The sequence below is a fragment of the Stenotrophomonas sp. RIT-551 genome (assembly GCF_026241915.1).
GTDB lineage: Bacteria > Pseudomonadota > Gammaproteobacteria > Xanthomonadales > Xanthomonadaceae > Stenotrophomonas > Stenotrophomonas bentonitica_A.
This window is the reverse complement of record NZ_JAPJIU010000006.1, coordinates 111,853-227,195: the sequence shown is the minus strand read 5'-3', so window position 1 is coordinate 227,195 and position 115,343 is coordinate 111,853. Positions and strand designations below refer to the sequence as shown.

Genomic DNA, 115,343 nt, shown 5'->3' with positions numbered 1-115,343 from the left:
GCCGGAGCGAACGGCTGCAGCGAATGGCGCACGGTCATCCTGCGCGCCGCCGCCGGGGGATCCAGGTGGTACTCGGCCGCGGCATCGATCAGCTCGCTGACCAGCACCGAGGGTTCGCGCACGCTGCCATCGCGCGGATCGGCGCCCAAGTAACTCAGGTAGAACACGTCCTGCGCCGAGGCGAACAGCTGCAGGAACAGGAAGCGGTCATCCTCGCGCAGCGAGCGGTCGCCATGCCGGCGCTTGTCGGTGCCCAGCTCGGCAGTGAGCTGGTTGAGGCCGGCGGCCGGGTCGCGGCGCGGGAAGTCGCCATCGTTCAGGCCGAGCACGCAGATCACCCGGAACGGCAGCAGGCGCATCGGCACCATCCGGCCGAAGCTGACGCCACCGGTCAACAGCGGTGCACGCGTATCGGCCTGGGCGAGCACGCCGGCGAAATGGGCGCGCAGCACCTCCGGCGGCACCTCGCCCTCGAAGCCGGCGGTCTCCGCATCGCGGGCGAACTCGTTGATCAGTTTGCGCAGGCGCTCCAGCGCGCGCTGGCTGCTGGCCGCCTGCGGCGGTTCGGGCAGCAGCGCATCGAGCAGGGCCAGCAGGCGCTGCCGCCACTGCCCGGGCGACATGGCCTCACCGAGCGCCCGCTGGTAGCGCGCCAGCACGCGCAGCAGGCCGAGCAGGCGGTCCAGCGCGTCCAGCGCACTGCCTTCCAGCTCCGGCCATGGCGCGACCCCGGCGATATCGCCGTCGCTGCCGCTGGCGTGGCCGAGCAGCAGGCGATCCAACGCGAACTGCCAGGTAAACGCATCGTCCACCGGGGCCTGATGCTGGCCGCGATGGGCCGCATCCAGCCCCCAGCGCGCGCCGGCGGCCTGCAGCCAGTCGTGCAGGCGGTCGAACGCCGCGGCATCGAGGCCGGCGGCGTCCGCCAACGGTGCGCTGGCGAGCAGATCGAGCACTTCGTTCAATCCGAAGCGCGAGACCGGCAGCCCGAGCAGGTGCACGAACACATCGGCCAACGGCTCGCCGGCCAGCGGGCTGGTATCGGCCAGCGCATAGGGAATGTGGTCATCGCCGCCGCTGCGGCCGCCGAACACCGCTTCCAGGTACGGCACGTAGGGGTCGATGTCCGGTGCCAGCACCGCGATGTCGCGCGCCTGCAGCGGCGGATCGAAGCGCGGATCCTGCAGCAGGCCGCGCAGCTGGTCATGCAGCACCTGCAGTTCGCGCAGGCGGGTGTGGCAGGCATGCACCTGCAGGCTGGGGTCGTCGTAGCGCAGGCCGTCGCGCAGCTCGCCGGCCGGCTGCCCGCGGCGGTGGAACAGATCGCGCTGCAGGCGGTGCAGCAGGCTGTCGGATAAGCCGCCCTCGGCCATGTCCGGGCGCGCATCCTCTTCCGGATCGTCGTACGCGGCGATCTCACCGGAGGGGTGCACGACCTCGTAGCTGCCCAGCACCGCCATGAAATCGCGACCCGCCGCGCCCCAGGCCTGCAGCAGGCGGTTCTCGCCCGCCGCCTCGCCGAACGGATCGGGCGCGCCGCTGCGCAGCTTCTCGCCCAGCGTTTGCAGATCGCCCCAATAGGCCTGGGTCGGTGTGGGCAGATAGAAGTGCATCGTGCCGACCCGCGCCTGGGTGGCCAGCACCCGCAGCACGTCCGGGGAGATGTTGAGCGTGGCGAAGGCGAACACGCGCGTCGGCAGGCCCTGCGGCAACGGCTGTCCGGCGCCCTCGAAGCGGGCCAGGTAGGCATCGATGCGGCGCGCGCGGTACTGCTCGCCGCCGGCGATGCGCCGCCACAGGATCGCCTGCGGGTCGTTCGGCGCTGCGCCCGCGTCCCAGCGCAGCAGCCAATCGCGACGCCACGCCTGGTACTTCTCGAACACCGAGGCCAGCTCGGCCGCCAGCGCCCATGGCTTGAGCGGATCGGCCGCGGACAGATACGCCTGCAGCGCCGCCATCGGCGGCTGCGCCATCAACACCGGGTCTCGCAGGGCGGCATACAACCGCCAGCGCAGCCCCTCGGCATTGAGATCGTCATGTTCCCCGGGCACGTTGGCATTGAGGGCGCGGGCGACCAGCTCACCCGGCGTGAGGAACGCGAGGTTGGCGGCAATGCCATACTCGGCCGCCAGGGTCGATTGCAGCCAGCGGCGCATCGCCACCTGCGGGATCAGCACCACCTCCGGCACCAGGATGGATTGGCCCGGCACCGGCGTGCGCAGCGTGGTGGCCAGCAGGGCGGCCAGCACATCGAGCGAGTTGGAGTGGTACAGGCGAAAGTCTGAAGCAGCGTCGGTCATCGCAGGAGTGTGCCGTAGCCGACGCACGAACGCAGCGCTGCGGGCGGTGCGGACGGGAAAAGGCGCGGGCCACCACCGGCCCGACACGCTGTGTTGCAGGTGACGGCATGCCCGCCGCGGCACTGCCCTCACCCGCCCGTGCGACAATACTGCACGGTCCAGTTCGGTTATGTTCAGCCGTTCACCACGATCTTACAACGTTGGAATTTTGTTAATGGCGTCCATGACGGTTTCCGAAGAGAGTCTGGTGCAGTTGTCCAACGTCCGCATCGACCGCGGCGGACGTACGATCCTGCGCGACGTTTCGCTGACCGTTCCGCGCGGCAGCATCACCGCCGTGCTTGGCCCGTCGGGCAGTGGCAAGTCCACGCTGCTGGCCGCGCTGACCGGTGAGCTGCGCCCGGTGGCCGGCGAGGTCACCCTGTTCGGCCAGCCCATTCCGACCGGCGCACGCGCGCTGTTGGAGATGCGCAAGAGCGTGGGCGTGCTGCTGCAGGGCAATGGCCTGCTGACCGACCTGACCGTCGCCGAGAACGTGGCCCTGCCACTGCGCACCCATACCCGCCTGCCGAAGCCCGTATTGCGCCGCCTGGTGCAGATGAAGCTGCACGCAGTGGGCCTGCTGGCCGCTGCCGATGCCTGGCCGCGCGAGCTGTCCGGCGGCATGGCACGGCGTGTGGCCCTGGCCCGTGCGCTTGCGCTCGACCCGCCGCTGATGATCTACGACGAGCCGCTGACCGGGCTGGACCCGATCGCCTCGGGCGTGATCATGAGCCTGATCCAGCGCCTCAACCACAGCCTGGGGCTGACCAGCATCATCGTCAGCCACCACGTGCACGAGACCCTGCCGATCTGCGACCAGGTGATCGCCATCGCCAACGGCGGCATCGTATTCCAGGGCAGCCCGGCCGCACTTGAATCCAGCCAGGACCCGCTGCTGCGGCAGTTCCTGCATGGTGAGCCGGACGGCCCGATCCCCTTCGATGCCGCACCACGTGCGAGGGTTGCCTGATGCCGTTCGTTGACGCTACCCGCTCGCTCGGTCGCGCCGGCCTGTTCTCGCTGACGGTACTGCGCGGCTCGCTGCCGACCGCCGATTTCCTTGCCGAGCTGACCCGCGAAATCTACAAGATCGGCGCACGTTCGCTGCCGATCATTGCCGTAGGCGGCGCGTTCGTGGGCCTGGTGCTGACCCTGCAGGGCTACCGCACGCTCACCACCTTCGGCGCCGCCGATGCGTTGTCCACGCTGCTTGGCCTCTCGCTGTACCGCGAACTGGCCCCGGTGCTGACCGCACTGCTGTTCATCGGCCGCGCCGGCAGCTCGATCGCCGCCGAACTGGGCCTGATGCGCGCCACCGACCAGATCAAGGCGCTGGAGCTGATGGCCATCGACCCGGTGGCCAAGGTCGTCGCCCCGCGCTTCTGGGCGGCGGTGCTGACCGTGCCGCTGCTGACCGGCATCTTCTGCTCGCTGGCGATCAGCGCCAGCTACTTCGAGGCCGTGCATGTGCTCGGCCTGGACAACGGCGTGTTCTGGTCGGCGCTGAGCAACAGCGTGGACTTCTGGGATGACTTCGGCGTGGCGATGCTGAAGTCGGCGATCTTCGGCGGCACCGCGGCCCTGGTCGCGTCCTATGTCGGCTTCCATGCCGAACCCACGATCGAAGGCACGTCGGTCGCCACCACGCGCGCGGTGGTCAACGCCTCGCTGCTGGTGCTGGTCTTCAACTTCGTGCTGTCCGCCATGATGTTCCAGTAGGTACCGACCGTTGGTCGGTACGGCCGTTGTCCCTGGCCAGCACCCCCGCTTGAGTACGCAAAGACTTCCCGCCCGGACACCTGTCCAGGCACCTGACAAAGAACAGTGAGATATCCCATGGCCATCCGCGGTCCCAGACTCGAATTTTCCGTCGGCGCGTTCCTGCTGCTGGCGCTGGCCTCGCTGCTGGTGCTGGCCGTGGCCTCCACCAATCAACGGTGGGGCACCGGCGGCAGCGGCTACGAACTCAAGGCGCGCTTCACCCAGATCGGCCAGCTGCGCAAGCAGGCGCCGGTCAAGATCGGCGGCGTGACCATCGGCCAAGTCTCGGGCATCGAACTGGATCCCCAGAAGTTCGACTCGATCGTGACCCTCAAGCTGGACGGCAAGTTCAAGGATCTGCCGGCCGACACCTCGGCCGGCATATTCACCAGCGGTTTGCTCGGCGAAAGCTATATCGGTCTGCAGCCGGGCGGTGACCCGGATGTGCTCAAGTCCGGCGACGAGATCGTCTTCACCCAGCCGGCGGTGGACCTGCTCCAGCTGGTCGGCAAGTACATGTTCAGCGGTCCGGCCAATACCGGTGGCGCTGACTCCCACGATGGCAACGGCGCGCCTGCGCCTGCAACGGAACCGCAACCATGAAAAAGACCCTGATCCCGGCGCTGCTGGCCTCGGCCCTGCTCGCCGCCACGCCCTCGCTCTCCTTCGCCCAGGCCGCTCCCGCTGCCGCTGCCGCCCAGCAGGGCCAGGCCAGCAAGGCGGTGATGGACGCCAGCACCCGCATCCTGACCTCGCTGCAGCAGCGCCGCACCGAGTTCCGGGCCAACCCGGCGGTGCTGCGTGACTTCATCAACAGCGAGCTCAACAAGACCTTCGACCGCGACTACGCCGCCCGCCTGGTGCTGGGCGTGCACGGCCGCGGCGCCTCCGATGCCGACGTCAAGCTGTTCGCCGATGCGATGGCCGACAACCTGATGCAGCGCTACGGTTCGGCCCTGCTCGAGATCCAGGGCAAGCCGACCTTCCGCCTGAAGAGCGAGTCGCCGCTGCCGGGCAACCGCGGCGTGCGCGTGTCCACCGAGCTGATCCGCGCCGGCAACGAGCCGACCCCGGTCGACTACCTGATGCGCAACGTCAACGGCCAGTGGAAGATCTTCGATGTGATGATCGAAGGCATCTCCTACGTGCAGACCTTCAAGACCCAGTTCGACGCCCCGCTGCGCCAGAAGTCGATCCAGCAGGTCGCCACCGAACTGCGCAACGGCAGCATGCAGGCCGGGCAGGCCCCGCGTGGCAAGTAACAGCGCCAGCGTGCAGCGCAACGGTGCCTCGCTGGTGTTCAGCGGGGTGCTCGACCGCGCGGCGGTGACGGCCCTGTGGCCCTCGCTGGCCGCGCTGGACGGCGTGCAGCAGTTGGACCTGGCGGCGGTGAGCAAGCTGGACAGTGCCGGCCTGGCCCTGCTGGCCGAGCTGGCCGCACGCCTGCGTGCAAACGGGACCGCGCCGACGATCATCGGCAGCCCGGACGGTTTCACCGACCTCAGTGCCGCCTACCGGCTGGCACCCACCCTGGATTTCCATGCCCTTTCTGCGGCGAGCTGACATGAACGTCATACGCACCCTCCCCCTCCTCGTGCTGGCGCTGGCCCTGAGCGCCTGTGCCGGCAAACCCGCACGCGACAGCGCACCGGTCAGCGTCGAGGTCGCCCCTGCGGCGGCACCGGTGGCCGATGTGGCCGACACGCCCGTGGTACCGGCCGACGCCGACACCGTCGCCGACAGCACGGCCCCGGCCGCGCAGGCCGGTACCGACCCGGCGGCGGAACCGGCCACGGCCGGCACCGCGCCGACCAACGCCGAGGACGACTTCGCTGCGTTGTACGGCGGGCCCGCCCCGAGCGCGGATGGCACCGAGCCCAGCGGCACCCCGTACGATCCGTGGGAACCGTTCAACCGCAAGGTGCACAGCTTCAACAACGTGGTCGACCGCGCGGTCGCACGCCCGCTGGCGGTGGCCTACACCAACGTGGTGCCACGCTTCGCACGTACCGGCGTGAGCAACTTCTTCAGCAACCTGCGCGCACCGGTGACGATCACCAACCAGCTGCTGCAGGGCCGTCCGGACGATGCCTGGGACAGCCTGGGCCGCTTCCTGATGAACTCCACGCTGGGTATCGGCGGTCTGTTCGATCCGGCCAGCAAGGCCATGGTGCCGCGTCGCAAGGAAGACTTCGGTCAGACCCTGGGCACGTGGGGCTGGCGCCGTTCGCGCTACGTGGAGCTGCCGTTCTTCGGCCCGCGTACCGTGCGCGATGTGTTCGGCCTGGCCGGCGACATGCCGCTCTCGCCGATCCGCACGATCGAAGAGGACAAGATCCGCATCGGCCTGCAGGGCCTGCAGCTGGTGGACATGCGTTCGCAGCTGCTGGCGGTCGATGACATGCGCGACAACGCCGTGGACGAGTATTCGCTCGTGCGCGATGCATGGCTGCAGCGCCGCAACTACCAGATCGAGAACGACCTGCGTGGCAAGCATGCGCGCGGCAAGGACGATCCGGACGCCCCGATTCCGGTCGATGCGATGCCGATGCCGAACTGGGGTAACTGATCCCCCACGAGAAAGCCCCGCCGAAGCGGGGCTTTTTTTGTTCCCGCGTCAGCCGATCAGGCCGCCAGCGCGGCGTCGATCGCGGCCACCAGGCGGGCATCGTCGGCCGGCACGTCCGGGGCGAAGCGCGCGATGACCTGGCCGTCGCGGCCGATCAGGAACTTCTCGAAGTTCCACAGCACGCCCGGGGCGGCATTGACCACCAGCTCGGGGTACTTGGCCACGGCGCCCTGCAGCTTTTCGCGCATCGGGCCTTCGCCGGTGGTGGTCGGCTGCGCGGCGGTCAGCTGCTGGTACAGCGGATGGGTGTCCTCACCGGCCACGCTGATCTTGGCGAACATCGGGAAGCTGACGTTGTACTCGAGCTGGCAGAACTGCTGGATGTCCGCTTCGCTGCCCGGTTCCTGGGCCAGGAAGTTGTTGGCGGGGAAGCCCAGCACTTCCAGGCCGGCGGCCTGCTTGTCGGCGTACAGCGCCTGCAGACCTTCGTATTGCGGGGTCAGGCCGCACTTGGAGGCGACATTGACCACCAGCAGCACCTTGCCGCGGTAATCGGCCAGCGAGGTCGGCTGACCTTCGATGGTGGTGACGGGGATGTCGTAGACGGTCTGGCTCACGGCAGGTTCCTTGCGTTGGATCAGGGGAGGCACAGCATAGCCGTGCCGCGGGAAGCTCAGTCGACGCAGATCGTGCCCAGTGCCACGCCGCCATCGATGCGCTGGCGGCAGCCGAAGTTCTGGCTGACATCACGCTGGCAGACGCCGCGCGCGGCCGTTCCCGGCGCGACATCGCTCGTGGCCAGGCATTGGCCGCTGCAGTCGGCCTTGGCGCTGCAGACCTTGCCGGCATCGGCGTAGGGCACCACGCACTGCACGCGCTGCAGGCGACCCAGCGGCTGCAGACTGCCACCGGCGGCGGTGCATGCGGCAGCGCTCGGTGTGGCGGAGGTGGTCGCCGCGGTGTCGGCAGGGGTATCGACAGGTGGCGTACTGCTGCACCCGGCCAGGGCGAGCAGGAGGGACAGCATCAGGGTCAGGCGCATTGGCGTTCCTTGGAAGGCGGAAGAGAGACAGGGCAAAGCGTGTGCCGCGCAGCATGCGTGATCGCCTGCATGCATGGCGTCGGCGCTCACTCCTGCGCGGCGCTGGTCTCGTCGCCGGCCACGTCCTCGTCCTCGCCGCTCATGTCGCCGAGCAGGTCCTGGGTCTGTTCGCTGCCCAGCGTTTCCACGCTGCGCAGGCGGCGCTCGATGGTGCGCGTCTTGCGGCTGGCTTCACCGAGGCTGCGGCCCACCGTGCTGATCTGCTTCTCGGCTTTTTCCAGGATGCCGGCGAACTTGCCGAACTCACTTTTGACCGCACCGAGCAGGCCCCACACTTCGCTGGAGCGCTGTTCGATGGCCAGCGTGCGGAAGCCCATCTGCAGGCTGTTGAGCAGCGCGGTGACGGTGGTCGGGCCGGCCACCACCACGCGGTGGTCGCGCTGCAGCAGGTCGATCAGGCCGGGGCGGCGGATCACTTCGGCGTACAGGCTTTCGGTGGGCAGGAACATCACCGCGAAATCAGTGGTGTGCGGCGGGGCGATGTACTTGTCGCAGATCGATTTGGCCTGGATGCGGATCGCGCGCTCCAGCTGCGCGCCCTGCACGCGCACCCCCTCGACATCGCCCTGTTCCTGCGCATCGAGCAGGCGCTCGTAATCCTCGCGCGGGAACTTGGAATCGATCGGCAGCCACACCGGGGTGTCTTCGTGGCCACGGCCCGGCAGGCGCACCGCGATATCCACGATCTCGTTGCTGTCCGGGCGCACTTTGACACCGCGCCCGTACTGCTCCTGGGTCAGCGTCTGCTCGAGGATGTTGTCCAGCTGCACTTCGCCCCAGCTGCCACGGTTCTTGACGTTGGTCAGCACCCGCTTGAGGTCGCCCACGCCGGTGGCCAGCTGCTGCATTTCGCCGAGGCCACGCTGGACCTGCTCCAGTCGTTCGGAGACCAGCTGGAACGAAGCACCCAGGCGGGTTTCCAGCGTGGTCTGCAGCTTCTCGTCGACGGTCACGCGCATCTGGTCGAGCTTTTCGGCGTTATCGCTCTGCAGGCTCTTGAGCTGCTGCTCGAGCGTGGCGCGCATCTCGCCGATGCGCTGCTCGTTGCGCTGGGTCATCTCCTGCAGGCGCAGGCCCAGCGATTCGGCCAGGCGCTGCTGCGACTGCCCGGTTTCCTCACGGCCCAGGCGTGCGTCGTCGGCCAGGGCCTGGCGCAGCGCGGCCATGTGGCTGTCGGTGCGGGTGGTCAGTTCCACCAGCTGCTGGCCGAACGCTTCGATGCGCGCCTGCTGCTGGTGCCCGAACGCTTCCAGCTGCGCGCGCACGTCCTGCATGCGCAGCGCCAGCAGCTCGCCGGTGCGCTGCTGGCTGAGCGTGCTTTCCTCGCGGGCCTTGCGCGCGTCTTCACCCAGCGCGTCGCGCAACAGGTCCAGGCGCTGATCGGTACGGGTGGACAGATCGGTCAGCGCGCGCGCGAAGCTTTCCAGCCGCGCGTCCTGCTGGCGGCCCAGGCCTTCGAGCTGCTCGCGCAGTTCGCTGCGGCCGACCCGGGCCTCCTCGCGCAGGCTCTGTTCGAGATCGCCATGGCCGGAACGCCGCAGCAGCGCGAGCAGCTGCAGCACGAGGACGGCACACACCAGGGCGCCGAGAATGAGGAATTCGGTTTGCATGCGGCAAGTGTAGGCCGCGGCGGTCTCATTGGCTGCGTCAGAAACCTTCAAGCACGAGCTTGCCGCGGGCGCGGTGGCTTTCGATCAGGGCATGCGCCTGGCGCAGGTTGGCGGCGTTGATGCGGCCGTAGTGCTCGCCCAGCGTGGTGCGCAGTACGCCGGCATCGATCAGCGCCGCAACGCGTTCGAGCAGCTCGTGCTGGCGCTGCACGTCGGGGGTGTTGAAGCTGGAGCGGGTGAACATCGATTCCCAGTGCAGCGACAGGCTCTTGCGCTTGAGCGCCATCACGTCGAGCTGGCCGGGATCGTCGATCAGTGCCAGCTGACCCTGCGGGGCGAGCACGGCGACGATCTGGTCGTAGTGCTGGTCGGTATGGGTCAGGCTGGCGACGTGGCTGACCTCGGCGATCCCCAGGCGCTGCAGGCCTTCGCCCAGCGGCTGGGTATGATCGATCACATGGTGCGCGCCCAGCGCGTAGACCCAGTCCTGGGTGTCCGGGCGCGAGGCGGTGCCGATCACGGTCAGGCGGGTCAGCTGGCGGGCCAGCTGGACCAGGATCGAGCCGACGCCACCGGCCGCGCCGATCACCAGCAGGGTCTGGCCTTCACCGCCGTTCTCGGGGATGCGCAAGCGGTCGAACAGCAGCTCCCAGGCAGTGATCGCGGTGAGCGGCAGCGCCGCGGCGGCAGCGTCATCCAGGCTCGCCGGCTTGTGCCCGACGATGCGCTCGTCCACCAGCTGGTACTCGGCGTTGCTGCCGGCACGACCGATCGCACCGGCATAGAAGACCGCATCGCCGGGCTGGAACAGGGTCACCTCGTCACCGACCGCGTCCACGATGCCGACCGCGTCGAAACCGAGGACGCGCGGCTCGGTTACCGCCACGCCGTTGCGGACCTTGGTATCGACCGGGTTCACCGAGATCGCCCGGACCTCGACCCGCAGGTCGCGTGGGCCAGGCGTGGGGATCGGCAGGGTGATGTCCACCAGCGCGGCGGGGTCGCTGATCGGCAGGCCATGCTGGGTATAGGCGACGGCTTTCATCGGGGGGAGATCCGTTGAGGGAAGACGGACAGACTGCGCTTCACGGCCAATCGGAGAAAGGCGCAAAATCGGGCAGCACTTTCACTCCAGGAATGAAAATGGTCCGGTTTGACGATCTCGCCCTGTTCGTCCGCACGGCGGCGCTGGGCAGCTTCTCCAACGCCGCGCGCGAGGCCGACCTGCTGCCCGGCCAGGTCGCGGCGGCGGTGGCGCGGCTGGAGCGCGAGCTGGACCTGCGCCTGTTCGTACGCTCGACCCGCAGCCTGCGCCTGACCGCCGAGGGCGCGCTGTATCTGCCCTACGCGCAGGAGGTGCTGGCTGCGCTGCGCGAGGGCGAGGCCCGGGTGCGTGGCGAGGATGCCGAGCTGCGCGGCACGCTGCAGGTGGCGGCGCCATCGGACCTGGGCCGCAACCTGCTGCTGCCGTGGCTGACCGAGTTCCGCGCCGCGCACCCGAAGCTGCAGCTGCGCCTGCAGTTGTCCGACCAGGTGGCCGATGTGTTCCGCGATCCGGTCGACATCGCCTTCCGGCTGGGCCGGTTCGACAACGCCAGCTATGTCGCCCTGCCCCTGCTGCCCGGCAACCGGCGGGTGCTGGCCGCCTCACCGGACTACCTGGCCCGGCACGGCACGCCGGACAGCCTGGACGCGTTGAAGGAGCACCACTGCCTGCTCTACCAGCTGGCCGGGCGTGCGTATGACCGCTGGAGCTTCGAGGCCGATGGCCGGCGCACGGTGATCCCGGTGCGCGGCAACATGGTCTGCGACGATGCCGACGTGGTCCGCCGCTGGGCGGTGGCCGGGCAAGGCATCGTGTTCAAGTCATGGCTGGATGTCTGCGCCGATGTCGAGGCGGGGCGCCTGCAGGTGCTGCTGGGCGGAGCCGGCGACAGCCTGCCGTTGAACCTGGTGTGCCCGCACCGCAAGCAGTTCTCCCCGGCGATCCGCCAGCTGCATGCGATGTTCGAACAACGGCTGCAGCCCCTGCTGGCCGGCTTGCCAGCCGGCGCGCGCTGACGCTATCGCCCGGGGCGCGGCTGCCGGACAATGCCTCTCCCCCGTTGTCGAGTCGCCGCCATGCCGTGGATGGGCATCCAGGATCTGTGGACCTTTGTTGCTGCCGTGCTGGTGTTCCTGGCCCTGCCGGGCCCGGGCACGTTCACCCTGCTCACCGCCACCGGCCGCGGCGGCGTGCGTGGCGGTTACACGGCGTTGTTCGGCCTGCTGCTGGGCGATCAGATCCTGATGTGGCTGGCGGTGGCCGGTGTGGCTGCATTGCTCAAGGCCAACCCGATGGTGTTCCACGCGGTGCAGTACCTGGGCGCGGCCTACCTGGTATGGATCGGCATCGGCCTGCTGCGCCCGCCGCGCGCCCTGGGGGAGGAAGGCGGGATCCGCCTCACGCCGGGCCACTACTTCCGCCAGGCGGTGCTGATCAACCTGCTGAACCCGAAGGCGATCATCTTCTACATGGCTTTCCTGCCGTTGTTCATCGATCCGGCACGCCACCAGGGCGTGGTGACGTTCGCGACCATGGCACTGATCATCTTCGTCATGGGGCTGGCGTACTGCTCGGTGCTGATCGGGGTGGGCAACCTGCTGCGCCGTCGGATTCTCCAGCACCCGCGTGTGGGGCTTTGGCTGAGGCGGGTGGCAGGGGTGTTCCTGATCGGGTTCGGTGTACGCCTGGGCGTCAGCGGCTGAGGTCTTGGCCGCCGTCCGTCGGCGTGCCGCGACAGCGCGCGTCGCGTTCGGCCGCAGATAGACGCCGTCATCGCGACGGTTGCGTTTCATTCAAACATTGAGATTCCCCCGTGTCCCGGGGCAGTGTTCAATCGGCGCCATCGCCGTGTCGCGAGGATCCGATGGCCGCCCCGATCTACTTCGTGCAGCACCTCAATGGCCATGACGAGCGCCTGCTCGGCATGCACACCCGCCGCATCGATCTGGCCCACCCGGCCGTCAGCCGCATCCTTGCCGGCCTGCACCCGGTGGACCGGGTGGAACTGCGCGCCTGCCTGTTCGACTGCCAGGCCAGCCTGATGCTCGCGCTTCGCGATCGCATCGCGCGGGCCGAAGCCGCGGCCCAGGGCTGGCGGGTGTTCGATGCGCGCGGCGTGCTGTGCTGCAAGCGCTTCCCCGAGGATACGCAGGTGATCTATCCACAGGGTCATCCGCCGCTGGATGGCTGGGCCGGCGCGCTGCTTTCCCCGGTGCGCTGACCCGCCGGCGTCAGCGCCGCATCGCCTCGCGCAGGTAATCGATGAACACCCGCAGCTTGGGCGCCATCTGCTCGCGCGCCGGGTAGTACAGATGGAAGCCGGCGAACGGCTGCTGCCAGTCCTGCAGCACGCATTGGAGGCGGCCGGCCGCCACGTCGCCGGCGTACAGCGCCTCGAACCCCTGCGCCAGCCCCACCCCTTTGCGCACCGCCGCCCGGATCAGGCCGGCATCGTTGAACACCAGACGGCCCGCCACCTCGACCTCGAAATCGCGACCCTCGCCGGTGAACTCCCATGCCATCCGCCGGCCCGTGCTGAGCCGGTGAACGATGCACTCGTGGGCGACCAGATCCGCCGGGGTCGCGGGCACGCCGTGCGTGGCCAGGTACGCCGGAGTGGCCACCACCACCTGACGCTCCAGTGGCCCGATCGGCACCGCGATCATGCCGCGCGCCAGGCTTTCGCCCAAGCGGATGCCGGCGTCGAAACCGCCGGCGACCAGATCGGTCAGCGCGGTTTCCACGAACAGCTCCACCTCGATCTGCGGGTAACGCGCCAGGAAACCGGGCAGGTGGGGCAGCACCAGCAGTTCGGCGGCGATCCGCGGCACGTTGATGCGCAGCTTCCCGGCGGGCACATCGCGCTGCTGGTCCAGATCCTCGAAGGCCGCATCGATGCGGGCCAGGCCCTCGCGCACCTGCGCCAGGAAACGGGCGCCCTGCTCGGTCAGGCCGACCCGGCGCGTGGTCCGCTGCAGCAGCCGCACGCCGAGGTGCGCCTCCAGCGCGCGGACCGTCTGGGAGAGCGCCGAGGGCGACACCCCCAGCTCATCGGCGGCCCGGGTGAAGCTGGCATGGTGCGCGACGCGGGCGAAGGCGACGACGGCGGGCAGGGGGCGCTGAGCACTCATTGTGAAGGCTGGCTTCAAGGATGATGCAGGAGCGGCCAGTTTATCCACATAGTCCGCAGGAGGATGCTGGTCCTGTTCCTTTCCTTCCCCGGAGTACTTCATGCAGACCCGCACCCTTGGCCGTGATGGCCCCACCGTTTCCGCGCTCGGCTTGGGCTGCATGGGCATGAGCGCTTTCTATGGCGGCCGCGGCAGCGATGCCGACGCCACCGCGGTCATCCACCGCGCGCTGGAGCGCGGCGTCACCCTGCTCGACACCGCCGACATGTACGGCCCACACACCAACGAGGTGCTGGTGGGCAAGGCGATCGCCGACCGCCGCGACCAGGTGTTCCTGGCGACCAAGTTCGGCATCAAGCTGGAGCCGAGCGACACCGCCGCACGCAGCGTCGATGGACGCCCCGAGTACGTGATCGCCGCCTGCGAGGCCAGCCTGCAGCGGCTGGGCGTGGACCACATCGACCTGTACTACCAGCACCGCGTGGACGGCGAGGTACCGATCGAAGACACCGTGGGCGCAATGGCGCGCCTGGTCGAGCAGGGCAAGGTGCGCTTCCTCGGCCTGTCCGAAGCCTCGGCCGGAACGATCCGCCGCGCCCATGCGGTGCATCCGATCACCGCGGTCCAGACCGAGTACTCGCTGTGGTCGCGCGATCCGGAAGACAACGGCGTGCTGGCGACGGTGCGCGAGCTCGGCATCGGCTTCGTGCCCTACTCGCCGCTGGGCCGTGGCTTCCTGACCGGCGCGATCCGCAGCCCGGCCGATTTCGACGCCGATGACTACCGCCGCCAATCGCCGCGCTTCCAGGGCGAGAACTTCGACCGCAACCTCGCGCTGGTCGATGCGGTTACGGCGATGGCCAACGCCAAGGGCGTGAGCCCCGGGCAGCTGGCCCTGGCCTGGGTACTGGCGCAGGGCGAGGACCTGGTGCCGATCCCGGGTACCAAGCGCCTGGCGTATCTGGACGAGAACCTGGGCGCGCTGCAGGTGCAGCTCAGCGCCGACGAGCTGGCCCGCATCGACGCCCTCTTCCCGGCCAATGCCGCCGCCGGCCCGCGCTATGCCCCCGCGGCGATGGCGACATTGAACCGCTGAGATCCACCGGCCGGATCGGGAGGCTCGGTCCGGCCGATGCGGCCGATGCGGCCAGCAGCGTGCGCGGCAGCCAGACCGCGTTCGGCAACGATACCGGTGCCGTGGCCGGTACCGGATGCCACTGGGATGAGTGCCCGGACTTTGTGCTGGTTTCGTCACCTTCGCCCCAGTCATGGCGACCGTGCGGCCGCTTACGACGCTTGGCAGTAGTAATGCTGCGCCGCGTTCGGTAAAACTCGCAGACTTGTCGTTCACAGTCATCCACCGCGAGGCCCCATGTCATTGCTCCGGCGCAAGTCCCTAGACACTGTCACCGTCCATGAAGCCGGCAGGCAACTGATCCCGACCCTGAGTTGGCCGCACCTGATCGCGCTGGGCATCGGCGCGATCGTCGGCACCGGCATCTACACCCTGATCGGTGTCGGCGCGAACCTGGCCGGGCCGGCGGTGTTGATCTCGTTTGCCATCGCCGGCGCGGTCTGCGCCTGCGCGGCGCTGTCCTATGCCGAACTGGCCACGATGATGCCGGCCGCCGGCAGCGCCTACACCTACAGCTATACCGCGCTCGGCGAGATGGTGGCCTGGGTGGTGGGCTGGAGCCTGATCCTGGAGTACTCGCTGGTGGTCAGCACGGTGGCGGTGGGGTGGTCCGGCTACGCGGTCGGCTTCCTGCACGGCTGGGGCATCGACCTGCCCTTGATGCTCACCGCCGGCCCGCACGTGGAAGGCGGCTTCATCAACCTGCCGGCCGTGCTGATCACCTTCCTGGTGGCCGGCATGCTGATGGCCGGGACCAAGGAGAGTGCGACGCTCAACGCGGTGCTGGTGGTGGTCAAGATCATCGCGCTGACCGTGTTCGTGGCGATCGCCCTGCCGCACTTCGATACCGGCCACATGGAGCCGTTCATGCCGTTCGGCTTCGTCAAGTCGCTGGGCGCCGATGGCGTCGAGCGCGGAGTGATGGCGGCCGCGGCGATCATCTTCTTCGCGTTCTACGGCTTCGATGCGATCTCCACCGCGGCCGAAGAAACCAAGAAACCCGAGCGCGACCTGGCGATCGGCATCATCGGCTCGATGGTCGGCTGCACCATCATCTACGTGCTGGTGGCGCTGGCCGCCGTGGGTGCGATGAGCTACACGATCTTCGGCCAGAGCGCCGAGCCGCTGGCACTGATCCTGCGCGAGCTGGGCAGCCCGGGCGCGGCCAAGTGGATCGGCGCGGCGGCGGTGATCGCCCTGCCGACCGTGCTGCTGGCCTTCCTGTATGGCCAGAGCCGCATCTTCTTCGTCATGTCGCGCGATGGCCTGCTGCCGCGTGGCCTGTCCAAGGTCAGCGCGCGCACCGGCACCCCGATCGCGACCACGCTGTTCACCGCGGTGCTGGTGGCCGCGCTGGCCGGCGTGGCACGCCTGGATGAAATCGCCGCACTGGCCAACGCCGGCACGCTGGCCGCGTTCACCGCGGTGGGCCTGTGCCTGGTGGTGCTGCGCAAGCGCGAGCCCAACCGCGTGCGCAAGTTCCGCACGCCGCTGGCCTACGTGGTCGGCCCGCTGGCGGTGATCGGCTGCGTGTACCTGTTCTTCAGCCTGCCGAGCACCACGCAGTTGTACTTCCTGGCGTGGAACGTCGTGGGCCTGATCGCCTACTTCGCCTATGGCCGCCGCAATGCGGTGCTGGGCAAGGGCTGAGCTATCGCGCCGGCCACCGGGCCGGCGATGAGATGACCGGGTGTGAAAAAGGCAGGCCCAAGGCCTGCCTTTTTCGTTGTTGGCAGCGGTGACGCCGCCCTGCCGGGCAGGGCGCGACGCGCCACTGGCCTCAGGGCTTCGCGGCCGCGGCCTTGGCGGCATGATCCTGCGCCTGCTGCATGACGCGCAGCAGGTTGCCGCCCCAGATGCCGGCGATCTGCTGCTCGGTGTAACCCTTGCGCAGCAGCCAGGCGGTGATCTTGGGCAACTGGCTTACGTCCTGGAGATCGGCCAGGCCACCGCCGCCATCCCAGTCCAGGCCGATGCCTGCGTGTTCGGGGCCGACCACCTTGAGGATGTGCTCGAAGTGGGCGAAGAAATCGTCCAACGTGGCCTTGCGCAGCGGGATGCGCTGGTCGATCTCCTCCAGCCCCTTCTTCAGCGCAACGCCCTGCTGGATGCTCATCCCGTCGTAATCGGTGCCGAGCTGCGCCATCAGCGCCGTCTCGGCCGCTTTGCGCGCCTCGCTTTTGCCGGTATCGATCAGGTAACCGCCATAGGCGTTGACCTGGATCACGCCGCCGGCCTTGGCCAGCCGCTTCAGGCGCGCATCGTCGAGGTTGCGGGGATGGTTGTAGATCGCCTTGGCCGAGCTGTGCGAGAGCACGAACGGCACCGGCATGCGCTCGATCAGATCATCGAACACCGCATCGGAGGCATGCGATTGATCGATCACGATCCCCAGCCGCACTGCTTCATCCACCAGCGCCTTGCCGGCCGGGCTCAGGCCCTTCCATTCGGCGCCCTTGGGATCGGTGGCCGAATCGGCGAACTCGTTGTTGGCGAAGTGCACGGTGCTGAGCAGGCGCAGGCCGGCCAGGTGGTAGTAGCTGAGCAGCGTGGGATCGTCGACCAGCGGGCTGGCGTTCTCCATGCTGATGTAGACCACGCGCTTGCCGGCGGCCTTGATGCGCGCGGCATCGGCGGCGGTCAGCGCGAGCTGGAAGGTATCCGGATGCGCGGCGAGCATCTCGCGGATTTCCGTCAGCCGCAGCAGGCCGGCATCGCGGTCGTGCTGGTGCGCCAGCGCACTGCGGTCGCCCTGGTCGGTGTAGATGGCCCAGAAACCGCCATCCAGCGCGCCTTCCACCATGCGCGGGTAGTCCACCTGCGACAGCGCGTTGTGGTCGTGCCGCTGGGTGATGTCGAAGCCGTCGCGGTGGAAGTTGGCCGGTGTATCGAGGTGGCTGTCCAGGGTCAGCAGCCGCTGCTGCAGCGTGGACGCCCTGGCCAGTTCCTTCGGGGTGAATTCGATCGCGTGGGCGGCCAGTGGCGTGCACAACGCCAGCGAAACCAGCAAAGACAGACTGCGCAACGTCATGACGCCTCACCTTGGATGGGAAGCGTCAGACCATAGCGCCGAGAGGACAACAAACGGTAGTGCCGGCCGCTGGCCGGCTCTCCGTGACGATCGGAGACCAGGAGGAGCCGGCCAGCGGCCGGCACTACTCGATGCCGAACGTGGCCGGGATCCTGGTGCTTCTCAATCCACCACGCGGCAGAACACGGCCTTGAGGTAGCGCGATTCCTGCACGTGGGCCATGAACGGATGGTCCGGACCGGCGCCAGCCACTTTCAGGATCTGGATGGTGCGGCCGGCGTAGAACGCGGCGCGGCGCAGCATGTCCAGGAACTGATCCTCGGCCACCAGGCCGGTGCAGGAGAACGTGGCGAGCAGGCCGCCGGGCTTGACTACGCCCAGCGCCAGCTTGTTCATGTCCAGGTACTTCTTCAGCGCGGTGATGACCTGGTCGCGGTCGCGGGTCATCTTGGCCGGGTCGAGGATCACCACGTCGTACTGCTCACCGCGGTTGGAGGCATCGCGCAGCCACGGGAAGATGTCGGACTGGATGAACTTCGGGCGCACGTTGTTGAGCTTGGCGTTGCCCTTGGCGATGGCGATCACGTCTTCATCGATATCGATGCCGACCACTTCGGCCGCACCGCGCGCAGCGGCATACACCGCAAAGCCACCGGTGTTGCAGCACAGGTCGAGCACGGTCTTGCCTTCCACCTGCTGGCTCAGCCACTGGCGGTTCTCGCGCTGGTCAGCGAAGAAACCGGTCTTGTGCGCACCGGCCGGGTCGGCGCGGAACTTCACGCCGTACTCGGTGATCACCGACGCTTCGGTGGTGGTGTTGCCGTGGAAGTCGAAGCTTTCCTGCTTCTGCACGTGCTCGTCGGCGAAGCTGTGGAAACGGCAGCCCGGGAACTGTTCGCGCAGGGCCTCGTAGACCCATTCGCGGTGGCGGAACATGCCGGCGGCGAAGAATTCGACCACGACCAGGTCGCCATAGCGGTCCACGACCAGGCCGGACAGACCGTCGCCTTCGCTGTGGACGACGCGCCAGGCATCGGAGACCTGGTCCAGCTTGAGCACCTCACGACGCAGCGACACCGCCTGGGCGATCTTGCGCGAAAACCAGCCGGCGTCGACAGGGGTGGCCTGATCGGTCTCCAGGATGCGCACGGCGATGCGCGAGTGACCGTTGTAGAAGCCACGCCCGATCCACTCCCCGTCTACGCCGACGACGTCGACGATGGCACCGGGTTTGGGACGGACGGCCGGCTTTTCGACCAGTTTCTGGAAGATCCACGGGTGGCTGGAGCGCCAGGCGTTCTTGAGGCGGACAACGGGGGCAGGGGTATTCATGGGCGTATTGTAAACGGGAAGCCTGCAGCCCTCGGCGCTGGGAGCGACGCCGCTGGCGCTCTGGTAGTGGCGGCCGCCGGCCGTCAGCGCGGCAAACCCGGCCACGACGTGGTTCACGGCCTGTCGGGGTGTTTCGTTCAGCCGTGCCGGGGCAAGGAAAGGATTTGACGGCGGCCCCGCCACCCCGCAGAATCGGCCCCAGAAGGGGAGTAGCTCCCAGACGTTGTCGCCGTCAATTCGAGCCCGCAGGCTCCGGTGCAACGGCAGTCCCACCCATCGGGACTGCGAGCGAGACCTTCGCCGTATGGCGAAGCTCTGTCCCCGGATCCCCCCGATCCTCCGTTGCAGATCCTCGCCGTCCGGCTTGAGGCATTCCATTTTTCCAACGGACAAACCCAATGCAGACGATCGGTAATGTGTGGTTGTGGGGCGGCTTCGGCGCGGTGGTGATCATCGCGCTGCTGGTCGACCTCGTATTGATGCGACATGGCGGACCGCACAAGGTCACCTTCAAGGAGGCCCTGTGGTGGTCGATCGGCTGGGTCGTGCTGGCCCTGGCCTTCAACGGTGGCCTCTGGTACTACCTCAACGAGACCGCCGGCCAGGTGGTGGCCAACAAGGTCGGCCTGGAGTTCCTGACCGGTTACCTGGTCGAGAAAGCCCTGGCCGTGGACAACATCTTCGTGTTCCTGATGATCATGGGCTACTTCGCGGTGCCCGAGGAACAGCGCCAGAAGGTGTTGATCATCGGCATCCTGGGCGCGATCGTGCTGCGTACGATCATGATCTTCGCCGGCAGCGTGCTGCTGACCAAATTCCACTGGCTGCTCTATGTGTTCGGCGCGTTCCTGCTCTTCACCGGCTGGAAGATGTGGTTCTCGGCCGGCAGCGAGCCGGATCTGGAGACCAACCCCGCCCTGCGCTGGATGCGCAAGCACCTGCGCCTGCTGCCCGACTACGCCGGCAATGCGATGAGCGTGATGCGCGATGGCAAGCGCTGGTTCACCCCGCTGTTCGTGGTGCTGATCCTGATCGCGGTGACCGACGTGATCTTCGCGGTGGACTCCATCCCGGCGATCTTCGCCATCACCACCGACCCGTTCATCGTGCTGACCTCCAACGTCTTCGCGGTGCTGGGCCTGCGGGCGATGTTCTTCCTGCTGGCCGGCATGGCCGATCGCTTCCACCTGCTGCCGTACGGCCTGGCCCTGGTGCTGGCCTTCATCGGCATCAAGATGATGCTGATCGACATCTTCAAGATCCCCACCCCGATCTCGCTGGGTGTGGTGGCGGTGATCATCGCCGCGACCGTGGTGCTGAGCCTGAAGAATCCGCCGAAGGAAGGCGGCCACGCCTGACCGACCGTGCCGCCTGCGGGATTGTCCCGCAGGCGGTACCTCTCTCTCCCACGGCGTTGCCCTTGTGTTCATCCGGGGCGGCGCCATCCCTAAGGGTATGAACGCCAACCTGCCCCAGCCCACCGGCGCGCCGCCGGTCCCCTCCCGCAACGACCGTGGTGGTGTACTGCGGGCGTTCAACCTGAGCCTGGCCTTCGTGCTGCTGCTGGTGGCGGTATATACCGCCCAAGGCCACTTCGACTGGCGTCCGTGGGCGGTTGCCCCGCTGGACAAGGCCGGCCTGCTCGGCATTCTCGGTGCACCGCTGCTGCATGGTTCGATCCAGCACCTGGGTGCCAATGCGGCGGCCCTGCTGATCCTCGGCACCCTGGCCGGCAGCGTCTACCCCAACGCAACGCTGCGCGCGCTGCCCCTGCTGTGGCTCGGTTCGGGACTCGGTGCCTGGCTGCTCGGCGATCTGGGCAGCCGCCATCTCGGTGCCAGTGGCATCACCCACGGCCTGATGTTCCTGGTGTTCGTGCTTGGCCTGCTGCGCCGCGACCGGCCCGCCATCGCCGCCGGGCTGATCGCGTTCCTGTTCTACGGCAGCATGCTGCTCACCATCCTGCCGCACGAGCCGGGCGTGTCCTGGCAGTCGCACATGGGCGGCGCCTTCGCCGGCATCATCAGCGCACTGCTGTTCCGCCTCTCCGACCCGATGGCGCCGCGCAAGCGCTACAGCTGGGAGGACGAGGAAGAGGACGAGCTCGAGGCAGCGCGCGATGCCGACCTGGAGCCGCCCTCCCCGACCCGCGTGCCGGTGCTGTGGCAACCGCGCGAGGGCCGCGACTTCGTGGTGCTGCCGTTCCGGCGGCGCGATGAAGGGTCATCGCTGGACTGACCGGCAGCGCCATCTGATTGCATGCCACGGTAGAGCCACGCCATGCGCGGCTGCCGTGCGCCGGATATTCCGATATCGCGCCCACCGAGCAAGGTCGATGCGCGTAGCACCGATCATGATCGTACCGACCAACGGTCGGTACCTACCGGGTCGCCGGTGTCCCGTCCCCATCCACCGCACGCCGGCCCAGCGCCGGGTCATCGGTGAAGAACGCATCGATGCCGGTGGCCAGATAGGCCCGCATTTCGGCGACCGAGCCGTCGGCATTGCGGGCATTCGGCTCGCCCTTGCGGAACTCCGCCGCCTGGAATTGGTTCTCCGGCCGGAACGTATACGGCACCACCATCAAGCCGGCCGCATGCGCATCGCGCACCAGCGAGGTGGGGGCGCCGAGCTTCCCCTGCGCGTCCAGTGGGATGACCATGCGCAGGCTCGGGCCGATGCCATCGGCATAGGTGGCCACCTCGCGCAGCCCGGCCGGGGTGATCAGGTCGGCATAGCGCTGGCGGCCCTTGGCGGCCAGCACGTCACCCGGCTGCTGCGTGGGATCGCCGAGCAGCTGCAGCAGGCGGATGTTGCTGTCGCGGCCGAGCTTGTCACGCAGGTAACGCAGGTTGCCGATCTCGAAGGACTGGATCGTCACCGGCGCCACGCGCGTGTAGGCGTTGCCCTGGAGCGCGGCGACCACCTTGTCTTCCATCGGCAGGCCGACGCTGGTGAAGTAGGTGCCGTGCTTGATCTCCGGTACCAGCCCGATGCCGCGGTTGGCGCGGCCGGCCTGCTGCACCAGGAAGGCGATGATCTCGTCCAGCGTGGCAATGCGGAACTGGCCGTCGAAGGCGGTGCTGCGCAGCTGCGGCAGGCGCTCGCGGGCGTACAGCGTTTTCAGCTCGGCCAGGGTGAAGTCTTCGGTGAACCAGCCTTCGATGCGCTCGCCGTCGATGGTCTTGACGGTCCTGCGGCTGGCGAATTCGGGGTGCGCGGCCACATCGGTGGTGCCACCGATCTCGTTCTCGTGGCGCGATACCAGCACGCCGTCCTTGGTCATCACCAGGTCCGGCTCGATGTAGTCGGCGCCGTCGGCGATGGCCTGCGCATAGGCGGCAAGCGTGTGCTCGGGCAGCAGCGCACTGGCGCCGCGGTGGCCGTAGACGGCGGCCTTGGCCGGCGTAGGGGAAGACGATTCAGCGCTCATGGCCACCGATGGTGCCACGGCCAGCGACACCAGCAACACACACCCCCACAACGGCTTGGACACTGCGAATCCCTGTCGATAAAGAACCGGGTCAGTCTGCTGCAGGGGTGTGACAGCGCGAAGAAAGGCGCCGCCTACTTCCCGATGCAGAAGCTGGAGAAAATGCGCCCGAGCAGATCATCGGCGCTCATCCGCCCGGTGATCTCGCCCAGCGCCTCATGGGCCAGGCGCAGTTCCTCGGCGGCCAGCTCCAGGTGCTCGTGGACCAGCTCCGATTCGGCGCGCTCGGCATGGCCGATGGCCTGGCTGATCGCCTCCACATGGCGGGCACGCGCGGAGAACTCGCCGTCCACGCTGTCGCCGGCACTGCCGCTGGCCAGCGCGCGCAGGCGGGCGTGCAGCTGATCCAGGCCGAGGCCGGTGGCGGCCGAGACATGCACCACGTCCGCAGCGGCGTCAGACGCAATCGCGTCCAGCAGATCGCTCTTGTTGTGGATCCACAGCTGCTGCGGCACCTCGGCGATGCTGTCGCCCACCGCGTCGCGGCCCGCCTGCGGGTCGCGCGCATCGACCACCACAATGGCCAGGTCGGTACGCTGCATTTCCGCGCGCGCCCGGCGCATGCCTTCGCGCTCGATGGCATCCCCGCCTTCGCGCAGGCCGGCGGTGTCGACCAGGGTCAGTTCCAGCCCATCGATACGGATGGTTTCGCGCAGGGTGTCGCGGGTGGTGCCGGCGATGTCGGTGACGATCGCCCGCTCGCTGCCGGCCAACGCGTTGAGCAGCGAGCTCTTGCCGGCGTTCGGCGGGCCCACCAGCACCGCGTGCAGACCATCGCGCAGCCTGCGCCCGCGTTCGGCATCGTCGCGCAGCCGGATCAGTGCCTGCAACGCGGTGACCAGACCGCTGCGCACCTGGGCGCCGCCGAGGGTATCCAGGGGTTCGTCGGCGAAATCGATCGCCGCTTCCACGTGGATCCGCAGCAGAACAAGCTGTTCTGCGACCTCGTCCACGCGGCGCGAGAACACGCCATCCAGTGAGCGGCGGGCCGCGCGCGCTGCGCGGGTATCGCTGGCGGCGATCAGGTCGGCGATCGCCTCGGCCTGGGCCAGGTCGAGCTTGCCGTTGAGGAAGGCGCGCTCGCTGAATTCACCGGGCCGCGCCTGCCGCGCGCCCAAGGCGATGCAGCGCGCGACCAGCTGCTGCAGCACCACCGGGCTGCCATGCCCCTGCAGCTCCACCACTTCTTCGCCGGTGAAGCTGTTCGGGGCCGGGAACCACAGTGCGATGCCGTCGTCGATCACCTCGCCGGCCGCATCGCGCAAGCGCGCGTAGTGCGCATGCCGTGGCTGCATCGCGCGCACGCCGATGGCTTCGGCGATGGGCCGCGCCTGCGGGCCGGACAGCCGCAGCATGCCGACGCCGCCCGCGCCGGGCGCGGTGGCGATGGCCACGATGGTGTCGGGGGCATGGGTCATGTCGGGCTCACTGCGGCGTGCGGGAATCAGGGGGCATTCTACGGACCGCACGGAGGCGCGGGCCGCAGATGCAGGAAACCCGCCTTGCGGCGGGTCTCCTGTGCGGCTTACTTCTTGGCGGTGACGACCGGCAGCGGGTCGCTGCCGTGGCGCTTGGTCATCCACCACTGCTGGAGCAGGCCCAGGCCGCCGTTGACGACCCAGTACAGCACCAGACCGGACGGCATGAAGGCCATCATGACGCCGAACACCAGCGGCATCAGCTGCATCATCTTGGCCTGCATCGGGTCCATGCCCGGGGCCGGGGTCAGCTTCTGCGTGGCCCACATCACCGCCACGTTGATCACCGGCAGGATGAAGTACGGGTCACGTGCGGTCAGATCCTGGATCCAGCCCAGCCACGGGGCCTGTCGCAGTTCCACCGATTCCACCAGCACCCAGTACAGCGCGAAGAAGATCGGCATCTGGATGAGGATCGGCAGACAGCCGCCCATTGGGTTGATCTTCTCTTTCTTGTACAGCTCCATCATCGCGGTCTGGAATTTCTGGCGGTCATCGCCATAGCGTTCCTTGAGCTGCGCGATGCGCGGCTGGAAGCGACGCATCTTGGCACCGGACTTGTACTGCACGGCCGAGAGCGGATACAGCACCAGCTTCAGCAGCACCACCAGGCCGACGATGGCCCAGCCCCAGTTGTCGACCACCTTGTGGACCTGGTTCAACACCCAGAACAGGCCCTGGCCGATGATCGCCATCAGCGAGAAGCGGCTGTAGTCGACCACGCGGTCCAGGCCCTTCACGTCTTCCTTGGCGATCAGGTTGACCAGCTTCGGGCCGACCCACAGGCGGGCTTCGGTGCTGACCTGCTGGCCCGGGGCCACGGTGAAGGCCGGGCCGCGCGCTTCGATCTGGTCACGGCCGTTGTTCTGCGCCAGCGAGTACTGCGCGGCCTGGTCGGCCTGCGGAATCCACGCGGTGAAGAAGTGGTGCTGCAGCATCGCCAGCCAGCCGCCGGTGATGGTGCGGTTGAGGTGGCCGTCGTCCAGGTAATCCTTGAACGCGCGACGCTCGTAACCGTCCTGCGGGCTGAACCAGGTCGCGCCGTTGAAGCTGAACGAGTCCGGGTTGGTCATGCTGCGCGAGAGGATGGTCGGGGTGCGGTCCAGGGTGCGGAACACGTAGCCGCTCCACGGGGCGCTGCCGCCGTTGACGACTTCATCCTTGACCGTGATCGCGTACTCGTTGCGACCCAGCGAGTAGGTGCGGCGGATGGTCACGCCGTTCGGGCCGGTCCATTCGAACGGCACGGTGACCTCGTCCTGGCCCTTGGCCAGCACGAAGTCGTGGTTGTCGCCGACCAGCTTGAAGCCGTTGGCGGCCGGCACCGGCATGGTCTTGTCTTCACTGATCCAGCCACTGACCGCGCGGTACGGGTGGGTGGCTTCTTCGGTCAGCAGGCGGACCGGCGGGCTGCCTTCTTCCTTGGTCTGCGGGAACTGCAGCAGTTCGGCGTCCAGCACCGTGCCACCGTCCAGCACCAGACGCAGCACGTCGGTGGTGATGGTCACGCGGGCCGGGCCGGCCTCGGTCTGTGCGGCCGGCTGTGCCGCCGGCAGGGAACCGTCAGCCTGGGGCACGGGTGCACCGGGAATGCTGCCGGCTGCCGCACCCGGCACGCTGGCCTGGGTGGTCTGGGCAGCCACGGCCGGGGTCGGCGGCGCGGCTTTGTCGCGGCCCCACTCCATCCACAGCAACACGGCCACCATCAGCCAGGCAAAAATCAGGAAAACGCGGGTCTGGTTCATCAGCGTGCAGGCTCGACGGGGCCGGCACGCAATGCCGGCTCGGACTGGGAAAGGGGTACAACGCCCAAGGGCGGCGGCATTGTGCCGTCCGCGCCCGGCATGGGCAATGCGCCAAGGCGGCGCAGCAGGCGTTCAAAGGCCTGGCGGATATCTGAATTGCTGGCGGTACGGGCGGCGCTGCGGGCAACGACGACGTAATCGCCGGCACTCATCCACGGCCGTAGGTGGCGTGTGGCATCGCGCAGCACACGCTTTACTCGGTTGCGACCCACGGCTCGGGGATCGACTTTGCGCGACACCGCAAGACCCAACCTGGCTGGCGTATCGCTCTTCAGCCAGTGCAGGGTCATCAGCGGATCGGACACACGGCGGGCGCCGTTGAAGACCGTTGTATATTCGGCACGCGTACGAACCCGCGCAGAGCGAGGAAATCGCTTGCGCGGGTCGGAACTGCTCACAGTCAGGATTGCGTCTGCCGCGGGAAGCGGCATTGCAATCAAGCGCTCAGGACTTTACGGCCCTTGGCGCGGCGACGCGACAGGATCTTGCGGCCGTCAGCGGTCTTCATACGGGCACGGAAGCCATGGTCGCGCTTACGCTTGAGGTTGCTGGGTTGGAAAGTGCGCTTGGTGGCCATGCGGGCCTCTATATGAAGGGGACGGAAAGAACCGGAAATTCTATAGACCTCATCGAGGTCCCGTCAAGTGTCTGTCACTACGGGAATTCACCGGGCTGTGCAATAGCTGTGGATCGTTTTGTGAATAACTTTGGGACAACCATTCCCGGCCCCCCTCGTCGGTGGTAGTCTGCGCCATCCATTCTTCCCCCCTTCCGGCCTGCGGTGCGGCGCTTTTGTTCGCCTATCCGCTGGCCCCAGACGATTATTGCCGATGGATGCCTGGTCTCGTTCCCTCGAACGCCTCGAAGCAGAGTTTCCGCCCGAGGATGTTCACACCTGGTTGAAGCCGCTGCAGGCAGATCTGCGCGCGGACAGCCTGGTGCTTTATGCGCCGAACGCCTTCATCGTCGACCAGGTGCGCGAGCTGTATCTGCCGCGCATCAAGGAACTGCTGGCGCACTTCGCCGGTTTCGGCGACGTTTTTCTTGAAATCGGCTCGCGTCCGCGCCCGGTGGAGGCGCAGATCGCGCCGATTCCGGGCCTGTCCGCACCGGCAGCGCCGGCCGAGCCCCTGGTGCCGTTCGCCGGCAACATGGATTCGCACTACACCTTCGCCAACTTCGTGGAGGGCCGCAGCAACCAGCTGGGCCTGGCCGCGGCGTTCCAGGCGGCGCAGAAGCCGGGCGACCGGGCCCACAACCCGTTGCTGCTGTACGGCGGGACCGGCCTGGGCAAGACCCACCTGATGTTCGCGGCCGGCAATGCGATGCGTCAGGCCAACCCGGCGGCCAAGGTGCTGTACCTGCGTTCGGAACAGTTCTTCAGCGCGATGATCCGTGCGCTGCAGGAAAAAACCATGGACCAGTTCAAGCGCCAGTTCCAGCAGGTGGACGCGCTGCTGATCGATGACATCCAGTTCTTCGCCGGCAAGGACCGTACCCAGGAAGAGTTCTTCCATACGTTCAACGCCCTGTTCGACGGCAAGCAGCAGATCATCCTGACCTGCGACCGGTACCCGCGCGAAGTCGAAGGCCTGGAAGCACGGCTGAAGTCGCGACTGGCCTGGGGCCTGTCGGTGGCGATCGAGCCGCCGGACTTCGAGACGCGTGCAGCGATCGTGCTGGCCAAGGCCCGCGAGCGTGGCACCGATATCCCCGACGATGTGGCGTTTCTGATTGCCAAGAAGATGCGCTCCAATGTCCGCGACCTCGAAGGTGCGTTGAATACCCTGGCCGCACGCGCCAATTTCACCGGCCGTGCGATCACCACTGATTTCGCCCAGGAAACCCTGCGCGACCTGCTTCGCGCCCAGCAGCAGGCGATCAGCATTCCCAACATCCAGAAAACCGTGGCCGACTACTACGGGCTGCAGATCAAGGATCTGCTGTCCAAGCGTCGGACCCGCTCGCTGGCCCGTCCCCGTCAGGTCGCCATGGCCCTGACCAAGGAACTGACCGAGCACAGCCTGCCGGAAATCGGCGACGCCTTTGCCGGCCGGGACCACACCACGGTGCTGCATGCCTGCCGGCAGATCCGGACGTTGATGGAAGCCGACGGCAAGTTGCGGGAAGACTGGGACAAGCTGATCCGGAAGTTGAGCGAATGATGCATGTACGCCGCTAAGGCGTCATCGCATAAAACGGTGCAGAATCCGGTAGTAAGCGAGGTATAGGTTGTGGATAAAAAAGCCGCTCGATTCGGCGGTAAAGTTATCCACACCTTTCCCCACCCCTTGGGGGCTAGTAATGCAGAGGGTTTCGAGGTCAAAAACCCTTTTGTTTACAAAGGCTTAGTCGTGTTTTCCCGCGATTCTGGCCCTACCAGCACCACCAAGCTTTTGATTTATTCCACATTTTTTTAAAGCATAGGGGCACGGAACCACATGCGTTTCACACTGCAGCGCGAAGCCTTTCTCAAGCCGTTGGCACAAGTCGTCAACGTGGTCGAACGCCGCCAGACCCTGCCGGTTCTGGCTAATTTCCTGGTTCAGGTCCAGAACGGACAGCTGTCGCTGACCGGTACGGACCTGGAAGTGGAAATGGTGTCGCGGATCGCGGTGGAAGATGCCCAGGACGGCGAGACCACCATCCCCGCCCGCAAGCTGTTCGAGATCATCCGTGCCCTGCCCGACGGCAGCCGGATCACCGTCTCGCAGACCGGTGACAAGATCACCGTGCAGGCCGGGCGCAGCCGCTTCACCTTGGCAACGTTGCCGGCCAACGACTTCCCGTCTGTCGACGAAGTCGAAGCTACCGAGCGCGTGGCCATCGGCGAAGCGACCCTGAAGGAACTGATCGAACGCACCGCGTTCGCGATGGCCCAGCAGGACGTGCGCTACTACCTCAACGGCCTGTTGTTCGACCTGCGTGGCGATGCCCTGCGTACCGTGGCGACCGATGGTCACCGCCTGGCGCTGTGCGAAACCGAGCTGGAAAAGGCCAGCGGTGCCAAGCGCCAGATCATCGTGCCGCGCAAGGGCGTGACCGAGCTGCAGCGCCTGCTGGAAAGCGGTGATCGCGAGATCGAGCTGGAAGTCGGCCGCAGCCACGTGCGCGTCAAGCGCGACGATGTGACCTTCACCTCCAAGCTGATCGACGGCCGCTTCCCCGATTACGAGGCCGTCATCCCGATCGGTGCCGATCGCGAAGTGAAGGTCGATCGCGAAGCCCTGCGTGCCTCGCTGCAGCGTGCTGCGATTCTGTCCAACGAGAAGTACCGCGGTATCCGCGTGGAAGTCTCGCCGGGCAACCTGAAAATCAGCGCGCACAACCCGGAGCAGGAAGAAGCCCAGGAAGAGATCGAGGCCGATACCACGGTCAGCGACCTGGCCATCGGCTTCAACGTGAATTACCTGCTGGATGCCCTGTCGGCACTGCGCGACGAGCACGTCGTGATCCAGCTGCGTGATTCGAACTCCTCTGCGCTGGTCCGCGAGGCCAGCAGCGAGAAGTCGCGTCATGTGGTGATGCCGCTGCGTCTCTGACCTGGCGCGCTGGTTCCACGTGGAACCGAGTTGTCTGAGAAGCCCGGCACTGCCGGGTTTCTTTTTGGGCGAAAGAAGCGATGTTCCACGTGGAGCATCGTCGTAGCGTTGAACCTTTGGAGATGCTTGGTTCGTCTGCCCGCCTGCCTGCTTGTCTGACCGGGTATCCGCACACGCAGGCCTGCTGCATGGATAGGGGGTGAAGGCCGATCTCCACGGTTACCGGCCACGTGAACCAAGGTCGCCACCGGCACACGCGATTCGCATCCCCGCTGCGCTCACAAACCAGTGGCGATCTTGCGATGGCGTGATCGTTATCGAACGCAGGTGCAAAAGTGGCTCGGTAGCGCCTGCCCGCCGCCAATCTCGTGAATCCCGTTAAGCCGCCACTGCGAACCAGGACAGATTTCTCTCCAGATCTGGAGCGCCGCGTCGAGCCGGCTTTCTGCCGCTGAATCACAGCTCTATGCTTTTAAAAACTGTATATAAATCTAAAGCTAGGTGGTGGTGGTAGAGCCAGATTTGGTTGAAAAGTAGGTTAAGTGTTTGGTTATAAAGGGAATTGGGGGCTCGAAACCCCCGGTAAAACAGGGCCTGAGCCTGGGGGTGATCCTGTGGATATCTTTAAGGCCTGTTCCAGGGCCTCTTTTTATCCACAGATTGCCCTGAGGTTGTGCATAACTCATACATGGGGGATGTGGACAGTCTCGTTTGGGTCTGCGCGAGCGTCGTTCATTTCTGACAGGGTGCGCTTCGGCCACGCGCGCAGAATTCAAACAATCCAGCGCGGACGTACCGATCGGGCTGCTGGGCGCCCTGGAAAACGCCGCGGATTTCTTGAAATCTGCAGCACCATGGGCCTGGACGAGCCTCAGAATTAAAGAAATTGAGCGTGTTCTTGAGCGTCCGGGTGGAGGTCGACGGGCATGTTCCACGTGGTACGGCACGCCTGAGTGACTCCCCTACGCGCCTCGTCCGCCTTGCACTGCACTGCTCCACATCGGGCAGTGGGGTTCGCCATCGTCCGCCCGGGCCCGGCATTTCCTCCCGCCGCTGGGTGAAACGCCGGGGACTGTACGGCGGCGCACTTCCAGGGCTGCTTGCACCACGTGGAACCAGGGCAATGCAGTAAGCTGATCGATTCCCCGCTACCCCTCTGCCGCCCGGCGCGTCGTCGATCTTCCGCATGCATATCCGCCGTCTCTCCCTGCACCAGGTTCGCCGCTTCGATACCGTCGAACTCGCGCCGAAACCGGGTATCAATCTGATCACCGGCGACAATGGCGCCGGAAAGACCAGTGTCCTGGAGGCGCTGCATGTCATGGCGTACGGGCGCAGTTTCCGTGGCCGGGTGCGGGATGGGCTGGTGCGCCAGGGCCGGGAGGCGCTGGATGTCTTTGTCGAATGGGATGAGCAGCGCGAAGGCGCCGAAACCCCGACGCGGCGCAAGGCCGGGCTCCGCCACAGTGGGCAGGAATGGAAAGGCCGACTGGACGGCGAGGATGTCGCCCAGCTCGGCACCCTCTGCGCAGCGCTGGCGGTGGTGACCTTCGAGCCAGGTAGCCACGCGCTGGTCAGTGGCGGCGGTGAGCCCCGTCGGCGGTTCCTCGATTGGGGTTTGTTCCACGTGGAACCAGACTTCATGGGGCTGTGGCGGCGGTACTCGCGCGCCCTCAAGCAGCGCAACGCTCTGCTCAAGCAGGGCGGCCATCCGCACGCCCTGGATGCCTGGGATCGAGAGCTCGCCGAGGCCGGCGAACCGCTGACCATCCGCCGGCAGCACTACCTGGAGCGGTTGCAGGAGCGAACCGTGGAGCTGGCCGCCGTCCTGGCCCCCAATCTGGGCATCCAGTCGCTGAGCTTGAGCCCAGGGTGGCGCAAGCAGGAGGTTTCTCTCTCCGATGCCCTGCTTCTGGCCCGGGAACGTGACCGGATGGCCGGCTATACCTCGGTCGGTCCACACCGGGCCGACTGGAGCGTCGGATTCGAGACCATTCCCGGCCGGGATGCACTCTCACGGGGGCAGGCGAAACTGACGGCCCTCACCTGCCTGCTGGCACAGGCCGAAGACTACGCCGAGCAGCGCGGCGAATGGCCGGTCATCGCATTGGACGACCTGTCTTCGGAGTTGGATCGACACCACCAGGCACGGGTGCTGGAGCGCTTGAAGGCCGGCCCGGCGCAGATCTTCATCACCGCCACTGAAGTTCCGGCGGCACTGATCGACGCGACAGATATCACGCGGTTCCACGTGGAACATGGACAGGTCCAGCCTGTGCCATAGTGGTCCCCCAGGGGCCACGGTGCCCGGCTGGTATAATTGCTGTTGCAACCCCTTATTACTCGGCGCCCCGCCTCATCGCGGCGGACCGACCTGCGGAGCCTACGGCAAGCGCAATGACTGAAGAACAGAACATCCCCGCAAACAGCGGCAACTACGACGCCAACAGCATCACCGCCCTGGAAGGCCTCGAGGCTGTCCGCAAGCGTCCTGGTATGTACATCGGCGACGTCCATGACGGCACCGGTCTGCACCACATGGTGTTCGAGGTCGTCGACAACTCCATCGACGAAGCCTTGGCCGGCCACGCCGACCATGTGTCGGTGATGATCCACGCAGACGGTTCAGTCTCGGTGTCGGACAACGGGCGCGGCATCCCGACCGGCAAGCACGAGCAGATGAGCAAGAAGCTCGATCGCGAAGTCTCCGCCGCCGAAGTCGTGATGACGGTCCTGCACGCCGGTGGCAAGTTCGATGACAACAGCTACAAGGTGTCTGGCGGCCTCCACGGCGTCGGCGTCAGCGTGGTCAATGCGCTCTCGCAGAAGTTGCTGCTGGATATCTACCAGGGCGGCTTCCACTACCAGCAGGAATTCGCTGACGGTGCTGCGGTCAACTCGCTCAAGCAGGTTGAAGCCAGCACCAAGCGCGGTACCACCCTGCGCTTCTGGCCGTCGGTGAAGGCGTTCCACGATAACGTCGAGTTCCACTACGACATCCTGGCCCGCCGCCTGCGTGAGCTGTCCTTCCTCAATTCCGGCGTCAAGATCGTGCTGGTGGACGAGCGCGGCGACGGCCGGCGCGACGACTTCCATTACGAAGGCGGCATCCGCAGCTTCGTGGAGCATCTGGCGCAGTTGAAGACGCCGCTGCACCCGAACGTGATCTCCGTCACCGGTGAGTCCAACGGGATCGTCGTGGACGTGGCGCTGCAGTGGACCGATTCCTACCAGGAAACGATGTACTGCTTCACCAACAACATCCCGCAGAAGGATGGCGGTACCCACCTCGCCGGTTTCCGCGGTGCGCTGACCCGTGTGCTCAACAATTACATCGAGCAGAACGGCATCGCCAAGCAGGCCAAGATCAACCTGACCGGTGATGACATGCGCGAAGGCATGATCGCGGTGCTGTCGGTGAAGGTGCCCGACCCGAGCTTCTCCAGCCAGACCAAGGAAAAGCTGGTCAGCTCGGATGTGCGCCCGGCGGTGGAAAGTGCCTTCGGTGCGCGCCTGGAAGAATTCCTGCAGGAAAACCCCAACGAAGCCAAGGCGATCGCCGGCAAGATCGTGGACGCGGCGCGTGCACGTGAAGCGGCCCGCAAGGCGCGCGATCTGACCCGCCGCAAGGGCGCGCTGGATATCGCCGGCCTGCCGGGCAAGCTGGCCGATTGCCAGGAAAAAGATCCGGCGCTGTCCGAACTGTTCATCGTCGAGGGTGACTCGGCAGGTGGCTCGGCCAAGCAGGGCCGCAACCGCAAGAACCAGGCCGTGCTGCCGCTGCGCGGCAAGATCCTCAACGTGGAACGTGCCCGCTTCGACCGCATGCTCGCCTCGGACCAGGTCGGTACGCTGATCACCGCGCTGGGCACCGGCATCGGCCGGGACGAGTACAACCCGGACAAGCTGCGCTACCACCGCATCATCATCATGACCGACGCCGACGTCGACGGCGCGCACATCCGTACGCTGCTGTTGACCTTCTTCTACCGTCAGATGCCGGAGCTGATCGAGCGTGGCCACATCTACATCGGCCTGCCGCCGCTGTACAAGATCAAGCAGGGCAAGCAGGAGCTGTACCTGAAGGATGACCCGGCGCTGGATGCGTACCTGGCCAGCAGCGCGGTGGAAAATGCCTCGTTGATCCCGGCCGAGAGCGAACCCGGCATCGAAGGCGTGGCGCTGGAGAAGCTGCTGCTTTCCTACGCCTCGGCACAGGAAACCATCGCGCGCAACAGCCATCGTTATGACCGCCAGGTGCTGGAAGCGCTGATCGATTTCACGCCGATGGATCTGGAACACCTGCGCAAGGCCGGCGCAGACGAGGGCCTGGCCGCGCTGGCCACCCGCCTCAACCAGGGCAGCCTCGGTTCGCCGCGCTATACGCTGGAACTGCAGGAACCCACCGACGAACGTCCGGCAGCCGTGCTGGTCACGCGTCGCCACATGGGCGAACAGCTGATCCAGGTGCTGCCGCTGGCCGCATTCGAGACCGGCGAACTGCGTGCGCTGCACCAGTCCTCCCTGCTCCTCCACGGCCTGGTCCGTGCCGGTGCGAAGATCAGCCGCGGTGCCAAATCGGCCGAGGTCGGCAGCTTCGCCGAGGCGCGCAACTGGCTGCTGGATGAAGCCAAGAAGGGTCGCCAGATCCAGCGATTCAAGGGTCTGGGTGAAATGAATCCGGAGCAGCTCTGGGACACCACGGTCAATCCCGACACCCGTCGCCTGCTCCAGGTGCGGATCGAGGATGCCGTGGCCGCCGACCAGATTTTCAGCACGCTGATGGGCGACGTGGTCGAACCGCGCCGCGACTTCATCGAAGACAATGCGCTGAAGGTCGCCAACCTGGATATCTGACACAATCGGGGCAAGGCCGGCCGGGGGCGACCCTGGCCAGCCATCGCCTCCCGATGCCAGGAATCCGATGTCCGTTACCCCCCCGGCGTCCATGACGCCTCCGCTGCCCCCCGCTGTTCCATCATCACCGCGCAGGCCGGGTTCTCCGCTTGCAGGGTTCTTCATCGATCTGGGCATCGGCGTGGCGGTGCTGCTCTCGCTCAGTCTGATCAGCGGTTTAGCCTGGGGGCTCTACCGCGGTGCGATCGTCGGTTACCAGGCGGCGCGCGACGGTGCGGATGCGTCCGCGGTCGCCGGTCTTGCCCAGCAGCTCGGGCAACCCGGTGCCCTCGCCCAGATCCTGATGGCGCTGGTCGCCACCGGTGGCGCGGCACTGGTGCTGTATTTCTTCCGTCGTCGGGCCACGCCCGCCGAACGGGCGCTGTCGTTCCAGGCCGCCCGTCGCCCTTCCACCTGGGGGTGGACACTGCTGGTCGCCACCGGGGTGATCGTCGGCAGCAATCTGATCGCGTGGCTGGCCAAGCAGGGCGGTATCGAGCCGGTGCCGACCAACCTGGCGCTGATGGAACAGGCGATGACGCGCTTCCCCTGGTTCCTGGCGCTGTTTGCCGTGGTGCTTGCTCCGGCCTATGAGGAACTGCTGTTCCGTCGGGTGCTGTTCGGTCGCCTGTGGCAGGCCGGCCGGCCGCTGCTGGGCATGTTGCTGAGCAGCCTGGCCTTCGCCCTGGTGCATGAAATTCCCGGTACCAGCGCCAACGGCCCATGGGAAATCGCCCAGCTGTGGCTGGTCTATGGCGGCATGGGCGCCGCCTTCGCCTGGCTCTACCAGCGCACCGGCACCTTGTGGGCGCCGATCGCCGCGCATGCGGTGAACAACGGCATTGCCCTGGCCGCCCTCATGTTCCTGGGCATCCAATAACGACCACGCGGCTTGACGAAAATTTACGTGGCCACGTTCCACACTGCGCATATGAACACGGGGGATCGCACATGAAACCAGTGCTGTTGGGAATTGCCATCGCCATGCTGGTGAGCGCGTGCGCCACCACCACCTCACCCACCGGCCGCCGCCAGATGGTGGGCGGGGTATCGCAGGCCGAGCTGGACCAGCTGGGCGCGCAGGCGTTTACCGAGACCAAGTCCAAAGGTACGTTGAGCACCGACCCGAAGCAGAACGCCTACGTCCAGTGCGTGGTGAATGCGCTGGTCGCTCAGCTTCCCGCACAGTACCGTGGCGTACGGTGGGAGACGGCCCTGATGGTCGACAAGGAACCCAACGCGTTCGCTTTGCCCGGCGGCAAGGTCGGGGTCAATACCGGCATCTTCACCGTCGCCAAGAACCAGGATCAGCTGGCCGCCGTCATCGGCCACGAGATCGGGCACGTGATCTCCCGCCACCACGAAGAACGCATCACCCGCCAGATGGGTGCGCAGACCGGGCTGTCGGTCCTCGGCGCGCTGGCAGGCGCGGCCTACGGCGAGGGAGCGGCCAGTACCGTCAGCCAGCTCGGCGGCGCCGGTGCCCAGGCGGCCTTCCTCCTGCCAGGCTCGCGGACCCAGGAAAGCGAGGCCGATATCGTCGGCCAGCGCCTGATGGCCGAGGCCGGTTTCAACCCGGCCCAGGCGGTCGATCTGTGGCAGAACATGATGGCTGCCAGCGGCGGCCGGTCACCGCAGTGGCTGTCCACCCACCCCGATCCGGCCAACCGCATCCGGGAATTGCAGCGAGACGCGCCCTCCCTGAGTGGTGTATACCAACAAGCCCAGGCGGACGGGCGTCGTCCGAAGTGTGGCTGACGCGCCCGTATGCGACCAAAAGATGCTGTATTGCAGCATCGGAAACGATTTCTCACGCCATCAGTTTCTGATACGTTTGGCGGCTCAGATTTTTCTGACAGTCCGTTTTGATGCCGCTGCGGCGGTTCGATCGAGGTGAAAGATGATTTTCAGCAACCACAAGCAAGCCGTCCTTTCCGTCCTCATCGCGACCGCTGTAAGTGGCGCCATGATCACCGATGCCTTCGCCCAGGCCCGCTCGTCGGAGCGTGGCGCGCGTGGCGGGAAGAAGCAGGCCAAGGCCGAAGTGCTCTACCCGAACGCGACCCGCCAGGAGCCGGAGCAGAAGTCCTCGGCCAAGGTCGGCCCGAAGCTGCAGAAAATGATTGACAGCTACAACGACCAGAAGTTCCCGGAGACGCGCGCGCAGGCCGACGAAATCCTGGCCAATCCCGCCGCCAACACCTACGACAAGTCGCTCGCCGCGCAGCTCGCCTCGCAGGCGGCCTACCAGCTGGACGACGTCGCCTCGGCCAAGAAGTACCTCGAGCAGGTGCTGCAGCTCGGCGGCCTGGACAACAACGGCCATTACCAGTCGATGCTGATGCTGGGTCAGCTGCAGCTGCAGGACGACCAGATCAACGAAGGCCTGGCGACCCTGGACAAGTACTTCGCCGAGACCAAGTCGAACAAGCCCGAAGAGCTGATCGCCAAGGGCCAGGCGCTGTACCAGGCCGAGCGCTATGCCGAGGCCATCCCGGTGCTGCAGCAGGCCATCGCCGGCTCGCCCGAGCCGAAGGACAACTGGAACCAGTTGCTGATGGCCGCCATGGCCGAAGCCGGCCAGACCGGCGAAGCGGTCAAGCAGGCTGAAACGCTGGCTGCCAAGAACCCGAACGACAAGAAGGCCCAGCTGAACCTGGCCAGCATGTACATGCAGGCCGACCAGATGGACAAGGCCGGCGCGGTCATGGCCAAGCTGTACGCAGCCGGCCAGCTGACCGACGAGCGCGAGTACAAGCAGCTGTACTCGATCTACGCCAACAGCGAGAACAAAGAAAAGGACGTCATTGCCGTTATCAATGATGGCCTGCAGAAAAACATCCTGAAGCCGGATTATCAGGTATACCTGGCACTGGCCCAGGCGTACTACTACTCCGAGCCGCAGCAGGCGGACAAGGCGATCGAGGCGTGGCAGAAGGCTGCCCCGCTTTCCAAGGATGGCGAGACCTACCTGAATCTGGCACGCGTGCTGCATTCGGAAGGTCGCATTCCGGAGGCCAAGCAGGCCGCCCAGCAAGCGCTGGCGAAGGGTGTGAAGAACCAGGCGGATGCGAAGAAAATCATCAACCTGAAGTAAGTAGGAATAACGCCTGAATGCCTGCACAAGTGATGCGCAGGCGCTCAGGATTGGTATAAGCTTGGAGGTTCCTGCGGTGTCATGCACCGCTGATCATGGGCTACCTGTCCCCGGGTATCCCGGCCCCACTAATGAGCTCTTGGCGCATGACGGAACAACTAGTCGTTCACAGGTACGAACAACGCGATGACACCGGCCTCTCCTGGCCGCGTATCGTGGGTATCGCTTTTGTAATCGCACTGCATCTCGCCGCCTTCATGATGCTTCTGATCCCGGCTGTGGCTCCCAAGGCCGTCGCGGAGAAAGAACGCAACATCATGGTGACCCTGGTCGACGCTCCGCCGCCGCCGGTCAAGAACCTGTCGCCGCCGAAGCCGTCCCCGGTTCCGCCGCCGCCGCAGGCTCCTGTGGTCGATATCCCGGACCCGCGTCCGACCGACATCGTCACGCCGCCTTCGCCGCCGTCGCCGCCGCAGCCGCCGAGCACCATTGAGGCAAGCGTCGACATCTCGTCGAAGAACATGAACCCCCCGCGTTACCCGCCGGCCGCGTTCCGTGCTGGTATCCAGGGTGAAGTCATCCTGATCATTGACGTCGATGCCAATGGCAACGTCACCAATGTGTCGGTCGAGAAGTCCAGCCGTAACCGTGACCTTGACCGCGCCGCCATGGAAGCAGCTCGCAAGTGGAGCTTCCGTTCCGCGGAATCGGGCGGGAAGAAGGTCGCAGGTCGCGTTCGCGTCCCGGTCAACTTTGCGCTGAACTGATAGTGGCCGGTGGCCCGCCGGCCACCGCCTCTAGCGGTTATTTCTAGCAATACCCTTTATCACCACACACAACAAAGGTAAGCGTCATGCTGCAGGAACTTTTCATCGCCGCTGCTGCCGGGGGCAACTCCAACGCCCTGTCGCAGATGGGCTTCGAGCACCTGATCCACGAGATGACCACCCAGCCGGGTGACTTCGCCGTCTCCTGGGTCGTGCTGCTGACCCTGATCATCATGTCGGCCATGTCCTGGTACTGGACCGTCATCAACATCTTCCGCGCCACCCGTCTGAAGGCTGCTGCCGACAAGGTCGTGAGCCTGTTCTGGGATACCCCGAACGCCCAGGACGCCATCCGCGCGATGGAAGAACAGCCGGCTTCGGAGCCCTTCTCCAAGATCGCTCTGGACGCTGCACAGGCTGCTGCGCACCACCAGCGTTCGGAAGGCGGCACCTCCGGTGGCCTGGGTGAGAACCTGAGCCGTTCGGAGTTCGTCGATCGCGCCCTGCGTCAGGCCGTGACCCGCGAAAGCAACAACCTGCAGTCGGGCATGACCCTGCTGGCCACCGTCGGCGCAACCGCTCCGTTCGTGGGTCTGCTGGGTACCGTGTGGGGCATCTACGGCGCGCTGATCAAGATCGGTGCCACCGGTTCCGCCTCGATCGACGCCGTTGCCGGCCCGGTGGGTGAAGCACTGATCATGACCGCCATCGGTCTGTTCGTGGCTATCCCGGCCGTGTTCGCCTTCAACTTCTTCAGCAAGATCAACAGCGCCACGATCAGCAAGTTCGATACGTTCGCTCACGACCTGCACGACTTCTTCGCCACCGGTTCGCGCGTTCGCTGATAGCGACGCGCGTCACCCAGCGAGAACGTAGTCAACACGATCTAGACGGAGCCCGTTATGGCTTTCAGTAGTGGTAACAGCGGCGGCCCCATGGCCGACATCAACGTTACGCCCCTCGTGGACGTGATGCTGGTGCTGCTGATCATCTTCATCATCACGGCGCCCCTGATGTCCCACAAGGTCAAGGTGGATCTGCCTGAGGCCAACCTGGTGCAGAATCCGGAAGACGCTGAGAAGCGTTCGAGCCCGATCACCTTGGCAGTCAAGGAAGACGGCTCGATCTACTGGAACGACGAGGAAATCGACAAGCAGACGCTCGAGTCGCGCTTGGCGACCGCCGCCCAGCAGACCCCGCAGCCGCCCCTCAACCTGCGTGGTGATCGCACCACCAAGATGCGCGTCATCAACGAGATGACGAAGATCGCGCAGGAACAGGGCATGCTCGACGTTGGCTTCGTCGCCACCAAAGAGAAGGGGCAGTAAGCCATGGCGTTCAGTACTGGTGGTAACAAAGGCCCCATGGCCGACATCAACGTCACGCCCCTCGTGGACGTGATGCTGGTGCTGCTGATCATCTTCATCGTCACCGCGCCGATCATGACGTACCCGATCGCCGTTGACCTGCCGCAGCGCGTGCTCAACCCACCGCCGGTGACTGTCGAACCGCCGCCGCCGATCGAGCTGAAGGTGGACGCCAGCAACCAGGTGTCGTGGAACAACAGCCCCGTGGCTGTGAGCGAACTGCAGCAGCGTATGGAGCAGGAAGTGCAGCGTGATCCGACCAACCAGCCGGAACTGCGCATCGATGCCAGCCCGGACTCCGAGTACGACGTGATGGCCAAGGTGTTGGCTGCCGCGAAGAATGCTCAGATGAAGAAGATCGGCTTCGTACAGCAGTAATACGCAAGACGCAGTCATGACGCGACTGGAAAACGCCCCTGGAAACAGGGGCGTTTTTTTTGTGCCACCGGGCGTGGATACGCGCCAGCGCCACGCCGCCCGCTATCATCCGGCCATGCTCGCAACCTTCGATCTCTTCGGGGACTGGCTCGACGCCATCCCGCACCTGCGCCCGCTGATGGTGGCGGCCTACATTCTCTATCTGCTGTGGTTGATCGGCTGGATCATGCTGCAGAAGCGCGAGCCGGTCGCCACGCTGAGCTGGATCCTCTCGCTGGCCGCCCTGCCCTATGTGGGGCTGTTCATCTACTACCTGCTCGGCCCGCAGAAGGTGAAACGACAGCGCCTGCGCCGTGGCCGTTCGCGCTCGGGCATGGAGCACTACAGCAGCGTCTGCCCGCCGGATGCGGACTGCACCGAGCTGGCCAAGATCGCCCAGGCCACCACCGGGCTCTCACCGAGCTCGGCCACCGAGGTGGAGTGGCTGGTCGATGGCGCGGCCACCTACAGCGCACTGCTTGCCGCGGTGGCCACGGCCAAGGACCACCTGCACCTGGAGTACTACATCTTCAATCCGGACCACGCCGGCACCGCGCTGCGCGATGCGCTGACCGAGCGTGCGGCGGCCGGCGTGCGCGTGCGCCTGCTGCTCGATGCGGTCGGCTCGTCGTCCATCCGCAAGCGCTTCCTGCAGCCGCTGCTGGATGCAGGTGCCGAAGTCGTCTGGTTCCATCCGCGACAGCTGCTCAAGCCGTTCAAGCGGCCCTGGTTGAACCTGCGCACGCACCGCAAGCTCGTCATCATCGACGGCCTGCAGGCCTTTACCGGCGGCATCAACATCACCGATGAAGAAGACGAGAGCGTCCGCCCGGATGCGTATCGCGACCTGCACATGCGGCTGCGTGGCCACGTGGTGCGCAGCCTGCAGCTGGTCTTCATCGAGGATTGGATCTACGCCACCGGCCAGGAGCCGGCGCGCTTCAACATCGCGCAGTTGTGGCCCGAGACCATGCCCAGCCGCAGCGAGGGCAGCATCAATGCGCAGGTGCTGGTGTCCGGTCCGGACTCGTCATGGGAGACCATCCACCGGCTGCACGTGGCGGCGATCCACGAAGCGAAGGAGCGCGTCTGGCTGGTGACGCCCTACTTCGTGCCCGGCGAGGCCGCGCGCATGGCGCTGACCTCGGCCGCACTCGGCGGCCTGGACGTGCGCCTGCTGGTGCCCAAGATGAGCGACTCCTGGTTCGTCACCCAGGCCGCGCGTTCCTACTTCGACGAGCTGCTGCAGGCAGGCGTCAAGATCTACGAGTACGGCCCGCGCATGCTGCACACGAAGGCCTTCATCGCCGATGACGATGTCTGCATCGTCGGCAGTGCCAACTTCGACCACCGCAGCTTCCGGCTCAACTTCGAGCTCTCGATGATGATCAGCGATACCGACCGCGTGGCCGCGCTGGCCGAGATCCTGCTGGCCGAGTACAGCAGCGCCTCGCCGGTCTACAACGATCGCCAGCGTTCGCTCTGGCGGCACCGTGTTCCGGAGGCCTTCGCACGCTTGGCATCGCCGTTGCTGTAGCCACCGCTCCCCGTGGAACCGCACCCGGCGCCAGCGCTACACTGGCCCGGTCAATCGGGGAGAACGACATGTACTGGCTGTTCCTGCTGTTCGCGCTGGCCTGTTTCGGCATGGCGCTCAAGACCCCCCACATGGGGCTGATGGCGCTGTCGCTGCTGGGCACCCTGGTGTTCCTGCTGGCGTGGGTCCGCGGCCTTTACGTGGCCCGCTTCGGTGACGTGCAGCCCACCCGCGCGGCCATCACCGATCCCAACGAACTCCGTCGGCTGCGGGAGCTCGCCCTACAGGCGCGCACCCCGACCGCTCAGGGTGAGTCCGACCCCTCGTAGTGCCATGACCCAACTCAGCGTCAACGTGAACAAGATCGCCGTCCTGCGCAACTCGCGCGGCGGCACCGACCCGGACGTGCTGCAGGCCGCCCGTGCCTGCCTGGAGGCCGGCGCGCACGGCATCACCGTGCACCCGCGCCCGGACCGCCGCCACATCCACGCCGAGGACGTGCTGGCCCTGTCCGCGCTGACGGCCGAGCGCGGGGTGGAGTTCAACATCGAGGGCAACCCGTTCGCGCCACCGCGCGAGGGCTACCCCGGGCTGCTGCCGCTGTGCGCGCAGACCCGCCCCGCCCAGGCCACCCTGGTGCCCGATGGCGACGGCCAGCTCACGTCCGACCACGGTGTCGACTTCGCCCGGGATGCGCAGCGCCTGCGCCCGCTGATCGCCGAATTGAAGACCTACGGCTGCCGGGTCAGCCTGTTCGTGGATGCGGGCGACCCCGACATCGCCCAGGCCGCGGCCATCGGTGCTGACCGCGTGGAGCTCTACACCGGCCCTTACGCCGAGGCCCATGCCGCCGGCGACGCCACGGCCATGCTGGCCGTGTTCGCCGATGCAGCCCGCCGCGCGCAGGCGGCCGGCCTGGGGGTCAACGCCGGGCATGACCTGTCGCAGGACAACCTGGCCGATTTCCTCCGGACCGTGCCGGACGTGCTGGAAGTCTCGATCGGCCATGCGCTGATCAGCGAGGCGCTGTATGACGGGCTGGATGCCACGGTGAAGGGCTATCTGCGGCTGCTTTGATGGGGCGCGTAGCCCTGCCGCGTAAGGGGCGCCCGGCATCGGGTAGAGCCGACCGTTGGTCGGCTCAGCCGCCGGTGACGTGGCGCGCGAGGCACGCGCTCTGGCCCTGTGGATAATGTAGGGGATCAAATCGGCACCCACCGCCGGTGAGCCTTACCGGGCGCAGGTTTCACTTCCATTTGCCCCTGTGGTTAGTAATACTACTAACCATGGATATCCCCTATCCCCGCCGTTCCGACGCTACGACGTCTCATTCCCTGAGACATCCGGGCGATAGGCTTTGAAGATGGGTATTGCGATCAAAGGCCGGGGCTCCAGCGCGCACCTGGCGGGCCGCTTCGAGGTCACCGTCAGCGAAGCGATGGACGACGGCTGGGCGCCGGACGAGAGTGAAGAGTTCGCTGCGCCGCGCCTGCGCACCGAAGTCCGTGCCGAGACCGCGCGCAGCATCATCAGCCGCAACAAATCGCCGGACGTCGGCTTCAGCCAGTCGGTCAATCCGTACCGCGGTTGCGAGCATGGCTGTTCGTACTGTTTTGCCCGGCCCTCGCACGCCTATCTCAATCTCTCGCCCGGCCTGGACTTCGAGACCAAGCTGTTCGCCAAGACCAATGCGCCGCAGCTGCTGCGCAAGGAGTTCTCGCGCCCCGGCTACGTGCCGCAGCCGATCGCGCTGGGCATCAACACCGACGCCTACCAGCCGATCGAGCGCAAGCTCAAACTCACCCGCCAGCTGATCGAGGTGATGCTGGAAACGCAGCACCCGTTCTCGCTGATCACCAAGAATGCGCTGGTCGAGCGCGACATCGACCTGCTCGCACCGCTGGCGGAAAAGCAGCTGGTCAGCGTGCACTTCTCGGTGACCTCGCTGGACCCGCACCTGTCGGCCAAGCTGGAACCACGCGCCTCGGCCCCGCATGCACGGCTGCGCGCGATGCGTCGCCTGAGCGATGCCGGCATCCCGGTCGGGGTAATGGTCGCGCCGGTGATTCCGTGGATCAACGATGCCGAACTGGAAGCCGTGCTTGAGGCCGCCCACGATGCCGGTGCCTCCACCGCCGGCTACGTGCTGCTGCGGCTGCCGCTGGAAGTGGCGCCGCTGTTCCGCGATTGGCTCGACACCCACCACCCGGACCGCGCCACGCATGTGATGAGCACCATCAACCAGCTGCGCGGTGGCAAGGACTACAACAGCGAGTTCGGCACGCGCATGCGCGGTGAAGGGGTCTACGCCGACCTGCTGTCCAACCGTTTCAAGCTGGCCCGCAAGCGCCTGGGCTTCGATGCGCAGCACAGCCATTGGCCGAAGCTGGACTGCACCCGCTTCCTGCGGCCGTTGCCGCCGCGGGTGGACTCGCCGCAGGGTTCGTTGTTCTAACGAGCCTTGAAGGGACGGTCGTCAACAAACGTCTTAGTCCGTACCTAGTCGCCGTACATCAATGTAATCGGCCCGTTACTGCCGAGCATGCGTCCGCGCAAGGATGACCGTCCGTGGGACTAGACCCAATCAGCCTCCCCTATTTAAGTCCTATAGCGGGATCTCCGCTCCTTACATCCAGCTGCCAATAGGGGGGGGCGGAGGAGGAACTGCAGCCCCTGCCCAAACATCGAAAGAGCAGGAAACCGACGATAGGCAGGACGACTGTCCAGAAGTTAGTGGGAATCCCGTGGTTCTTTACACTGGGAACAAGGTGGAGCCTGAGCTGGACTTTGCGAGCCAGGGAGAAATGGGCCTGTACCTGCAGCGCACCTACAACCACCATTGGAGTGCGGTTGGCATCTTTGGCCAACACTGGCTGAGCAACTTCGACTACTCACTGGCATTCTCTGATGAAAGGAATCTGGCTTGGTCGCAACGGCCAGATGGTCGGCGAATCAAGTTCCTCCGTGATCTAAGCAGTGGTCACTGGTTCGAGGACAAAGCGCAACCGGTGGCGTACATCAAGCAAAACGGCGATGGCTCATTCACGCTGCACAACGAACAGCGCGGGACAGAGAGCTATAACGCCGAAGGATTCATTACGCAGCAGCGCGATGAACAAGGCGTGGCATGGACGTACTCTTACAATAATCGTTATCTTCAGCGGGTGACTCATTCTTCGGGTCGACAAATCAACTTTTCCTGGAGTAATGGCCAGCTCGTGAGGGTAACGGACCCAGCCGGGAACGCTTACCAATACACGTATACCGCCAATGCCTTCGGTAGTAACCGCCCCCGACTCGCCTCTGCTGTAATGCCTGGCGCGCCCGCTACAACCATCAGCTACCACTATGAAGATGCGAGATTCCCCGGCGCCCTTACAGGCAAATCGTTCAATGGCAATCGATACTCAACCTTTGCCTACGATGCGAGCAGGCGCGCGGTTCTTTCCGAGCATGCGGGTGGAGTCGAACGCTTTACTTACAGCTACGCTGTACTTCAGACGGAAGCCGTCGCCCCTCCCCCCGCACCTGCTCAGCCAGGACGGTCTGCCGGAGGGACGGGGAGTACGCCGGGTTCACCATGGTGCGAACCGCGCGTAGGAGGAGAAATCTGCTATGCCCCACAGTCCCTGCCGTCCTTCCCGTCCCAGCCATCTCTGCCGACGTCCGGCGGCCCAATTATCAACCTTCCCGGCGTACCTGGGTCACCTGGCCTGCCTACAGACCCGCTTTCCCAACTTCCGACCACCAGGGACCGTGCAGTAAAGATCAGCGTCACTGAGACCAACCCGCTCGGCCGTAAGACTACCTACAAGTACGAGGATGGTAGGCAAGTATCGGTAAAAGGAGATGCGTCACCGAAATGTGCAGCCAGCTATAAGGAGCGTAGTTATGACGCCAATGGCTACCCCGACCTGGTCCACGACTTCGCGGACAACTTGACCAACTTTGATTACAGTCCCCAAGGCTTCCTGCTCAAACAGGTTGAGGCGGTCGGAACCAGTGCCGAACGTACAACAACGTGGGAGTGGGACACTGGGAAGAACCGCTTGCTGAAGCAGAGAATAGTGGGCGACGTCGAGAACAGTTTCACTTATGACGCCAAGGGAAACCTGGCCTCATCCACTGCGCGGAACGCCAGCGCAATTGGTGCGGTGGGCCAGTCCAGCGTCACGACATACACCTACACTTACCACCCCAATGGGCTAAAGGCATCAATAAAGTCCGACGGACCTCTCGCGCAAGATGACGTCGTCGAAACATATAGTGGGTCAGGCGACCTTCTCGCGGTCAAAAACGCACTCGGTCACACCGTGAGCTACAGCAACTACAACGGTCTTGGACAGCCTGGCCGAATCGTTGGCGTCAATGGCGATGTAACCGAAATCTCTTACGATGCGCGAGGAAGAGTTGCCTCGTCTCGTAGAAGCATTGGAAATGACTGGGCCACGACGACTATCAGCTACGATCCAACTGGCAATCTGGCGAGCATCCTTCGCCCCGATGGCATCAAAGTAAGCTACAGCTACGACGCTGCACAGAGACTGGTGCTGGAGTCTAGGCCCCTCGGTGACGGGCAGTTTGCAAGGGTGAAGCATAGTTACGACAACGCCTCCAACCGTACTCGAACCGAAATATCGCAAAGCGACTATCCAGCCGATAGCCAAGTAGTTGGATACATCGATGGTGTCACACACGACGGCCAGTGGAACTGGTTCGTACACGGTTGGGCCTGCACTACTGGATCCGCCGCATCCATCCAGGTCGACGCCTATGCCAGCGGGGGTGTGCACATCGGAAGCACCAAGGCGAATAGGGCTACCGGTACTGAGGTTGCGAACGTTTGCCAGGCGAGTGGAGCAGCGTACGGATTTCGCGTGCCAATCACCTTGGCTCAGCGCCAACAGTTGGGTGGCCGAACTGTTTCGGTCCAAGGCGTATCGCCTCAAGGAGCCACTTACAATCGGGCTTTGCCGAGCGCGGCAGATCATCTGATCCCGACAGCGACGATCATTGGCGGCGTCAGTGGGGTGGTCCAAGACGAAACATGGAACTCATACATCGAAGGGTGGGCGTGCTCCGTTGGTGTTGCTGCACCTATCGCTGTCCACGTCTATGCTGGCGGCGCTGCGGGTTCGGGCACGCACGTTGCAAGCGGGACCGCCAACCTGCCAGGTGACGCCACCGTCGCACATAGCTGTCAGGTGGCGACAACTGCGCATCGGTTCAGGGTGCTCTTAGACTTTGGCACCCGGCAGGCCCACGCCAACAAAACGCTGCACGTTCACGGCATCTCGCCTGTTGGACAATCCAACCTGGTCGTTACCGGATCCGGCAGCCATATCGTTCCACCGGCCACACTTAGCGCGCAGATCATCAGCTTTAACACTTCTCCGACTAATATCGTAAATGGAGAAACCACCGAGCTGACTGCTCGGGTGCGCAACACAGGAAATATCGTCTGGCATAGCAATACCTATCTTGCTTGGGGATTCATCCACCTAAACAACAGCATGCTCCTGTCAGCACCAGTTCCTCCTGGCGGAGAGGTGGTCTTCAGTCAAACCATCGCGCCAGAAAATCCTGGGACGGGAAACATGTACTTCGAATACTCTGCGCAGATGGCGAGCAGTGGTACAGCGTGGGGCCCCCGAGCCACCACGGGAGTGACCGTGTCCAATGTTGGCTGGGTCTGTAAGCCGAATGGAGAGTGTCAGGCGCCAATGTCAGTCGAGCCAGGCGGCCAGATGCTGAAGTCCACGGAAGGAGAGCGCTGATGTCCATCGCAACGGCAACACTGATCGCGTTGAGCACAGTTTCCTACAGCGTTGACTATCAGTATGACGAGCTGGGAAGACTGGTGGCGGAGAACGGTAACAGTGGTCAGAACGTCCGCTACGCATATGACGCTGAGGACCGTCTGATCCAAATCACGGATTCGCAGAATCGCACGACGAAATTCGAGTATGACGCGCGAGGACGATTGTTGAAGAAGATAGATCCAGCGGGTGGCGCGACACTGCTGGCCCACGACGTGGGTGATCGTGTTACCAAGGTGATCGACCCCCGTGGATTGGTAACGAGCTTCGAATACGATGGATTTGGACAACTGTGGAAGCAGAGCAGTCCGGATACTGGGGTCACGAGCCACCAATACAACGCAGGCGGCCTGCGAACGGGTACCGTGCGTAACGATGGCAGTATGGTGTCCTTTACTCATGACGGTTTGGGACGACTTACTGAGGTCAATTCCGACGGTCAACAACACAGTTACAGCTATGATTGGTGCAGTAGGGGGCTGGGCCGGCTATGTGGATTGGCCGCTCCAACCACATCCACACATTTCGCCTACAGCCCTGCTGGTGAAGTTTTGATCAGGCGGGACTTCATAATTGCCGGTGGAGCGACGACGGACCACAGCACCACCTACGGCTTCGACGGGATTGGCAGGCCTAACAAGATTACCTATCCCAATGGAAACGCTGTTGAGTACGGGTACGGGGCCGGCGGTCAACTTGGTTCAATGTCCGTGACCATCAACGGTGTGACCAAGCCGGTGATCACAGCCGCGAGTTACAAAGCAACGGGTGCTCGAAACAACCTCTCTTACGGCAATGGTCTTGTGCGTGGATATGGCCACGATCTGGACGGCCGCCTCACCTCCATGTCCGTACGGCGAGGGGACAACACCGCACTGAGCGCCTGGGACTACCAGCACAGCGCGGACAATGAGATCACCCGGATAGGTGACGGGGTCTCCCCGGACATGACGCAGGTCATTGGCTACGACGCGCTGAGTCGCCTGACCACCCTGACGCGATTCGGCGTGATCAACCAGCTTTCGTACGATGCGGGCGGCAATCACGATCGCTACCAAGCTGGAACCTCGCTGACCCAGTACAGCATCGATCCTCAGAGCAATCGCGTCCTGAACTACACGAGTGATGGTGTGAGCCGCCAGTACCAGTACGATGCTGTAGGTAACAGGATCAGCGAGAAGAGCGGTTCGCGTGTGCAGACCTACACCTATAGCCCCTTCAATCGGATGAGTCAGGCTAACGTCAATGGGGCTGTTACAAACTACATGCTCAATGCGCAAGGCCAGCGTGTAGCGAAGCTCAACGCAAGCACGAGCCGCTACTACTACGCGGGGCAGAATCAGCTCACCTCTGAGCTGACGGACGGTACTTGGACGAACTACCTTTGGTTCGGCGGCGAGCTGGTAGGCTTGGACCGTGGTGGCCAGGTTAACTTCGTACACACTGATCATCTGGGGCGGCCTGAATTTGCTACGAACGCTAGCCAGCAGACAGTGTGGAAGGCGTATAACTACGCCTATGGCCGGAGTGTTCAGCAGGACAGCATTGGCGGACTGAATATTGGTTTCCCAGGGCAGTACCACGATGCCGAGACGGGGCTTTGGTATAACGGCTTCCGGGACTACGACGCAAGTATTGCCAGGTATGTGCAGAGTGATCCGATTGGTTTGGAGGCTGGAACTAATACCTACTCATACGCTGGCTCCAACCCTGTAAGCTTAATCGATCCGTTTGGCTTGAAGGACTGTGATTGCACTTCAGCATCATTCGGAGAGATCAGGGCCCAGCTTCCAGATAAAGGGCCCCTTAGCCAAGTTTCCGATGGCGTTTCTAGCTACATTCAAGGCGTGGCTTGGGGCGGTACTGCGTTGGCTGCACAATCAGGAATATTGGGCGATAGAGCACTACAGGAAGCCAGTAGCACACATTCCCAATTAGGGATAGCCCTGATACAGGCACTGTCGCACCCAAATCAGACCGGAACAGCTGTAGCGGCGGTATCGTCTAAGTACCCCCTACAAGTGATGAGCAGAGCTGGAGCCGGCATCGCCGTCGGGACTGGATTTGGCGGGCGCGTGGGTGGTTATGCTTCAGCTGCCGCCTTCTATGGCTCAATGTTTAAGGCCACTTACAATAACTCTGAAGCAATAGCGGCAGCAGGAATAGTTGGGGAAGAGATATGTCGATGAATTTATCTTTTAAATTCAAGTGTCCAGCATGCGGCACAAGAGCACAGCGATTGCCAGCATTTAAATCGCTTGAGAGAGTGCTCATCGTCAAATGTAAAGAATGTCGATCAATCATTGAATCGGATATAGGCTGGCTCAGGTATATATTACTGGTGTCCTATACATATATATTCGCCGGGCTATTGGGGTCTGCATTCATAATTGGATTGGTTACTGGCAATGTTCTTCAGGTTCTGATCTCAGGCTTATTATTTGCACTCCTGGCACTTCTGCCTGCAATTATTCTTCATTCTCGATTTTTGGTTGTCCAGAAGACGGAGGAAAGCGTTAGATCGCTTGATCAGAAGTACGGAAAATATCGAAGGTGATTTCTTCGTCCCTCTTGGCGAGTCACGCAAAGGTCTAGACCCGGCACTCCATGCTCCGCTGAGTTATTACCGCGACAACGGCGTCATCCGCGACGCGGGCGCTGATCGTCTCTATCTCGATCTGGACGTGCTGGTCGGGTTGAAGGCGAAGACGAAGCGCACCGGGCGCAATGTGCCGATCACCGTGATGGTGTTGGCCGTGCTGGTTGCAGCCGTAGTGGTGGTGCTGGCGACTTGGTAACGCATGGGTCGCCCGTGTCCCCCGGTGCCTGTGACTCAAGGAGACCGCGTTGGGATGAAATGGATTCATCGGCTTGGGATCGCCTTCCTGTGGATGCTCCCAGTGAACTTCGTGGTACTTACGGGGCTGAAAGTTGCCTACCGTGTTTCTCTAGGCGAACAGGAGCTGGTTGGGTTGTCGTTGGCTATCCTTGGAACCGTGGGAGCGACGGTTTCCACTCGCCGAGGCCGCGTGAGTCGTTCCGATACGGCCGGTGATCGATGACGCGGGTTAGAGCGAACCTTTGCTCAACCGGCAAGCATTTGAACGGATAGAGTGCAAGGGCGTTGATCGAGACGTTGAACTCAAGCCAAGGAGGACGCACATGCTGGACCATCACCGGAGGACGGTAAATCTCGTGGTATTCGTCCTGATCACGATTGCGACGGGAGTGAATGCTCTCTGCAGGATTGCAGACGGGAAATTTACCGGCGTGCACCAGTACGCGCTGGCTTTCTTCGGCTTGTTCACTCTGTTCCTGAGTGTCGTGACCCTCATGACGATGCTGCGTACAAGCGCGCACCGCCGAAAGTGATCCAGGCTTTTGAGTGCATCGCATCGCCTTCGTAGATGAGAACCGGCGCTGCCTGCTCACGTGCTGATTGAAAGCGCGCGCTGATCAATTCCCACCAAACAATTTCTGCGCACTCTGGAAAAGAACCCAGCTCGTTGCAATGAACTTGTCCCCACCCTGCGGCCGGTTGCCCCGGTGGGTGTGGGTAAACGCCGTCGGTGCGATCAACAGGCTGCCCGTGCGCGGCGCGACCTTGCGGCCCTGGAACAGGAACTCGGTTTCGCCGGCATCGAAATCGTCATTGAGGTAGAGCGTCCACAGCAGGTGGCGGTGCAGCGTTTCGCCGGCCGGATCGCGTGGGTACAGCTCGCAGTGCCAGTACGGATAGCCGCCCTCGCCCGCTGCATACCATTGCAGATTGATGGCACCGGGCCGCAGGCAGGTGCGGGCCAGGTCGGACAGCGTGGCGTCGTCCATGTCGGGGAAATCCTCGGCCGCCAACCGGCGCGGCTGGCCCTGGCTGTCCTGGATCTGCAACATCAACGGCGAGATCAGGGCCTGTGGATAACGGCGTAGATAAGTCAGCAAACCCTTGAAAACCGCCTGCTGCAGCGCCGCTTCGGCCTGCCGCCACTCGGGGCGCCCGCTGATGCGAAGATCCTTGCTGTGCTTGAGTTCCGGGAACACACCGCTGCCCACTTCGCCCGGCTGCAACTGCGCACTGGATCGCATCTGGGCCTGCAGGGCCGCGCAGACCTCGTTGGGGACGGCGTTGTGGATTACTTCGATGAAATCGAGCGGCGCGTCGGCAGTCATGGGGTCATCCGTGGGCACGAATGGCCGATGGTGACCGCTGCCGTGGCCGATGTCACGCCGTTGCCACGTAGCAACAGGGCTGACCAGGCGGCCAGCCCTGCGTAGGAAATCACCCTGCCGCGCTGTCGTGTTCGCGGTGGTAACGGGTGGCTTCTTCCACTTCATTGCGCGAGCCGAGGAACACCGGCACGCGCTGGTGCAGCTGATCGGGCTGGATGTCGAGAATGCGCTCGCGCCCGGTGGTGGCAGCGCCGCCGGCCTGTTCGACCAGCAGGCCCATCGGGTTGGCTTCGTACATCAGGCGCAGCTTGCCGGCCTTGGAGGGATCCTTCGTGTCCCACGGGTAGATGAAGATGCCGCCGCGGGTCAGGATGCGATGCACGTCGGCCACCATGCTGGCGATCCAGCGCATGTTGAAGTTCTTGCCGCGCGCGCCTTCCTTGCCGGCCAGCAGGTCCTGCACGTAGCCCTGCATCGGGGTTTCCCAATGCCGCTGGTTGGACATGTTGATCGCGAATTCCTGGGTGTCCGCCGGGATCTGCATGTCCGGCGTGGTCAGCACGAACTCGCCCTTCTCGCGGTCCAGGGTGAAGGCGTGCGTGCCGTGGCCGACGGTGAGCACCATCTGCGTGCTCGGCCCGTAGATGCAGTAGCCGGCCGCGACCTGCGCGGTGCCCGGCTGCAGGAAGCTGGCATCGTTGGGCTGTTCGGTGCCCGGCGGGCAGCGCAGCACCGAGAAGATGGTGCCGACCGAGACGTTGACGTCGATGTTGGAGCTGCCATCGAGGGGATCGAACAGCAGCAGGAAGTCACCGCGCGGGTAGGTGTCCGGCACCGGCTGGCAATGATCCATTTCTTCCGAGGCGCAGGCCGCGAGGTGGCCGCCCCAGGCATTGGCTTCCAGCAGGATCTCGTTGCTGATCACGTCCAGCTTCTTCTGCGCTTCGCCCTGCACGTTGCCAGTGCCGGCTTCGCCAAGCACACCGCCCAGCGCGCCCTTGCTGACCGCGATGGAGATGCTGGTGCAGGCGCGGGCAACGACAGCGATCAGCTGGCGCAGATCGGCGTTGATGCGGCCGGCATGTTGCTCTTCGATCAGATAGCGGGTCAGCGACGTCTGGGACATGGAATCAGGCGGCCTTCAAAGGGGAAGCGCCTATTGTCGCCCTTCCCCGGAGCCATTACGAGGCGCGGGCCGCCGTAACCGTTCCCACCGCGCGCAACGCGCGGCCGGCGCGGCAAAGAAAAACGGCCGCACAGGGCGGCCGTTCTTCCTCACGGGGGCGATGCCGCTCAGCCCTTGCTGACGGTGGCCACGGCCTTGGCCACGTACTCCAGGTTGCCCTGGTTCAGTGCGGCCACGCAGATGCGGCCGGTGCCCACGGCGTAGATCGCGAACTCGTCGCGCAGGCGGTCCACCTGGGCGCGGCTCAGGCCCGAGTACGAGAACATGCCGGCCTGGTCGTTGATGAAGGCGTACTCCGGTGCGCCGGCGGCGACCAGGTTCTCCACCAGGCCATGGCGCAGGGCATGGATGCGCTCACGCATTTCGGTCAGTTCCGCTTCCCACAGCTGGCGCAGCTCGACGCTGTTGAGCACGCCGGCCACCAGCGCGGCGCCATGGTTGGACGGGCTGGAGTAGATCGTGCGGATGATGCGCTTGACCTGCGACTGCACGGCCTTGGCCGCGTTCGCATCCGGGGCGACCACCGACAGCGCGCCAATGCGCTCGCCATACAGCGAGAACGACTTGGAGTACGAGTTGGCGACCACGAAGCTGTCGATGTCGGCCTCGGCGATGATGCGCACGGCGGCGCCATCTTCGCTGATGCCCTTGTCGAAGCCCTGGTAGGCCATGTCGATGAACGGGAACAGCTGGCGGTCCTTCAGCAGCTCGGCCACCTGCTTCCACTGCGCGACGGTGAGGTCGGCACCGGTCGGGTTGTGGCAGCACGCGTGCAGCAGCACCACGGTGCCCGGCTGCAGCTTGCCGAGGTCGGCCAGCATGCCGTCGAAGTCCACGCCATGGGTGGCGGCATCGAAGTAGGTGTAATCGACCACGTCGAAACCGGCCGCGCCGAACACCGCGCGATGGTTTTCCCAGCTCGGGTTGCTGATGGCGATGGTGGCGTGCGGCAGCAGCTTGTGCAGCAGGTCCGCGCCGACGCGCAGCGCACCGCTGCCGCCGATGGTCTGCGAGGTGGCCACGCGGCCAGCGGCCAGCAGCGGCGAATCCTTGCCGAAGACCAGCTCGCGGGTGGCCTGGTTGTAGGCCGGCAGGCCGTCGATCGGCAGGTAGCCGCGCGGTTTGGCGTCATTGGCCAGCTGCTGTTCGATCCTGTTCACGGCGCGGAGCAGCGGGATGCGGCCGCTCTCGTCGTAATAGATGCCCACGCCCAGGTTGACCTTGGTCGGACGGCTGTCGGCGTTGTAAGCCTCGGTCAGGCCCAGGATCGGGTCGCCTGGGACCAGTTCCACATTTGCAAAGAAGGACACGGCGGTACTCATTCGGATGACGGAAGGGGGAGGGTGGCGCGACGCAGGATTGGCGGCAGAATCAGCCAAAACCGACCCATCGTAACAAAGCCCTGCCAAGGGCGCCGAGGCCGTCGTCACGTCATCTTCCGTACCATGGCGTGCGGCACGCCCATTTACCGAGGATCCCGCCCCGCATGCTCCGTCTTACCCCGCTGGCCCGCCATTGTGCGCTGGCCTCGGCCGTGTTGCTGCCGTCGCTGGCGCAGGCCCAGAACACCCCCGCTCCCACCGCCCCGATCGAGCGGCTGCCCACGGTCCAGGTCCAGGCTGCGCGCGTGGCGCAGGTGGCCGATATCGACCTGCCCGCCTCGCTGACCACGGTCTGGGTGGATGAAGACCGTACCGGCCCGCTGGCCCAGCTCTCCGAGGCGCTCAACGGCATCCCCGGGGTGGTCGCGCGCGATCGTCAGAACTATGCGCAGGACACCCAGCTCTCGATCCGCGGCTTCGGCGCGCGTTCGACCTTCGGCGTGCGTGGCGTGCGCGTGCTCGTGGACGGTGTGCCGGCCACCATGCCCGACGGCCAGGGCCAGCTCTCCCACGCCAGCCTGCTCTCGGCGCAGCGCGTGGAGGTGCTGCGCGGGCCGTTCTCGGCGCTGTACGGCAACTCCTCCGGTGGCGTGGTCCAGGTGTGGAGCGCGGACGGTGCCGAAGGCGACCCGTGGCGCCTGCGGCTGGATACCGGCAGCGACAACACTGTCAGCGCCGGCGCCCAGCTGCGTGGCGTGCAGGGACCGATCCGCTACAACGTGGCCGCCAACCACTTCCGCACCGATGGCTGGCGCGACCACAGCCAGGCCCGGCGCGAATCGGTCAACGCCCGCTTGGGCACGGATGTCGGCGGCGGCCAGCTGGATCTGGTGCTGAACTACTTCGATGCGCCCGACGCGCAGGATCCACTCGGCCTGACCCGCGCCCAGGTGCGCGAGAACCCGCGCCAGGCCACCGCGGTGGCCACCCAGTACAACACCCGCAAATCCGTGCGCCAGGCCCAGGCCGGGCTGGTCTTCACCCGCACCGAAGGGGCGCAGACCTGGCGTGCGATGGGCTACGCCGGCCAGCGCAGCGTGGAGCAGTACCTGGCGATCCCACCGGGGCCGCAGGCCAACGCGCTGCATGCCGGCGGGGTGATCGATCTGGACGGCGATTACGGTGGACTCGACGCGCGCTGGGCCTGGCACGGCGACTGGGCTGGTCGACCGCTGGACGTGGTGATCGGCGCCAATGCCGACCGTCAGCAGCAGGATCGCCGCGGTTACGAGAATTTCGTCGGTGATCAGGTGGGCATCAAGGGCCGCCTGCGCCGCGACCAGAGCGACCGGGTCGAGAACGTGGACCAGTTCGCGCAGGCGTGGTGGCAGTGGGCACCGCGCTGGTCGCTGTTGCTTGGTATGCGGCACAGCACCGTGCGCTTCCGCTCCAACGACCACTACATCACCGCCGGCAATCCCGACGACAGCGGGTCGCGTCGCTACGAAGCGACCACCCCGGTGGCCGGCGTGGTGTTCCGCGCCAGCGATGCGTGGCGGCTGTATGCCTCGGCCGGGCGTGGCTTCGAGACCCCGACCTTCAACGAGCTGGGCTACCGCGCCGATGGCCAGGCCGGGCTGGCGCTGGATCTCTCGGCGGCCCGCAGCCGCAACCTGGAAGTGGGCAGCAAGTGGCACGGCCAGAGTGGCGTGCAGGTCGAGGCTGCGCTGTTCCGCGCCGATACCGATGACGAGCTGGCGGTGGCGAGCAACAGCGGCGGCCGCAGTACCTACCGCAACATCGGCCGCACCCGCCGCCAGGGCGCGGAAGCCAGCTATGTACAGCCGCTGGGTGCGCAGGCGGATCTCACGCTGGCCTACACCTGGATCGAGGCCACCGTGCGCGACCCGTATGCGCTGTGCGCGGCCAGCGGCTGCAATACGGTGGCGGCCGGGTCACGCCTGCCCGGCGTGCCCAGTCAGCAGTGGAACGCGCGGGTGCAGTACCGCCCGGGAACGTGGCAGTGGGCGGCCGAGATAGTGGCTTCCAGCGACACCGTGGTGAACGACCTGGCCACTGAGCGCGCGCCGGGCTACGCGCTGCTCAACCTGGAAATGTCACGGCGCTGGACCACCGCGCAGGGCACGCTGCGTGCCTTCGCGCGGATCGACAACGCGCTGGACCAGCGCTACATCGGCTCGGTGATCGTCAACGATGGCAACCAGCGCTTCTTCGAGCCCGGCCCGGATCGTCGCTACAACGTGGGCCTGCAGTGGCAGTGGGCGCCCTGATCGCAGCGGCTTACCTGGGCGGCTTGGCCGGCACGAACGGTGAGGTCGGGTCGCTGGCCGGGAAGGTCTCTTCCAGCGCTTCGTCCTGGTTGTCGCTGGCGTGTTCCTTGCGCTGGCGGCGCTGGTATTCATCTTCGCGGCGATGATGGCCGGCGGGGCCTTTCTCGCCGGCCGCCGAATCCTTGCGGTCGCGCGGGACGGGATCGGGCGTGACGGCCACCGGCAGGTGATCGGGCTCGTCGTCGGGCACGGACATGCCGGCGCCGCGGTCTTCGGCGTCCTGGTTGTCATGTTTGGCGCGCTGCTCGCCGGGGACCGGGGCGGTGGCGTCGCGCAGAGGATCGCGGGGCATGGGACTTCTCCAGTTGCTGTGCAGCCCACTACAGCGCGCGGCGGGTGAAGTCGCTGCGAATCCCGGTGCGTCAACGAATCTGTCACGGCTGGATAACGGCGGCGGGTCTATTCCTGCCTCCCCCACCGCTGTCGGAGTCGTGTCATGCCCCGCCTGGACCGCCGCGCCGCACCTGCGTTGTTCAACGCCTACCTGCAGCCGGAACGGAGCGGGCGCCGCGCGCGCCGCGACCGCGCCGAAGACGCGCAGGCGGTCGCCCAGGACTACCTGCAGTACATGCGCAGTGACTACGAGCAGCGCCGCAGCCAGGGGCGCCGCAGCTGGCGCGACCTGTACCCGGCCTATGCCTTCGCCCTGACCACGCATTACGCCGACTGGCCGCGCGGCGCCGATGACACCGACGGCGAGCTGGCCGAGCACTGGGAACAGATGCGCGGCCAATCGCGGCTGGGCTGGCACCAGGCACGGGCGGTGGTCGAGGATGCCTGGCTGGCGCTGGACCACATGCCGGCGGCGGCGGTGCACGGCCTGCTGCAGTAACCGCGGGCGTGCAGCCACGGCCTGCACAGGCCGGACACAGGCGTTTCACGTGCGCCGCGGTACAGCTGCCCTCCCTGTAGTGTTGGAGTGGCGCCACCATGGCCCGACCGATCTGGACCGGCACGCTGTCATTCGGGCTGCTCAATGTCCCGGTGTCGCTGATGTCCGGCGAACGCAATGTCGACCTGCACTTCCGCATGCTGGATTCGCGCGACCGCAAGCCGATCCGCTTCGAACGGGTCAACGCCGATACCGGTGAGGAAGTGCCGTGGAAAGAGATCGTCAAAGCCTACGAGTACGACAAGGGCAGCTATGTCGTGCTGGAGGAAGACGACATCCGCTCGGCCGCGCCGCAAAGCCATGAGGCGGTCGAGGTGGAGACCTTCGTCGACGCCGCCACCATCGACCCGCGGTACTACGAGAAGCCCTACCTGCTGGTGCCCGCCAAAAAAGCCGAGAAAGGCTACGTGCTGCTGCGCGAAACGCTGCGCAGCACCGGCAAGGTCGGCATAGCACGGGTGGTGGTGCGCACGCGCGAATACCTGTGCGCGGTGATGCCGCACGGCGATGCACTGGTGCTGATGATCCTGCGTTATCCACAGGAACTGGTCGACCCGGACGAGTACAAGCTGCCCAGCGGCAGCCTCGCCGAGTACCGCATCAACAGCAAGGAAACGGCGATGGCCGAGCAGTTGATCGCCTCCATGTCCGGCGAATGGAAGCCGGATGAGTACCACGATGAATTCCGCGAGCGCCTGCACACGCTGCTGAAAAAGCGGATCAAGGCCAAGGGTGGCACCACCAAGGTGGAGGAAGAGCCGGCCCCGCGCGAGGACGATGCGACCAACGTGGTCGACTTCATGTCGTTGCTGCAGAAGAGCCTGGATGCCAAGAAGCGGACGCCGGCCGCCAAAAAGTCAGCGGCGAAGAAGGCCACGGCGAAGGTCGCCAAACCCGCTGCGGCCAAAAAGACGACCAAGACAGCGGGCAAAGCGGCCAAGAAGACCACCAAGCGCGCGCCCGCGCGCAAAGCCGGGTAAGCCGACGTGTCCCTGCAGGAATATCGCCGCAAACGCCGCTTCGACGGCACCCCCGAGCCGGATGCCGAGCGCCGCGGCGCGCCGGCGCGGCGGCCGATCTTCGTGGTGCAGCTGCACCACGCCAGCTCGCGCCATTACGACTTCCGGCTGGAAGCCGATGGCGTGCTCAAGAGCTGGGCGGTGCCGAAAGGCCCCTCGCTGCGCGTCGGTGAAAAACGGCTCGCGGTGGAGGTTGAAGATCACCCGCTGTCCTACGCGACGTTTGCCGGCGATATCCCCAGCGGCCATTACGGCGCCGGGCATGTGGACGTCTACGACCACGGCACCTGGGCCTGCGATGGCGACCCGCTGGAGGCGATCGCGGCCGGCAAGGTGGACTTCGTCCTGCACGGTGAACGGCTCAAGGGCGGGTGGAAACTGGTGCGCACCGCGATGAAGGGCAAGCAGCACCAGTGGTTGCTGATCAAACGCGATGACGAGGAGGCCAGGGATATGGAGGCTGATGATCTGTTGGAGGGGGCGCCGAAGGCAGCCAAGCGCACGAGCGCGAAGAAGGTTGCCGCTGCCAACGCCAGCAACGCTGCCCCGGCAAGGAAGACCGCGCCGGCCAAGGCCGCGACAGGTAGCCCCGCACGCAAGGCCGAACGCAAGGCGGACGCGCGCTGGTCCAAGCGCGCGCTGGCCCTGCAGGGCGCTCGCACAACGCCCTACCCGCACGACTTCAAGCCCCAGCTGACCGATCACCGTGCCACCGCACCGGACGGCGAGCAGTGGCTGCACGAGATCAAATGGGACGGTTATCGCCTGCTGGCCGATGTGCGCGATGGCGTGGTGTCGCTGCGCTCGCGCGGCGGGCTGAACTGGACCGACGATTTTCCCGAGGTGGTGCAGGCGATCGAGCGGCTGCCGGTGCGCGATCTGCGCCTGGACGGTGAGCTGGTGGTGCTGGATGCGCAGGGCCGCAGTGACTTCACTGCATTGCAGAAGGTCATCGATGGCACCGCCAAACAGCCGCTGCGCTATGTGGTGTTCGACATGCCCGGCATCGCCGGGGTGGACGTCAGCCGGGTGCCCCTGCTGGAGCGCAAGGCCCTGCTCAAGGACCTGCTGGGCGCCACGCCGGGCACCCTGGCCTACAGCGACCACGTGCGCGACCACGGCCCGGCGGTGTTTGCCGCCAGTGGCGAGGCCGGCTTCGAAGGCATCATCAGCAAGCGGATCGACGCGCCCTACGTCAACGCGCGTTCGCGCGACTGGATCAAGATCAAGCACGAGAACACCGATGAGTTCCTCATCGTCGGCTATACCGAACCGAAGGGATCGCGCAGTGGCTTCGGCTCGCTGCTGATGGCCACCCCGGACAAGCGCGGGCTGCGCTATGTCGGCCGCGTCGGCACGGGCTTCGACGATGCCGCGCTGCGCGCGCTGACCAGGCAGCTGACCCCGCTGATGGTGAAGGACGCGGTGGTCGAGCTGCCTGCGCATGTGCCGTTCACCGCACGCAGCGTGCACTGGGTGAAGCCGGTGCTGGTGGCGGAGGTCGCATTCCGTGGATGGGCCAAGGAAGGGTTGCTGCGCCAGGCCAGCTTCAAGCGGCTGCGCGAGGACAAACACGCCAAGGATCTGGGCGCCACAGCTACGGCCGTCTCCCCCACCCCCTCCACTACCGCGGCCTCCGCCACCCCGGCCGGAACGGGCGGGCGAAAGAAGGCAGCTACGGCCGCGCAGGACGAGAGCACGGTGACGATCAGCCATCCCGAGCGCGTGGTGTTCGCCAAGGCGAAGATCACCAAGGGCGAGGTGGCCGACTACTACCGCCGCATGGCGCGCTGGATCCTGCCCGAGGTGGCGCGCCGCCCGCTGTCGGTGCTGCGCTGCCCGGACGGGGTGGACACGCCCTGCTTCTTCCAGAAACACCACGGCACCGGCCTGGGCGGTGCGGTCAAGGCGATTCCGCTGGAGCAGAAGAGCGGGCGCGAAGACTACCTCTACATCGAGGAGGTGGAGGGCCTGCTGCAGCTGGTGCAGATGAACACCCTGGAGCTGCATCCCTGGGGCGCCACCGTCGATGACCCCGAACATCCGGACCGGCTGGTGTTCGATCTGGATCCCGGCGAAGGCGTGAACTGGACGCAGATCAAGGCCGCCGCACGCGATGTGCGCGCGCGCCTGCAGGAAGCCGGGCTGGAGAGCTTCGTCCGGCTTTCCGGCGGCAAGGGCGTGCACGTGGTGGTGCCGCTGCAGCCCAAGGCCGACTGGGCGCAGGCCAAGGACTTCTGCGAGGCGTTTGCGCAGGCCATGGCCACCCAGGCACCGGAGCGCTATGTGGCGACGATGAGCAAGGCCAAGCGCGATGGGGTGATCTTCATCGATTGGCTGCGCAATGCGCGCGGCGCCACCAGTGTGAGCTCGTGGTCGCTGCGGGCGCGGCCCGGAGCCGGCGTGGCGGTGCCGCTGCGCTGGGAAGAGCTGGGCCGCATCGCGGCGCCGGACGCCTTCCCGATGGCGAAGGCGCTGCAGCGTGCGGAGCGGCTGAAGCAGGACCCGTGGGAAGGCATCGAGCAGGTGAAGCAGGTGCTGCCCGGCAGCTGATCAGGCGCGCGCTGGCCGGAACCGCGGGCCCACCCACAGGCCCACCAATGCCTGCACCGGCAGCGACACCAGCAGGATCACCACGAACCAGAACGGGAAATCGCTGCCGAAATCCCACGCGGTGTAGATCGAGGCGGCCGCGATCACCGCCCACACCACGCCGCCGTGCACACGTGGCCAGGTGGGCGCATAACGGCTGGCGAAGGCGATCGCAGCGATGCCGCTGAGGATCGTCCAGGCCAGGTCCCAGGCCAGCTGCGGCTCGCCGCCCGGCGGAATGCCCAGCAACGGCACCAGCCAGGAACCGAGGCTGTTGACCAGCACCATCACCGCGAACGCGAACACAACGGCCAGCACGGACAGCAGTGGATTCTTCAGGGCGGACCACACAGGCATGGCAGGGGCGTCACGGCGGGAGAGCCGCCATTATGGACGGGTTGCCGCGGCGTGGTTCAGACCCGGCCGGCGGCCTTGAGCTGCGCGAACTCCTCATCGCTGAACAAGCGCGAGCGGACCAGGAAGCGCACGCCCTCGCCGTTCTCCAGCGAGAACATGCCGCCCCGGCCGGGCACCACGTCGATGATCAGCTGCGTATGTTTCCAGTACTCGAACTGCGCGGGGCTGATGTAGAACGGCGCCCCGCCGATCTCGCCCATGCGCACGTCGCGGTCGCCCACGATGAAATCGCCCTGGGCAAAACACATCGGCGAGGAGCCGTCGCAGCAGCCACCGGACTGATGGAACAGCAGGTCGCCATGGCGGGCCTGCAATGTCTCGATCAGCTGCAGGGCCGGGAGCGTGGCCATTACCTGGAGCGGGAGGTCGGGCATGGTCGGGAATCTCCGGGAGCCGGCCAGCGAGGCCGGCACTACCGTGGAACAGGCGCTGCCGAGGTACGTCGGCAGCGCGCCGTGTGTTTTACGCGTTCATGTCGAGCACCACGCGGCCTTCGATCTTGCCGGCCTGCATGCGCGCGAAGATGTCGTTGATGTTCTCCAGCGAATCGCTGGTGACCGTTGCGGCGACCTTGCCCTGCTCGGCGAATTCCAGCGATTCCTGCAGGTCCAGCCGGGTGCCGACGATGGAGCCACGCACGGTGATGCCGTTGAGCACCATGCCGAAGATATCCAGCGGGAAGTTGCCCGGCGGCAGGCCGTTCAACGAGACGGTGCCGCCGCGGCGGACCATGCCCAGTGCCTGCTCGAAGGCCTTCGGCGAGACCGCGGTGACCAGTGCGCCGTGCGCGCCGCCGATCTCCTTCTTCAGGAACGCGGCCGGATCGGTATTGCGCGCGTTGACGGTGATCGTCGCGCCCAGCCGCTCGGCCAGCGCCAGCTTGCCGTCATCGATATCCACCGCGGCCACGTTCAGGCCCATCGCCTTGGCGTACTGCACGGCCATGTGGCCGAGCCCGCCGATGCCGGAGATCACCACCCACTGGCCGGGCTTGGTATCGGTGACCTTCAGGCCTTTGTAGACGGTGACGCCGGCACACAGGATCGGCGCGACCTCGATGAAGCCCACGCCCTTCGGCAGCAGGCCGACATAGGCCGCATTGGCCAGCGCATATTCGGCGAAGCCACCGTTCACCGAGTAGCCGGTGTTCTGCTGCGCTTCGCACAGGGTTTCCCAGCCGCCCAGGCAGTGCTCGCAGTAGCCGCACGCCGAATACAGCCACGGGATGCCGACGCGGTCGCCCTCGCGGATGTGGCTGACACCCGCACCCACCGCCACCACGTGGCCGACCCCTTCATGGCCGGGAATGAAGGGCGGGTTGGGCTTGACCGGCCAGTCACCGTCCACCGCATGCAGGTCGGTGTGGCACACGCCACAGGCTTCGATCTTCACCAGGATGTCGCCAGGCCCCGGACGCGGCACCTCGACCTCCTCGATGCGCAACGGCTTTCCGAATTCGCGGACGACAGCGGCCTTCATGGTCTTGTTCATGCGTGGATCTCCGTGGATTGCCAATGACAGCACTGTGGCGCCGGCCGCATGCCGGCGCCTTGATCGGGATCAAGCCCGGCGCGGGCTCAGAAGAAGCCCAGCTTCTTGGGCGAATAGCTGACCAGCAGGTTCTTGGTCTGCTGGTAGTGGTCGAGCATCATCTTGTGGTTCTCGCGGCCGATGCCCGACTGCTTGTAGCCGCCGAACGCGGCATGTGCCGGATAGGCGTGGTAGCAGTTGGTCCACACGCGTCCGGCCTGGATGCCACGGCCCATGCGGTACAGGCGCGACGCATCGCGGCTCCACACGCCGGCGCCGAGGCCGTACAGGGTGTCGTTGGCGAGCTCCAGCGCTTCCTCCTCGGTCTTGAACGTGGTCACCGAAACCACCGGCCCGAAGATCTCTTCCTGGAACACGCGCATCTTGTTGTGGCCCTTGAACACGGTGGGCTTCACGTAGAAGCCGCCGGCCAGGTCGCCGTCCAGCTTGGCCTGCTCACCGCCGATCAACACCTCGGCACCCTCCTGCTTGCCGATGTCGAAGTAGGAGAGGATTTTTTCCAACTGCTCGGAGGAGGCCTGCGCACCGACCATGGTGTTGGGATCGAGCGGATTGCCCTGCTTGATCGCGGCCACGCGCTTGAGCGCGCGTTCCATGAATTTCTCGTAGATCGATTCCTGGATCAGCGCGCGCGACGGGCAGGTACACACCTCGCCCTGGTTGAAGGCGAACAGCACGAAGCCTTCGATGGCCTTGTCGAGGAAGTCGTCGTCCTCGGCCATGACATCGGCGAAGAAGATGTTCGGCGATTTGCCGCCCAGCTCCAGCGTCACCGGGATCAGGTTCTGGCTGGCGTACTGCATGATCAGCCGGCCGGTGGTGGTCTCGCCGGTGAAGGCGATCTTGGCGATGCGCGGGTTGGACGCCAGCGGCTTGCCCGCCTCCACACCGAAGCCATTGACCACGTTGAGCACGCCCTTGGGCAGCAGATCGCCGATAACCTCCATCAGCACCAGGATCGAAGCCGGGGTCTGCTCGGCCGGCTTGAGCACCACGCAGTTGCCGGCGGCCAGGGCCGGGGCCAGCTTCCAGGCGGCCATCAGCATCGGGAAGTTCCACGGGATGATCTGCCCGACCACGCCGAGCGGCTCGTGGAAGTGGTAGGCGATGGTGTCCTTGTCGATCTCCGACAGGCTGCCTTCCTGCGCGCGCACGGCCCCGGCGAAGTAGCGGAAGTGGTCGGCCATCAGCGGCACGTCGGCGTTGAGCGTTTCGCGGATCGGCTTGCCGTTGTCCCAGGTCTCGGCATGCGCGAGCAGCTCGAGGTTTTCCTCGATGCGGTCGGCGATCCTGTTGAGGATATTGGCGCGTTCGGTGGTCGAGGTCTCGGCCCAGGCGGTCTTGGCCGCGTGGGCAGCGTCGAGCGCCGCTTCGATGTCTTCGGCGTTGGAACGGGCGACCTCGGTGAACACCTTGCCGGTCACCGGGGTGGTGTTTTCAAAGTACTGGCCGCTGCGCGGCGCCACCCATTCCCCGCCGATGTAGTTGCCGTAGCGCGGCTTGAAGATGGACTGCGGATCGGTGGCGTGCGGCTTGGCGGACGTGACGGCATTCATGGGTGCATCTCCGGATGGCGGTGGACAGGCCCGGTAAGGGGTCTGTTCCATGGCGCAAGGACGATGCCAGGTTCGGTGTGGTGCAGTGCGGCATGGCGCTACGCGGCGCACGGACTGGAGAGGGCCACTGAAACTGATGCAGTGCACCACGGCCGGTCATTGCGCGGTAACCCCGGGTGTGGTGTTTATCGGAACAGGCCCCGCTACAACTGTCGCAGATTGCGACACTGGAGAACCCAGGTGTCCCAGCTTCCGCTCCAGCACCGTGTCGGCAATGCGCGCCGCTCGTTCTTCGAACGTGGCGCGGCACCGGTCGGTATCGTGCCCGACACCATCCTGCAGTCCTGGCAACGCTGCCAGCGCGGTGGGCTCTCGGTGGATGCGCAGCCGGAGGTCGAGCCGCTGCCGGACGCGCGCCTGCGCGAACTGCGGCAGCGCCAGGAAACGCTGTGGCGGCTGGCGCGCCCGGAGCTGGATGGCCTGGCCGCCGACATCGCCGCGACCGGCAGCATCGCGCTGCTGACCGATGAAGCCGGCTGGATCCTGGATGCCGAGGGCAACCCGGCGTTTCTGGACAAGGCCGGGCGCGTGGCGCTGATGCCCGGCGTGCGCTGGGATGAAACCACGGTGGGCACCAATGCGATCGGCACCGCGATCGTCGAAGGCCGCTCGGTGGAAGTGCGCGGTGGCGAGCACTACTTCGCCCCGCACGCGATCCTGACCTGTTCGGCGACGCCGATCTTCGATCCCTACGGGCAGCGCGTGGGGGTACTGGATATCTCCGGCGATGCGCGCCAGCAGCACCTGCATGCCCGCGTCCTGGCGCGGCAGGCGGTGGCGCACATCGAACACCGTTACTTCGAGGCAGGGCTGGGCGACTGCGAGGTGGTCCGCCTGCATCACGACGCCGGGCTGCTCGGCACCGCGCGCGAAGGCGTGCTGGGCTTCCGCAATGGCCGCCTGGTGGCCGCCAACCGTGCCGGGCTGGCCCTGTTCGGCCTGGACCACGGCGACATCGGCAGGGCGCCCTACGAGGCGTTGTTCGATGGCCCGCTATCGCGGCTGCACGATGATGGCGCGCTGGTCGACCGCCAGGGACGCGCGCTGTATGGCCACGTGAGCCCGTCCGGTGGCGCCACGGTACGCTCGCCACTGCCCGCGCGGCCGACCCCCGCGGCACCCGCGCGCGCCGCCGCAGCTGCGGTGCGGGTGGACGCCACGCCGCTGTTCGATGCGGCCCAGCAGCAGGTGCTCGAGCGCGCCTGCCGCGTGCTGGATGCGCAGCTGCCGGTGCTGCTGCAGGGGGAGACCGGTACCGGCAAGGAAGTCTTCGCACGTGAGCTGCACCGGCGCAGTACGCGTGCCGACAAGCCGTTCGTGGCGGTCAACTGTGCGGCGCTGCCGGAAGGCCTGATCGAAGCCGAGCTGTTCGGCTACGAGGAAGGTGCCTTCACCGGCGCGCGCAAGAGCGGCAACACCGGCCTGCTGCGCCAAGCCCAGGGCGGGGTGCTGTTCCTCGATGAGATCGGCGACATGCCGCTGGCGCTGCAGCCGCGGCTGCTGCGCGTGCTGCAGGAGCGCACCCTGTCACCGCTGGGCGGCGGCAAGCCGGTGCAGCTGGATTTCGCCTTGATCTGCGCCACCCACCGCGATCTGGACCAGGCAATGGCCGCCGGTGACTTCCGCAGCGATCTCTACTACCGCATCGCCGATCACAGCGTGCGCCTGCCGGCGCTGCGCGAGCATGCCGACCGTGCAGCGCTGGTGCGTGGCCTGTGGCAGCGGCTGGGCCAGGGCCGCGAACTGGAGACCCCGGCGCTGGAGGCGCTGGCTGGATACACCTGGCCGGGCAATGTGCGGCAGCTGTGTTCCTGCCTGCGCACGCTGGTGGCGCTGAGCGATCCGGGTGACGTGATCCGGCACGGCATGCTGCCGGCGTATCTGCAGGCGGCGCCTGCGCCGGTGATGCCGTCCACGGCCGATGGTCTGGAGGCGATGACCGAAACCGCCATGCGCGATGCGCTGCGCGCCAGCCATGGCAATGTCGCCCAGGCCGCGCGCGCGCTGGGCATCAGTCGCAGCACCCTGTATCGCCGCGTCGGGGCGACGGCCCGCCGCCACTGAGGCGGCAGGCCGTGCGGGCTCAGCCGACCAGCGCGGCCGAATCGCGCGCGAGCTGCTCGATGCCGGCCCAGTCCCTGGCCTGCAGCAGCGCCCGCGTGGTGAGCCACGAACCGCCCACGCACAGCACGTTGGGCAGATGCAGGAAATCGCGCGCGGTCTGCGCGCTGATGCCGCCGGTCGGGCAGAACCGCACATCGCCGAACGGGCCGTTCCATGCCGAGAGCATGGCCGCGCCGCCGGCCTGCACCGCCGGGAAGAACTTGAAGGTATCCAGACCCTGCTCCAGGCCGAGCATCAGCTCCGACGAGGTCGCCACGCCCGGCAGGAACGGCAGATCGGTATCGCGCGCGGCGGCGTACAGGCGCGAGGTCGCGCCCGGCGATACCGCAAAGCGCCCGCCCACCTGCTTGACCTGCTCCATCTGCGCGGCCGTCAACACGGTACCGGCGCCGACCACGGCATCGGGCACGGCCTCGACCATCGCCTGGATCGCCTCCATCGCCATCGGCGTGCGCAGCGTCACTTCGATCACCGGCAGGCCGCCGTTGAACAGGGCACGCGCGACCTCGACCGCATCCTCGACATTTTCCGGGGTGAACACCGGAATCACCGGGGCCAGTTTCAGGACTGCGCGTACGCGCGGATCAGCGCCGGACATCGAATCGCTCCTCGCCCGTGAGGGCCATGATGTCAGCCTCGCTGACAGGGTTGAAATCGCCGGGGATGGAATGCTTCAGGCAGCCTGCGGCCAGGCCGAAGCGCACGATCATGTCCGGCGCGAAGCCGCGCATCATGCCATGCAGGATGCCGGCGGCGAAGGCATCGCCACCGCCAATGCGGTCCACGATGCCGATCATCTCGCGGGTGGGTGCCACGGCGCGGGTGCCATCGCGGCCGATCAGCATCGCGCCGAGCGAATGGGTGTCCACACTGTGCGGGGTGCGCTGGGTGCAGGCCATCCACTGCAGCCGCGGGAAGGCCGCGAAGGCCTGTGCGGCGGCTGCATCGACCCGCTGGTGCACATCGGCCTGCCCGAATTCACCCCCGAGCACCACCCCGATATCGCGGTAGTCCGCGAAGACCAGATCGGCGCAGGCGAACAGCTCGCGCAGGATGCCGGGTGCATCACCCTGCCAGCGCGCCCACAGCGACGGGCGGAAGTTGCCATCGAAGGACACCTTCACGCCCCGCGCGCATGCCGCACGCGCGGCGGCCAGCGTGGCCTGGGCCATGGCCGGGTTGAGCGCCGGGCTGACCCCGGACAGGTGCAGCCAGTCGGCACCGGTCAACAGCGTGTCCCAGTCGTAGTCGGCGGCGCTGCTGTTGGCGAAGGCCGAATCGGCGCGGTCGTAGACCACTTCGCTGGCACGCTGCACGGCGCCGGTGGTCAGGAAGTACAGGCCCATGCGGCCCTCGGTGCGGCGCACCGCTGCGGTGTCCACCCCGTGCCGGCGCAGTTCGCCCACGGCGTACTCGCCCAGCGGGTTGGCCGGCACCGTGCTGACCGCGGCCACTGCATGCCCCAGATGGGCCAGAGAGACACCGACATTGGCCTCCGCACCCCCGGCGTGCACGGCCAGCTGCGGGCTCTGCAGCAACAGCTCCCGGCCGGGCGCGCTCATGCGCAACAACAACTCTCCGAAACAGACAACACGACTCATGGTCCTGGATCCTTGTGAGGGCCGCGGCCGCCACGCAGGCGCCCGACAGCAATGGCTAGCGGTGTCATTCTAGCGATGGACGCCGCCCCGTCCACCTGTCCCGAATGTCGGAACCATTGTCCTGCAAGCGTCTGCGGGACATTGAAAGTCTGCTGCGGTGCAAGATGCCGGATCAGTAACGGGCTGTTAACGTCCGCCCTGACCAGCGGTGTCATTGCACTGACATGTCGTTGGATAGCTGTTTCATGTAGCACCTTGGGAGAGGGAAAACATGCAAGTCCAGAACACGCAGAAAAAGACACCGGTTACCTTGCTCGCATTGTCGATCGGCCTGGCGCTGAGTGGTACCGCGCTGGCCCAGGATGCGGGGACCAACCCCACCGATCTGGATACCGTCGTCGTCACCGGCTACCGCGCCAGTGTCGAGAAGGCGCTGGACATCAAGCGCGGCGAAGCCGGCGTGGTCGACGCCATCGTCGCCGAGGATATCGGCAAGTTCCCCGATCTGAACCTGGCCGAGTCGCTGCAGCGCATCCCGGGCGTGGTCATCACCCGCGAAGCGGGCGAAGGCCGCAACATCTCCGTGCGTGGCCTGGGCCCGGATTTCACCCGCGTGCGCATCAACGGCATGGAAGCGCTGACCACGGTCGGTGCCGGTGACCAGAGTGGCGGCACCAACCGCGGCCGCGGCTTCGACTTCAACGTGTTCGCCTCGGACCTGTTCTCGCAGCTGATGGTGCGCAAGACCGCCTCGGCCGACGTCGAGGAAGGCTCGCTGGGGGCCACGGTCGACCTGCGCACCGCGCGCCCGTTCGACTATGACGGCTTCACCTTTGCCGCCAGCGGCCAGGCCGGTTACAACGCGATGGCCGAAAAAGCCGACCCGCGCATGGCCGCACTGATTTCCAACACCTTCGCCGACGGCACCTTCGGTGCGTTGCTGTCGGTGGCCTATTCCGAGCGCCAGGCGCTGGAAGAAGGCTCCAACACCGGCCGCTGGGCCAACGGCCCGAGCAACGGCAACTTCAACGCGGCCTCGCCGTTCGCCGCCGCCCGTTCGGCCGACGTCTACCACCCGCGCTTCCCGCGCTACGTGCAGATGGAGCATGAGCAGAAGCGCCTGGGCGTGACCGGCACCCTGCAGTGGAAGCCCAGCGACGCCACCGAGTTCTCGCTGGATGCGCTGTATTCCAAGATCGATGCGACCCGCGACGAGCACTACATCGAAGCGATCTCCTTCAGCCGTGGCACCAGCACCACGCCGCGCCTGGTCGGCAAGCCGGCGATGATCGTCAAGAATGGCGTGATCGAGAACAACGCACTGGTCTACGGCGAGTTCGACAACGTCGACATCCGCACCGAAAACCGCCATGACGAGTGGAGCACCGAGTTCAAGCAGCTCAGCCTCAATGGCCAGCACCGCTTCGGCGATGACTTCACCTTGTCCGGCAAGGTCGGCATCTCGCGCTCCAAGCACGAGAACCCGGTGCAGACCACGATCATCATGGACAAGTACGACGTCGACAATTACAGCTACGACTACCGGGGCAACAGCCGGTTCCCGACGCTGAACTACGGCATCGACCCGACCAACCCGGCGGGCTGGGAACTGGCGGAAATCCGCCTGCGCCCGCAGTACGTGGACAATGACTTCGATACCGGCCAGCTCGACTTCAACTGGAACATCAGCCCGGGCTTCCGCCTGAAGGGCGGCGTGCTGGCCAAGGACTACACCTTCAAGACCACCGAGCTGCGCCGTGCCAGCGAACTGGCCGTGCCCAACTTCGCCGATGGCACCAAGATCGTGCCGGTGGACATGACCGAGCAGGCCGGCCTGAAGGGCATCAACGGCAGCCCGTCCAACTGGGTGGTGCCGGACCTGAACGCGATTGCCGATCAGTTCGACATCTACAGCAACAGCGGCATCTTCGCCGTCGCCCCGCGCGCCAACAACGTGCGCAGCGTCGAAGAGAAGGACCGTGGTGCCTACCTGATGGGCGAGTTCTCCACCGAACTGGGCAGCCTGCCGCTGTCGGGCAACGTCGGTGTGCGCTACGTGCGCACCAAGCAGAGCTCCACCGGCCTGTCCACGCTGGCCACCGGTACGGTCTCCACCACCGAGAACCGCACCTACAACGACACCCTGCCCTCGTTCAACCTGGTGGCTGAAGTCACCCCGGACTTCCTGATCCGCCTCGGCGCGGCCAAGGTGATGAGCCGCCCGGGCCTGGGCAGCCTGACGCCGGGCGCAACGGTGGCCGTGGCCGGTGGTGCGCGCACCATCTCCAGCGGCAACCCGGACCTGGAGCCGATCCGCGCGACCAACGTCGACCTCGGCTTCGAGTGGTACTTCGCCGAAGGCGCGATGGCCGGCATCGGGCTGTTCTACAAGGACATCGAGAGCTTCGTGCAGACCACCCGCGAAGTGCGTCCGTACTCCGACAGCGGCCTGCCCGCCTCGCTGCTGATCGGCACCGGTGCCTCGCCCGCCGATGACTTCACCTACAGCCGCCCGGTCAACACCCCGGGCGGTGAACTGCACGGCGTGGAAGCCAACTACACCCAGCCGTTCACCTTCCTGCCAGGCAAGTGGTCCAACCTGGGCGTGCAGTTGAACTACACCTGGGTGGAATCGCAGATCCAGTACCTCAACGCGGCCGGCCAGCCGGTGATGAAGACCGACCTGACCGGCCTGTCCAAGTCGTCCTGGAACGCCACGCTGTTCTACGAAGGCAAGGTCTTCTCCGGCCGCGTCTCGGCAACCAACCGCGATGACTACCTGACCCAGGCACCGGGTACGGAAACCGGCTTCAACCTGGACGGTTACCACGGCATGACCGGCACCACCGTCATCGATGCCTCGATCCGCTACACGATCAGCGACCAGCTCGAACTGAGCCTGGAAGGCATCAACCTGACCAACGAAGCCTCCGACGAGTGGGTCTACTCGCCGGCCACCGGTCGCCTGCCGCTGCAGTACACCGAAACCGGCCGCCAGTTCCTGCTCGGCGTGCGCTACAAGTTCTGATTCAACGGCAGTACCCGCCGGCGGCGTGAGTGATCACGCCGCCGGCTGCGCGCGCGCCGCCATCGTTGCCATCCCACGACTCTCTCCAGCGAATGCACGCTGCTGCGGCGCAAGATGCCGCCGCGTGAAGGGTTTGTTACGTTTCGGATGACCAGCGGTGTCACCGCGGCAATGCGCGCTGGACGCTCCGGGGGAGGCCGGACGTCATGACTCATCAACATCACGGTCGCATGGCGGCGAACCCTGGGAGGGGCTTACACACGATGGAACGACTCGACACCCGTAAAAAGACACCGGTTACCTTGCTTGCAGTATCGATCGCCTTCGCGCTGCAGGGCGTGGCTGGCATCGCCGCGGCACAGCAGACGCCGGAACAGGCCGCGTCACTCAACGCGGTCGATCTGGACAAGGTGGAGGTCAAGGCGACCTACCGCGAAAGCCTGCAGCAGTCGCTGGATGAAAAGCGCTACAGCGTCGAGCAGGTCGATGCGATCTACGCCGAAGACATCGGCAAGTTCCCGGATCTGAACCTGGCCGAGTCGATGCAGCGCATCGCCGGCGTCTCGATCGACCGTGAAGGCGGCGAAGGCCAGCAGATCTCCGTGCGCGGCCTGGGCTCGGACTTCACCCGCGTGCGCATCAACGGCCTGGAAGCGCTGTCCACCGCAGGCAGCGGCACCACCGGCGTCAACCGCAGCCGCGGCTTCGACTTCAATACCTTCGCCTCGGAGCTGTTCAGCCGGGTCAAGATCAACAAGACCCAGTCGGCGCAGACCGATGAGGGCTCGCTCGGCGCCACCGTCGATCTTCGCGGCTCGCGCCCGTTCGATTTCGAGGGCTTCCAGGCCTCGCTCGGCGGCCAGTACGGCTTCAACGAGCTCTCCAGGAACAAGGACCCGCGCATCTCCGGGCTGATCAGCAACACCTGGGCCGACGGCCGGGTCGGCGCGCTGATGTCGGTGGCCTACAGCAAGCGCACCATCTTCGAAGAAGGCTACAACCCGGTCCGCTGGGAGCACGGCAACTACCGCAACTCCAACCAGAGCACCGCGGCCAACAACGGCACCTACGGCTTCTGCAGCCCGGCCGGCTACGACCCGCAGACCCCGCGCAACCCGCTGGCCAATGAAACCGCCGCCGGTGTCGGCAGCGCCGCCAACCAGGCGCGCAGCAACGGCTGGGGCAGCTACGGCATCGATGCGACCCACTGCGGCCCCGGCCTGGATCGCCCGGCCGCGACGGCGGAGAACATCGCCGCCTACGAGACCGCGACCAACGCCTGGATCCCGCGTTACCCGCGTTATATCCGCACCGAACATGAGATCGAGCGCCTGGGTGTCACCGGCGCGCTGCAGTTCAAGGTCAGCGACGACACGCAGTTGAACCTGGACATGCTGTACTCCAAGCTCGACAAGAACGTGCGCGAAGACTCCATCGGCGCCAACCTGCATCGCACCGCGCAGTACGGCGGCAAGACCCAGATCGTGGTCCGCGAGGCGCAGGCCGATGAGCAGAACCGCCTGACCTACGGCGTGTTCGACAACGTCGACTTCCGCACCGAATCCACCGCCATCGAAGAAAGCACCGAGTTCAAGCAGTTCAGCCTGAACCTGGAGCATCGCTTCAACGATGCGGTGCGCCTGGATGCCGTGGTCGGCCACTCCGAGTCGAACTATGAGCGGCCGATCTTCTCGATGGTCAGCTTCGACAACAGCAACCTGGATGGCTTCGTGCTGGACATGCGCAACGGCAAGGTGCCGGCGATGTCCTTCCCGTTCGATCTCAACGCCGTGGACAACTGGAAGTGGCTCGGCTACGGCAGCACGCCGGTCAACGCCAACGGCACCGCGCGTGGCGGCAACATCAGTGAAGTGCGCTTGAATCCGCAGTACGTCGACAACGCCTTCGACACGGCCAAGGTCGATCTGACCTTCGATATCAGCCCCACCTTCACCCTGCGCGGCGGTCTGGCCTACAAGGACTACGACATGAGCACGCAGGAGTTCCGCAACATCAGTTACGGGCGCCTGTCGCAGGCACTGCCGGCCGGCGTCACCGTCGGTGACCTGAGCGATACGCTGAGCGGCTTCGGCAAGGGCATGGACGGCAACCTGCCCAACAGCTGGCTGGTGCCGGACTTCAACCAGATCGCCAAGCTGCTGGACATCTACTGCAACTGCGACACCGGTACCCTGGGCGGCGACTACCGCCTGGCCAGCGTGGGCCACTTCGGCGCGTCCAACAACAACTTCGACGTCAACGAGAAGAGCTACGGCAGCTACCTGCAGCTCGACTTCAACACCGACCTGCTGGGCCGCGCGTTCCGTGGCAACCTCGGCGTGCGCTATGTGCAGACGCGGATCACCGCCGATGGCTATGCGCCGTGCACCGCGGCCAATGCGACCGATCTGTCTTCGGCCTGCGCGCCGTTCTTCGGGGTGGCCAGCGCCACCGCCGATCCCGGCGAGCGCCTGCAGGTCGCCACCCGGGTCGGCCACAAGTACGACGACTGGCTGCCCTCGCTGAACCTGGCCTGGGACCTGAGCGACACCTTCGTTCTGCGCTTCGGCGCGGCCAAGACCATGGCCCGCCCGACCCTGTCCAACCTGTCGCCCAGCGTCAGCGGGGGACCCACCGCGTACTTCGATGACGACCGCAGCTACTCGATCAACCTGGGCAACCCCAAGTTGGATCCGTTCCGCTCGACCAACTACGACCTGAGCGCGGAGTGGTACTTCGAGGAAGGGGCCCTGCTGTCGGCGGCGCTGTTCTACAAGGATATCGACAGCTACGTGCAGCGCACGCGCCTGCTCACCACCTGGGCGGACATGGGCTACTCGCTGGACCTGCTGCCGACCGGCTTCAGCCCGGACACCGTGTTCAACGTGCAGAGCTACTTCAACACCCCGGGCGGCCCGCTCAAGGGCTATGAAGTGTCCTACCAGCAGCCTTTCAGCTTCCTGCCCGGCTTCTGGAAGAACTTCGGCGTGCAGCTGAACTACACGCACGTCGAGTCGAAGATCAAGTACATGTTCAGCTCGGGCACCGGCAGCACGATCGTCACCACCTACACCGAGAACGACCTGCTGAATCTCTCGCCGAACTCCTACAACGCCACGCTGTACTACGACGACGGCCGCTTCAGCGCCCGCGTCTCCACCAGCTACCGCGACGCGTACATCAGCACGATCCTCTCGCAGGAGAACGTGTGGGACCTGGACGGCAACCAGTTCGCCACCGCCGACGTGCAGGGCAAGTACAGCGTGGAGAACGTGGACTTCAACATGTCCTACAAGGTCAACAAGAACCTCTCGCTGACCTTCGAGGCGATCAACCTGCTTGACACCGCCGACGAGCGCTACGTCGATTCAGCGCTGTCGCTGCCGGATCGCTACACCCATACGGGCCGCCAGTACTACCTCGGCCTGCGTTACAAGTTCTGACCGTGCTGCGTCTTCCGCCACAGGTATCGCGCCCGCTTGCATCCTTCTCTCCGGGATGGCGGGCGCGGTGCCGGGGCGGGAGGCCACCGTGAGCGGCTGACCCCCGCTGCTGGTTCCGCTGTACTGTTTCTGCTGTCGAAAGGAAGGTCTCATGCATCGCGTTGTCGCCGCCTCGATCCGCCCCTCCCGCCTGTCCGCCAGCCTGCTGGCGCTGCTGCTTGCTGGCAGTGGCACCGCCTGGGCGCAGACCGCGCCCCAGCTGCTGTTCCACGTGTCGGCCGACCAGGGCCTGCAGGCCGATACCGCCGCGGGCGACCCGGTTCCGAACTTCGTGGACAAGGTGAAGCGGGTGCCCGACGGGGCGCATGGCAGTGCGATCGAATGGGCCGATGACGGCGTGCTGTCGTGGAATGCCCCCGGCAACATCCAGGCCCAACGCGGCACGCTGGGCTTCTTCTGGCGTTCGCGCTACGCGGTGGGTGAAGCACCGTTCGTGATCTTCCGGGTTGGTTATGCCGACCACAGCAGCTGGGACATGGCCTGGCTGCGCATCGACTGGAACGGCCACGGCTTCGATGCCTTTGTCACCGATGCCAATCTGGCGCGCACCCGCGTGTCGTTCAAGCTCGACCAGAACCCCTCGCCGCAGCAGTGGCAGCACATCGCCTTCGGCTGGGACGAAAACCACGGCGTGCGCCTTTACGTGGACGGCAAAGAGGTTGCCCGCCAGGAGACCACCGCCGACTACGACGCCGCACTCGATCAGCTCGGCCTGGCCGGACGCGTGATGGCGCCCTACCAGGTGCAGAGCCGTTACAACTTCCTGCGTGGCAGCGACTTCGACGAGATCCGCGTCTACGACCGCCTGCTCGATCCGGCCGGCATGGCCGCACTGGCCCGGAATGCTGCCCCGACCACGGCCGTGGCCGAGCCGGACCCGATGCGCGCCTGGCGCCATCGCCACGGCTGGGACGCAGCGCCGCCGCCGGCACTGAGTGCCCCGACCACCACGATCCGCAAGATCGAGTTCGCCGATACCAAGGACCACAAGCAGTGGATGTGGAAGGCGACCGACGGCATCGCCGAGACCACCTGGCCGGGCGTCTACAACCGCTCGCGGCTGGCCGGGCGCGATGATTACTTCCAGCTGCCCGACTGGAATACCTATGTCGAGGGTGGCCAGCAGCTCGACCTGACCCTGCCGGCCGGTGAAACCGTCAACCGCATCGAAGTGCGCGGTGCAGCGTTTGGCGGGCTCAGCCACAGCGTGGACGGCCAGCCGGCGCAGACCCTGTTCCAGCGCCCGCAGGGCGTGGTCCGCAGCGTCAACAGCATTCCAGCCCAGGACGGCGGCGTGCTGCACTTCCGCAATACCGCGCAGGAAACCCCGATCCAGGAAATCTGGGCCTACCAGGTGAGCGATGCCGCCGAGCCGGAGGGTACGGTCAAGCAGCGCTACCTGATCGACAGCCAGGCGCTGCCGGATTACACCAACATCGCCGCACTGCGCGAGTACATCGACGGCCGCTACCCGGCGGCCGAACGCAGCACGGTGATGGCGCTGCCCAAGGGCGCCGGCTCGCGCAAGCGCACGGCCGACACGCTGCCCGCGCAGCCGCTGCCGATCGTGCACGTGCTGATTCCCTCCGGCGTGAGCGACGCGCCGGCCGCGCAGCCGCTGATCCGCAGCTGGGCACACAGCTGGGAGAACATGCATGACGGCCTGGATGGCATCGCCATCGATCTGCCCAAGCTGGATCTGCCGGCCACGCAGGACGGCCTGATCCCGCTCAACATCCGCATCAAGGATCCGATCTGGCCGGCGCGCGACATGATCGACGTGTCGGTCTCGGTCAAGCCGGGCCAGAAGCGCACCCTGTGGCTGGACCTGCGCGATCGCATCCTGACCGCCGACAGCCTGTGGATCTCCATCGCCTCTGCCGCGCCCGGCTTCAACGCGACCTCGCTGGATGGGGCGGAAATCCGCATGGTCTACAAAGACCGCGAGGAGGCGAAGAAGGAACACATCGCCGACCGCTTCAACCAGGTACGCGACAACTGGGGCTTCCTGGTCGAAGAGCACACCACCTCCAAGCGCCAGCGCCTGTATGCGCGCGTCTATGCCGACCTCAGCGACCTGCTGCGGGTCGATCCGGACCACGAACTGGGCCGGCTGTACTGGAACTACATCAGCTACAACAGCCAGGGCAAACCGCCGTTCACCCAGCCCGACGCGCCCACGGGCGTACCGCTGTGGGCCTTCCGCCAGACCGAAGACCTCAAGTACGTACGCCGCTTCATCGACTGGTGGATCGACAACCGCCAGATTGCGTACGGGGATTTCGGCGGGGGCATTTCCGATGATTCCGATCTCACCCAGCAGTGGCCGGGCCTGGCCCTGATGGGCGTGCAGCCGGACAAGCTCAATGCCTCGCTGACCGCGCTGTCCGATTCGGTGTACCGCAATGGCATGTTCAGCAATGGCTTGAGCACCATCGAGACCGATGAGCTGCATGCCTACGAGGAAGGCATCAACACCAACAGCGCGATGCTCTACCTCAACTGGGGCGATCCGCTCACCGTCGAGCGCCTGATGGAAACGGTGAAGGCCTTCGATGAACGCATCATCCTGCCCAATCCGCAGGGGCATCTGCTGTTCTCCAGCAACTGGTTCGGCGGCAACAAGGTCTACCGCGAGCCGAACTGGCAGTGGCAGAAACCGTACTCCTTCCCGGTGCTGCACCCGGCGTTCCTGATCGGCCAGTACAACGCCGACCCGACCGGCCGCAAGCTGGTCACCGGGCTGGCCGATGGTTACCTGGCCCACGCCTACACCGACGACAAGGGGCGCTGGGCGCTGCCGAACGAGATCCACTGGGCGACCGGCAAGACCCGCGGCGGCGAGCTCAACAACGGCTCGGGCAGCGGCGACATCATGCATACCTTCTGGGCGGCATGGCGCTGGACCGGCGATGACAAGTACCTCAAGGCGCTGGACTACCGCGTGGAGCGCGGTGGCCCGGGTGCCTTGTCCAACCTGGGCGAGAACTACGTCGAGGCGCTGGGCCGCGGTGCCGAGTGGAACCCGCGCTTCATCAGCGATGCCGACGGTGGCAACACCGGCTTCTCCAGTCTGATGGCGTGGCAGGCCACCGGCGACAAGAAGTACCTGGAGGCATTGCACGCTGATGGCATCCAGGCCAAGGCCCAGCGCGAGTACATGAACACCGAAGGCCACTGGTGGTCCGACCGTGTCGAGGCGCCGAGCGAGTTCCTGCAGCGCGCGCGGTTGGGCGGTATCGCGCTCAAGCGCAACCAGAGCTGGCCCGGCCACACCGTGAGCTGGCGCTTCGCCCAGCCGGACGCGGCCGAACAGGTGGCGCTGCTGGTGCACGCGCCTTCGCCGGACCGCTTCAAGGTGATCGCCTACAACCTGGGCACGCGCGCGGTGGACGCGGAGATGAGCACCTGGAACGTCACCGCCGGGCAATGGCGGATGACCAGCGGCGTGGACCGCGACGGCGATGACCGGATCGACGGCAAGGCGACCACGCGCGATCTGGCGCTGGAACGCAGTGCCTCGACCACGCTGCGCTTCGCGCCGGGGCAGAGCCAGGTGTTCGAGTTCGAGCTGGTGCAGGCCGGCACGCCGGTCGAGCAGCGGGCCGACCTCGGCATCGGGCGGGGCGATGTCCGCGTGGAGGGCGGCCAGGTGCAGGTGACCGTGCACAGTCTGGGCCACGTCGCGACCAGCGTGGGCGTGGCGGTGCTGGAAGATGCCAAGGGCCGTGAGCTTGCCCGGGTGGAGATTCCCAGCCTGCCCGCGCCGAGCGATCTGGTGCCGAAAACCACCGCGATCAGCCTGCCGCTGCCGGCGGGGGATCACCGTGGGCTGCGCGTGCGTGTCATGCAGGCCGATGGCGCCGCCGAGGTGACCCAGCGCAACAACCTGGTGGTGCTGGACCGGTAGTGCCATGCCATGCATGGCAGCGACGGATCACAGCGTGACCTGCCCCTCGATGCAGGTCACGCAGTCCCCGCCGATCCACAGTGCTTCGCCCACGCGCTCTACCCGCAGCCGTCCAGCACGGCCCATGGCGGTGCCCTGGCTGATCACATAGCGCTCCGGCGCCTCGCCGGTGCTCAGCAGCCAGCGCGCGATGCCGGCATTGAGGCTGCCGGTGGCCGGGTCCTCCGGTGCGCCGTCACCGGCAATGAAGGCGCGGCTTTCATACTGGGCCTCGTCGCCATCGCTGGCCTGCCACGGCCCGAACACGCCGACCTTCAGCCCCTGCAGCTGGGCGTAGTCCGGCTGGATCGCCAGCACCGCGGCGCGGTCACGCAGGCGCAGGGCGAGCCAGCCGGTACCGTTGTCCGCCCAGCGCGCGTCCACCACGTCCTGCGTTGCCACGCCGAGCCCGCGCCGCACCTGTTCACGCAGGTCCGGCGCCAATGCGTCGCCCCGCAGCAGTGGCGGCGCCAGGAACGCCAGGCCCGCCTCGCTGCGGCGGATCCGCACCAGGCCGATGCCGCACTCCTGCACGATCTCTTCGCCCTTGGGCATGCCGCCATGGGCCAGCCAGGCATGACAGCTGCCCAGGGTGGGATGCCCGGCGAACGGGAGTTCTTCCAGCGTGGTGAAGATGCGCACGCGATAGTCCGCCTGCGGATCGGTAGGCGGCAGCAGGAAGGTGGTCTCGCTCAGGTTGGTCCAGTGCGCGAACGCGGCCATGCGCGCGTCGTCGATGCCTTGGGCCTCCAGAACCACGGCCAGCGGATTGCCGCGCAGGGGATCCCGGCTGAAGACATTGACCTGTTGGAACGGCAGCGTAGGCATGGCGGAACGTCGGTAACCGGGTGGAACGCGCATGATGCGCGCCACCGCGGCGTCGGGTCGAGCGGTGCGCCCGTCGCGCCCTAGGCCGCGTCGGTTTCCATCACCTGCACGCGGCGCTGGTACCAGCCATCGGCCTCGGGTTCGAAGATGGCACTACGGGTCATCTCGCCCTGGTAGACGTGCACCGAGATCGCCAGCTCCGCATCGCTGGTATTGCGGATGGTGTGGTACTCGTGCGGCGGGATCAGGCTGCCGGCGCTGCCACAGTCGCCCACCACGGCTGCTTCGGGGCGGAAGCGGAACCGCTCGCCGTCACGCTCCAGCAGCTGGTACTGGGTGATTTCCAGCTGGCCCAGCCACACGCCCTCCACGCACCACAGCCCGCTGTGGTCATGCAGCGGCGTGCCCTGCCCCGGCCCCCAGCTCATCGCCACGATGCTGTAGCCGTGCACGGGGCTGCGGTACAGCTCGCGGCGCGCGTAGTGGTCCTGGATGGGGCGATGCACGCAGGCCGGCAGCTGGATCCGGCTGTCGGCGATCGCCTCACGCAACGCCGAGCGCAGCGTGGCGGCGATCTGGTGCGCGTGCTCGTGCTGCACCGCATGGTCGACCGCGGCGATCAATCGATCGCGGCCATGGAACGGCGGAAACGGGTTGCATTGGTCTTGCATGCCCCGAGTCTAGGCGATCCCGGTGAACAACGTGTTTGACCTGGATCACATCCGTTTGCCCCACGATCTCCGACATACCCCGCCATTCGAAAGAAATAGTCGGACTTGCCTATCGATCAGGGAATCAGCAGCGGCCGCAACGAGGGAACCTGACGGGCGAGTTCCTCGGTGACCAGCGTGGCGAACAGCGCCGCGCCATCCGGGCCCAGATGGGTGTAATCAAAGGCGACCTTGGCCTGCCCCATGGGCTCGGTGGCGGCGTTGTTCTGCGCGACGGGTGCGCCAGCGACGGGCGCTGCACCCACGGTCGTACCGCCCAGCGCCGCACCCACCTGCGCAGGCGTGGCGGCCGCCTGTGCCAGCGGCATCGAGGCTACCGGCCCCAGCGCCTGCACCACCGCGCGGCTGCGTGCGTGCAGGTCGACCAGCGGCACCTCCAGTTCCCGCGCAACAGTGCGCACGGCCTCGGCCCACGGGGCCAGATCATCGATCAGCACGCCGTCGGCGAACTGGCGGCGGGTCAACGGGGTCAGCAGCACCGGCTGGGCACCGGCGGCGCGGACCTCGCGCACGTAGCGGCGCAGATTGTCCGGAAACTCGCGCTGCAGATCGGTGGAGCGGCCCGGCTTGCCTGGCTGGTCGTTGTGGCCGAACTGGATCAGTACCCAGGTCTGCGCATAGCCCGGCGTGCGCATCTCCGCCCCGGCCAGCGCCCACGAGCCTTCGGCACGGTAGTTGTAGGTGCTGCGGCCGCCGCGGGCCAGGTTGGTGCAGGTCAGGAACGAGGTCACGTGCCGTGCGCAGAACGCCGGCCCCCAGCCGCCCTGCACGGCCGTGGTGGAATCGCCAACCAGCACGATCTTGCTGGCGCGGATCGGGGTCGGTGCCGGGCGGTCCATCACCGCCGGATCCACGGCGGCCTGCGCCGCGCTCATCAGGGCGAACAGTGCGCTGCCGAGCAGCCAGGACGTACACCGCATCAGAATGTGCCTCGTTGGATGAAGGGGGCCTGCTGATAGAGACGACGCTCGCCACCGCGCGGGTCGTCGGCCTGCTGCGAGGTGGCATCGAACAGCATCGTTTCGCGGCGGGCGAGCGAATAGGTCTGCCAGCGTGGCAGTCCGCCATGATTCGGATCGCCACGGCGGGCGAAGGCGATCAGGGCCTCGCTCATCGTGGCTGCCACGCGTGCAGCCTCCTCGCCGCCACCGGTGCGCGAGCCGGGGCGGTCGATGTTGTCGAACACCAGCGGGATATCCAGGGTGTGGAACGCACCGAACCTGCCGCCGTCCAGCGGCGAGCCCCAATCGAGTTGATAAGCCCAGGTGGGTGCGCCCTGGCGTGCACGCGCCTCCAGTTCCTCCACCGCACCGCGCCATGAACGACCGGCGGTGGTGGCGGCGAAGAACACCTCCGAAGGCGTGTAGTGCGGATACAGGCGGCGGTACTCGGCGATCACCACCGAGGGCAGCAGATCCACGTACTGCTCTTTCTCCAGCTTGGCCGGCAGCGTCTCCCAGGTGAGGGCGAAGTTGGCCGGGTCGTTGCCGAGGAACGCGCGGGTTTCATCGTGGGTGTTGCCGATCACCATCGGGATTCCGGCGGACTGTGCCGGCGCCTCCGGCCAGAACGGATGCACCGGCAGCGAGCGACCGTCCAGCACGGGGCCCACGTACAGGCTGCTGTTCTCCACGCGCGAGGGATCGCGTGCACGGGTGGCGGCCATCAGCGCTTCCATCGGCATCGTGCGCAGCGCCTCGGCATCGGCCGCCCCCACGGCCTGCATCGCGATCTGCGCGCGCTGGGTGGCCGCACGCGGGCCGGCAGCGGTGACCTGCTGCCCGCTCATCGTCCACGCGCGCTGGAACAGGCCGCGCGCGGCCGGCATCGCCATCAGCGTGGCGATCTTCGCCCCGCCACCGGATTGGCCGACCACGGTGATGTTGCCCGCATCGCCACCGAACTCCGGCGCGTGCTGGCGGACCCACTGCAGCGCCTGGACCAGATCGAGCTGGCCGACATTGCCCGAATCGGCGAAGCGCGCATCGCCCAACTGCGCCAGGTACAGGTAACCGAACACGTTGAGCCGATGGTTGACCGTGACCACGACCACGTCGCCACGCCGGCACAACGCGCTGCCGTCATACAGCGGGTCGCTGCCCGAGCCGTTGTTGTAGGCACCGCCATGGATATAGAACACGATCGGCCGCCTGCCGCCGTCGCGCAGCGCCGGGGTCCACACGTTGAGAAACAGGCAGTCCTCGCTGCCCGGCCCTTCGTTACCGCCCTGCGGCGCGGCATTGCCGTACGCCAGTGCATCACGCACGCCACGCCAGGCCGATTCCTGCACAGCCGGCTGGAAGCGCCGGGGCGCGGTATCGGCGCCATAGGGAATGCCGCGGAACACATTCACGCCCTGCTCGAGCTGCCCGCGCAGGCGCCCGCTGCGTACACGCGCCAGCGGAGCGGCATCGTGGCGCGGGCCGGGCACCCCGGCAAAGGCCGGCAACAGCGGCAGGCTGGTAGCACCGAGCATCAGTGCATAGCGCGCGCTGTCGCGCAGGAAACGACGCCGTTGAAGATCGGCGGGGCTATCAGTCATGGCGCGCGGGCTCCGTGTGGCGCGAGGGGATCCAGCGCAGGGCCAGCTCGGGCCACTGCGCGGCGGTCAAACCGGCTGGGATGCGCACGCCGAAGCCGTGGCCGCCGAACGGGAACAGATGCATTTCGGTGGCGACGCCGGCGCGCCGCAGCGCCTGGTAATACACCAGGCTGTTGTCGACCGAGACCACGGTGTCGTCCTGCGCATGCACCAGGAAGGTCGGCGGCGTATCGGCGCGGACCTGCTCCTGCATCGAGAATCGCGCCTGCAGCGCGGCATCGGGGTGCGGGCCAAGCAGGCGCGTACGCGAGCCGGTATGCGCGTGCGCGCCCATGTCGATCACCGGGTAGATCAGCAAAGCGACATCCGGGCGTGCGCTGAGCGCATCGATGGCATCGCGATGGGGATAGACCGGTGCATCGAAGCCATTGCTCAGCCGTGCCGCGACGTGGCCGCCGGCCGAAAAACCCATTACCCCGACGCGCTGCGGATCGATCTGCCAGCGCGAAGCATCCGCGCGGATCACCCGCATCGCGCGCTGCGCATCGGCCAGGGCGGCCTCGCGATCACTGCGGCCGGCGGGCAGCCGGTAGCGCAGCACGAACAGGGTCACCCCGCCCTGCTCGACGAACGCCGGCACCAGGGCAGTGCCTTCCTTGTCGAGCACGATGCGCTGGTAGCCGCCGCCGGGCACCACCAGCAGCGCGCTGCCGTTCGGGCGCGGTGGCCGGTACACCACCAGGTAGGGCGCACTGACGTTGTCGATGTAGCGATCCGGCAGGGCGGGATCATGGCTGCGCTCCACCACGTTGGGCACGCTGGCCGGGCCGGCTTCGCCCGGCACCTCGCCCGCTGGCCACAACGCGATCCGGTCCGCCGCGCCAGCGGCCGGCTCGGTGTCCGGCACGGCATGCTCGGCCGCGCGCGCCAGGCCGCAGGCCAGCAGCAGGAAAGGCAACAATGACAACACTAGGGGGCGGCGCATCGGCGGACGTCCTTCCGGCAGGGGAACAGGCATCGTGCCTGACCGGCAGCCGTTCTGATGCGCTGCACATTGCCAATGACACCGGTTTACCATATACAGCACATCCAACCGCTGTCGATTGGCAGTGCAACAATTTTTCCGGGAGACCCGCTTGAGCAACGACCACGGCAAACAGGACCTGCCCGACCAGGGGTTGGGCGAGATCGCCCGGCACTTCGTCAGCGCCCGCCAACACGGCCAATCCCTGCCGGATTTCCCGGGCACCATCCCGGAAGACCTCGTCACCGCCTACCAGGTACAGGACCAGGCCATCGCGCTGTGGGACGACCAGGTGGTCGGCTGGAAGGTGGGCTACATCGCTGCCGAGCGCCGCGATGTCTCCGGCGACGACCGGCTGCTGGGCCCGATCTTCTCGCGTCAACTCTGGAATGCTACCGGTGGAACAGTAGAGATTCCGGTGTTCGTCGGGGGCTTCGGCGCGGTCGAGGCCGAGTACGTGATCCAGCTGCAGGAAGACGCCCCGGCGGACAAGCTGCAGTGGACTCCGGAAGAAGCCGAGGCCCTGGCCGCCAAGCTCTTCATCGGCGTTGAAGTGGCCAGCAGCCCGCTGGCGACCATCAACAAGCTCGGCCCGCGCGTGGTGGTGTCGGACTTCGGCAACAACAATGGCCTGGTGCTTGGCCCGGAAATCCCGGACTGGACCCGCCTGGACGATGCCGACCTGCGTGCGGAAACCCGCATCGAGGGCGAGGTGGTCGGCACCGGTGGCGCGACCCTGCTGCCCGGTGGCCTGCGTACCGCCTATGCCTTCGCCCTGGGCCGCTCGGCGCAGCGTGGGCGGCCGTTGAAGGCCGGCGACCTGATCGCCAGTGGCAACGCTACCGGCATCCACGACATCGCCGTGGGCCAGCAAGCATTGATCCGTTTCGTCGGCTACGGCGACATTACCTGCAAGGCCATCGCCGCCGGGTAACCGCGCGGACATGGCGAGCACGCTTGGGAGGGCGCAGATGTTCACTCGCAGAAGTTTCCTGGCCACCAGTCTGGGCGCGCTTGCCGCGCCCGCGCTGACGGCTTGTTCGCGGTCGTCCAACGCCGCACCGGCTGGTGCGCAGTTGCTGACCGCCACCGACGTCCACGTCGCCGACTACCCCACCGTCACGGCGGTGAAATGGATCGGGAAGACGCTGGAAGAAAAAACCGGCGGCCGGCTGCGCCTGCGCCAGTACCACTCCGGCCAGCTCGGCCGCGAGTCCGAGGCGATCGACATGGCCCGCTTCGGCGCCATCGACATCACCCGCGTCTACTCCGGCGCGCTCAACAACGCATTTCCGCTGACCCAGGGCCTGTGCCTGCCGTACGTGTTCGAGTCGGTGGCGCACATGCGCCGCGCCCTCGATGGTGGCGTTGCCGATACGGTCCTGCAGGGCTTTGAAACCCGCGATCTGGTCGGCCTGGCCATCTACGACTCCGGCGCGCGCTGCTTCTACAACACCAAGCATCCGATCGTGGAACCCAAGGACCTGCATGGCCTGAAGCTGCGCGTGGCGTCTTCGGACATCTTCATCCAGCTGATGCGCCTGCTCGGTGCCAACCCCACCCCGATGTCGCTGGGCGATACCTTCTCGGGCATGGAAACGCACATGATCGACGGTGCGGAAAACAACATGCGCAGCTTCCACTCCAGCCGCCACTTCGAGGCCGCGCACTACTGGTCGCAGAGCGATCATTCCTACGCGCCGGACGTGCTGCTGATGTCGCGCCAGAGCTTCGATGCGCTGAGTCCGGCCGACCGCACCCTGGTGATCGAGACCGCACGCGAGTCGGTGCAGGTGATGCGCGAGCAGTGGGATGCCTCGGAAAACACCGCCCGCCAAGCCGTGGCCGACTTCGGCATCAAGTTCAACGAGGTCGACATGCCGGCCTTCCGCAAGGCCGCCGACCCGCTGCTGCAGCGATACCTGCAGCAGCCGGAGCTGGCCGCCCTCACCCGTCGCATCCGCGACTTCGCCTGAGGCCCCGACGCGATGTCCGACTCGACTTCCGAAACCGTCATCACCCCCACCGCGCCGCAGCGCCTGCTCAACGTCATCGCCGATGTGGCGATCTACATTGCCGTCATCGCCCTGCTGGGCCTGGTGGTGGTGCAGGGCTGGCAGGTGTTCGCCCGCTATGTGATCAATGATTCGCCCAGCTGGACCGAGCCGGTCACGCTGCTGCTGCTCGCCACCGCGATGAGCCTGGGCGCGGCCACCGGCGTGCATACCCGCCGCCACTTCGGCTTCTTCCTGCTCGCCGCCCACATGGGCCCGGGCCTGCGCCGCGCGGTCGATGTGTTCGCCGCGCTGGTGGTGGCCGTGCTGGGCGTGGTCATCGCCTGGTGGGCGGCCGTGCTGCTGATGGACGGCCTGGACATCAAGGCCGCCGGCGCCAACCTGCCGCAGAGCATCAACTACCTGCCCCTGTCGATCGGTGGCGCCTTGATGGCGATCTTCGCCGTGAACCAGATGGCGCTGGCTGTACGGCCGGCCGATGCCGTTGCCGAGGGAGATCGCTGAGTCATGGGTATCACCATTCTTTTCACCGTGTTCGCGGTGCTGTTGCTGCTCGGTGTGCCGGTCGCGTTCGCGCTTGCCGCTGCCGCCCTGGCCACCCTGTGGTACCTGGATCTGCCGACGCTGGTGCTGGTCCAGCAGATCTCGGCCGGTACCGGTTCGGCCTCGCTGATCGCCATTCCGCTGTTCATCTTCGCCGGCGAAATCATGATGCGCGGCGGCATCTCCGAGCGCCTGATCTCGCTGGCGTCTTCGCTGGTCGGGCGCATGCGCGGCGGCCTGGGCCAGGTCTCGATCCTGTCCTCGCTGTTCTTCGGCGGTGTATCCGGTTCGGCCATCGCCGATGTCTCGGCGGTCGGCGGCACGATGATTCCGCAGATGGTCAAGCGCGGCTATGACCGTGACTTCGCGGTCAACGTCAGCATCACCGCCGCGCTGGTCGCGCTGCTGGTGCCGCCCTCGCACAACCTGATCCTGTTCTCGGCCGCGGCCGGGGGTGGCCTGTCGATCGCCGATCTGTTCGCGGCCGGCATCGTGCCGGCGCTGCTGATGACCGTCGCCCTGATGATCACCGGCTACGTGGTCGCGCGTCGTCGCGGCTATGGCGTGGAGATCTTCCCCGGCTGGCGCGCGGTGCTGCTGCGGCTGGTCTCGGCCCTGCCCGGCCTGGGCCTGGTCGCGCTGATCTTCATCGGTATCCGCGCCGGCATCTTCACCGCGGTGGAGAGCGCGGCGATCGCCGTGGTCTACGCCCTGCTGGTGACCACGGTGCTGTATCGCCAGCTGGACTGGCGCGAGTTCCTCGGCACGGTCACCCACGCCGCGCGCAGTACCGGCGTGATCCTGTTCGTGATCGCGACCGCGGCGGTGTTCGGCTGGCTGCTGGCCTATCTGGAAGTGCCGTCGGCGGCGGTCAATTTCCTCCAGTCGTTCGCGCACAGCCAGTTCATGGTGCTGTTGATGATCGTGATCATGCTGTTGCTGCTGGGCACCTTCATGGACCTGGCGCCGATGATCCTGATCTGCACGCCGATCTTCCTGCCGGTGGCCAAGGCCTACGGCATCGATCCGATCCACTTCGGCCTGGTGCTGGTGCTGACCGGTGGCCTGGGCCTGGTGACGCCGCCGGTGGGCTCGGTGCTGTTCATCGGGACCGCGATCGGCAAGATCAGCGTGGGTGAGAGCATGCGCTCGATCTGGCCGTTCTGGTTCGCTGCCCTCGGTGTGCTGCTGATCGTCACCTTCTTCCCGGAAATGTCGCTGTGGCTGCCCGCCCTGCTGCGCGCGTAAGCGTGCGGCGGCTGGCTGCCCTGCTGTGGGTCGCCCTGCCCTGCGCCGCCATGGCGCAGGGCCAGGACATCGCGCTGCGCGGCTTCCAGGACGGCATCAACCATTGGCAGAGCGGCCACGGCACGGATTACCCGCGCTATCGGCCCGATCAGTACCGGCAGATCGCCGACAACCTGGTCGCGCTGCAGCGGCGCGGTGGTGGCTGGGCGGTCAACCAGGATCCCCAGCGGATCCTCGACGAGGCCGCCAGGGCCCAGGTATCGGCCGACCAGGCCACGCCCGGCGGCAGCTTCGACAACCGCAACATCTACACCCAGGTCAGCTACCTGGCCGAGGCCTTCGCGCGCAGCGGGGAGGCCCGCTATCGCGATGCGGCCGTGCGCGGCCTGGACTTCATCCTCGCCGAGCAGATTCCAACGTGTGGCGGCTGGCCGCACTCGGTGCCGTCGCGCACCTCCTACCATGGCCATATCACCTTCGCCGACGATGTCACCAGCGGTGTGCTGACCACGCTGCGGCGGGTGCAGCGCGAGCCGGTGTTCGGCTTCATCACGGCCGATCAGCGTGCCCGCGTGGACGCGGCCGTGACCGCCGGCGATGCCTGCCTGCTGCGCCTGCAGGTGCGCCAGGACGGCGTGCCGACGATCTGGGCCGGTCAGTACGACCGCACCACCCTGCAGCCCGCGCAGGGCCGGAAGTTCGAACTGCCGGCGCTGGTCACCGACGAGAGTGTCGGCGTGGTCCGCTACCTGATGTCGATCCCGGATCCATCGCCGGAGGTGGTCGCCTCGGTCAACGCCGCCATGGCGTGGTTCCAGGCGCACGCGCTGACCGGCTGGCGGCTGGAGACCTTCCAGACCACGCCGGAACAGTTCCAGTTCCATCGCACCACGGTGGATCGCCGCCTGGTCGCCGATACGGATGCCCCACTGCTGTGGGGGCGCTTCCATGACCTGCGCGACAGTTCGGTGGTGCTGGCCAACCGGGAGGGCGAACGCGTGGCCACCTTCGATCAGATTCCGCGCGAGCGCCGCACCGGCTACCACTGGTACGGCACCTGGCCGCAGGCCCTGATCACCACCGAGTACCCACGCTGGCAACAGCGTCCTGCCGGGCCCGGGGCGCGCTGAGCGCGGCCGGCCCACGATACGTTCAAGGGAGAGAGACGATGCACTTGAGGAAGACCCTGGCGAGCTTCGCCACCGCCTGCCTGCTGCTGGCCGGCGCCGGACACGCCGCCGAGCCGGCCACCGCCTGGAAGCGCGGGATCGAGAACCAGCGCCAGGCCGACCTGGGCAACGGTACCTTCCTCAACCCGGTGTTCGCCGGCGACCGTCCGGACCCGTCCGTGCTCAAGGATGGCGACGACTATTACCTCACCCTGTCCTCGTTCGATGCCTACCCCGGCCTGCCGATCTGGCACTCGCGCGACCTGGTCAACTGGCAGCCGCTGGGCCATGCGATCACCAGGAACGTGGGGGCGATCTGGGCCCCGGACATCGTCAAGCACGGCAGCCGCTACTACATCTACTTCCCCGCCCGCACCGGGGAGACCCGCAGCAACTTCGTGGTCTGGGCCGACAGCATCAAGGGTCCGTGGAGCGAGCCGATCGACATCGGCCTGGGCAGCTACATCGATCCCGGCCATGCAGTAGGCGAAGACGGCAAGCGCTACCTGTTCCTCAGCGGCGGCGACTATGTGCAGCTGGCCGACGACGGCCTGAGCGTGGTCGGCACGCCCAAGCACGTCTACGACGGCTGGAAATACCCGGAAAGCTGGGACGTGGAGGCCTATGCGCAGGAAGGCCCGAAGATCAATTTCCGCGATGGCTGGTACTACATGACCACCGCCGTGGGCGGCACCGCCGGCCCGCCCACCGGGCACATGGTGATCACCGCGCGCTCGCGCTCGATCCACGGCCCGTGGGTGAACGCACCGAACAACCCGATCATGCGCACCCAGTCGGCCGCCGAGCCGTGGTGGTCGCGCGGCCACGCCACGGTGATCGAAGGCACCGACGGGCGCTGGTGGATGATGTATCACGGCTACGAGAACGGGTACTGGACGCTGGGCCGCCAGGCCCTGCTGGAGCCGATCGAATGGACCGCCGATGGCTGGTTCGTGGCCAAGGGCGGCGACCTCGGCCAGCCGCTGGCCATGCCTTCGGGCACATCGGTCGGCCAGCACGGCATGGCGTTGTCCGATGACTTCCGCGGCAAGACCCTCGGCGCACAGTGGTCGTTCTTCAACCCGGCCCAGGACGAGTACAAGCGCCTGGGCTTCACCGGCAAGGGCATGGTGCTGCAGGGCAAGGGCAGCACCCCGCGCGACAGCTCGCCGCTGACCGCCATCGCCGGCGACAAGGCCTACCAGTTCGAGGTCGAGATGGAGATTGCCCCGGGCGCGGTGGGCGGTGCCCTGCTCTTCTACAGCGACCGCCTGTACGTGGGCGTGGGCAGCAACGGCGAGAAGTTCATCATGCACCGCTACGGCGAGGAGCGCCCCACCCGGCTGGCCCCCAGCGCCACCGGTGGCACGCTGTGGCTGCGGGTGACCAACAACCGCCACATCGTGACCATCCACTCCAGCACCGATGGCAAAACCTGGCAGAAGTACCCGGTTCAGATGGAAGTCTCCGGCTACCATCACAATGTGGCGGGCAAGTTCCTGGCCCTGAAGCCGGCGATCTATGCTGCCGGTGACGGCAAGGTCCAGTTCCGGAACTTCCGCTACCGCGCCCTTGATTGAGCTCCCCGCTAGAATCCCCTGACTCATCCCCGGTTTGAACGACATGTCATTGCGCAGCAAAACCGATCCGTCGCCGCACGGATTGACCAAAGGCAAGGCCGCCACGATCAACGACATCGCGCGTCTGTCCGGGGTATCGAAGAAGACCGTTTCGCGGATCATCAACAACTCGCCGCTGGTGCGCAAGGACACGCGCGAGAAGGTCGAAGCGCTGATGCGCGAGGTCGGTTACACGCCGGACCCGCTGGCCCGGGGGCTGGCGTTCCGGCGCTCGTTCCTGATCGGCATGGTGTACGACAACCCGACCGCGCAGTACATCGTGGACATGCAGTACGGCGCGCTGGACGCGCTGCGCGGCTCCAGTTTCGAACTGGTCGTGCACCCCTGCGATTCGCGCAGCCCCGGCTACATCGAGGGGGTGCGCCGCTTCGTGCAGCAGCAGAAGCTGCACGGCGTGATCCTGGTGCCGCGTGCCTCCGAAGACCAGGCGCTGGTGGACATGCTCGATGAGATCGGCTGCCGCTTCACCCGGATCGCCTCGCTGCCGCTGGATGACACCTCGCAGATGGTGGTCACCCACGATCGCGACGGCGCGGCCGAAGCTGCCGATTACCTGCTTTCCCTGGGCCACCGCGACATCGCCCTGGTGACCGGCCCGAGCGCGTACCGCTCGGCGCACGAACGCACTGCCGGCTTCATCGATGCGCTGGCCAAGCGCGGCATCGAGCTGCCCCCCGCTCGCATCGTCGAGGCCGGCTATACCTTCGAATCCGGCGTGGCCGCGGCCGAAAAGCTGCTGCTGGGCAAGCAGCGCCCGACCGCCATCTTCACCGGCAACGATGAAATGGCTGCCGGTATCTACAAGGTCGCCCTGCGCGCGGGCATCAACATTCCGCGCCAGCTCTCGATCATCGGCTACGACGACAGCCCGCTGGCGTCGCGCCTGTGGCCGTCGCTGACCTCGGTGCGCCGCCACACGCGCGACACCGGCCGAACCGCCGCGGCCATGCTGATCCAGCCCGATGGCCAGGCGGTGATGCAGCACGCCAGCGTGCGCCCGCACCTGATCGTGCGCGACTCCTGCCAGCCGCCCGAGGATTGACGCGCGCCGCGATGGCAACGACGCGCGTTCATGATGAACGCGTCGCCACGCGCCCGTGCACTCCGTTGCCGATCGCACGGCTTTTCTGACATGGACACCACGCCGGGCCCGCCCCGGTCCATCGTGCGCTGCAAAATGACACCGGTTTACCAAATCGCTACAATCACTTGAAATCGCGCCGGGGCCGACGCATCGCCCCACCCCTGCTCTGGAGACGCCATGTACTGCAAGACCCACTACGCCACCCATCCCGACGCCATCAAGGGCGCCAGCAATGACGACCTGCGCGAGCTGTATCTGCTCGACGGTCTGTTCAACGCCGATGCGGTGACCCTGAAGTACACCCATTACGAGCGCTTCGTGCTCGGCGGTGCGGCCCCGGTCAACGGCCCGGTCTCGCTGCCCAAGCAGACCGAGCCGGCCTCGGCTGCCGGCCACGCGTTCCTGGAGCGCCGCGAGCTGGGCGTGATCAACGTCGGCGCCGGCAGCGGCACCGTCACCGTGGACGGCACCGTGTTCACGCTGGGTCCGAAGGATGGCCTGTACGTGGCCATGGGCAGCACGGAGGTGGTGTTCGCTTCCGATGACGCGGCCAACCCGGCGCAGTTCTACCTGGCCTCGACCCCGGCGCATGCGCGCTTCGAGACCAAGGCGCTGTCGATCAAGGACGCCGTGGCACTGGACCGTGGCGCGCTGGAAACCAGCAACGAACGCACCATCTACCAGTACATCGTGCCGGCCACCTGCCAGTCCTCGCAGCTGCTGCTGGGCCTGACCGTGCTCAAGCCGGGCAGCGTCTGGAACACGATGCCGCCGCACCTGCATGACCGCCGCAGCGAAGTCTATTTCTACTTCGACCTGGGCCAGAACGACCGCGTGTACCACTTCATGGGCGAGCCGGACGCGCAGCGCCACATCGTCATCCAGAACAACGAAGCCGTCGTCTCGCCGCCGTGGTCGATCCACATGGGCGCAGGCACCAGCAACTACGCCTTCATCTGGGCGATGGGTGGCGAGAACCTGGATTACACCGACATGCACGTGCTGGACATCTGCCAGCTGAAGTAACCCCGACGCGCCGCCGGCATCGCGCCGGCGGCGTCTGTTACGCATTGGACAAGGACTACATACGCAATGGCTAATCCGTTCAGTCTGGAAGGCAAGGTCGCCCTCGTCACCGGTGGCAACACCGGCCTGGGCCAGGGCATCGCGGTCGCATTGGCGCAGGCCGGTGCCGACGTCGCCGTGGCCGGCATCGCGCCGCCCACCGAGACCATCGAAAAGATCACCGCGCTGGGCCGTCGCTGCCTGGCGATCGAAGCGAACCTGATCAGCATCGAGCCGGTCGAGCGTGTCATCCGCGAAACCATCGAAGGCCTGGGCGGCCTGGACATCCTGGTCAACAACGCCGGCCTGATCCGCCGCGCCGACGCGGTGGAGTTCAGCGAGCAGGATTGGGATGACGTGATGAACGTCAACATCAAGTCCGCGTTCTTCATCTCGCAGGCCGCCGGCAAGCATTTCATCGCCCAGGGCCGCGGCAAGATCATCAACATCGCCTCGATGCTGTCCTTCCAGGGCGGTATCCGCGTACCGTCGTACACCGCCAGCAAGAGCGGCATCGCCGGCATCACCCGCCTGCTCGCCAACGAGTGGGCCAGCAAGGGCATCAACGTCAACGCGATCGCCCCGGGCTACATGGCCACGGACAACACCGCCGCACTGCGCGCCGATGAGGACCGCAACAAGTCCATCCTCGACCGCATCCCGGCCGCACGCTGGGGCACCCCGGAAGACCTCGGCGGCACCGCCGTGTTCCTGGCCTCCAGCGCTTCGGACTACGTCAACGGCGCAGTGCTGCCGGTTGATGGTGGTTGGCTCGCCCGGTAACACCATCGCTATGCGCTGGCGCTCCCACGATCTGCGCTGCAGATCGTGGGCCCCGAGCAATCGTTGCATCCAGACCCCCACCGCTTCGCGGTCGCCCCCTGACTCAGGGGGCTTTCCACCAGATGCACGCCGGTAGTGCCGGCCGCTGGCCGGCAGCTCTCCATCCAGGAGCATGACCATGCTGCGTTTGCTGTTGTCCCTGTCGTTCCTGCTCGCGGCCCCCAGCGCGCTGTGCGCCCCGCACCGCATCTTCATTGCCGGGGATTCCACCGCCGCCGAGTACGGCCCGGAGCGCGCGCCACAGGCCGGCTGGGGCCAGGCGTTGCAGAGCTATCTCGATCCCGCCGTGTGGGAGGTCCGCAACCATGCCAAGGGCGGCCGCAGCACGCGCAGCTTCATCGATGAGAAGCGCCTGGATGCGATCGCCGCCGAGCTCCAACGTGGCGACGTGCTGCTGATCCAGTTCGGACACAACGACGCCAAGTTCGAAGACCCCACGCGCTATACCGATCCTGCCGTTGCCTACCCGCAGTTCCTGAAGCGCTACGTGCAGCTGGCGCGCGACAAGGGCGCCACGCCGGTGCTGATCACCCCGGTGGCGCGGCTGCTGTACGACTTCGGCTCGCTGCTGGACACGCACGGTGTGTACACCCAAGCCGTGAAAGCGCTGGCGACACGCGAGCAGGTCGCGCTGATCGATCTCAACGACAGCTCCACGCGCTGGATCCGCGGGCTGGGCGAGCAGGGTGCCAAACCGTACTTCATGTTCGTGCCCGAGCAGAACAAGGCCGACGGCACGCACTTCAGCGTGGCCGGTGCGACGGCGGTGGCGTGCCTGGTGATGCGTGACTGGGTGGCGTTGCAGCCGGAACTCACCTCGGCGCTGAAGCGCGATATCGACTGCGAGGTGCGCAGTGCAGGGCAGGGCGGTGATGCGGCGAAGCCCTCGCGTGTCGTGCACGAACGCGATATCGCCGTGACCCAGCCGGGGCCGCACGGCGGGGCGGGGCCGACCACGGCGTATCCGTTTTTCGCCGAGGACACGGACCTCCCGTTCGTGCTGCGCAAGCGCGTGCTGCACAAGGGCGCGGGCATCGGCCTGCACCCGCAGCACAAGGACGAGATCTACTACATCGTCAGCGGGCAGGGCAGCTACGTGCTGGATGGCAAGCAGTACGACGTGGCGGCGGGGGATGCGCTGCTGACGCGGACCGGCAGCTCGCATGCGCTGCAGCAGGTGGGCGAGGAGGATCTGGTGGTGCTGCTGGCGTACCCGCGGTGATCGAAACCCAGCCGAGCACGGGCTCGGCTCTACACGGGCTGCGTTGCGCTGTAGCGCCGGGCCTACGCTCGGCCTGGCCCTACAAGGGCTCCGGGCCGAAGTGCTGCAGCCCCAGCCGCGCCAGGTCTTCCGGGCGCTCGAAATAGGCTTCGTCGAAGGCGTGCAGGGCGGCCTGCTCCTCATCGGTCATCGCGCCGTACAGGTCGGTCAGTTCCTTGATTTCCGGGTCGTCCTCCAGCCGGTCCAGCAAGCCACGCATTCCTGCCAGGATCGCGTGGGTCTGCACCGCACCCATTGCCTGCAGCGCGCGCAGCGCCAGCTGGCAGGTCGGGTCGCCCCAGTTGCACAGGAACTGCATGAAGCCCCCGTTGTTGATGTCCGCCTCCATGCGCCACAGCGCGACCAGCTGCTGGTCCTCATCGGACAGCGCATCCAGCGACCATTCGGCCGATTTCAGCCGCGCCAGGGCCGCCTCGTAGCGGTCGTCCCACACCTGGTTCGGCACATCGACCACGCCCTTCTTGCGCGCGGGAAGCAGTGCCGGCCAGTTCACGCCCAGCCCATCGGGCGTGAGCACCCACTGCGCGCGCTGCAGGGCATCGGCCTCGTGCAGCGCAGGTGCCCAACGTAAGGGTTGCCGGGTGCGCCTGCCATCGGCGAGGGCCAGCAGGACGAAGTCGTCGTCGAAATCGACGGTGGCCACGCGCAGGGAAGCGAAAACATCGGTCATGCGGGTCAGGATACCGGACCGGCCAGCGCGCTCACACGTCGCCGCCGTCTTCCCAGCCTTCGCCCGTACCCTTCTGGAATACGCGGTCGCCGTCCTGCACCTCACCGGCCGGCAGGTGTTCCTTGGCCTCCAAGGCGGCATAGATCGGGGTGAAGTCCGGCGCGGTGGCCTGCATCAACTGCTCGAAGCTGTCGATGACGAAGTAGGTCTTCTGGAAGGTGTCGATCCGGTAGCGGGTGCGCATGATCCGCTCCAGATCGAAACCGATCCGGTTCGGTGCGGCCGACTCCAGCGAGTACAGCGATTCGCCCTTGGACGACACGATGCCGGCGCCGTAGATGCGCAGGCCCTCATCGGTGTTGATCAGCCCGAATTCCACCGTGTACCAGTACAGGCGGGTGAGGTGCTGCAGCGCCTCCGGGCCGATCGCATGCGCCTTGACGCCGCCGCGGCCGTACGCGGCCATGTAATCGGCGAACACCGGGTTCATCAGCAGCGGCACGTGCCCGAACAGGTCATGGAACATGTCCGGTTCGGCGATGTAGTCGATCTGGTCCGGGCGGCGGATCCACCACGTCACCGGGAAGCGGCGGTTGGCCAGATGGTCGAAGAAATCCAGTTCCGGCAGCAGCCCCTCCACACCCACCAAGGTCCAGCCGGTCGCCGCGCCGAGCACCTCATTGAGCTGGTCGAAGCGCGGGATCATGTGCGCGCTCATGCCCATCTCGTCCTGCGCATGCAGGAACTCCTTGCTGGCGCGGCCGACCAGCAATTCGCGTTGGCGCCGGAACAGCGTGCTCCAGGTCGCGTGGTCGTCGGCGGTATAGCTGTCCCAGGGCTGTTCCACGATGGCAGTGGTATAGACCGGCACGTATCCCTTGTCGGTCTGCTGGTGTTCGACGCGGCGGGGGGCGGTGGCGGTTTCCATCGTGGTGGTCTCCTGGGAAGTCATCTGTCGATGCTAGGGCAGGGCGCGCGCAAGAGGTTTGCAAAGTTGCGCGGATATGGCCTGTTGGCGCAATATCATTGCGTCCACATCATGTTGCGGGGCAGCAATGACCGGAGATGCCCAGTTCGACCGCACGGATCTGCGCTTGCTGGCGGAAATCCAGCAACACGGGCGTGCCACCAACGCCGAGCTCGCCGCCCGGGTCAACCTGTCTCCATCGGCCTGCCTGCGGCGGGTCCAGCGGCTGGAAAGCGAGGGCGTGATCGCCGGGTATGGCGCCCGCCTTGAGCCGCGTCAGATCGGCCTGGGCCTGCAGGCCTTCGTCCGCGTGCAGCTGGAGAAACACGACCAGCACGCCATTGGTGTGTTCGCCGACAGCGTCGTGGAATGGGATGAGGTGGTGGCCTGCCACGCGCTCACCGGCGACATGGACTACCTGCTGCACATCTACGTGCGCGACCTGGAGCACTTCTCCAGCTTCCTGCTCGACAAGCTGCTCAATGCCGCCGGCGTGGCCGACGTCAATTCCAGCTTCGTGCTGCGCACGGTCAAGGAATTCCGCGCGCTGCCGTTGTCGCAGCTGGAATGACGCCGATCGCCCTCGCGATCGCCAGGTAGAGCCGACCGTTGGTCGGCTGCCCCAACCCCATGGCCCCGCGGCAACGTCGCTCGAACGGCAGCCGACCAACGGTCGGCTCTACCGGTGGCGGGGTTTCAGCCCTCGCACTTTTCCTTGCGCCCCATCAGCCGGCCCACGCGCGAAGGCGCATCGCACTTGGGCGTGGCCGGCGGCGGGGCCAGGGCCGCGGCACGCGCCTTCTGCAGCTGCTGCACCTTGGCGCGGATCTGCGGCATCGCCGCCATCGCGGCCTTCTCGCCTTCCAGGATCGCGTTGTTGCGCTGGCCGAAGTCGGCCGCGCCGATGTCCAGCACCTTGGGCCGGATGATCACGTCCGCGCGTGCCAGTTCCTGCTCGCCCAGGCGCTGGCCCATGATCGAGATCGACTGGTTGACGATGCCGAGCATGCCGGTCGGCGCCTTGCCGCTGGCCTTGCTGGAGATGTCCACGGCGATCACGATGTCCGCGCCGAGCTGGCGCGCCGCATCGACCGGCACCGGGCTGACCACGCCGCCGTCGATGTAGTTGTACTTGCCGATCTTCACCGGCTCGAACACGCCGGGGATGCTGCTGGAGGCGCGCACGGCCTGGCCGACATTGCCACGCACGAACACCGTGCGCTCGCCGGTTTCCAACTGGGTGGCGACCGCGGCGAACGGCTTGCTCAGCTTCTCGGCGGGGCGGTTGTCGACCTGGGCGTTGACGTAGTCCTGCAGCTTCTGGCCCTGGACCAGGCCACCGGAGAACAGGCGCACGTCGCGGATGCTGGCTTCATCCAGGGCCACCGCCTTGGACTGCATCTGGAACGCGTCCATGCCGCTGGCATACAGCGCGCCGACCACGCTGCCGGCGCTGGTGCCGGATACCACCACCGGCTCGAAGCCGTTGGCCTCCAGCATCTTGATCACACCGATATGGGCGAAGCCCTTGGCCGCGCCGCCGCCGAGCGCGATGCCGATCTTGACCGGCTTGGCCGGGGTCACCGGCACGGCCGCCGGCGGCGGGGTGGGGCGCACGGGATCACCGCCGCAACCGGCCAGCAGGCCGAGCAGGGCAACGGACAGCGTCAGGCGGGTACGGCGCAGTGAGGTCATCGGCGTGGCAACGTGAATGGGCATCGAGGGCCGCCAGCATACCGAAGCGCTGGCGGACCCGGCAGGGCGGCAGGGCAGGGCATTCAGGAGATGACCGGACATGTCGGGACGCGATCGCCGTCACAACGCGCAGGCTCGGGAGCAGGTAATGAATAGCCGTTGTTTGCGGCTCTGTTGCTGTACTGCAACAATTGTCTGGTAGCGCCGGTCCACCACCCCTCCCAACACAGCCTAAACGCCATGTTCCCGAACCGCACTGCCCACGGCCGTTTCCCGTCCGTGCACCCGCTCGTTGTCGCGCTTGCCGCCCTGCTGCCATTGACGGCCGCAGCCCAGGATGCCCCCGCCACCAAGGATCCGGTCGCCCTCGATACGCTGCAGGTCACGGCGCAACGCCGCGTCGAAAACGCCAAGGACGTGCCGGTCTCGATCTCGGCCATCCAGGGTGAAAAGCTCGACGTGCTCGGTTCGGCCGGCGATGACATCCGCTTCCTGTCGGCGCGTGTGCCCAGCCTGAACATCGAATCGTCCTACGGCCGTGCCTTCCCGCGTTTCTACATCCGCGGCCTGGGCAACACCGATTTCGACCTCAATGCCTCGCAGCCGGTCTCGCTGGTGTATGACGATGTGGTGCAGGAAAGCCCGCTGCTGAAGGGCTTCCCGCTGTTCGACCTGGCCGGTGTGGAAGTGCTGCGCGGCCCGCAGGGCACGCTGTTCGGCCGTAATACCCCGGCGGGCGTGGTGAAGTTCGATTCGGCGCGTCCCTCGCAGGATGCCGACGGCTACATCAAGGTCGCCTACGGCAGCTACAACACCTGGAACACGCAGGGCGCCTACGGCGGCCCGCTGACCGACCGCTGGTCGGCACGCGTCTCCGCGCTGTATCAGCGCCGCGACGACTGGGTCACCAACACCCGCCAGGGCGCCCCGGCGCAGGGCTTCGAGGGGTATGACGAAGCCGCTGCCCGCGTGCAGTTCCTGTACGAAGGCGATGATGTCGAAGCGCTGTTCAACCTGCACAAGCGCAAGCTCAACGGCACCGCGCGCCTGTTCCGCGCCAACATCATCAAGCCGGGCACCAACCAGTTGGTCGAGAACTTCGACCGCGATGAAGTCTCCACCGATGGCCAGAACTTCTCCGACCTGGAAACCTGGGGCGGCAGCGCGCGCCTGAAGTGGGACCTGGGCCGCGTGACCCTGCACTCGATCACCGGTTACGAGACCGCCGAATCGCTCAACCACGGCGACATCGACGGCGGTTACGGTGCCAGCTTCCTGGGCGCCGGCAACTACGGTCCGGGCAACATCCCGTTCGCCTCCGAATCGGCCGATGGCCTGCCGCACCACCGCCAGTGGACCCAGGAATTCCGCGTGGAATCCAATGAATGGGGCCGCTTCGACTGGCAGGCCGGCGTCTTCTACTTCGATGAAGACGTCACCATCGACAGCTTCAACTACGACTCGCTGACCCCGGGCAATCCGCAGACCGGCCACGCCGTGCAGCAGCAGCGCAACAAGGCCTGGGCGGCCTTCGCCTCCGGCGATTTCGACGTGACCGAGCGCTTCAAGCTGCGCGGTGGCGTGCGCTACACCCAGGACAAGAAGGACTTCAGCGCCAGCGTGCTGCAGGCCGTGCCGTTCGGTACGCCGGTCAGCGGCCCGTACATCGCCAAGACCGACGTCAACGACGTCAGCTGGGACCTGAGCGGCGTCTACCAGATCACCGACAACCTCAACGCGTATGCCCGTGTGGCCAAGGGTTTCCGCGCGCCGTCGATCCAGGGTCGCCTGGCCTTCGGTGGCGTCTCGCAGGCGGATTCGGAGAAGGTGATCTCGTATGAAGCCGGCATCAAGGCCGACCTGTTCGACCGCCGCGCACGCCTGGGCTTCAACGTGTTCCGCTACAACGTCGATGGTCAGCAGCTGATCGCCGTGGGTGGCAGCAACAACACCGCGACCCTGCTCAACGCGGACAAGACCATCGGCCAGGGCGCCGAGCTCGACTTCGAGGCCTACCTGACCGACCACGTCCTGCTGACCCTGGGCAGCAGCTACAACGACACCGAGATCAAGGACAAGGATCTGGCGGTGGCGATCTGTGGCGGCGGCTGCACCATCACCGACCCGACCACGGTCATCGATGGCGGCACCTACGCACTGGTCAACGGCAACCCGCTGCCGCAGGCGCCGAAGTGGATCCACAACCTGACCCTGCGCGCCGGCTTCCCGGTCAACGATGCCAGCGAGTTCTATGTCTACACCGACTGGGCTTACCGCAGCGAAGTGAACTTCTTCCTGTACGAGTCCCCGGAGTTCCGCAGCCGCTCTTCGCTGGAAGGTGGCCTGCGCCTGGGCTACAACTGGGATTACGGCCAGTACGACGTGGCCGTGTACGGCCGCAACCTGACCGACCAGGTGCGCGTGGTCGGCGCGATCGACTTCAACAACCTGACCGGATTCCTCAACGAACCGCGCACGTTCGGCGTGGAGTTCACCGCGAAGTTCTGATGGTAGGTACCCACCGTTGGTGGGTACGCTGTGGAAACGAAAACGGCGCGGAGAAATCCGCGCCGTTTTTTGTTGCATTGCCGTCTAATCGCGGCATTCGACGTAAGATCAAAGGCATGGACGTAACGGACTACAAGCGATCTACACGGCGATGGGCGTTCCTGTTCTGGGCGACCATGGATGCGGTCCAGGTCGCTTTCTACGCCTTGTCGGCACTGCAACGCGGACGGACTCCCTACGCCGATGATGTTCATGGGTCGCTGGCCGTTCTGCAAAGCCATGGGTACGCCACCCTGCTGATGCTGGTGCCAAGCTGGATGCTGCAGGCAAGCCTGATTGCATCGGCTGTACTGCTGCTGCGCCATAGCCGATATGGCGTGCTTGTGGCGTACGCGCAGATACCGTTGCGGCTGATGTTTCTAGTGCCGTCGGTGCCCTTTGCGTTGTCGGCGCTTCAGGGCCTCACCATGGCCCCGGCCGCCAGCGTGCTGATGGCGGTGGGGCTGATGTTGGTGATCGAGCTGCTCAAGATGGGGACGTTGCGTCGAAAGCCTGGTCTCCCTGCTGTCCGCGGCAACGTCCAGTAACGTCCAGTAAGGTGTCGCGTTGTGACAGGCCGCCTTACAACGCGCTCGCCGGCCGCACCTTCAACACCGCTTCTTCAGCCGCACAATCCCGCGCCGAATGCAGCCCTGCCTTGCGTGCCGCGGCGATCTCCTTGCGTGCCGCCAGCAGGTCACTGTTGAACGCGGCGTTGTCATGCAGGCGTGCCACGGCGGCAGCGCCCATGAAGCGGCCTTCGAGGATATCGCTCTGCCAATGCACGTTGCAGACCAGGCGGCTCTCGCCGTAGTTGCGGCCGCGTGCCTGGATCGCGTCGGCGCGGTCCGGGGCGATCTCCGAGAGGATCAGGGCCCAGGCCCAGCCGATCGAGGTATGGCCGGACGGATACGAGCCATTGCCGCGCAGGTCCTGTTCGTCTTCCGGCGAGCAGGTGGGTTCGTTGTTGACCATGAACGGCCGCGCGCGCTGGTAGTGCTTCTTCGCCGTGCGGGTGGCCGCGCTGGCATCGATCCGGCTGCGTTCCAGCAGGCGGTACAGGGCCGGCGTCTTGACCGCATCCACGTCGACATCGATCGCGCAGGAGAACTGATTGGCACCGGCGGGGAAGGCTAGTTCCGCGTCGCGGTGGGCCTGTTCGAAGCGCGGGCTGCCGCGCAGGGCACGGGCCTCACGGCTGACCTGTTCGTCCAGCGCGAAGCCGGCCGAACCGGCGGCCGGCGGTGCCGGTACCAGTGCCAAGCTGTCCGGCACGGCGCTGCCCTGCAGGTAGCCGACCGCCTTGGTGGTGACCGACGCTTCCACCGCCGTGGTGCGCGGTGCCGCCGTTGACGAACAGCCGGCAAGGGCGGCGAACAGGGCGGTCACCAGCATCGGGCGAACGGCAGCAGAGCGCGGGAACGACGACATCGGCAGGTCTCGAAGAGGGGGAGCCGCATGATCGCAGCTTCATCCGGCCACGGGAGCGGCCGGGCGGCATCCGGCCAGATCCGGCATGGCCGTGCCGCAGTAGGGGGCCGCGGGCCCCCTTTCGCGTTCACCCCGCGAACGCGCTCAACCGGCCGGCCTGATCCACCACGCGGATCGGGCCGCCGAACAGCTCGGACAACGGTCCGTCCCGCAGCAGTTCCGCGCGCGGGCCATCGGCGAGGATCTTGCCACCGCGCAGCATCACCACCCGCTCGATCTCGGGAATGATCTCCTCGATGTGGTGGGTCACCAGCACCAGCGTGATGCCCTGGCGGGCGAGCTCGCGCATGGTGGCGATCAACTGCTCGCGGGCGATCAGGTCCAGCCCGGTGGAGGGCTCATCCAGCAGCAGGGCCTGCGGCCGGTTCACCAGCGCCCGGGCGATCAGCACGCGCCGGGTCTCGCCGGCCGACAGCTCGGCATAGCCACGCTGCAGCAGGGGCAGGGCGCCGGTCATGGCCAGGGTTTCACGCGCGCGTTCGCGCATCTCCGGGGTCACTTCGCGGAAGGCCGGCACCACGAAGCTGGCGAAGAAGCCGGTCAGCACCGCCTCTTCCACGGTCAGCCCGGGCATGTCCGAGAGGTTGCTGCTCAGGTCGCCGGTGACGATGCCCAGCTGCGAGCGCAGCCGGTCCACCTGCCAGCGGTTCTGGCCGAGCACGCGCACCGCCACCGTGCCATCGCCATGCGCCAGCGGGTAAAGCTCGCGGGTGATGAGCTTGATGAAGGACGACTTGCCGCAGCCATTGGGGCCCAGCAGGGCGGTGTGCTGGCCCTGTTCGATGCGCAGGCTGAGATCGTGCAGGACCCGGACCTGCCCGCGGATGACACAGGCGCGGTCGAGCTCGATCAGGGGGACGGAGGAGGCCGGCACCACCGGCGAGGCTGCGACTGTCATGAATGCGGGGGCATGCTCACGAAGGTAAGGGAGGAACTGAATGACTGCGCAAAAATGGCATCGAAGGGATGAAGTTTGCAACGTCAGGCCCCATCATGTCCGAAGGTGTACCCGTTTCCTTGCTGGCCGACTGCGGCCCGGAGTTCTGCGATGCTCGATACGCTCCTCAACTTCCTGACCGGCGGCGTCGTCGGCCTTGGCTGGTGGGGCATGGCGCTGGTGCTGCTGGTATTCACGCAGCTCACCATCTTCGCCGTGACCCTGTATCTGCATCGCAGCCAGGCGCACCGGGGGGTGGATTTCCATCCGGTCATCGCGCACTTCTTCCGGTTCTGGACCTGGCTGACCACCTCCATGATCACCAAGGAGTGGGTGGCGATCCATCGCAAGCACCACGCCAAGGTGGAAACCGATGAAGACCCGCACAGCCCGGTGACCAAGGGCATCGGCATGGTGTTCTGGCGCGGCGTGGAGCTGTACCGCGAGGCCCGCGCGATGCGTGCGGACATCGAGCAGTACGGCCGCGGCGCCCCGGATGACTGGATCGAGCGCCACCTGTACACCCCGCACGCCAATCTCGGCCCGGTCGCGCTGCTGGTCATCAACAGCGTGCTGTTCGGCCTGCCCGGCGTGGCCTTGTGGGCGATCCAGATGGCCTGGATCCCGTTCTGGGCCGCCGGCGTCATCAACGGCCTGGGCCACTGGTGGGGCTACCGCAACTTCGAATCGGCCGATACCTCCACCAACCTGACCCCGTGGGCGTTCTGGGTGGGTGGCGAAGAGCTGCACAACAACCATCACGCCTTCCCCAGTTCGGCGCGCTTCTCCATGCGCCGCTGGGAGTTCGACATCGGCTGGGCGGTGATCCGCGGCCTGCAGGCCCTGCGCCTGGCCAAGGTGCTGCGCGTAGCACCGAGCATGGACGTGCGCCCGAACATCGCCGTGCCGGATGCGGAAACCCTCAAGGCCCTGCTGTCGCACCGCTTCCAGGCGATGACCGATTACCAGCGCAACGTGTTCGTGCCGGCCCTGCGCGAAGAGGCCGCGATGGCGGGCGCCAAGCTGCGCAAGCTGCTGCCGCGCCGCATGCGCCGTGGCCTGGTCAACGACGGCCGCTGGCTCAAGCCGGATTGCCGCGCCCAGCTCAGCACGTGGGTCGAACAGCGACCGCGCATCCGCGTGCTGGTGGAACACCGTGCCCGCCTGGCGGCCCTGCTGGAAGCGCGTGGCAACGACGCCGCCGAGCGCCTGAAGCTCCTGCAGGCGTGGTGCCACGAGGCCGAAGCCAGCGGCATCGCCGCGCTGCAGAACTACGCCGCACGCCTGAAGGGCTACGCACTGACGGCGAACTGATCGATGCGCCTCCCGACCGGGAACGTCTCCGCAAAACGCCGCCTTGTGCGGCGTTTTGCGTGTCTGGGCCTGGCCGTTGGCGTGCTGGGCGCGACGGCACAGGCGCAGGTCACCGATACCGGCAGCTACCTGCAGCGCATGGACACCGACGGCGACGGACGGGTCAGCGTGGAGGAATACGTGCAGTGGCTGCTGTACGCCTTCGATCACATGGACCGCAACGGCGATGGCGTGCTCCGTGCCGATGAACTGCCCGGCGGCAAGGGCGCCCCGATCACCCGCGAACAGCAGCGGCAGACCCTGATCCAGCGCTTCCACAAACAGGATGCCAATGGCGACGGGTATTTGAGTGCGCGCGAGTTGGCTGCGCCGCCGCGCTGAGCGTCACTCGGACCGTAGCGGGGCAGCCCGCCGCTCTACCGCGGTTCATCGGGGGACGCCTTAGAATTCCTCCCATGCCCGAGCTCCCCGAAGTAGAAACCACCCGCCGCGGCCTTTCCCCGCACCTGGAAGGCCGCAGCATCCACGGCGTGATCCTGCGCCGGCCCGACCTGCGCTGGCCGATTCCGCCGGAGATCAGCGAGCAGCTGCCCGGGCAGGCAATTGAAGCGGTCCGCCGTCGCGCCAAATACCTGCTGCTTGATACCGCCATCGGCAGCGCGGTGCTGCACCTGGGCATGTCCGGCAGCCTGCGCGTGCTGCCCGGCGATACGCCGGTTCGCGCACACGACCATGTGGACATCAGCCTGGACAACGGGCGCCTGCTGCGCTTCAACGACCCGCGCCGCTTCGGCAGCCTGCTGTGGCAGCCGGCGGGGGAAACCCATGCCTTGCTGGCCGGGCTGGGTCCGGAGCCGCTCGACGACGCCTTCGATGGCGACTACCTGTTCGCCCGCAGCCGCGGCCGCAGCGCGTCGGTGAAGACGTTCCTGATGGACCAGGGCATCGTGGTCGGCGTCGGCAACATCTACGCTGCCGAAAGCCTGTTCATGGCCGGGATCAATCCGCTGCGCGAGGCCGGTAAGATCTCCCGCGCGCGCTACCAGCGCCTGGCCGATGCGGTGAAACAGATCCTGGCCTATGCCATTACCCGGGGCGGCACCACCCTGCGCGATTTCATCAATCCGGACGGGGCGCCGGGGTACTTCGAGCAGGAGCTGCTGGTCTACGGGCGTGAAGGCGAGCCCTGCCGCCAGTGTGGCCGGCTGCTCCGCCACGCCACCATCGGCCAGCGCGCCAGCGTCTGGTGCGGGCACTGCCAGCGCTGAATCGTCGCGCGCCTGTCGCCCATCGGGCGGTATAGTCCGGCCAACGTCACCGGCGGGGGTGTGCGATGGACGAAGGACCGGATATCACCGTGTGGCTGGATTCGGCCCGGGCGGGCGACCGCGCCGCGCTCGACCGGGTCCTGACCCTGCTCTACCAGGAGCTGCACAGCATGGCCCGCCGGCAGCTGGCCGGTCAGCAGGGCCGCACCCTGGATGCCACCTCGCTGGTGCACGAGTCGTACCTGAAGCTGCTCGGCTCGCGGGGCGCCGCGCGCTTCGAGGACCGCGCGCATTTCTTTGCCTACGCCGCCTCGGCAATGCGCAGCGTGGTGGTCGATTACGCGCGCAACCGGCTGGCGCGCAAACGCGGCGGTGACCTCAAGCGGGTGGAACTGCCGGAGAACAGCAGCAGCGGCGTGCGCCTGGATGAAGACCTGCTGGCGCTGGATGTCGCGCTGGCGCAGCTGCACGCGGTGGATGCACACCTGGCCAAGGTGGTGGAACTGCGGTACTTCGCCGGCCTGTCCGAGCAGGAAATCGCCGACCTGTGCCAACGCTCGGAGCGCAGCATCCGCCGCGACTGGCAGAAGGCGCGCATGTTCCTGCTGGCGTCGGTCGGGGAGCCCTGAAAGCCCACGCATCGTCCGGGGAGAGGACCGATGGAGGCGTCACGCTGGCGGCAGTTGTCCTGCCTGCTGGATCAATTGCTGGAACTGCCCGAACCGGCGCGTGAGCAGCGGCTGTCGCGCCTGCGTGTGGACGATCCGGGCCTGGCCGAGGATGTGGAGCGCCTGCTCGCCCACGAGCGCGACAGCCACGAGTTCCTGGCCCAGCCGTTGTGGACCGCCGCGCCGGAGGACAGCCGGGTAGGCACGCGGGTCGGGCCGTACCGGCTGCTGCGCCCGCTCGGCGAGGGCGGCATGGGCGAGGTCTGGCTGGCCGAGCGTGCCGATGGCCTGTACGAGCGCCAGGTCGCCCTGAAGCTGCTGCGCAGCGGTTATGCCGATCCCGGCCTGCGCCAGCGCTTCAGCCGCGAACGCGAGATTCTGGCGCGGCTGCAGCACCCGAACCTGGCCCATCTGCTGGATGCCGGCGTGGATCTGCAGGGGCAGCCTTACCTTGCGCTGGCCTACGTGGAAGGCGAGCCGATCACCGAGCACTGCCAGCGCCTGGCGCTCCCGCTGGAGCGGCGCCTGCAGCTGATGCTGCAGGTCTGCGCGGTGGTCAGCCACGCGCACGCGAACCTGATCGTGCACCGCGACCTCAAGCCCTCCAACATCCTGGTCACCGCCGAGGGCGAGGTGAAACTGCTGGACTTCGGCATCGCCAAGCTGCTCGACGATGACGAGGGCAAACCGCCCGTGCATCCTCCCACCGAAGCGCGGGCGTTCACCCTGCACTACGCCGCGCCGGAACAGGTCCGCGGCGAGCCGGTCTCCACGCTGACCGATGTCTATTCCCTGGGCGTGGTGCTGTTCGAGGTGATCACCGGGCAGAAGCCCTATCGCCTGCGCCGGCACAGCGATGCGGAGTGGGAGCGCTCGATCCTGGAGGTGCAGGCCCCGCGCGCCTCGGCGGTGGTGGCGCGCGTGGCGGCCGCCGGGGGTGAGCAGGCGGTGGCGGCCAGGCGCCTGTCGCGGCGGCTGCGCGGCGACCTGGACACCATCCTGCTCAAGGCCCTGCAGAAGGAACCCGGGCAGCGCTACGCCTCGGTGGAAGCGCTGGCCCAGGACCTGCGCCGCTTCCTCGAAGGCCGCCCGATCCATGCCCGGCCGCAGCACGTGGGTTACCGGCTGCGCAAATACCTGGGCCGCCACCGCTGGGGCGTGGCGCTGGGCAGCATGGCGGTGCTGGCCCTGCTCGCACTGGCGCTCACCGCGCTGTGGCAGATGCAGCAGGCCCGCCGTGAAGTGGCGCGCGCCCAGGCGATGGAGGATTTCACCGTGGGCTTGTTCGACCGGGCCGCTGGCGTGCGCCACGGCAGTTTCGATCTGCGCCAGCTGCTGGCCACCGGACAGCAGCGGGGCGAGGCGGAACTGCGCGATCAGCCACTGTCGCTGGCCGAACTGGAAGGTGTGATCGGCCGCCTGCGGATCGGCATGGGCGACTACCAGCTGGGGCTGCAGACGCTCGATCACCAGCGCGCGCTGCTCGAGCAGGCCGGCGAGGTGCCACCGGCGCTGCAGCTGGAAGCGGTGACCCAGCGTGGGCGGGCCCTGCGCATGCTGGGGCGCTCGCGCGAGTGCGTGACCCACCTCACGCCGATGCAGGCATTGGCCACGCAGCAGCGTCTGCGGCTGCCGACGGTCGTGGCCGAGTACCACACCCAGTTGGGGCGCTGCCAACAGCTGCTGGGCTACCGCGACAACGCCCGTGCCTCCTTCGAGCAGGCGCGGGTGCTGCGCCGTGATGTGCTGCGTGATACGCAGGGCACTGCGGAGAGCCTGGCCGACCTGGCCGCGCTGGACAGCGACGATGGCCGTGCGGCGGCCGCATTGGCCGGCTACCGGCAGGCGCTGCAGCTGCTGCAGGCCAAGGCCAGCGCGCGCAACCCGCAGTTGATCGCGCTGCGGCGGCACATGGGCGAGACGCTGGCCGCACAGGGCGACCTCGACGCTGCCGGGCAGGCGCTGCAATCGGCCGGCGCCGATGCGGTGGCACTGTACGGGCCGGATCACCCGGAAACCCTGTCGATCCGTCGTCTGCGCGCGCTGCTGGCGCTGCAGCGCGGTGACCTGCAGCAGGCGCAGGCCCAGTTGCAGCAGGTGCATCGCCTGACCCGGCAGGCGCTGGGTGAACAGCATCGCGATACCGGCCTGACCTGGCATGCGCTGGGGCGGCTGGCGCTGGAGCGCGGTGACAGTGCCACCGCGATCGATGACCTGGGCCGCGCCGTGGCGATCTGGCGCCAACCCGATTGCGTCGGCCTGCTGCCGCAGGGCCTGTACGACTATGCCGCTGCCCTGGCCCAGGGCGGGCGTTGGCAGGCCGCCCTGGCCGCCCTGCACGAGGGGCGGCAGTGGCAGGCCGCGCAACGCGGCGACGACGATGCGTCCGTGCAGCAGGCCGATCGGCAGATGGCCGAGATCGTCAGTGCGCAGGGTGATCCACGCCAGGCCGGCGAGCAGTTGGCGGCGCTGATGCGTCGGGCGGACCGTGCCGGGCCCTCCAGCCCGGCGCTGCAGCGCGCGTTGCAGCTGGCCTGGGGCCGCAACCTGGGCCGGATGGGCCAGACCGTGGAAGCGCGCCGCGCGCTGGCGCCCTTGCTGGTGGGCGACGCCGCCGACCTCGACAGCCGTGCCCTGCGCTGGCGCGCGCGCGCGGCGATGGCGCAGCTGGACTGCGGCACCTCCCCGGCGCGCGCGCGCGAAGCACTGGGCCAGCTTCGGCAGGAGCTGCAGGTACAGTGGCCGCAGGGCGGGCAGTTGCTGCAGGAGGTGAACCGGCTGCGGCAGGACTGCGTGCCGGCGCAGGTCGCCGCCGGGCCCTGACCGTGCTGGCTGAACGCCGCCGCGCATTCACCTCGGCGAATTAACGTCTGCGTGCCTATGATGGCCGGCCCTTCCCTGCCATCGCTGCCTGCATGCAACGACGCGACTTCCTCCGCAATGCCTCCGTGGCCCTGGCCGCTTTCGGCCTGCCCGCACTGCCGGCCTGCGCCGCGCAGGGCAACCAGGTCGGCCTGCGCCGGCTGGGCCAGCCGCAGCCGTTCGATTTCGCCTCGCTCAAAGGGCAGGCCCGCGCGCTGTCCCAAGCCGCCTACCAGAGCCACAAGCGAACGTTGCCGGGCCCGGTGGAAGGGCTGGACTGGGACCAGTACCAGTCCATCCAGTACCGTCAGGACCACGCCCTGTGGGCCGACCAGCCCGGGCGTTACCAGGCCAAGTTCTTCCACCTGGGGCTGTACTTCCATTCCCCGGTGCGGATGTTCGACGTGACCGACGGCAAGGCGCAGGAACTGGCCTATGACGGCGCCGCCTTCGATTACGGCAAGAGCGGCCTGAAGGGCAGCCACCTGCCGGCCGACCTGGGCTTTGCCGGCTTCCGCCTCAATACCCGCAAGGACACCGACCGCGACTTCGCCGCGTTCCTCGGTGCCAGCTATTTCCGCGCGGTCGGCAAGGAGGGCCAGTACGGCCAATCCGCGCGCGGCCTGGCGATCGACACCGGCATGGGCAAGCCCGAGGAATTCCCGGATTTCATCGCCTACTACCTGGAGCAGCCGGCAGCGGACTCGGACACGCTGGTGGTCTACGCCCTGCTGGATTCACCCAGCACCACCGGCGCCTACCGCTTTGCGATCACCAACGGCGATGTGCTGTTGATGGACATCGACTGCGCGCTGTACCCCCGCAAGGCGATCGAGCGCCTGGGCATCGCCCCGTGCACCAGCATGTACCAGGTCGGCGAGAACGACCGCCGCATGGCCTGGGACTGGCGCCCGGAGATCCACGATACCGATGGCCTGTCGATGTGGACCGGCGCCGGCGAATGGATCTGGCGCCCGCTGTGCAACCCGTACAATCTGCGCTTCAACATGTTCGTGGACAACAACCCGCGCGGCTTCGGCCTGCTCCAGCGCGACCGCAACTTCGACCATTACCAGGACGACGGCGTCTTCTACGAGAAGCGTCCGTGCCTGTGGGTCGAACCGAAGGGGCAATGGGGCAAGGGCTCGGTGCAGCTGGTTGAAATCCCGACCGTGGATGAGACCTTCGACAACATCGTGGCGTTCTGGAATCCCGAGGCCAAGCCGCAGCCGGGCCAGGAGCTGCTGCTCGGCTACCGCCTGTACTGGGGCGCGGAGCCGCCGGCGCGCCCGCCGCTGGCGCACTGCGTGGCCACCCGTACCGGCCTGGGCGGGGTGATCGGCAAGAAGCGCGAGTACTTCTCGTGGCGCTTTGCGGTCGATTTCGAAGGGGGCGAACTGGCCGCGATGATCGACAAGGGCGAAGTCGAGGCCGTCGTGCAGGTCAGCCGTGGCCGCACCGAGATCGTTTCGGCGCGCCCGCTGCGCGAGATCAAGGGCTACCGTGCGATGTTCGACGTGGTGCCGCCGGATGACTCGACCGAGCAGATCGACATCCGCCTGTACCTGCGCAGTGGCGGGAAAACGCTGACCGAAACCTGGCTCTATCAGTACAGCCCGCCGCCGAAGGGCGCGGCGGAGCGCACGTTGTACTGAGGCGCCTGGGTGAGGCTGACGGGGAGGCGGGTCAACCGGCCTGCAACGGGTCGATACGGCCTTCACCGCGCATGATCTTCTTGAACTCTGCGCGGCTTACCGACACATAGCGCTCGTTGCCGCCGATCTCCACCTGCGGCCCGTCCTGCACCGCGTGGCCGTGCTCGTCCACGCGCACGGTCATCGTGGCTTTCTTGCCGCTGTGGCAGATCGTCTTGATCTCCTGCATCTCATCGGCCCAGGCCAGCAGGTACTGGCTGCCTTCGAACAGCTCACCGCGGAAATCAGTGCGCAGGCCGTAGCAGAGCACCGGGATGCGCATCTGGTCGACCACCTCGCTGAGCTGCCACACCTGGCTGCGACTCAGGAACTGCGCCTCATCCACCAGGACGCAGCCCAGCGGGCCGTGCGCGGCGATGTCCTCGGCGATCAGCTGCTGCAGGTCGGTGTCGGGGTGGAACGCGATCCCGTCCGCCTTCAGGCCGATCCGCGAGGCGACCACGCCGTGCCCGGCGCGATCATCCAGCCGCGGGGTCAGGATGGCCACGCGCATGCCCCGCTCGCGGTAGTTGTGCGCCGACTGCAGCAGGGTCGTGGTCTTGCCGGCGTTCATCGCCGAATAATAGAAATAGAGCTTGGCCATGCCGGGATTTTATCCGTTCGGCGGCCCCGGCATGGCACCGGATCGGTTCAGTCCCGCAAGCCCGGTACCGTGGTCGGCATGCCGACCTCCACGCTCCCGGTGCCGATCGCACGCCCGGCCGCCTCCAGCTGCCGCGCCTGCCATTGCCAGTACTGGGCCGGCTGCCAGTATTCGTCCCGATAGAACACGTCCGGCTCCACGTAGCGCTGGCCGCGATCATCGCGGACCAGCATGCGCATGCCGCCGACCGAGCCGGTACGGCTGCCGGTGACCTCACTCAGCCCGCGCCGGAGTTCACGCTCCAACCGGGGCTGGGCCACGGTGTCGCCGAACTCGGCGTACAGGGCCTGGCCTTCCTGCACCGCGCGGGTCTGCTCGTCCGGGGTCAGCGCAGCCCAGTAGCGCTCACGCAGCACCAGCAGGAACTCGGTCCCGCGCTCGGCGGCCAGGTCCATCCAGGCGTAGGCCAGCGCCCGGTCCTGCCCGCCGCCCTGGCCGTTCCACCACATCTCGGCCAGCGCGGCCTGGGACAGTTTGTCGGCATGGCGGGCGCCGAGGCGGTAGAAACGCCGCGCTTCCTCGAGGCGGCCGCGCGCCTGGGCCTCCTTGCCGAGCTTGCGGTAACGCAGGTCGGGGTGCCGGTTCAGGAAGGCGTCGGTGTCCTGCGCATCCTGGGCACGCAGGTCCGGCTGGCTCGACTGCCCCCAGGCGGGCAGGGCCGCGAGGGCCGCGACCAACATCCACACCCCGCGTCCTTTCCTGCTCACTGCCATGCGTCGCGTCCTCTGCGTCGATCAGGACAATGGATACCCCACCCCCGTGAAGGCGTCAATCCGGGCGGTGGCGCGTCGATGCGGGCCGACCAAGGCCGGTACAATGCCCCTCCCCTGGAGATGGCATGCACGGTCTCAATCCTCCCCAACACGCGGCAGTGATGCACTGCGAAGGTCCTCTGCTGGTGCTCGCCGGCGCGGGCAGCGGCAAGACGCGCGTGATCGTGGAGAAGATCGGCCAGCTGATCGCCAGCAAGCGCTACCCGGCGCGGCGGATCGCGGCGATCACCTTCACCAACAAATCGGCCAAGGAAATGCGCGAGCGCGTGGCCAAGCGCCTGCGCGGTGACGATGCCGATGAAGTGACGATCTGTACCTTCCACGCGCTGGGGCTGAAGTTCCTGCAGATCGAACACGCTGCGGTGGGGCTCAAGCGCGGGTTCTCCATCTTCGATGCCGACGATTCGACCACGCAGGTCAAGGACCTGATGTACGGGGCCAAGCCGGACGACATCGAGGACGTGAAGAACCTGATCTCGCGCGCCAAGAATGCCGGCCTCTCGCCCGAGCAGGCGATGGCTGCGGCACGCAGCACGCGCGAGAAGGAAGCGGCCAGCGTCTACGAGCGCTACCAGCTGCGCCTGACCGCGTTCAACGCGGTCGATTTCGATGATCTGATCCGCCTGCCGGTGCAGGTGCTGGAAGAAAACCCGGAGATCGCACTGGCCTGGCGCGAGCGCATCGGCTACCTGCTGGTGGACGAATGCCAGGACACCAACGATGCCCAGTACCGGCTGCTCAAGCAGCTGGCCGGCAGCAAGGGCAACTTCACCTGCGTGGGCGATGACGATCAGTCGATCTACGCCTGGCGCGGTGCGAACCCGGAAAACCTGCAGCAGATGGCGCGCGACTACCCGGCGCTGGAAATCATCAAGCTGGAGCAGAACTACCGCTGTTCCAACCGCGTGCTGCGCGCGGCCAACGCACTGATCGCCAACAACCCGCACGAACACCTGAAGAAACTGTGGAGCGACCAGGCTGACGGTGAGCGCATCCGCGTGTGGGAGTGCCGCAACAGCGAGCATGAAGCGGAAAAAGTGGCCGCGGAGATTTCGTTCCTGGCTACGTCCAGGAAGATTCCGTGGAGCGATTTCTGCATCCTGTTCCGCGGCAACTTCCAGTCGCGGCCGCTGGAGAAAGCGCTGCAGCTGGTGCGCGCGCCGTACCACATCACCGGCGGCACCGCGTTCCTGGAACGGCAGGAGGTCAAGGACACGCTCTCCTGGCTGCGCCTGCTGGTGAACCCGGACGACGATACGGCGTTCATGCGTGCGGTGCAGTCGCCCAAGCGCGAAGTGGGTGCCGGCACCCTGGCCAAGCTGGCCGAGCTGGCCTCGGAAAAGGATCTGCCGATGGCGCACGCCGCCGAAGCGATCGGTGCGCTCTCGCAGTTGCCGCCGCGCGCGGCCAATGGCCTGAGCCGCTTCACCGACATCCTGCGCGACCTGCGTGCGGAGATGCCCAAGCTCAGCTCCGGCGACCTGGTGCGCAAGCTGGTGAAGGAATCCGGGCTGGTCTCGGATCTGCGTAGTTCGTGCAAAGAAGAATCGGTGTACCAGCGTCGCCTCGGCAACCTGGAAGAACTGGCGCAGTGGTTCGAGGGCGGCCCGCGCGGTGCCTCCACCGCCGATCTGGCCGCGCAGCTGGCACTGCTCTCGCGCAACGACAAGGACGACGGTGGCAACCAGGTGCGGATGATGACCCTGCACGCCTCCAAGGGCCTGGAATTCCCGTACGTGTTCATCATCGGCTGCGAGGACGGTGTGCTGCCGCACCAGGTCAGCCTGGACGAAGGCAACCTGCAGGAAGAGCGACGCCTGCTGTACGTGGGCATCACCCGCGCCAAGGTGCAGCTGTGGATGAGCTACAGCAAGCTCACCCGCAAATTCGGCGAGCACGTGCGGCTCAAGCCCAGCCGCTTCTTCGATGAGATCCCGGCCGAGGAAATGCAGCGCGATGGCGCCGATCCCGTCGCCGACGCCGCGCGCAAGAAAGAGCGCGCCAACGCAGGCCTGGCCGCGATCCAGGCCCTCTTCGACTGACCCACCGCCCGGGGTAGAGCCGACCGTTGGTCGGCTCTACCGGGTTCGCGGCGCGCATTGCACAATCGGCGTATCGCCTTCCACCGGTACCCGCATGTCCGCCGTGATCCAGACCGACCGTTTGCACCTGCGCCTGATCGACCCTGACCACGATGCCGCCGACATGCTGGCCCTGCTCAACGAGCCGGGCTTCATCCGCAACATCGCCGACCGCGGCGTACGCACCCTGGCGCAGGCGCGCGACTACACCGCCGAGCGCGTGCTGGGCAGTTACACGCTCAACGGCTTTGGCATGTACGCCATCGTCCGCCGCGAAGACGGCGCATGGTTGGGCAATGCCGGCCTGGTCCGGCGCGCCGGGCTGCCGGCCCCGGATATCCGCTATGCACTGCTCTCGCAGTACGAAGGCCACGGCTACGCGTTCGAGGCCGCGCGCGGGGTGATGCACTACGCGCGCGATGTGCTCGGTCACACCGATCTGTACGGCATCGTGTCCCCGGACAACGTGCGCTCGGCCGCGCTGCTGCGCAAGCTGGGCATGGAGGATCGTGGCGACCTGCTGCTGCCGCCGCCACACGCGGAGGTGGTGCTGCTGTTCGCCACCCCCGGCGCACCGGCGCCCTGACACCGGCGACGTGCACGGCGCCACACCCACCCGCCGGTAGAGCCGACCGTTGGCCGGCTGCCCGTCACCAGCGAATCAATCAGCGACACAGGTAGAGCCGACCGTTGGTCGGCTGCCCCTCACCCGCCCAACTGCGCGCGCAATTCCGCCAGCTGTTCCTGCAGTTCGGCCACCGTGGCCTCCAGCTGCTGCACGCGTGCTTCCAGCGCCGGGCTGCCACCGCCGCCGCTCGACGAAGACCCCTTGTAGCTCTCCGCCAGGGCCTGCACATCCACTGGGCCACCCAGCAGGTGCATGTAGCGGTCTTCGCGCTGGCCGCTGGCGCGCGGCAGCTGCACCGCCAGACCGCGCTGGATCATGCGCTCGATGTGGTGGCGCAGCTCCTCCGCGTCCTGGAACTGGAACAGCCGCTCGCTGCGGGTCAGCAGTTCGTTCACCGTCTGCGGGCCGCGCAGCAGCAACAGGCCCACGATGGCCAGCTGTTGCCGGGTCAGGTCCAGCGCACTGCCGGCGCGATG

At 66.6% G+C, this 115,343-nt stretch carries 96 protein-coding genes and 1 pseudogene (2 of these 97 only partly in view); 61 read left to right on the top strand and 36 right to left on the bottom strand.

Going from position 1 to position 115,343, the window contains the following annotated elements; genetic code table 11:
• Positions 1-2,300, bottom strand: the 5' portion of a protein-coding gene (gene recC / locus ORK51_RS10020) for an exodeoxyribonuclease V subunit gamma (RefSeq protein ID WP_266084819.1). Its footprint begins 1,048 nt before the window's first position; 2,300 of the gene's 3,348 nt are visible here — the first part of the coding sequence; the start codon lies at positions 2,298-2,300; the stop codon falls past the left edge of the window.
• Between the two features lie 223 nt (positions 2,301-2,523).
• On the opposite strand from recC, the gene ORK51_RS10015 reads away from it, so the two are divergent.
• From ORK51_RS10015 to ORK51_RS09990, 6 genes are all read left to right on the top strand, one after another.
• Entirely contained in the window at positions 2,524-3,312 is a 789-nt protein-coding gene (locus ORK51_RS10015; RefSeq protein WP_019183992.1) for an ABC transporter ATP-binding protein, read from the top strand.
• Positions 3,312-4,061, top strand: coding sequence for an MlaE family lipid ABC transporter permease subunit (locus ORK51_RS10010; protein ID WP_019183993.1), 750 nt, complete (start codon positions 3,312-3,314; stop codon positions 4,059-4,061). Before ORK51_RS10015 ends, ORK51_RS10010 begins: the two co-directional genes overlap by 1 nt.
• Positions 4,062-4,178: 117 nt before the next feature.
• Positions 4,179-4,706 (top strand): outer membrane lipid asymmetry maintenance protein MlaD, encoded by a 528-nt coding sequence (gene mlaD / locus ORK51_RS10005; RefSeq protein WP_019183994.1) that lies wholly within the window; start codon positions 4,179-4,181, stop codon positions 4,704-4,706.
• On the top strand, positions 4,703-5,365 hold the full coding sequence (locus ORK51_RS10000; RefSeq protein ID WP_019183995.1) for an MlaC/ttg2D family ABC transporter substrate-binding protein: 663 nt from the start codon (positions 4,703-4,705) through the stop codon (positions 5,363-5,365). The genes mlaD and ORK51_RS10000 overlap by 4 nt, the downstream gene beginning before the upstream one ends.
• Positions 5,355-5,666, top strand: coding sequence for an STAS domain-containing protein (locus ORK51_RS09995; protein WP_019183996.1), 312 nt, complete (start codon positions 5,355-5,357; stop codon positions 5,664-5,666). Before ORK51_RS10000 ends, ORK51_RS09995 begins: the two co-directional genes overlap by 11 nt.
• A 1-nt stretch (position 5,667) precedes the next feature.
• Positions 5,668-6,672, top strand: a complete 1,005-nt coding sequence (locus tag ORK51_RS09990) for an MlaA family lipoprotein (RefSeq protein ID WP_266084818.1) — start codon at positions 5,668-5,670, stop codon at positions 6,670-6,672.
• A 56-nt stretch (positions 6,673-6,728) separates the two neighbouring features.
• Here the strand turns inward: ORK51_RS09990 and ORK51_RS09985 are convergent, their stop codons facing one another.
• The 4 genes from ORK51_RS09985 to ORK51_RS09970 all read right to left on the bottom strand — a co-directional run bounded on the left by ORK51_RS09985 (position 6,729) and on the right by ORK51_RS09970 (position 10,429).
• Positions 6,729-7,289 (bottom strand): glutathione peroxidase, encoded by a 561-nt coding sequence (locus tag ORK51_RS09985; protein WP_266084817.1) that lies wholly within the window; start codon positions 7,287-7,289, stop codon positions 6,729-6,731.
• Between the two features lie 56 nt (positions 7,290-7,345).
• The gene (locus ORK51_RS09980; protein WP_070474159.1) at positions 7,346-7,714 is read right to left on the bottom strand and encodes a hypothetical protein; all 369 of its coding nucleotides are present in this window, start codon (positions 7,712-7,714) and stop codon (positions 7,346-7,348) included.
• An 86-nt stretch (positions 7,715-7,800) separates the two neighbouring features.
• Entirely contained in the window at positions 7,801-9,384 is a 1,584-nt protein-coding gene (locus ORK51_RS09975; RefSeq protein WP_019184031.1) for a DNA recombination protein RmuC, read from the bottom strand.
• Between the two features lie 37 nt (positions 9,385-9,421).
• Positions 9,422-10,429 carry a zinc-binding alcohol dehydrogenase family protein gene (locus ORK51_RS09970; RefSeq protein ID WP_266084816.1) on the bottom strand — a complete coding sequence of 336 codons (1,008 nt, stop codon included), beginning with the start codon at positions 10,427-10,429 and terminating at the stop codon, positions 9,422-9,424.
• A gap of 92 nt (positions 10,430-10,521) precedes the next feature.
• Here ORK51_RS09970 and ORK51_RS09965 point away from each other — a divergent pair.
• From ORK51_RS09965 to ORK51_RS09955, 3 genes and pseudogenes are all read left to right on the top strand, one after another.
• Positions 10,522-11,489, top strand: a pseudogene (locus ORK51_RS09965) (LysR family transcriptional regulator); the annotation flags it as partial.
• A gap of 16 nt (positions 11,490-11,505) precedes the next feature.
• The gene (gene leuE / locus ORK51_RS09960; RefSeq protein ID WP_266084815.1) at positions 11,506-12,132 is read left to right on the top strand and encodes a leucine efflux protein LeuE; all 627 of its coding nucleotides are present in this window, start codon (positions 11,506-11,508) and stop codon (positions 12,130-12,132) included.
• Positions 12,133-12,293: 161 nt separating this feature from the next.
• Positions 12,294-12,650, top strand: a complete 357-nt coding sequence (locus tag ORK51_RS09955) for a hypothetical protein (protein ID WP_070426269.1) — start codon at positions 12,294-12,296, stop codon at positions 12,648-12,650.
• Positions 12,651-12,660: 10 nt separating this feature from the next.
• Here the strand turns inward: ORK51_RS09955 and ORK51_RS09950 are convergent, their stop codons facing one another.
• A complete protein-coding gene (locus tag ORK51_RS09950) occupies positions 12,661-13,560 on the bottom strand; it encodes a LysR family transcriptional regulator (protein ID WP_070426270.1) in 900 nt (299 codons plus the stop codon).
• Between the two features lie 100 nt (positions 13,561-13,660).
• Here ORK51_RS09950 and ORK51_RS09945 point away from each other — a divergent pair, with 100 nt between their 5' ends.
• Entirely contained in the window at positions 13,661-14,656 is a 996-nt protein-coding gene (locus tag ORK51_RS09945; protein WP_261997928.1) for an aldo/keto reductase, read from the top strand.
• 276 nt (positions 14,657-14,932) lie between these two features.
• The gene (locus ORK51_RS09940) at positions 14,933-16,345 is read left to right on the top strand and encodes an amino acid permease (protein WP_019184038.1); all 1,413 of its coding nucleotides are present in this window, start codon (positions 14,933-14,935) and stop codon (positions 16,343-16,345) included.
• A gap of 130 nt (positions 16,346-16,475) precedes the next feature.
• Here ORK51_RS09940 and ORK51_RS09935 read toward each other — a convergent pair whose 3' ends face one another.
• Positions 16,476-17,726 (bottom strand): dipeptidase, encoded by a 1,251-nt coding sequence (locus ORK51_RS09935; RefSeq protein ID WP_266084814.1) that lies wholly within the window; start codon positions 17,724-17,726, stop codon positions 16,476-16,478.
• Positions 17,727-17,888: 162 nt separating this feature from the next.
• Positions 17,889-19,058, bottom strand: coding sequence for a class I SAM-dependent rRNA methyltransferase (locus tag ORK51_RS09930; RefSeq protein ID WP_266084813.1), 1,170 nt, complete (start codon positions 19,056-19,058; stop codon positions 17,889-17,891).
• A gap of 398 nt (positions 19,059-19,456) precedes the next feature.
• Between ORK51_RS09930 and ORK51_RS09925 the strand changes: the two genes are divergently transcribed.
• Both ORK51_RS09925 and ORK51_RS09920 read left to right on the top strand, forming a co-directional pair.
• Positions 19,457-20,416, top strand: a complete 960-nt coding sequence (locus ORK51_RS09925; RefSeq protein WP_019184041.1) for a TerC family protein — start codon at positions 19,457-19,459, stop codon at positions 20,414-20,416.
• A gap of 97 nt (positions 20,417-20,513) precedes the next feature.
• On the top strand, positions 20,514-21,296 hold the full coding sequence (locus tag ORK51_RS09920; protein WP_261997925.1) for a rhomboid family intramembrane serine protease: 783 nt from the start codon (positions 20,514-20,516) through the stop codon (positions 21,294-21,296).
• A 142-nt stretch (positions 21,297-21,438) separates the two neighbouring features.
• On the opposite strand, the gene ORK51_RS09915 is transcribed toward ORK51_RS09920, so the two are convergent.
• From ORK51_RS09915 to rpmH, 5 genes are all read right to left on the bottom strand, one after another.
• Entirely contained in the window at positions 21,439-22,491 is a 1,053-nt protein-coding gene (locus ORK51_RS09915; protein WP_266084832.1) for a glycerophosphodiester phosphodiesterase, read from the bottom strand.
• Between the two features lie 134 nt (positions 22,492-22,625).
• Entirely contained in the window at positions 22,626-23,969 is a 1,344-nt protein-coding gene (gene mnmE, locus ORK51_RS09910; RefSeq protein ID WP_266084812.1) for a tRNA uridine-5-carboxymethylaminomethyl(34) synthesis GTPase MnmE, read from the bottom strand.
• Positions 23,970-24,076: 107 nt separating this feature from the next.
• Positions 24,077-25,774, bottom strand: coding sequence for a membrane protein insertase YidC (gene yidC / locus ORK51_RS09905; protein ID WP_019184045.1), 1,698 nt, complete (start codon positions 25,772-25,774; stop codon positions 24,077-24,079).
• Positions 25,774-26,265: a ribonuclease P protein component gene (gene rnpA, locus ORK51_RS09900; RefSeq protein WP_019184046.1), complete on the bottom strand. Its 492-nt coding sequence runs from the start codon at positions 26,263-26,265 to the stop codon at positions 25,774-25,776. The genes yidC and rnpA overlap by 1 nt, the downstream gene beginning before the upstream one ends.
• A 5-nt stretch (positions 26,266-26,270) precedes the next feature.
• The gene (gene rpmH, locus ORK51_RS09895) at positions 26,271-26,411 is read right to left on the bottom strand and encodes a 50S ribosomal protein L34 (protein ID WP_006404565.1); all 141 of its coding nucleotides are present in this window, start codon (positions 26,409-26,411) and stop codon (positions 26,271-26,273) included.
• Between the two features lie 253 nt (positions 26,412-26,664).
• Between rpmH and dnaA the strand changes: the two genes are divergently transcribed.
• From dnaA to ORK51_RS09800, 19 genes are all read left to right on the top strand, one after another.
• Positions 26,665-27,999, top strand: coding sequence for a chromosomal replication initiator protein DnaA (gene dnaA, locus ORK51_RS09890; RefSeq protein WP_046272260.1), 1,335 nt, complete (start codon positions 26,665-26,667; stop codon positions 27,997-27,999).
• A gap of 276 nt (positions 28,000-28,275) precedes the next feature.
• Positions 28,276-29,376 carry a DNA polymerase III subunit beta gene (gene dnaN, locus ORK51_RS09885; RefSeq protein ID WP_019184048.1) on the top strand — a complete coding sequence of 367 codons (1,101 nt, stop codon included), beginning with the start codon at positions 28,276-28,278 and terminating at the stop codon, positions 29,374-29,376.
• 1,186 nt (positions 29,377-30,562) lie between these two features.
• Positions 30,563-31,660 carry a DNA replication/repair protein RecF gene (gene recF, locus ORK51_RS09880; protein WP_261997922.1) on the top strand — a complete coding sequence of 366 codons (1,098 nt, stop codon included), beginning with the start codon at positions 30,563-30,565 and terminating at the stop codon, positions 31,658-31,660.
• Between the two features lie 113 nt (positions 31,661-31,773).
• On the top strand, positions 31,774-34,233 hold the full coding sequence (gene gyrB, locus ORK51_RS09875) for a DNA topoisomerase (ATP-hydrolyzing) subunit B (RefSeq protein WP_070426277.1): 2,460 nt from the start codon (positions 31,774-31,776) through the stop codon (positions 34,231-34,233).
• Positions 34,234-34,300: 67 nt separating this feature from the next.
• Positions 34,301-35,152: a CPBP family intramembrane glutamic endopeptidase gene (locus ORK51_RS09870; protein ID WP_266084811.1), complete on the top strand. Its 852-nt coding sequence runs from the start codon at positions 34,301-34,303 to the stop codon at positions 35,150-35,152.
• Between the two features lie 71 nt (positions 35,153-35,223).
• Positions 35,224-36,030, top strand: coding sequence for a M48 family metallopeptidase (locus tag ORK51_RS09865; protein WP_070426279.1), 807 nt, complete (start codon positions 35,224-35,226; stop codon positions 36,028-36,030).
• A 142-nt stretch (positions 36,031-36,172) separates the two neighbouring features.
• Positions 36,173-37,369: a tetratricopeptide repeat protein gene (locus ORK51_RS09860; protein ID WP_019184053.1), complete on the top strand. Its 1,197-nt coding sequence runs from the start codon at positions 36,173-36,175 to the stop codon at positions 37,367-37,369.
• 146 nt (positions 37,370-37,515) lie between these two features.
• Positions 37,516-38,136, top strand: coding sequence for an energy transducer TonB (locus ORK51_RS09855; protein ID WP_266084810.1), 621 nt, complete (start codon positions 37,516-37,518; stop codon positions 38,134-38,136).
• 86 nt (positions 38,137-38,222) lie between these two features.
• Positions 38,223-38,981 carry a TonB-system energizer ExbB gene (exbB, locus tag ORK51_RS09850; protein WP_019184055.1) on the top strand — a complete coding sequence of 253 codons (759 nt, stop codon included), beginning with the start codon at positions 38,223-38,225 and terminating at the stop codon, positions 38,979-38,981.
• A 57-nt stretch (positions 38,982-39,038) separates the two neighbouring features.
• Positions 39,039-39,464 carry an ExbD/TolR family protein gene (locus ORK51_RS09845; protein WP_019184056.1) on the top strand — a complete coding sequence of 142 codons (426 nt, stop codon included), beginning with the start codon at positions 39,039-39,041 and terminating at the stop codon, positions 39,462-39,464.
• Positions 39,465-39,467: 3 nt separating this feature from the next.
• Positions 39,468-39,881: an ExbD/TolR family protein gene (locus ORK51_RS09840; protein ID WP_019184057.1), complete on the top strand. Its 414-nt coding sequence runs from the start codon at positions 39,468-39,470 to the stop codon at positions 39,879-39,881.
• A gap of 115 nt (positions 39,882-39,996) precedes the next feature.
• The gene (cls, locus tag ORK51_RS09835) at positions 39,997-41,457 is read left to right on the top strand and encodes a cardiolipin synthase (protein ID WP_046272265.1); all 1,461 of its coding nucleotides are present in this window, start codon (positions 39,997-39,999) and stop codon (positions 41,455-41,457) included.
• A gap of 68 nt (positions 41,458-41,525) precedes the next feature.
• Positions 41,526-41,786: a hypothetical protein gene (locus ORK51_RS09830; RefSeq protein WP_019184059.1), complete on the top strand. Its 261-nt coding sequence runs from the start codon at positions 41,526-41,528 to the stop codon at positions 41,784-41,786.
• 4 nt (positions 41,787-41,790) lie between these two features.
• The gene (locus ORK51_RS09825) at positions 41,791-42,534 is read left to right on the top strand and encodes a pyridoxine 5'-phosphate synthase (protein WP_261997919.1); all 744 of its coding nucleotides are present in this window, start codon (positions 41,791-41,793) and stop codon (positions 42,532-42,534) included.
• Positions 42,535-42,820: 286 nt separating this feature from the next.
• Entirely contained in the window at positions 42,821-43,912 is a 1,092-nt protein-coding gene (locus ORK51_RS09820; protein ID WP_261997918.1) for a PA0069 family radical SAM protein, read from the top strand.
• 160 nt (positions 43,913-44,072) lie between these two features.
• The gene (locus tag ORK51_RS09815; RefSeq protein ID WP_323054027.1) at positions 44,073-47,234 is read left to right on the top strand and encodes a DUF6531 domain-containing protein; all 3,162 of its coding nucleotides are present in this window, start codon (positions 44,073-44,075) and stop codon (positions 47,232-47,234) included.
• Entirely contained in the window at positions 47,234-49,465 is a 2,232-nt protein-coding gene (locus tag ORK51_RS09810) for an RHS repeat domain-containing protein (RefSeq protein ID WP_070426292.1), read from the top strand. The genes ORK51_RS09815 and ORK51_RS09810 overlap by 1 nt, the downstream gene beginning before the upstream one ends.
• A 252-nt stretch (positions 49,466-49,717) precedes the next feature.
• Positions 49,718-50,074, top strand: a complete 357-nt coding sequence (locus ORK51_RS09805; RefSeq protein ID WP_261997917.1) for a hypothetical protein — start codon at positions 49,718-49,720, stop codon at positions 50,072-50,074.
• 364 nt (positions 50,075-50,438) lie between these two features.
• Positions 50,439-50,648: a hypothetical protein gene (locus ORK51_RS09800; protein WP_046272253.1), complete on the top strand. Its 210-nt coding sequence runs from the start codon at positions 50,439-50,441 to the stop codon at positions 50,646-50,648.
• Positions 50,649-50,732: 84 nt separating this feature from the next.
• On the opposite strand, the gene ORK51_RS09795 is transcribed toward ORK51_RS09800, so the two are convergent.
• From ORK51_RS09795 to ORK51_RS09785, 3 genes are all read right to left on the bottom strand, one after another.
• Positions 50,733-51,443 carry a 2OG-Fe(II) oxygenase gene (locus ORK51_RS09795; protein WP_070426294.1) on the bottom strand — a complete coding sequence of 237 codons (711 nt, stop codon included), beginning with the start codon at positions 51,441-51,443 and terminating at the stop codon, positions 50,733-50,735.
• Positions 51,444-51,552: 109 nt separating this feature from the next.
• Positions 51,553-52,569 (bottom strand): class 1 fructose-bisphosphatase, encoded by a 1,017-nt coding sequence (locus ORK51_RS09790; protein ID WP_046272251.1) that lies wholly within the window; start codon positions 52,567-52,569, stop codon positions 51,553-51,555.
• Positions 52,570-52,736: 167 nt separating this feature from the next.
• The gene (locus ORK51_RS09785) at positions 52,737-53,939 is read right to left on the bottom strand and encodes an amino acid aminotransferase (RefSeq protein WP_070426295.1); all 1,203 of its coding nucleotides are present in this window, start codon (positions 53,937-53,939) and stop codon (positions 52,737-52,739) included.
• A 176-nt stretch (positions 53,940-54,115) separates the two neighbouring features.
• Between ORK51_RS09785 and ORK51_RS09780 the strand changes: the two genes are divergently transcribed.
• Positions 54,116-56,242: a TonB-dependent receptor family protein gene (locus tag ORK51_RS09780; protein WP_070426296.1), complete on the top strand. Its 2,127-nt coding sequence runs from the start codon at positions 54,116-54,118 to the stop codon at positions 56,240-56,242.
• Positions 56,243-56,252: 10 nt separating this feature from the next.
• On the opposite strand, the gene ORK51_RS09775 is transcribed toward ORK51_RS09780, so the two are convergent.
• Positions 56,253-56,594 carry a hypothetical protein gene (locus tag ORK51_RS09775; protein ID WP_046272249.1) on the bottom strand — a complete coding sequence of 114 codons (342 nt, stop codon included), beginning with the start codon at positions 56,592-56,594 and terminating at the stop codon, positions 56,253-56,255.
• A gap of 144 nt (positions 56,595-56,738) precedes the next feature.
• On the opposite strand from ORK51_RS09775, the gene ORK51_RS09770 reads away from it, so the two are divergent.
• From ORK51_RS09770 to ligD, 3 genes are all read left to right on the top strand, one after another.
• A complete protein-coding gene (locus ORK51_RS09770) occupies positions 56,739-57,134 on the top strand; it encodes a hypothetical protein (RefSeq protein ID WP_019184068.1) in 396 nt (131 codons plus the stop codon).
• Positions 57,135-57,232: 98 nt separating this feature from the next.
• Complete coding sequence (gene ku, locus ORK51_RS09765; RefSeq protein WP_266084809.1) at positions 57,233-58,174, top strand: non-homologous end joining protein Ku; 942 nt, start codon at positions 57,233-57,235, stop codon at positions 58,172-58,174.
• Positions 58,175-58,180: 6 nt separating this feature from the next.
• A complete protein-coding gene (gene ligD, locus ORK51_RS09760; RefSeq protein ID WP_266084808.1) occupies positions 58,181-60,766 on the top strand; it encodes a DNA ligase D in 2,586 nt (861 codons plus the stop codon).
• Here ligD and ORK51_RS09755 read toward each other — a convergent pair whose 3' ends face one another.
• The 4 genes from ORK51_RS09755 to adh form a co-directional block, all read right to left on the bottom strand.
• The gene (locus tag ORK51_RS09755) at positions 60,767-61,162 is read right to left on the bottom strand and encodes a hypothetical protein (RefSeq protein WP_266084807.1); all 396 of its coding nucleotides are present in this window, start codon (positions 61,160-61,162) and stop codon (positions 60,767-60,769) included.
• A gap of 56 nt (positions 61,163-61,218) precedes the next feature.
• Positions 61,219-61,596 (bottom strand): DUF779 domain-containing protein, encoded by a 378-nt coding sequence (locus ORK51_RS09750; RefSeq protein WP_026069918.1) that lies wholly within the window; start codon positions 61,594-61,596, stop codon positions 61,219-61,221.
• Between the two features lie 88 nt (positions 61,597-61,684).
• Positions 61,685-62,713, bottom strand: coding sequence for an alcohol dehydrogenase AdhP (gene adhP, locus ORK51_RS09745; protein WP_266084806.1), 1,029 nt, complete (start codon positions 62,711-62,713; stop codon positions 61,685-61,687).
• An 86-nt stretch (positions 62,714-62,799) separates the two neighbouring features.
• Positions 62,800-64,329 (bottom strand): aldehyde dehydrogenase, encoded by a 1,530-nt coding sequence (gene adh / locus ORK51_RS09740; RefSeq protein ID WP_019184074.1) that lies wholly within the window; start codon positions 64,327-64,329, stop codon positions 62,800-62,802.
• A 240-nt stretch (positions 64,330-64,569) separates the two neighbouring features.
• Between adh and ORK51_RS09735 the strand changes: the two genes are divergently transcribed.
• Positions 64,570-66,453 carry a sigma-54-dependent Fis family transcriptional regulator gene (locus ORK51_RS09735; RefSeq protein WP_266084805.1) on the top strand — a complete coding sequence of 628 codons (1,884 nt, stop codon included), beginning with the start codon at positions 64,570-64,572 and terminating at the stop codon, positions 66,451-66,453.
• Positions 66,454-66,472: 19 nt separating this feature from the next.
• Here ORK51_RS09735 and eda read toward each other — a convergent pair whose 3' ends face one another.
• Both eda and ORK51_RS09725 read right to left on the bottom strand, forming a co-directional pair.
• Entirely contained in the window at positions 66,473-67,111 is a 639-nt protein-coding gene (eda, locus tag ORK51_RS09730; RefSeq protein WP_266084804.1) for a bifunctional 4-hydroxy-2-oxoglutarate aldolase/2-dehydro-3-deoxy-phosphogluconate aldolase, read from the bottom strand.
• A complete protein-coding gene (locus ORK51_RS09725; protein WP_266084803.1) occupies positions 67,098-68,114 on the bottom strand; it encodes a sugar kinase in 1,017 nt (338 codons plus the stop codon). Before ORK51_RS09725 ends, eda begins: the two co-directional genes overlap by 14 nt.
• 271 nt (positions 68,115-68,385) lie before the next feature.
• Between ORK51_RS09725 and ORK51_RS09720 the strand changes: the two genes are divergently transcribed.
• The 3 genes from ORK51_RS09720 (at position 68,386) to ORK51_RS09710 (ending at position 78,555) form a co-directional block, all read left to right on the top strand.
• Entirely contained in the window at positions 68,386-71,142 is a 2,757-nt protein-coding gene (locus ORK51_RS09720; protein ID WP_070426305.1) for a TonB-dependent receptor, read from the top strand.
• Positions 71,143-71,405: 263 nt separating this feature from the next.
• Positions 71,406-74,585, top strand: a complete 3,180-nt coding sequence (locus ORK51_RS09715; RefSeq protein ID WP_070426306.1) for a TonB-dependent receptor — start codon at positions 71,406-71,408, stop codon at positions 74,583-74,585.
• A 151-nt stretch (positions 74,586-74,736) separates the two neighbouring features.
• The gene (locus ORK51_RS09710; protein ID WP_083279830.1) at positions 74,737-78,555 is read left to right on the top strand and encodes a LamG-like jellyroll fold domain-containing protein; all 3,819 of its coding nucleotides are present in this window, start codon (positions 74,737-74,739) and stop codon (positions 78,553-78,555) included.
• 27 nt (positions 78,556-78,582) lie between these two features.
• Here the strand turns inward: ORK51_RS09710 and ORK51_RS09705 are convergent, their stop codons facing one another.
• The 5 genes from ORK51_RS09705 to ORK51_RS09685 all read right to left on the bottom strand — a co-directional run bounded on the left by ORK51_RS09705 (position 78,583) and on the right by ORK51_RS09685 (position 83,680).
• A complete protein-coding gene (locus tag ORK51_RS09705; protein WP_070426307.1) occupies positions 78,583-79,422 on the bottom strand; it encodes a PhzF family phenazine biosynthesis protein in 840 nt (279 codons plus the stop codon).
• Between the two features lie 80 nt (positions 79,423-79,502).
• Entirely contained in the window at positions 79,503-80,093 is a 591-nt protein-coding gene (locus ORK51_RS09700) for a cysteine dioxygenase family protein (RefSeq protein ID WP_070426308.1), read from the bottom strand.
• Between the two features lie 116 nt (positions 80,094-80,209).
• Positions 80,210-81,073: a rhamnogalacturonan acetylesterase gene (locus ORK51_RS09695; RefSeq protein ID WP_070426309.1), complete on the bottom strand. Its 864-nt coding sequence runs from the start codon at positions 81,071-81,073 to the stop codon at positions 80,210-80,212.
• Positions 81,073-82,695, bottom strand: coding sequence for a carboxylesterase/lipase family protein (locus ORK51_RS09690; RefSeq protein WP_070426310.1), 1,623 nt, complete (start codon positions 82,693-82,695; stop codon positions 81,073-81,075). The genes ORK51_RS09695 and ORK51_RS09690 overlap by 1 nt, the downstream gene beginning before the upstream one ends.
• Complete coding sequence (locus ORK51_RS09685) at positions 82,688-83,680, bottom strand: alpha/beta hydrolase (RefSeq protein ID WP_070426311.1); 993 nt, start codon at positions 83,678-83,680, stop codon at positions 82,688-82,690. The genes ORK51_RS09690 and ORK51_RS09685 overlap by 8 nt, the downstream gene beginning before the upstream one ends.
• Before the next feature lie 151 nt (positions 83,681-83,831).
• On the opposite strand from ORK51_RS09685, the gene ORK51_RS09680 reads away from it, so the two are divergent.
• The 10 genes from ORK51_RS09680 to ORK51_RS09635 all read left to right on the top strand — a co-directional run bounded on the left by ORK51_RS09680 (position 83,832) and on the right by ORK51_RS09635 (position 94,548).
• Positions 83,832-84,653, top strand: a complete 822-nt coding sequence (locus ORK51_RS09680) for a 2-keto-4-pentenoate hydratase (RefSeq protein ID WP_083279831.1) — start codon at positions 83,832-83,834, stop codon at positions 84,651-84,653.
• Positions 84,654-84,690: 37 nt separating this feature from the next.
• Positions 84,691-85,695: a TRAP transporter substrate-binding protein gene (locus ORK51_RS09675; RefSeq protein WP_026069922.1), complete on the top strand. Its 1,005-nt coding sequence runs from the start codon at positions 84,691-84,693 to the stop codon at positions 85,693-85,695.
• A 12-nt stretch (positions 85,696-85,707) separates the two neighbouring features.
• Positions 85,708-86,238 carry a TRAP transporter small permease gene (locus ORK51_RS09670; RefSeq protein ID WP_019184090.1) on the top strand — a complete coding sequence of 177 codons (531 nt, stop codon included), beginning with the start codon at positions 85,708-85,710 and terminating at the stop codon, positions 86,236-86,238.
• 3 nt (positions 86,239-86,241) lie between these two features.
• A complete protein-coding gene (locus ORK51_RS09665; RefSeq protein WP_019184091.1) occupies positions 86,242-87,525 on the top strand; it encodes a TRAP transporter large permease in 1,284 nt (427 codons plus the stop codon).
• Entirely contained in the window at positions 87,498-88,655 is a 1,158-nt protein-coding gene (pelA, locus tag ORK51_RS09660; protein WP_070426312.1) for a pectate lyase, read from the top strand. The genes ORK51_RS09665 and pelA overlap by 28 nt, the downstream gene beginning before the upstream one ends.
• A gap of 38 nt (positions 88,656-88,693) precedes the next feature.
• A complete protein-coding gene (locus tag ORK51_RS09655; protein ID WP_070426313.1) occupies positions 88,694-90,274 on the top strand; it encodes a family 43 glycosylhydrolase in 1,581 nt (526 codons plus the stop codon).
• Between the two features lie 43 nt (positions 90,275-90,317).
• A complete protein-coding gene (locus ORK51_RS09650) occupies positions 90,318-91,376 on the top strand; it encodes a LacI family DNA-binding transcriptional regulator (protein WP_046274231.1) in 1,059 nt (352 codons plus the stop codon).
• Between the two features lie 219 nt (positions 91,377-91,595).
• Entirely contained in the window at positions 91,596-92,444 is an 849-nt protein-coding gene (gene kduI / locus ORK51_RS09645; protein ID WP_070426314.1) for a 5-dehydro-4-deoxy-D-glucuronate isomerase, read from the top strand.
• A gap of 66 nt (positions 92,445-92,510) precedes the next feature.
• Positions 92,511-93,266, top strand: coding sequence for a 2-dehydro-3-deoxy-D-gluconate 5-dehydrogenase KduD (gene kduD / locus ORK51_RS09640; protein WP_070426315.1), 756 nt, complete (start codon positions 92,511-92,513; stop codon positions 93,264-93,266).
• 178 nt (positions 93,267-93,444) lie between these two features.
• On the top strand, positions 93,445-94,548 hold the full coding sequence (locus ORK51_RS09635) for a GDSL-type esterase/lipase family protein (RefSeq protein ID WP_070426316.1): 1,104 nt from the start codon (positions 93,445-93,447) through the stop codon (positions 94,546-94,548).
• A 79-nt stretch (positions 94,549-94,627) separates the two neighbouring features.
• Here ORK51_RS09635 and ORK51_RS09630 read toward each other — a convergent pair whose 3' ends face one another.
• Both ORK51_RS09630 and phhA read right to left on the bottom strand, forming a co-directional pair.
• Complete coding sequence (locus tag ORK51_RS09630) at positions 94,628-95,278, bottom strand: DMP19 family protein (RefSeq protein WP_070426317.1); 651 nt, start codon at positions 95,276-95,278, stop codon at positions 94,628-94,630.
• 31 nt (positions 95,279-95,309) lie between these two features.
• Positions 95,310-96,206 (bottom strand): phenylalanine 4-monooxygenase, encoded by an 897-nt coding sequence (gene phhA, locus ORK51_RS09625; RefSeq protein ID WP_070426318.1) that lies wholly within the window; start codon positions 96,204-96,206, stop codon positions 95,310-95,312.
• 127 nt (positions 96,207-96,333) lie between these two features.
• Here phhA and ORK51_RS09620 point away from each other — a divergent pair, with 127 nt between their 5' ends.
• Positions 96,334-96,816: an Lrp/AsnC family transcriptional regulator gene (locus ORK51_RS09620; protein ID WP_019184100.1), complete on the top strand. Its 483-nt coding sequence runs from the start codon at positions 96,334-96,336 to the stop codon at positions 96,814-96,816.
• Positions 96,817-96,941: 125 nt separating this feature from the next.
• On the opposite strand, the gene ORK51_RS09615 is transcribed toward ORK51_RS09620, so the two are convergent.
• Entirely contained in the window at positions 96,942-97,940 is a 999-nt protein-coding gene (locus ORK51_RS09615) for a patatin-like phospholipase family protein (protein WP_019184101.1), read from the bottom strand.
• Positions 97,941-98,180: 240 nt separating this feature from the next.
• Between ORK51_RS09615 and ORK51_RS09610 the strand changes: the two genes are divergently transcribed.
• Both ORK51_RS09610 and ORK51_RS09605 read left to right on the top strand, forming a co-directional pair.
• Positions 98,181-100,448, top strand: coding sequence for a TonB-dependent receptor (locus ORK51_RS09610; protein WP_019184102.1), 2,268 nt, complete (start codon positions 98,181-98,183; stop codon positions 100,446-100,448).
• Positions 100,448-101,035 carry a hypothetical protein gene (locus ORK51_RS09605; protein ID WP_266084802.1) on the top strand — a complete coding sequence of 196 codons (588 nt, stop codon included), beginning with the start codon at positions 100,448-100,450 and terminating at the stop codon, positions 101,033-101,035. Before ORK51_RS09610 ends, ORK51_RS09605 begins: the two co-directional genes overlap by 1 nt.
• Positions 101,036-101,069: 34 nt before the next feature.
• Here the strand turns inward: ORK51_RS09605 and ORK51_RS09600 are convergent, their stop codons facing one another.
• A complete protein-coding gene (locus ORK51_RS09600; protein WP_070426321.1) occupies positions 101,070-101,918 on the bottom strand; it encodes an acid phosphatase in 849 nt (282 codons plus the stop codon).
• Positions 101,919-102,045: 127 nt separating this feature from the next.
• Positions 102,046-102,876, bottom strand: coding sequence for an ABC transporter ATP-binding protein (locus ORK51_RS09595; protein ID WP_070426322.1), 831 nt, complete (start codon positions 102,874-102,876; stop codon positions 102,046-102,048).
• 150 nt (positions 102,877-103,026) lie between these two features.
• On the opposite strand from ORK51_RS09595, the gene ORK51_RS09590 reads away from it, so the two are divergent.
• From ORK51_RS09590 to ORK51_RS09565, 6 genes are all read left to right on the top strand, one after another.
• Complete coding sequence (locus ORK51_RS09590) at positions 103,027-104,229, top strand: DesA family fatty acid desaturase (protein ID WP_070426323.1); 1,203 nt, start codon at positions 103,027-103,029, stop codon at positions 104,227-104,229.
• Positions 104,230-104,232: 3 nt separating this feature from the next.
• A complete protein-coding gene (locus tag ORK51_RS09585; RefSeq protein WP_070426324.1) occupies positions 104,233-104,610 on the top strand; it encodes an EF-hand domain-containing protein in 378 nt (125 codons plus the stop codon).
• Between the two features lie 74 nt (positions 104,611-104,684).
• Positions 104,685-105,497: a bifunctional DNA-formamidopyrimidine glycosylase/DNA-(apurinic or apyrimidinic site) lyase gene (gene mutM / locus ORK51_RS09580; protein WP_070426325.1), complete on the top strand. Its 813-nt coding sequence runs from the start codon at positions 104,685-104,687 to the stop codon at positions 105,495-105,497.
• Positions 105,498-105,562: 65 nt separating this feature from the next.
• A complete protein-coding gene (locus ORK51_RS09575) occupies positions 105,563-106,126 on the top strand; it encodes an ECF-type sigma factor (RefSeq protein ID WP_019184109.1) in 564 nt (187 codons plus the stop codon).
• A 30-nt stretch (positions 106,127-106,156) separates the two neighbouring features.
• Positions 106,157-108,988: a serine/threonine-protein kinase gene (locus ORK51_RS09570; protein WP_266084801.1), complete on the top strand. Its 2,832-nt coding sequence runs from the start codon at positions 106,157-106,159 to the stop codon at positions 108,986-108,988.
• Between the two features lie 92 nt (positions 108,989-109,080).
• On the top strand, positions 109,081-110,682 hold the full coding sequence (locus ORK51_RS09565; RefSeq protein WP_266084800.1) for an OpgD/OpgG family glucan biosynthesis protein: 1,602 nt from the start codon (positions 109,081-109,083) through the stop codon (positions 110,680-110,682).
• Positions 110,683-110,713: 31 nt separating this feature from the next.
• On the opposite strand, the gene ORK51_RS09560 is transcribed toward ORK51_RS09565, so the two are convergent.
• Entirely contained in the window at positions 110,714-111,325 is a 612-nt protein-coding gene (locus ORK51_RS09560) for a thymidine kinase (RefSeq protein WP_070426327.1), read from the bottom strand.
• A 47-nt stretch (positions 111,326-111,372) separates the two neighbouring features.
• Positions 111,373-112,065, bottom strand: coding sequence for an SEL1-like repeat protein (locus ORK51_RS09555; protein WP_070426328.1), 693 nt, complete (start codon positions 112,063-112,065; stop codon positions 111,373-111,375).
• Between the two features lie 158 nt (positions 112,066-112,223).
• On the opposite strand from ORK51_RS09555, the gene ORK51_RS09550 reads away from it, so the two are divergent.
• On the top strand, positions 112,224-114,200 hold the full coding sequence (locus tag ORK51_RS09550) for a UvrD-helicase domain-containing protein (protein WP_266084799.1): 1,977 nt from the start codon (positions 112,224-112,226) through the stop codon (positions 114,198-114,200).
• 94 nt (positions 114,201-114,294) lie between these two features.
• Positions 114,295-114,825, top strand: coding sequence for a GNAT family N-acetyltransferase (locus tag ORK51_RS09545; protein WP_266084798.1), 531 nt, complete (start codon positions 114,295-114,297; stop codon positions 114,823-114,825).
• 119 nt (positions 114,826-114,944) lie between these two features.
• Here ORK51_RS09545 and ORK51_RS09540 read toward each other — a convergent pair whose 3' ends face one another.
• On the bottom strand, positions 114,945-115,343 hold the 3' portion of the coding sequence (locus ORK51_RS09540; RefSeq protein ID WP_070426331.1) for a YceH family protein. It continues 264 nt past the right edge of the window; 399 of the gene's 663 nt are visible here — the last part of the coding sequence; its start codon lies off the right edge, out of view; its stop codon occupies positions 114,945-114,947.

Bases quoted from the DNA above. Each gene is read 5' to 3' on its own strand.
- ORK51_RS09775 (WP_046272249.1), bottom strand. From the start codon at position 56,594: ATGCCCCGCGATCCTCTGCGCGACGCCACCGCCCCGGTCCCCGGCGAG.
- ORK51_RS09670 (WP_019184090.1), top strand. From the start codon at position 85,708: ATGTCCGACTCGACTTCCGAAACCGTCATCACCCCCACCGCGCCGCAG.
- ORK51_RS09970 (WP_266084816.1), bottom strand. From the start codon at position 10,429: ATGAAAGCCGTCGCCTATACCCAGCATGGCCTGCCGATCAGCGACCCC.
- ORK51_RS09705 (WP_070426307.1), bottom strand. From the start codon at position 79,422: ATGCCTACGCTGCCGTTCCAACAGGTCAATGTCTTCAGCCGGGATCCC.
- ORK51_RS09975 (WP_019184031.1), bottom strand. From the start codon at position 9,384: ATGCAAACCGAATTCCTCATTCTCGGCGCCCTGGTGTGTGCCGTCCTC.
- ORK51_RS09925 (WP_019184041.1), top strand. From the start codon at position 19,457: ATGCAGACGATCGGTAATGTGTGGTTGTGGGGCGGCTTCGGCGCGGTG.
- ORK51_RS10000 (WP_019183995.1), top strand. From the start codon at position 4,703: ATGAAAAAGACCCTGATCCCGGCGCTGCTGGCCTCGGCCCTGCTCGCC.
- ORK51_RS09630 (WP_070426317.1), bottom strand. From the start codon at position 95,278: ATGACCGATGTTTTCGCTTCCCTGCGCGTGGCCACCGTCGATTTCGAC.
- ORK51_RS09570 (WP_266084801.1), top strand. From the start codon at position 106,157: ATGGAGGCGTCACGCTGGCGGCAGTTGTCCTGCCTGCTGGATCAATTG.
- yidC (WP_019184045.1), bottom strand. From the start codon at position 25,774: ATGAACCAGACCCGCGTTTTCCTGATTTTTGCCTGGCTGATGGTGGCC.
- adhP (WP_266084806.1), bottom strand. From the start codon at position 62,713: ATGAACAAGACCATGAAGGCCGCTGTCGTCCGCGAATTCGGAAAGCCG.
- ORK51_RS09720 (WP_070426305.1), top strand. From the start codon at position 68,386: ATGCAAGTCCAGAACACGCAGAAAAAGACACCGGTTACCTTGCTCGCA.
- ORK51_RS09615 (WP_019184101.1), bottom strand. From the start codon at position 97,940: ATGACCTCACTGCGCCGTACCCGCCTGACGCTGTCCGTTGCCCTGCTC.
- ORK51_RS09550 (WP_266084799.1), top strand. From the start codon at position 112,224: ATGCACGGTCTCAATCCTCCCCAACACGCGGCAGTGATGCACTGCGAA.
- rnpA (WP_019184046.1), bottom strand. From the start codon at position 26,265: ATGCCGCTTCCCGCGGCAGACGCAATCCTGACTGTGAGCAGTTCCGAC.
- ORK51_RS09650 (WP_046274231.1), top strand. From the start codon at position 90,318: ATGTCATTGCGCAGCAAAACCGATCCGTCGCCGCACGGATTGACCAAA.
- ORK51_RS09565 (WP_266084800.1), top strand. From the start codon at position 109,081: ATGCAACGACGCGACTTCCTCCGCAATGCCTCCGTGGCCCTGGCCGCT.
- ORK51_RS09865 (WP_070426279.1), top strand. From the start codon at position 35,224: ATGAAACCAGTGCTGTTGGGAATTGCCATCGCCATGCTGGTGAGCGCG.
- ORK51_RS09800 (WP_046272253.1), top strand. From the start codon at position 50,439: ATGCTGGACCATCACCGGAGGACGGTAAATCTCGTGGTATTCGTCCTG.
- recF (WP_261997922.1), top strand. From the start codon at position 30,563: ATGCATATCCGCCGTCTCTCCCTGCACCAGGTTCGCCGCTTCGATACC.
- ORK51_RS09930 (WP_266084813.1), bottom strand. From the start codon at position 19,058: ATGAATACCCCTGCCCCCGTTGTCCGCCTCAAGAACGCCTGGCGCTCC.
- ORK51_RS09725 (WP_266084803.1), bottom strand. From the start codon at position 68,114: ATGAGTCGTGTTGTCTGTTTCGGAGAGTTGTTGTTGCGCATGAGCGCG.
- ORK51_RS09665 (WP_019184091.1), top strand. From the start codon at position 86,242: ATGGGTATCACCATTCTTTTCACCGTGTTCGCGGTGCTGTTGCTGCTC.
- dnaN (WP_019184048.1), top strand. From the start codon at position 28,276: ATGCGTTTCACACTGCAGCGCGAAGCCTTTCTCAAGCCGTTGGCACAA.
- ORK51_RS09600 (WP_070426321.1), bottom strand. From the start codon at position 101,918: ATGTCGTCGTTCCCGCGCTCTGCTGCCGTTCGCCCGATGCTGGTGACC.
- ku (WP_266084809.1), top strand. From the start codon at position 57,233: ATGGCCCGACCGATCTGGACCGGCACGCTGTCATTCGGGCTGCTCAAT.
- adh (WP_019184074.1), bottom strand. From the start codon at position 64,329: ATGAATGCCGTCACGTCCGCCAAGCCGCACGCCACCGATCCGCAGTCC.
- ORK51_RS09770 (WP_019184068.1), top strand. From the start codon at position 56,739: ATGCCCCGCCTGGACCGCCGCGCCGCACCTGCGTTGTTCAACGCCTAC.
- ORK51_RS09710 (WP_083279830.1), top strand. From the start codon at position 74,737: ATGCATCGCGTTGTCGCCGCCTCGATCCGCCCCTCCCGCCTGTCCGCC.
- ORK51_RS09955 (WP_070426269.1), top strand. From the start codon at position 12,294: ATGGCCGCCCCGATCTACTTCGTGCAGCACCTCAATGGCCATGACGAG.
- mlaD (WP_019183994.1), top strand. From the start codon at position 4,179: ATGGCCATCCGCGGTCCCAGACTCGAATTTTCCGTCGGCGCGTTCCTG.
- ORK51_RS09685 (WP_070426311.1), bottom strand. From the start codon at position 83,680: ATGCGCCGCCCCCTAGTGTTGTCATTGTTGCCTTTCCTGCTGCTGGCC.
- ORK51_RS09755 (WP_266084807.1), bottom strand. From the start codon at position 61,162: ATGCCTGTGTGGTCCGCCCTGAAGAATCCACTGCTGTCCGTGCTGGCC.
- ORK51_RS09605 (WP_266084802.1), top strand. From the start codon at position 100,448: ATGGTAGGTACCCACCGTTGGTGGGTACGCTGTGGAAACGAAAACGGC.
- ORK51_RS09715 (WP_070426306.1), top strand. From the start codon at position 71,406: ATGGAACGACTCGACACCCGTAAAAAGACACCGGTTACCTTGCTTGCA.
- ORK51_RS09855 (WP_266084810.1), top strand. From the start codon at position 37,516: ATGACGGAACAACTAGTCGTTCACAGGTACGAACAACGCGATGACACC.
- eda (WP_266084804.1), bottom strand. From the start codon at position 67,111: ATGTCCGGCGCTGATCCGCGCGTACGCGCAGTCCTGAAACTGGCCCCG.
- ORK51_RS09840 (WP_019184057.1), top strand. From the start codon at position 39,468: ATGGCGTTCAGTACTGGTGGTAACAAAGGCCCCATGGCCGACATCAAC.
- ORK51_RS09810 (WP_070426292.1), top strand. From the start codon at position 47,234: ATGTCCATCGCAACGGCAACACTGATCGCGTTGAGCACAGTTTCCTAC.
- mutM (WP_070426325.1), top strand. From the start codon at position 104,685: ATGCCCGAGCTCCCCGAAGTAGAAACCACCCGCCGCGGCCTTTCCCCG.
- ORK51_RS09690 (WP_070426310.1), bottom strand. From the start codon at position 82,695: ATGACTGATAGCCCCGCCGATCTTCAACGGCGTCGTTTCCTGCGCGAC.
- ORK51_RS09675 (WP_026069922.1), top strand. From the start codon at position 84,691: ATGTTCACTCGCAGAAGTTTCCTGGCCACCAGTCTGGGCGCGCTTGCC.
- ORK51_RS09795 (WP_070426294.1), bottom strand. From the start codon at position 51,443: ATGACTGCCGACGCGCCGCTCGATTTCATCGAAGTAATCCACAACGCC.
- ORK51_RS09585 (WP_070426324.1), top strand. From the start codon at position 104,233: ATGCGCCTCCCGACCGGGAACGTCTCCGCAAAACGCCGCCTTGTGCGG.
- ORK51_RS09940 (WP_019184038.1), top strand. From the start codon at position 14,933: ATGTCATTGCTCCGGCGCAAGTCCCTAGACACTGTCACCGTCCATGAA.
- ORK51_RS09980 (WP_070474159.1), bottom strand. From the start codon at position 7,714: ATGCGCCTGACCCTGATGCTGTCCCTCCTGCTCGCCCTGGCCGGGTGC.
- ORK51_RS09820 (WP_261997918.1), top strand. From the start codon at position 42,821: ATGGGTATTGCGATCAAAGGCCGGGGCTCCAGCGCGCACCTGGCGGGC.
- ORK51_RS09860 (WP_019184053.1), top strand. From the start codon at position 36,173: ATGATTTTCAGCAACCACAAGCAAGCCGTCCTTTCCGTCCTCATCGCG.
- rpmH (WP_006404565.1), bottom strand. From the start codon at position 26,411: ATGGCCACCAAGCGCACTTTCCAACCCAGCAACCTCAAGCGTAAGCGC.
- ORK51_RS09990 (WP_266084818.1), top strand. From the start codon at position 5,668: ATGAACGTCATACGCACCCTCCCCCTCCTCGTGCTGGCGCTGGCCCTG.
- ORK51_RS09950 (WP_070426270.1), bottom strand. From the start codon at position 13,560: ATGAGTGCTCAGCGCCCCCTGCCCGCCGTCGTCGCCTTCGCCCGCGTC.
- ORK51_RS10015 (WP_019183992.1), top strand. From the start codon at position 2,524: ATGACGGTTTCCGAAGAGAGTCTGGTGCAGTTGTCCAACGTCCGCATC.
- ORK51_RS09870 (WP_266084811.1), top strand. From the start codon at position 34,301: ATGTCCGTTACCCCCCCGGCGTCCATGACGCCTCCGCTGCCCCCCGCT.
- ORK51_RS09935 (WP_266084814.1), bottom strand. From the start codon at position 17,726: ATGACGTTGCGCAGTCTGTCTTTGCTGGTTTCGCTGGCGTTGTGCACG.
- phhA (WP_070426318.1), bottom strand. From the start codon at position 96,206: ATGGAAACCGCCACCGCCCCCCGCCGCGTCGAACACCAGCAGACCGAC.
- kduD (WP_070426315.1), top strand. From the start codon at position 92,511: ATGGCTAATCCGTTCAGTCTGGAAGGCAAGGTCGCCCTCGTCACCGGT.
- ORK51_RS09595 (WP_070426322.1), bottom strand. From the start codon at position 102,876: ATGACAGTCGCAGCCTCGCCGGTGGTGCCGGCCTCCTCCGTCCCCCTG.
- ORK51_RS09620 (WP_019184100.1), top strand. From the start codon at position 96,334: ATGACCGGAGATGCCCAGTTCGACCGCACGGATCTGCGCTTGCTGGCG.
- ORK51_RS09695 (WP_070426309.1), bottom strand. From the start codon at position 81,073: ATGCGGTGTACGTCCTGGCTGCTCGGCAGCGCACTGTTCGCCCTGATG.
- ORK51_RS09700 (WP_070426308.1), bottom strand. From the start codon at position 80,093: ATGCAAGACCAATGCAACCCGTTTCCGCCGTTCCATGGCCGCGATCGA.
- ORK51_RS09830 (WP_019184059.1), top strand. From the start codon at position 41,526: ATGTACTGGCTGTTCCTGCTGTTCGCGCTGGCCTGTTTCGGCATGGCG.
- exbB (WP_019184055.1), top strand. From the start codon at position 38,223: ATGCTGCAGGAACTTTTCATCGCCGCTGCTGCCGGGGGCAACTCCAAC.
- ORK51_RS10010 (WP_019183993.1), top strand. From the start codon at position 3,312: ATGCCGTTCGTTGACGCTACCCGCTCGCTCGGTCGCGCCGGCCTGTTC.
- ORK51_RS09610 (WP_019184102.1), top strand. From the start codon at position 98,181: ATGTTCCCGAACCGCACTGCCCACGGCCGTTTCCCGTCCGTGCACCCG.
- ORK51_RS09560 (WP_070426327.1), bottom strand. From the start codon at position 111,325: ATGGCCAAGCTCTATTTCTATTATTCGGCGATGAACGCCGGCAAGACC.
- ORK51_RS09790 (WP_046272251.1), bottom strand. From the start codon at position 52,569: ATGTCCCAGACGTCGCTGACCCGCTATCTGATCGAAGAGCAACATGCC.
- dnaA (WP_046272260.1), top strand. From the start codon at position 26,665: ATGGATGCCTGGTCTCGTTCCCTCGAACGCCTCGAAGCAGAGTTTCCG.
- ORK51_RS09915 (WP_266084832.1), bottom strand. From the start codon at position 22,491: ATGAGCGCTGAATCGTCTTCCCCTACGCCGGCCAAGGCCGCCGTCTAC.
- ORK51_RS09635 (WP_070426316.1), top strand. From the start codon at position 93,445: ATGCTGCGTTTGCTGTTGTCCCTGTCGTTCCTGCTCGCGGCCCCCAGC.
- ORK51_RS09575 (WP_019184109.1), top strand. From the start codon at position 105,563: ATGGACGAAGGACCGGATATCACCGTGTGGCTGGATTCGGCCCGGGCG.
- ORK51_RS09750 (WP_026069918.1), bottom strand. From the start codon at position 61,596: ATGCCCGACCTCCCGCTCCAGGTAATGGCCACGCTCCCGGCCCTGCAG.
- ORK51_RS09555 (WP_070426328.1), bottom strand. From the start codon at position 112,065: ATGTTGGTCGCGGCCCTCGCGGCCCTGCCCGCCTGGGGGCAGTCGAGC.
- ORK51_RS09825 (WP_261997919.1), top strand. From the start codon at position 41,791: ATGACCCAACTCAGCGTCAACGTGAACAAGATCGCCGTCCTGCGCAAC.
- ORK51_RS09920 (WP_261997925.1), top strand. From the start codon at position 20,514: ATGAACGCCAACCTGCCCCAGCCCACCGGCGCGCCGCCGGTCCCCTCC.
- mnmE (WP_266084812.1), bottom strand. From the start codon at position 23,969: ATGACCCATGCCCCCGACACCATCGTGGCCATCGCCACCGCGCCCGGC.
- leuE (WP_266084815.1), top strand. From the start codon at position 11,506: ATGCCGTGGATGGGCATCCAGGATCTGTGGACCTTTGTTGCTGCCGTG.
- ORK51_RS09545 (WP_266084798.1), top strand. From the start codon at position 114,295: ATGTCCGCCGTGATCCAGACCGACCGTTTGCACCTGCGCCTGATCGAC.
- ORK51_RS09780 (WP_070426296.1), top strand. From the start codon at position 54,116: ATGCTCCGTCTTACCCCGCTGGCCCGCCATTGTGCGCTGGCCTCGGCC.
- ORK51_RS09590 (WP_070426323.1), top strand. From the start codon at position 103,027: ATGCTCGATACGCTCCTCAACTTCCTGACCGGCGGCGTCGTCGGCCTT.
- cls (WP_046272265.1), top strand. From the start codon at position 39,997: ATGCTCGCAACCTTCGATCTCTTCGGGGACTGGCTCGACGCCATCCCG.
- kduI (WP_070426314.1), top strand. From the start codon at position 91,596: ATGTACTGCAAGACCCACTACGCCACCCATCCCGACGCCATCAAGGGC.
- ORK51_RS09945 (WP_261997928.1), top strand. From the start codon at position 13,661: ATGCAGACCCGCACCCTTGGCCGTGATGGCCCCACCGTTTCCGCGCTC.
- ORK51_RS09845 (WP_019184056.1), top strand. From the start codon at position 39,039: ATGGCTTTCAGTAGTGGTAACAGCGGCGGCCCCATGGCCGACATCAAC.
- gyrB (WP_070426277.1), top strand. From the start codon at position 31,774: ATGACTGAAGAACAGAACATCCCCGCAAACAGCGGCAACTACGACGCC.
- ORK51_RS09655 (WP_070426313.1), top strand. From the start codon at position 88,694: ATGCACTTGAGGAAGACCCTGGCGAGCTTCGCCACCGCCTGCCTGCTG.